This window comes from Gordonia zhenghanii (genome assembly GCF_021738965.1).
Taxonomy (GTDB): domain Bacteria; phylum Actinomycetota; class Actinomycetes; order Mycobacteriales; family Mycobacteriaceae; genus Gordonia; species Gordonia zhenghanii.
On the sequence record NZ_JAKKOQ010000006.1, the window covers coordinates 281,765 to 389,880 of the forward strand.

The 108,116-nt window shown below is 67.0% G+C and carries 104 protein-coding genes, 3 tRNA genes, 1 rRNA gene and 1 pseudogene (1 of these 109 cut by a window edge); 69 read left to right on the forward strand and 40 right to left on the reverse strand.

Translation table 11 applies throughout. The features are described from left to right. The 7 genes and pseudogenes from L5G32_RS08135 to L5G32_RS08165 all read left to right on the forward strand — a co-directional run. A protein-coding gene (locus tag L5G32_RS08135) for an SDR family NAD(P)-dependent oxidoreductase (protein WP_237010526.1) crosses the window boundary here: on the forward strand, positions 1–612 show its 3' portion. 273 nt of this gene lie to the left of the window's left edge; only the last 612 of its 885 coding nucleotides appear in the window; the start codon falls outside the window, past its left edge; its stop codon occupies positions 610–612. Positions 613–622: 10 nt separating this feature from the next. Then, complete coding sequence (locus tag L5G32_RS08140; protein ID WP_237010527.1) at positions 623–1,189, forward strand: Rv1363c family protein; 567 nt, start codon at positions 623–625, stop codon at positions 1,187–1,189. Continuing rightward, complete coding sequence (locus tag L5G32_RS08145; protein WP_237010528.1) at positions 1,186–1,680, forward strand: hypothetical protein; 495 nt, start codon at positions 1,186–1,188, stop codon at positions 1,678–1,680. Before L5G32_RS08140 ends, L5G32_RS08145 begins: the two co-directional genes overlap by 4 nt. Beyond that, the gene (locus L5G32_RS08150) at positions 1,677–2,261 is read left to right on the forward strand and encodes an Rv1363c family protein (protein ID WP_237010529.1); all 585 of its coding nucleotides are present in this window, start codon (positions 1,677–1,679) and stop codon (positions 2,259–2,261) included. The genes L5G32_RS08145 and L5G32_RS08150 overlap by 4 nt, the downstream gene beginning before the upstream one ends. Then, entirely contained in the window at positions 2,258–2,743 is a 486-nt protein-coding gene (locus L5G32_RS08155) for a hypothetical protein (protein WP_237010530.1), read from the forward strand. Before L5G32_RS08150 ends, L5G32_RS08155 begins: the two co-directional genes overlap by 4 nt. 38 nt (positions 2,744–2,781) lie before the next feature. After that, positions 2,782–4,026 (forward strand): NAD(P)/FAD-dependent oxidoreductase, encoded by a 1,245-nt coding sequence (locus L5G32_RS08160; protein ID WP_372491653.1) that lies wholly within the window; start codon positions 2,782–2,784, stop codon positions 4,024–4,026. Positions 4,027–4,056: 30 nt separating this feature from the next. Beyond that, positions 4,057–4,753 (forward strand): annotated as a pseudogene (locus L5G32_RS08165) (DNA alkylation repair protein). 4 nt (positions 4,754–4,757) lie between these two features. On the opposite strand, the gene L5G32_RS08170 reads toward L5G32_RS08165, so the two are convergent. The 3 genes from L5G32_RS08170 to mftR all read right to left on the reverse strand — a co-directional run bounded on the left by L5G32_RS08170 (position 4,758) and on the right by mftR (position 6,938). After that, positions 4,758–5,156, reverse strand: coding sequence for a DoxX family protein (locus L5G32_RS08170; protein WP_237010532.1), 399 nt, complete (start codon positions 5,154–5,156; stop codon positions 4,758–4,760). A 40-nt stretch (positions 5,157–5,196) separates the two neighbouring features. After that, a complete protein-coding gene (locus L5G32_RS08175) occupies positions 5,197–6,255 on the reverse strand; it encodes a ferredoxin--NADP reductase (RefSeq protein ID WP_237010533.1) in 1,059 nt (352 codons plus the stop codon). A gap of 77 nt (positions 6,256–6,332) precedes the next feature. Beyond that, entirely contained in the window at positions 6,333–6,938 is a 606-nt protein-coding gene (gene mftR / locus L5G32_RS08180; RefSeq protein WP_237010534.1) for a mycofactocin system transcriptional regulator MftR, read from the reverse strand. Positions 6,939–7,080: 142 nt separating this feature from the next. Between mftR and mftA the strand changes: the two genes are divergently transcribed. The 4 genes from mftA (at position 7,081) to mftD (ending at position 10,323) form a co-directional block, all read left to right on the forward strand. Continuing rightward, positions 7,081–7,173 (forward strand): mycofactocin precursor MftA, encoded by a 93-nt coding sequence (mftA, locus tag L5G32_RS08185; RefSeq protein WP_132992091.1) that lies wholly within the window; start codon positions 7,081–7,083, stop codon positions 7,171–7,173. Then, on the forward strand, positions 7,173–7,547 hold the full coding sequence (gene mftB / locus L5G32_RS08190) for a mycofactocin biosynthesis chaperone MftB (protein WP_237010535.1): 375 nt from the start codon (positions 7,173–7,175) through the stop codon (positions 7,545–7,547). Before mftA ends, mftB begins: the two co-directional genes overlap by 1 nt. After that, positions 7,544–8,821, forward strand: a complete 1,278-nt coding sequence (gene mftC, locus L5G32_RS08195; RefSeq protein WP_372491654.1) for a mycofactocin radical SAM maturase — start codon at positions 7,544–7,546, stop codon at positions 8,819–8,821. Before mftB ends, mftC begins: the two co-directional genes overlap by 4 nt. A gap of 284 nt (positions 8,822–9,105) precedes the next feature. Further along, positions 9,106–10,323, forward strand: a complete 1,218-nt coding sequence (mftD, locus tag L5G32_RS08200; protein WP_237010536.1) for a pre-mycofactocin synthase MftD — start codon at positions 9,106–9,108, stop codon at positions 10,321–10,323. Positions 10,324–10,397: 74 nt separating this feature from the next. Here the strand turns inward: mftD and L5G32_RS08205 are convergent, their stop codons facing one another. Further along, the gene (locus L5G32_RS08205) at positions 10,398–13,946 is read right to left on the reverse strand and encodes an indolepyruvate ferredoxin oxidoreductase family protein (RefSeq protein WP_237010537.1); all 3,549 of its coding nucleotides are present in this window, start codon (positions 13,944–13,946) and stop codon (positions 10,398–10,400) included. 228 nt (positions 13,947–14,174) lie between these two features. Between L5G32_RS08205 and L5G32_RS08210 the strand changes: the two genes are divergently transcribed. The 11 genes from L5G32_RS08210 to purH all read left to right on the forward strand — a co-directional run bounded on the left by L5G32_RS08210 (position 14,175) and on the right by purH (position 29,253). Then, positions 14,175–15,761, forward strand: coding sequence for a carboxyl transferase domain-containing protein (locus L5G32_RS08210; protein WP_237010538.1), 1,587 nt, complete (start codon positions 14,175–14,177; stop codon positions 15,759–15,761). 82 nt (positions 15,762–15,843) lie between these two features. Then, the gene (locus tag L5G32_RS08215) at positions 15,844–17,856 is read left to right on the forward strand and encodes an acetyl/propionyl/methylcrotonyl-CoA carboxylase subunit alpha (protein WP_237010539.1); all 2,013 of its coding nucleotides are present in this window, start codon (positions 15,844–15,846) and stop codon (positions 17,854–17,856) included. 64 nt (positions 17,857–17,920) lie between these two features. Beyond that, on the forward strand, positions 17,921–19,069 hold the full coding sequence (locus tag L5G32_RS08220) for an acyl-CoA dehydrogenase family protein (RefSeq protein ID WP_237010540.1): 1,149 nt from the start codon (positions 17,921–17,923) through the stop codon (positions 19,067–19,069). Next, on the forward strand, positions 19,066–19,575 hold the full coding sequence (locus tag L5G32_RS08225; RefSeq protein ID WP_237010541.1) for a MaoC family dehydratase: 510 nt from the start codon (positions 19,066–19,068) through the stop codon (positions 19,573–19,575). The genes L5G32_RS08220 and L5G32_RS08225 overlap by 4 nt, the downstream gene beginning before the upstream one ends. Continuing rightward, positions 19,572–20,435, forward strand: coding sequence for an HpcH/HpaI aldolase/citrate lyase family protein (locus L5G32_RS08230; RefSeq protein ID WP_237010542.1), 864 nt, complete (start codon positions 19,572–19,574; stop codon positions 20,433–20,435). Before L5G32_RS08225 ends, L5G32_RS08230 begins: the two co-directional genes overlap by 4 nt. A 29-nt stretch (positions 20,436–20,464) precedes the next feature. Further along, positions 20,465–22,135: an AMP-binding protein gene (locus tag L5G32_RS08235; protein ID WP_237010543.1), complete on the forward strand. Its 1,671-nt coding sequence runs from the start codon at positions 20,465–20,467 to the stop codon at positions 22,133–22,135. Between the two features lie 337 nt (positions 22,136–22,472). After that, entirely contained in the window at positions 22,473–24,422 is a 1,950-nt protein-coding gene (locus L5G32_RS08240) for an acetoacetate--CoA ligase (RefSeq protein ID WP_237010544.1), read from the forward strand. Positions 24,423–24,559: 137 nt separating this feature from the next. Continuing rightward, positions 24,560–25,549 (forward strand): DUF5336 domain-containing protein, encoded by a 990-nt coding sequence (locus tag L5G32_RS08245; RefSeq protein WP_237010545.1) that lies wholly within the window; start codon positions 24,560–24,562, stop codon positions 25,547–25,549. 13 nt (positions 25,550–25,562) lie between these two features. Continuing rightward, positions 25,563–26,966, forward strand: a complete 1,404-nt coding sequence (locus L5G32_RS08250; protein ID WP_237010546.1) for a cell division protein PerM — start codon at positions 25,563–25,565, stop codon at positions 26,964–26,966. Between the two features lie 89 nt (positions 26,967–27,055). Then, entirely contained in the window at positions 27,056–27,691 is a 636-nt protein-coding gene (gene purN / locus L5G32_RS08255) for a phosphoribosylglycinamide formyltransferase (protein ID WP_237010547.1), read from the forward strand. Then, positions 27,688–29,253 carry a bifunctional phosphoribosylaminoimidazolecarboxamide formyltransferase/IMP cyclohydrolase gene (gene purH, locus L5G32_RS08260; RefSeq protein WP_237010548.1) on the forward strand — a complete coding sequence of 522 codons (1,566 nt, stop codon included), beginning with the start codon at positions 27,688–27,690 and terminating at the stop codon, positions 29,251–29,253. Before purN ends, purH begins: the two co-directional genes overlap by 4 nt. Before the next feature lie 117 nt (positions 29,254–29,370). On the opposite strand, the gene L5G32_RS08265 is transcribed toward purH, so the two are convergent. Genes L5G32_RS08265 through L5G32_RS08275 form a run of 3 tightly spaced genes read right to left on the reverse strand, consistent with a single transcriptional unit; the run spans position 29,371 to position 31,393 of the window. Further along, positions 29,371–30,090 carry a hypothetical protein gene (locus L5G32_RS08265; RefSeq protein WP_237010549.1) on the reverse strand — a complete coding sequence of 240 codons (720 nt, stop codon included), beginning with the start codon at positions 30,088–30,090 and terminating at the stop codon, positions 29,371–29,373. Beyond that, positions 30,087–30,995: an ATP-binding cassette domain-containing protein gene (locus tag L5G32_RS08270; RefSeq protein WP_237010550.1), complete on the reverse strand. Its 909-nt coding sequence runs from the start codon at positions 30,993–30,995 to the stop codon at positions 30,087–30,089. The genes L5G32_RS08265 and L5G32_RS08270 overlap by 4 nt, the downstream gene beginning before the upstream one ends. Further along, on the reverse strand, positions 30,992–31,393 hold the full coding sequence (locus L5G32_RS08275) for a GntR family transcriptional regulator (RefSeq protein WP_237010551.1): 402 nt from the start codon (positions 31,391–31,393) through the stop codon (positions 30,992–30,994). Before L5G32_RS08275 ends, L5G32_RS08270 begins: the two co-directional genes overlap by 4 nt. A 131-nt stretch (positions 31,394–31,524) precedes the next feature. Between L5G32_RS08275 and L5G32_RS08280 the strand changes: the two genes are divergently transcribed. The 8 genes from L5G32_RS08280 to mug all read left to right on the forward strand — a co-directional run bounded on the left by L5G32_RS08280 (position 31,525) and on the right by mug (position 38,442). Further along, a complete protein-coding gene (locus L5G32_RS08280) occupies positions 31,525–31,869 on the forward strand; it encodes a YchJ family protein (protein WP_237010632.1) in 345 nt (114 codons plus the stop codon). Positions 31,870–31,953: 84 nt separating this feature from the next. Next, on the forward strand, positions 31,954–32,325 hold the full coding sequence (locus L5G32_RS08285; protein ID WP_237010552.1) for an ArsR/SmtB family transcription factor: 372 nt from the start codon (positions 31,954–31,956) through the stop codon (positions 32,323–32,325). Continuing rightward, complete coding sequence (locus L5G32_RS08290) at positions 32,322–32,846, forward strand: SRPBCC domain-containing protein (RefSeq protein WP_372491655.1); 525 nt, start codon at positions 32,322–32,324, stop codon at positions 32,844–32,846. Before L5G32_RS08285 ends, L5G32_RS08290 begins: the two co-directional genes overlap by 4 nt. Beyond that, entirely contained in the window at positions 32,843–33,406 is a 564-nt protein-coding gene (locus L5G32_RS08295) for a maleylpyruvate isomerase family mycothiol-dependent enzyme (RefSeq protein WP_237010553.1), read from the forward strand. The genes L5G32_RS08290 and L5G32_RS08295 overlap by 4 nt, the downstream gene beginning before the upstream one ends. 55 nt (positions 33,407–33,461) lie before the next feature. Further along, positions 33,462–34,400, forward strand: coding sequence for a TauD/TfdA dioxygenase family protein (locus L5G32_RS08300; protein WP_237010554.1), 939 nt, complete (start codon positions 33,462–33,464; stop codon positions 34,398–34,400). Positions 34,401–34,458: 58 nt separating this feature from the next. Then, entirely contained in the window at positions 34,459–35,904 is a 1,446-nt protein-coding gene (locus tag L5G32_RS08305) for a sigma 54-interacting transcriptional regulator (RefSeq protein ID WP_372491656.1), read from the forward strand. After that, positions 35,894–37,864: a VWA domain-containing protein gene (locus L5G32_RS08310; protein ID WP_237010556.1), complete on the forward strand. Its 1,971-nt coding sequence runs from the start codon at positions 35,894–35,896 to the stop codon at positions 37,862–37,864. Before L5G32_RS08305 ends, L5G32_RS08310 begins: the two co-directional genes overlap by 11 nt. Then, positions 37,861–38,442, forward strand: a complete 582-nt coding sequence (gene mug, locus L5G32_RS08315; RefSeq protein WP_237010557.1) for a G/U mismatch-specific DNA glycosylase — start codon at positions 37,861–37,863, stop codon at positions 38,440–38,442. Before L5G32_RS08310 ends, mug begins: the two co-directional genes overlap by 4 nt. A gap of 189 nt (positions 38,443–38,631) precedes the next feature. Here the strand turns inward: mug and L5G32_RS08320 are convergent, their stop codons facing one another. Next, a complete protein-coding gene (locus L5G32_RS08320) occupies positions 38,632–39,564 on the reverse strand; it encodes an AEC family transporter (protein WP_237010558.1) in 933 nt (310 codons plus the stop codon). 196 nt (positions 39,565–39,760) lie between these two features. Between L5G32_RS08320 and rpmF the strand changes: the two genes are divergently transcribed. Further along, positions 39,761–39,934 (forward strand): 50S ribosomal protein L32, encoded by a 174-nt coding sequence (rpmF, locus tag L5G32_RS08325; RefSeq protein ID WP_237010559.1) that lies wholly within the window; start codon positions 39,761–39,763, stop codon positions 39,932–39,934. Between the two features lie 169 nt (positions 39,935–40,103). Here rpmF and L5G32_RS08330 read toward each other — a convergent pair whose 3' ends face one another. Continuing rightward, positions 40,104–40,877: an SDR family oxidoreductase gene (locus tag L5G32_RS08330; protein WP_237010560.1), complete on the reverse strand. Its 774-nt coding sequence runs from the start codon at positions 40,875–40,877 to the stop codon at positions 40,104–40,106. Positions 40,878–40,980: 103 nt separating this feature from the next. On the opposite strand from L5G32_RS08330, the gene L5G32_RS08335 reads away from it, so the two are divergent. The 7 genes from L5G32_RS08335 (at position 40,981) to L5G32_RS08365 (ending at position 48,130) form a co-directional block, all read left to right on the forward strand. Continuing rightward, entirely contained in the window at positions 40,981–41,949 is a 969-nt protein-coding gene (locus L5G32_RS08335) for an AurF N-oxygenase family protein (RefSeq protein WP_265738790.1), read from the forward strand. 6 nt (positions 41,950–41,955) lie between these two features. Continuing rightward, a complete protein-coding gene (locus L5G32_RS08340; protein ID WP_237010562.1) occupies positions 41,956–43,536 on the forward strand; it encodes an FAD-dependent oxidoreductase in 1,581 nt (526 codons plus the stop codon). A gap of 48 nt (positions 43,537–43,584) precedes the next feature. Next, the gene (locus L5G32_RS08345; RefSeq protein ID WP_237010563.1) at positions 43,585–44,268 is read left to right on the forward strand and encodes a response regulator transcription factor; all 684 of its coding nucleotides are present in this window, start codon (positions 43,585–43,587) and stop codon (positions 44,266–44,268) included. A gap of 46 nt (positions 44,269–44,314) precedes the next feature. Continuing rightward, on the forward strand, positions 44,315–45,733 hold the full coding sequence (locus L5G32_RS08350) for a HAMP domain-containing sensor histidine kinase (protein WP_372491663.1): 1,419 nt from the start codon (positions 44,315–44,317) through the stop codon (positions 45,731–45,733). A 123-nt stretch (positions 45,734–45,856) separates the two neighbouring features. Further along, a complete protein-coding gene (locus L5G32_RS08355; protein WP_237010565.1) occupies positions 45,857–47,293 on the forward strand; it encodes a S1C family serine protease in 1,437 nt (478 codons plus the stop codon). Between the two features lie 89 nt (positions 47,294–47,382). Then, positions 47,383–47,946 carry a MogA/MoaB family molybdenum cofactor biosynthesis protein gene (locus tag L5G32_RS08360; RefSeq protein ID WP_237010566.1) on the forward strand — a complete coding sequence of 188 codons (564 nt, stop codon included), beginning with the start codon at positions 47,383–47,385 and terminating at the stop codon, positions 47,944–47,946. Beyond that, on the forward strand, positions 47,936–48,130 hold the full coding sequence (locus L5G32_RS08365) for a hypothetical protein (RefSeq protein WP_237010567.1): 195 nt from the start codon (positions 47,936–47,938) through the stop codon (positions 48,128–48,130). Before L5G32_RS08360 ends, L5G32_RS08365 begins: the two co-directional genes overlap by 11 nt. Positions 48,131–48,137: 7 nt before the next feature. Here L5G32_RS08365 and L5G32_RS08370 read toward each other — a convergent pair whose 3' ends face one another. The 3 genes from L5G32_RS08370 to L5G32_RS08380 form a co-directional block, all read right to left on the reverse strand. Then, positions 48,138–48,806, reverse strand: a complete 669-nt coding sequence (locus L5G32_RS08370; RefSeq protein WP_237010568.1) for a biliverdin-producing heme oxygenase — start codon at positions 48,804–48,806, stop codon at positions 48,138–48,140. Between the two features lie 120 nt (positions 48,807–48,926). Beyond that, a complete protein-coding gene (gene mscL / locus L5G32_RS08375; RefSeq protein WP_237010569.1) occupies positions 48,927–49,721 on the reverse strand; it encodes a large conductance mechanosensitive channel protein MscL in 795 nt (264 codons plus the stop codon). 94 nt (positions 49,722–49,815) lie between these two features. Beyond that, positions 49,816–50,328, reverse strand: coding sequence for an SAF domain-containing protein (locus tag L5G32_RS08380; protein WP_237010570.1), 513 nt, complete (start codon positions 50,326–50,328; stop codon positions 49,816–49,818). A gap of 277 nt (positions 50,329–50,605) precedes the next feature. Between L5G32_RS08380 and nhaA the strand changes: the two genes are divergently transcribed. Both nhaA and L5G32_RS08390 read left to right on the forward strand, forming a co-directional pair. Then, positions 50,606–51,826: a Na+/H+ antiporter NhaA gene (nhaA, locus tag L5G32_RS08385; protein ID WP_237010634.1), complete on the forward strand. Its 1,221-nt coding sequence runs from the start codon at positions 50,606–50,608 to the stop codon at positions 51,824–51,826. An 87-nt stretch (positions 51,827–51,913) separates the two neighbouring features. Then, positions 51,914–52,216 carry an FmdB family zinc ribbon protein gene (locus L5G32_RS08390; RefSeq protein WP_237010571.1) on the forward strand — a complete coding sequence of 101 codons (303 nt, stop codon included), beginning with the start codon at positions 51,914–51,916 and terminating at the stop codon, positions 52,214–52,216. 12 nt (positions 52,217–52,228) lie between these two features. Here the strand turns inward: L5G32_RS08390 and L5G32_RS08395 are convergent, their stop codons facing one another. Beyond that, positions 52,229–52,831 (reverse strand): 5-formyltetrahydrofolate cyclo-ligase, encoded by a 603-nt coding sequence (locus L5G32_RS08395; RefSeq protein WP_237010572.1) that lies wholly within the window; start codon positions 52,829–52,831, stop codon positions 52,229–52,231. Between the two features lie 71 nt (positions 52,832–52,902). On the opposite strand from L5G32_RS08395, the gene L5G32_RS08400 reads away from it, so the two are divergent. From L5G32_RS08400 to L5G32_RS08430, 7 genes are all read left to right on the forward strand, one after another. Then, positions 52,903–53,829 (forward strand): UTP--glucose-1-phosphate uridylyltransferase, encoded by a 927-nt coding sequence (locus L5G32_RS08400; protein ID WP_237010573.1) that lies wholly within the window; start codon positions 52,903–52,905, stop codon positions 53,827–53,829. 80 nt (positions 53,830–53,909) lie between these two features. Further along, positions 53,910–55,214 carry a molybdotransferase-like divisome protein Glp gene (glp, locus tag L5G32_RS08405; protein WP_237010574.1) on the forward strand — a complete coding sequence of 435 codons (1,305 nt, stop codon included), beginning with the start codon at positions 53,910–53,912 and terminating at the stop codon, positions 55,212–55,214. A gap of 4 nt (positions 55,215–55,218) precedes the next feature. Then, positions 55,219–55,875, forward strand: a complete 657-nt coding sequence (locus L5G32_RS08410; RefSeq protein ID WP_237010575.1) for a GNAT family N-acetyltransferase — start codon at positions 55,219–55,221, stop codon at positions 55,873–55,875. A 120-nt stretch (positions 55,876–55,995) separates the two neighbouring features. Continuing rightward, positions 55,996–57,261: a divisome protein SepX/GlpR gene (gene sepX, locus L5G32_RS08415; protein WP_237010576.1), complete on the forward strand. Its 1,266-nt coding sequence runs from the start codon at positions 55,996–55,998 to the stop codon at positions 57,259–57,261. Between the two features lie 17 nt (positions 57,262–57,278). Continuing rightward, positions 57,279–57,461: a hypothetical protein gene (locus L5G32_RS08420; RefSeq protein WP_237010577.1), complete on the forward strand. Its 183-nt coding sequence runs from the start codon at positions 57,279–57,281 to the stop codon at positions 57,459–57,461. A 17-nt stretch (positions 57,462–57,478) separates the two neighbouring features. Then, the gene (locus L5G32_RS08425) at positions 57,479–58,192 is read left to right on the forward strand and encodes a hypothetical protein (RefSeq protein ID WP_237010578.1); all 714 of its coding nucleotides are present in this window, start codon (positions 57,479–57,481) and stop codon (positions 58,190–58,192) included. 156 nt (positions 58,193–58,348) lie between these two features. Then, on the forward strand, positions 58,349–58,552 hold the full coding sequence (locus L5G32_RS08430) for a cold-shock protein (protein ID WP_237010579.1): 204 nt from the start codon (positions 58,349–58,351) through the stop codon (positions 58,550–58,552). Between the two features lie 69 nt (positions 58,553–58,621). On the opposite strand, the gene L5G32_RS08435 is transcribed toward L5G32_RS08430, so the two are convergent. From L5G32_RS08435 to L5G32_RS08465, 8 genes are all read right to left on the reverse strand, one after another. Beyond that, the gene (locus L5G32_RS08435) at positions 58,622–59,143 is read right to left on the reverse strand and encodes a hypothetical protein (RefSeq protein ID WP_237010580.1); all 522 of its coding nucleotides are present in this window, start codon (positions 59,141–59,143) and stop codon (positions 58,622–58,624) included. A 132-nt stretch (positions 59,144–59,275) separates the two neighbouring features. Further along, positions 59,276–59,348 (reverse strand) — tRNA-Ala (locus L5G32_RS08440). 103 nt (positions 59,349–59,451) lie between these two features. Beyond that, positions 59,452–59,583, reverse strand: a complete 132-nt coding sequence (locus tag L5G32_RS19210) for a hypothetical protein (protein ID WP_265738792.1) — start codon at positions 59,581–59,583, stop codon at positions 59,452–59,454. Positions 59,584–59,852: 269 nt separating this feature from the next. Next, a complete protein-coding gene (locus tag L5G32_RS08445; RefSeq protein WP_237010581.1) occupies positions 59,853–60,866 on the reverse strand; it encodes a GmrSD restriction endonuclease domain-containing protein in 1,014 nt (337 codons plus the stop codon). Between the two features lie 70 nt (positions 60,867–60,936). Beyond that, positions 60,937–62,607 (reverse strand): alpha/beta hydrolase, encoded by a 1,671-nt coding sequence (locus L5G32_RS08450; RefSeq protein WP_237010582.1) that lies wholly within the window; start codon positions 62,605–62,607, stop codon positions 60,937–60,939. Further along, complete coding sequence (locus tag L5G32_RS08455) at positions 62,604–62,897, reverse strand: hypothetical protein (RefSeq protein WP_237010583.1); 294 nt, start codon at positions 62,895–62,897, stop codon at positions 62,604–62,606. The genes L5G32_RS08450 and L5G32_RS08455 overlap by 4 nt, the downstream gene beginning before the upstream one ends. Before the next feature lie 122 nt (positions 62,898–63,019). Next, a complete protein-coding gene (locus L5G32_RS08460; protein ID WP_237010584.1) occupies positions 63,020–64,492 on the reverse strand; it encodes an FAD-dependent oxidoreductase in 1,473 nt (490 codons plus the stop codon). Positions 64,493–64,497: 5 nt separating this feature from the next. Next, entirely contained in the window at positions 64,498–65,511 is a 1,014-nt protein-coding gene (locus L5G32_RS08465; RefSeq protein WP_237010585.1) for an AurF N-oxygenase family protein, read from the reverse strand. Between the two features lie 183 nt (positions 65,512–65,694). Between L5G32_RS08465 and L5G32_RS08470 the strand changes: the two genes are divergently transcribed. Next, on the forward strand, positions 65,695–67,410 hold the full coding sequence (locus L5G32_RS08470) for a cation:proton antiporter (RefSeq protein ID WP_237010586.1): 1,716 nt from the start codon (positions 65,695–65,697) through the stop codon (positions 67,408–67,410). A 354-nt stretch (positions 67,411–67,764) separates the two neighbouring features. Continuing rightward, positions 67,765–68,418 carry a type IV toxin-antitoxin system AbiEi family antitoxin gene (locus tag L5G32_RS08475; protein WP_237010587.1) on the forward strand — a complete coding sequence of 218 codons (654 nt, stop codon included), beginning with the start codon at positions 67,765–67,767 and terminating at the stop codon, positions 68,416–68,418. A 160-nt stretch (positions 68,419–68,578) separates the two neighbouring features. Here L5G32_RS08475 and L5G32_RS08480 read toward each other — a convergent pair whose 3' ends face one another. After that, positions 68,579–68,875 (reverse strand): hypothetical protein, encoded by a 297-nt coding sequence (locus L5G32_RS08480; RefSeq protein WP_237010588.1) that lies wholly within the window; start codon positions 68,873–68,875, stop codon positions 68,579–68,581. A gap of 181 nt (positions 68,876–69,056) precedes the next feature. Here L5G32_RS08480 and L5G32_RS08485 point away from each other — a divergent pair, with 181 nt between their 5' ends. Beyond that, the gene (locus L5G32_RS08485) at positions 69,057–69,923 is read left to right on the forward strand and encodes a universal stress protein (RefSeq protein ID WP_237010589.1); all 867 of its coding nucleotides are present in this window, start codon (positions 69,057–69,059) and stop codon (positions 69,921–69,923) included. Positions 69,924–69,980: 57 nt separating this feature from the next. Then, positions 69,981–71,213 (forward strand): MFS transporter, encoded by a 1,233-nt coding sequence (locus L5G32_RS08490; protein ID WP_237010590.1) that lies wholly within the window; start codon positions 69,981–69,983, stop codon positions 71,211–71,213. On the opposite strand, the gene L5G32_RS08495 is transcribed toward L5G32_RS08490, so the two are convergent. Next, positions 71,161–72,738, reverse strand: coding sequence for a dolichyl-phosphate-mannose--protein mannosyltransferase (locus tag L5G32_RS08495; RefSeq protein ID WP_372491657.1), 1,578 nt, complete (start codon positions 72,736–72,738; stop codon positions 71,161–71,163). The genes L5G32_RS08490 and L5G32_RS08495 overlap by 53 nt on opposite strands. A gap of 148 nt (positions 72,739–72,886) precedes the next feature. Between L5G32_RS08495 and L5G32_RS08500 the strand changes: the two genes are divergently transcribed. From L5G32_RS08500 to L5G32_RS08510, 3 genes are all read left to right on the forward strand, one after another. After that, positions 72,887–73,498 carry a TetR/AcrR family transcriptional regulator gene (locus L5G32_RS08500; RefSeq protein WP_237010591.1) on the forward strand — a complete coding sequence of 204 codons (612 nt, stop codon included), beginning with the start codon at positions 72,887–72,889 and terminating at the stop codon, positions 73,496–73,498. 22 nt (positions 73,499–73,520) lie between these two features. Then, complete coding sequence (gene rsmI, locus L5G32_RS08505; RefSeq protein WP_308192023.1) at positions 73,521–74,399, forward strand: 16S rRNA (cytidine(1402)-2'-O)-methyltransferase; 879 nt, start codon at positions 73,521–73,523, stop codon at positions 74,397–74,399. A gap of 124 nt (positions 74,400–74,523) precedes the next feature. Further along, entirely contained in the window at positions 74,524–75,564 is a 1,041-nt protein-coding gene (locus L5G32_RS08510; RefSeq protein ID WP_237010592.1) for a tellurite resistance/C4-dicarboxylate transporter family protein, read from the forward strand. Here L5G32_RS08510 and L5G32_RS08515 read toward each other — a convergent pair. The 4 genes from L5G32_RS08515 to L5G32_RS08530 form a co-directional block, all read right to left on the reverse strand. Next, the gene (locus L5G32_RS08515; protein ID WP_372491664.1) at positions 75,544–76,719 is read right to left on the reverse strand and encodes an aminodeoxychorismate synthase component I; all 1,176 of its coding nucleotides are present in this window, start codon (positions 76,717–76,719) and stop codon (positions 75,544–75,546) included. The genes L5G32_RS08510 and L5G32_RS08515 overlap by 21 nt on opposite strands. Positions 76,720–76,730: 11 nt before the next feature. After that, positions 76,731–78,296: a methionine--tRNA ligase gene (metG, locus tag L5G32_RS08520; RefSeq protein WP_237010593.1), complete on the reverse strand. Its 1,566-nt coding sequence runs from the start codon at positions 78,294–78,296 to the stop codon at positions 76,731–76,733. Between the two features lie 31 nt (positions 78,297–78,327). Then, on the reverse strand, positions 78,328–80,706 hold the full coding sequence (locus L5G32_RS08525; RefSeq protein WP_237010638.1) for a glycoside hydrolase family 65 protein: 2,379 nt from the start codon (positions 80,704–80,706) through the stop codon (positions 78,328–78,330). A gap of 82 nt (positions 80,707–80,788) precedes the next feature. Then, the gene (locus L5G32_RS08530) at positions 80,789–81,493 is read right to left on the reverse strand and encodes a beta-phosphoglucomutase family hydrolase (protein WP_237010594.1); all 705 of its coding nucleotides are present in this window, start codon (positions 81,491–81,493) and stop codon (positions 80,789–80,791) included. Between the two features lie 34 nt (positions 81,494–81,527). On the opposite strand from L5G32_RS08530, the gene L5G32_RS08535 reads away from it, so the two are divergent. Genes L5G32_RS08535 through L5G32_RS08565 form a run of 7 tightly spaced genes read left to right on the forward strand, consistent with a single transcriptional unit; the run spans position 81,528 to position 89,126 of the window. Continuing rightward, positions 81,528–82,382 carry a PhzF family phenazine biosynthesis protein gene (locus L5G32_RS08535; RefSeq protein ID WP_237010595.1) on the forward strand — a complete coding sequence of 285 codons (855 nt, stop codon included), beginning with the start codon at positions 81,528–81,530 and terminating at the stop codon, positions 82,380–82,382. After that, positions 82,379–83,230 (forward strand): TatD family hydrolase, encoded by an 852-nt coding sequence (locus tag L5G32_RS08540; RefSeq protein WP_237010596.1) that lies wholly within the window; start codon positions 82,379–82,381, stop codon positions 83,228–83,230. The genes L5G32_RS08535 and L5G32_RS08540 overlap by 4 nt, the downstream gene beginning before the upstream one ends. A 55-nt stretch (positions 83,231–83,285) precedes the next feature. Next, the gene (locus L5G32_RS08545; RefSeq protein ID WP_237010597.1) at positions 83,286–84,398 is read left to right on the forward strand and encodes a resuscitation-promoting factor; all 1,113 of its coding nucleotides are present in this window, start codon (positions 83,286–83,288) and stop codon (positions 84,396–84,398) included. Between the two features lie 37 nt (positions 84,399–84,435). Then, a complete protein-coding gene (gene rsmA / locus L5G32_RS08550; RefSeq protein ID WP_237010598.1) occupies positions 84,436–85,317 on the forward strand; it encodes a 16S rRNA (adenine(1518)-N(6)/adenine(1519)-N(6))-dimethyltransferase RsmA in 882 nt (293 codons plus the stop codon). Beyond that, positions 85,317–86,243, forward strand: a complete 927-nt coding sequence (locus L5G32_RS08555) for a 4-(cytidine 5'-diphospho)-2-C-methyl-D-erythritol kinase (RefSeq protein ID WP_237010639.1) — start codon at positions 85,317–85,319, stop codon at positions 86,241–86,243. Before rsmA ends, L5G32_RS08555 begins: the two co-directional genes overlap by 1 nt. A 30-nt stretch (positions 86,244–86,273) precedes the next feature. Beyond that, positions 86,274–88,115, forward strand: coding sequence for an ABC-F family ATP-binding cassette domain-containing protein (locus tag L5G32_RS08560; protein WP_237010599.1), 1,842 nt, complete (start codon positions 86,274–86,276; stop codon positions 88,113–88,115). 15 nt (positions 88,116–88,130) lie between these two features. Then, positions 88,131–89,126, forward strand: a complete 996-nt coding sequence (locus tag L5G32_RS08565) for an enoyl-CoA hydratase/isomerase family protein (RefSeq protein WP_237010600.1) — start codon at positions 88,131–88,133, stop codon at positions 89,124–89,126. 5 nt (positions 89,127–89,131) lie between these two features. Here the strand turns inward: L5G32_RS08565 and L5G32_RS08570 are convergent, their stop codons facing one another. The 3 genes from L5G32_RS08570 to L5G32_RS08580 form a co-directional block, all read right to left on the reverse strand. After that, a complete protein-coding gene (locus tag L5G32_RS08570; protein WP_237010601.1) occupies positions 89,132–89,797 on the reverse strand; it encodes a hypothetical protein in 666 nt (221 codons plus the stop codon). 1 nt (position 89,798) lies between these two features. Beyond that, positions 89,799–91,406: a peptide chain release factor 3 gene (locus L5G32_RS08575; protein ID WP_237010602.1), complete on the reverse strand. Its 1,608-nt coding sequence runs from the start codon at positions 91,404–91,406 to the stop codon at positions 89,799–89,801. Between the two features lie 133 nt (positions 91,407–91,539). Further along, positions 91,540–92,559, reverse strand: coding sequence for a beta-ketoacyl-ACP synthase III (locus tag L5G32_RS08580; protein ID WP_237010603.1), 1,020 nt, complete (start codon positions 92,557–92,559; stop codon positions 91,540–91,542). A 313-nt stretch (positions 92,560–92,872) separates the two neighbouring features. Here L5G32_RS08580 and L5G32_RS08585 point away from each other — a divergent pair, with 313 nt between their 5' ends. Together L5G32_RS08585 and L5G32_RS08590 are read left to right on the forward strand one after the other, a co-directional pair. After that, positions 92,873–93,889 (forward strand): ATP-binding cassette domain-containing protein, encoded by a 1,017-nt coding sequence (locus tag L5G32_RS08585; protein ID WP_237010604.1) that lies wholly within the window; start codon positions 92,873–92,875, stop codon positions 93,887–93,889. Continuing rightward, complete coding sequence (locus L5G32_RS08590) at positions 93,889–94,650, forward strand: ABC transporter permease (RefSeq protein ID WP_237010605.1); 762 nt, start codon at positions 93,889–93,891, stop codon at positions 94,648–94,650. The genes L5G32_RS08585 and L5G32_RS08590 overlap by 1 nt, the downstream gene beginning before the upstream one ends. 126 nt (positions 94,651–94,776) lie before the next feature. Here the strand turns inward: L5G32_RS08590 and L5G32_RS08595 are convergent, their stop codons facing one another. The 5 genes from L5G32_RS08595 to L5G32_RS08615 form a co-directional block, all read right to left on the reverse strand. Then, on the reverse strand, positions 94,777–95,889 hold the full coding sequence (locus L5G32_RS08595) for a beta-ketoacyl-ACP synthase 3 (protein ID WP_237010606.1): 1,113 nt from the start codon (positions 95,887–95,889) through the stop codon (positions 94,777–94,779). A gap of 81 nt (positions 95,890–95,970) precedes the next feature. Next, positions 95,971–97,230 (reverse strand): MFS transporter, encoded by a 1,260-nt coding sequence (locus L5G32_RS08600; protein WP_237010607.1) that lies wholly within the window; start codon positions 97,228–97,230, stop codon positions 95,971–95,973. Beyond that, a complete protein-coding gene (locus L5G32_RS08605; protein WP_237010608.1) occupies positions 97,227–98,564 on the reverse strand; it encodes a GH1 family beta-glucosidase in 1,338 nt (445 codons plus the stop codon). Before L5G32_RS08605 ends, L5G32_RS08600 begins: the two co-directional genes overlap by 4 nt. Positions 98,565–98,671: 107 nt before the next feature. After that, positions 98,672–99,238 (reverse strand): aminoacyl-tRNA hydrolase, encoded by a 567-nt coding sequence (pth, locus tag L5G32_RS08610; protein ID WP_237010609.1) that lies wholly within the window; start codon positions 99,236–99,238, stop codon positions 98,672–98,674. Beyond that, complete coding sequence (locus L5G32_RS08615; protein WP_237010610.1) at positions 99,239–99,856, reverse strand: 50S ribosomal protein L25/general stress protein Ctc; 618 nt, start codon at positions 99,854–99,856, stop codon at positions 99,239–99,241. It lies immediately after the preceding gene. A 161-nt stretch (positions 99,857–100,017) separates the two neighbouring features. Here L5G32_RS08615 and L5G32_RS08620 point away from each other — a divergent pair, with 161 nt between their 5' ends. Next, positions 100,018–100,455: a limonene-1,2-epoxide hydrolase family protein gene (locus tag L5G32_RS08620; RefSeq protein WP_237010611.1), complete on the forward strand. Its 438-nt coding sequence runs from the start codon at positions 100,018–100,020 to the stop codon at positions 100,453–100,455. 158 nt (positions 100,456–100,613) lie between these two features. Here L5G32_RS08620 and arsC read toward each other — a convergent pair whose 3' ends face one another. Next, positions 100,614–100,955: an arsenate reductase (glutaredoxin) gene (gene arsC, locus L5G32_RS08625; RefSeq protein WP_237010612.1), complete on the reverse strand. Its 342-nt coding sequence runs from the start codon at positions 100,953–100,955 to the stop codon at positions 100,614–100,616. A 43-nt stretch (positions 100,956–100,998) separates the two neighbouring features. Here arsC and L5G32_RS08630 point away from each other — a divergent pair, with 43 nt between their 5' ends. Continuing rightward, a complete protein-coding gene (locus L5G32_RS08630; RefSeq protein WP_237010613.1) occupies positions 100,999–101,613 on the forward strand; it encodes a hypothetical protein in 615 nt (204 codons plus the stop codon). Between the two features lie 3 nt (positions 101,614–101,616). Here the strand turns inward: L5G32_RS08630 and L5G32_RS08635 are convergent, their stop codons facing one another. Both L5G32_RS08635 and glmU read right to left on the reverse strand, forming a co-directional pair. Next, positions 101,617–102,594 carry a ribose-phosphate diphosphokinase gene (locus L5G32_RS08635; RefSeq protein WP_237010614.1) on the reverse strand — a complete coding sequence of 326 codons (978 nt, stop codon included), beginning with the start codon at positions 102,592–102,594 and terminating at the stop codon, positions 101,617–101,619. Positions 102,595–102,597: 3 nt separating this feature from the next. Next, positions 102,598–104,070: a bifunctional UDP-N-acetylglucosamine diphosphorylase/glucosamine-1-phosphate N-acetyltransferase GlmU gene (gene glmU, locus L5G32_RS08640; RefSeq protein WP_237010615.1), complete on the reverse strand. Its 1,473-nt coding sequence runs from the start codon at positions 104,068–104,070 to the stop codon at positions 102,598–102,600. Between the two features lie 213 nt (positions 104,071–104,283). On the opposite strand from glmU, the gene L5G32_RS08645 reads away from it, so the two are divergent. Beyond that, positions 104,284–104,355: transfer RNA gene (locus L5G32_RS08645), tRNA-Gln, on the forward strand. Between the two features lie 7 nt (positions 104,356–104,362). Here L5G32_RS08645 and L5G32_RS08650 read toward each other — a convergent pair. After that, positions 104,363–105,136 (reverse strand): nuclear transport factor 2 family protein, encoded by a 774-nt coding sequence (locus L5G32_RS08650; RefSeq protein ID WP_237010616.1) that lies wholly within the window; start codon positions 105,134–105,136, stop codon positions 104,363–104,365. Positions 105,137–105,290: 154 nt separating this feature from the next. On the opposite strand from L5G32_RS08650, the gene L5G32_RS08655 reads away from it, so the two are divergent. Further along, positions 105,291–105,362: transfer RNA gene (locus tag L5G32_RS08655), tRNA-Gln, on the forward strand. A 133-nt stretch (positions 105,363–105,495) separates the two neighbouring features. Here L5G32_RS08655 and L5G32_RS08660 read toward each other — a convergent pair. Further along, positions 105,496–106,713 (reverse strand): oxygenase MpaB family protein, encoded by a 1,218-nt coding sequence (locus L5G32_RS08660; protein WP_237010617.1) that lies wholly within the window; start codon positions 106,711–106,713, stop codon positions 105,496–105,498. 112 nt (positions 106,714–106,825) lie between these two features. On the opposite strand from L5G32_RS08660, the gene L5G32_RS08665 reads away from it, so the two are divergent. Together L5G32_RS08665 and L5G32_RS08670 are read left to right on the forward strand one after the other, a co-directional pair. Then, entirely contained in the window at positions 106,826–107,491 is a 666-nt protein-coding gene (locus L5G32_RS08665) for a TetR/AcrR family transcriptional regulator (protein WP_237010618.1), read from the forward strand. Between the two features lie 501 nt (positions 107,492–107,992). Beyond that, positions 107,993–108,116: ribosomal RNA gene (locus L5G32_RS08670) — 16S ribosomal RNA — on the forward strand; the annotation flags it as partial.

A 108,116-nucleotide genomic window follows, 5' to 3' on the forward strand; every position in this document is an offset into this window, starting at 1 on the left:
GAAGAGCGAGTCGGGCCGGTGGACGTACTCGTCAACAACGCGGGAATCATGCCGGTCGGGTCGTTCCTCGACTACGACGAGGCGCTCATCCGCCGCACCGTCGAGATCGACTTCGTCGGCGTCATCCTCGGTACCCGTGCTGCCGCCCGCCGAATGGCGGCGCGCGGCGGTGGCCAGATCGTCAACATCGCCTCCGTCGCGGGCCGCCTCGCCGCTCCCGGACTCTCGGTGTACAACGGCGCCAAATCCGGCGTCATCGAATTCTCCGAGACCGTGGACTTCGAACTCGCGTCGCAGGGCGTCCGCGTCTCGGCGGTGCTCCCGTCCTTCACCAACACCGCACTGGTCACCGGGTTGAAGACCAACTCGATGGTGCGCAGCGTCGACACCGACGTCGTCGGACGCGAGGTGCTGACGACCATCGCGACGCAGCGTGTGCGGGCCATGGCTCCGATGTCACTGCGGTGGGTGGACGTCACTCCTGCGATGCCGATCGGCGTCAAGCGGTGGCTGGCCGGGGTCACCGGCACCAAGACCATGTTCTTGGACACCGACCAGTCGGCGCGTGCCGCGTACAGCAGGCGGATCGGTCAGGCGGGCGACACCGATTAGTGTTGCGCGCATGACTATCGACCGTCCGATCACGAGGCTGAGGGCCGCGCGCAGGCTGTCGACTCAGCGACGACGGGAACTCGACGAGGCGCGGGGCGGTCCCGGCGGATCGAAGCGCAGACCGGGCGTCGTGATCGTGCTGGCCGTGGTCGCCGTCGCGCTTGCGGGCGTCGCCGTCTGGCAGTACGCGTCGGCGCCGCGCCACTACTCGGATGCCGAGTACGTCGCTGCGACCACCGACCGCGTGCGGCTCCTCCTGGAGGCCGACAGTGACGACCCGGACCGGGCAGATCGAATCCTGTCGGGGGCGACCGGCGAGTTCCACGACGCGTTCGCACAGTCGGCAGACGCGTACACGCAGTTCGTGACCTCGGCGAAGACGCAAGGCGACGGTTCGGTAGACGGAGTCGGGCTCGCGCGCCGCAACGGCGACTCGGCGTTGATGCTCGTCGCCGCGAGCCTGCGCGTGGCTACCTCGACCGGCCAGGACGCCGCCGCGGGCGACTTCCGAATGCGAGTGCTGATGACGCCCGAAGACGACCGACTCAAGATCGCAGCCGTCGAGGTGCTCCGATGACACCTCGCCTGGAACAACCGAGCACTCGGGTGACGCTGCTCGCTGCGCTCGCCGCAGTCGCGCTCCTCGTTGCCGGATTCGTGACGTGCGTCGTCGGACTCGACCACCGGTCGGACGTGCGCGCCGCCGAATCCGATCGCGGCGCGGTGTCCGCTCAGGCGGGAGAGGCAGTGGCGCACGTGTTCTCGGTGTCCGAGGGCACGTGGCAGCAGGACCGTCGGACGGCCAGGACATATCTCGCCGAACCGATGTCGACGTCGCTCGCCGCCGCTCTGGCCGCCGGCCCACCGGACGGAGTCGTGTCGGTCGCGTGGGAGCCGCTGGACACCGCGACCGTCGACCTCGACGACGATTCGGCGACCGCACTCGTCGTCGCGCGCGTGACCGTGACACCGCGGGGCAGTGCCGTCCAGACCGCGGACCGCACTGTCCAGGCCAGCATGACCAGGATCGACGACCGTTGGCTCCTGACCGGGATGGACGAGCTGTGACGGCCGAGTCGATGCGGGTGAGGCAGGCTCGCGCACAGTACGACGACGCCGTCCGCGACGAACGTCTCGCCCGGATCGCCGCGGCGCCCGCGCTGAGGCTGCGGGCGCGCCGTCGCTACGCTGCATCCCGCCTCGCTGTGGCCGCGATGCTCGTCGTCGCCGTGGTCGCATTCGGTGTCGGGCTCTGGGGTCTGTCGTCGGACGACGTCGACACCGCGGACGCCGTGCGCGACGCGAGGTCCGCCGTCGAGACGATGGTGACTCCGGATCCCGCCGACGCGCAGGGATACGTCGACGCAATCGTCGACGACAGCACAGGCGAGCAGCGCGAACGGCTGGCTGCGGGCCGAGACGCACTCGTCTCCTATGTGAGCGGACTCGAGGTGCGCCCCGACGGCCGAGTGGTCTCAGCGGGGGTCGAGACGGCCTCCGACGACGCCGTCCGGGTGCTCGTCGTCGCACAAACCGCGGATCCGACTCTGATCGGCGGCACCGACGGGGAAAGTAGAGTCACCGTCCGCGTGCGGATGACCCCGGGCGACGACGGCTGGCTGGTCGCGGACACGGAGGCGATCTCATGACGCGGCGCGCGGTCTGGGGTGCGATCGGCGTGTGTGCGGTGGTCATCGCCGTCGTCTTCGGAGTCCTCGCCGTGAACGCGCATCGAGAGCCGGCGGGCCCGGACGTTGCGCCGGCACAAGCCGCTGCTTCCGCGGTCGGGAAGCTGATGACGTTCGCGCCGGGCGACCGGGCCGACCACCGTGCCGCAGTCCAGGCGGCGTTGACCGGGGCGTTGGGCGCCGACTATGCGCTCCGCGGACCCGACGTCGTCTTCCCGTCGGCTGTCGCGTCCAAGGTGACGATGACGGTCGACGTCACCGATGCCGCCACCGTCGAGCACGCCGACAGGTCGGCCCGGGTGCTGGTCTTCGCTCGACAGACGGTTGTAGTCGGAGATCACACTGATTCTCCTGCACAGGTGGGTGTCGCGCGCTGGGCGTGGATGACTAGAGTCGAAAGTCATTGGCTATTGGCGCGGCTCACACCCGTGTCGCCGCAGTGACACACATCGCCGCCCGGCGGTGAGTGGCGCTGGGGCGCATGGGACGAGCCCGATCATTCGAGACTTCGAAGGGCACATCTGTGAACGACCCCATCGTGATTGTGGGCGCAGGGCTTGGCGGTATCCGCCTGGCCGAGAATCTGCGCAACGGCGGATACTCGGGCGGCGTCGTGCTGCTCGGGCAAGAGCCTCATCCGCCGTACGATCGTCCGCCGCTCTCGAAGAGCGTGGTGACCGGGGACGGCGGTCGCGTCGACCTCAAGCCAGCAGAGTTCTATGCGGAGCAGGACATCGATCTGCGGACCGGAACCCGCGTGGTCGCGGTGGACCCGGACGGGCACACCGTGACCGTCGAACACGACGGCGAGCGCAGCGATGTCGCCTACGGGACCCTCGTCCTGGCGACCGGACTCGTGGCCCGGAAGTTTCCCGGCGTCGCCGACGACGTCACCGGTGTGCACGTGGTCCGCACGATCGAGGACGCACTCGCATTGCGCGCGGCGGCGGGTTCGGCGACGCATGCGGCAGTGATCGGTGCGGGTTTCATCGGCTGCGAGGTCGCGGCGAGCCTGCACCACCTCGACGTCCCCGTGACGTTGATCGAGCCGACGCCGACTCCGCTCGCGACGGCGATCGGTGAGCGCATCGGACAGATGGTGACTCGCCTGCACACCGAGTCGGGGATCGACCTGCGGACCGGCAGCGGGGTCGACGAGATCGTCGTCGCCGACGACGGTTCGGTATCCGGGGTGGTGCTCTCGGGCGGGGAACGCGTGGACGCGAACCTCGTCGTCGTCGGCATCGGCGGCTATCCGGATCTGGACTATCTGGAGGGATCGGGGATCGAACTCGCTCCTCGAGAAGCGGGCGGCGGCATCGCCTGCAACGGGGTGGGGCGCACGAGTGCGGCCGACGTGTACGCGCTCGGCGACGCCGCGAACTGGACCGATGCACACGGCGACCACCACCGCGTCGAGCACTGGAATCACGTGGTCGACCACGCTGCGCTCGTGGCAGCCGAACTGCTCGGCCACACGATCACGCACCAGAGCGTCCCGTACTTCTGGAGCGACCAGTTCGGTCTCAAGATCCAGATGCTCGGCGCATCTCACCCGGACGACGAAGTCCATGTTGTCGACGACGACGGCCGCAAGTTCCTCGCCTACTACAGCCGTGACGGGATCCTGACCGGCGTAATCGGCGCAGGGCGCGTCGGAAAGGTGATGAAGACGAGGCAGTTCCTGCAGACGCCGACTCCGGTGTCGGCGGTCCTGGAGAGCTGAGTGGTCGATGCGGCGACGTCTGCCGCCGACATCGTCGCCGCTCTCGTCGACCTCGGCGACCCGGACCGTGCCGCGCGGTCGCGTAGCTTCTTCAAGACGGGGCCGGGGGAGTACGGCGAAGGCGACGAGTTCGTCGGGATCCGGGTGCCGGAACTACGTAAGCTCGCGGGCCGACTGCGCGGGCTGCCCGCCGCGACGATCACCGAACTCCTCGACAGCCCGCTGCACGAGGCACGTCAACTCGCACTGCTCACGATGACTACGAACTTCGTCGCTCGGGACTCCGATCAAGCGTTCTGGGTGGCGCAGTACCGCGGCGCCGTCCGCGCGGGAAGAGTGAACAACTGGGACCTCGTGGACTGCTCCGCAGATCCGATCCTCGGCGCATACCTGCTTGCGGCCGGCGACTTCTCAGAACTTCTTGACTGGGCGTCGGCGGAAGACCTGTGGCAGCGCCGCGTCGGGATCGTCGGTACGGCTGCGTTCATCAAAGCGGGGGCGACCAGATGCGATTCTCGGCGTCGCTCCACTGGTGGTCGGCGACCGCCGAGACCTGATCCAGAAGGCGCTCGGCTGGATGTTGCGGGAGGCCGGGAAACGGGTCGACCGAGCCGTCCTGACCGACTACCTGGACGGGCACGCCGCGCAGATGGGACGGACGGCTCTCTCGTACGCCGTCGAACACTTATCGCCGGAGGAACGAGCACGGTACCGCGCGATGCGGTGACCGGTCAGTCGGTCGTCGTCTCGGTGGTCTCGGGCTTCGAGGCGCCGCGTCGGACGAGCAGCGCCAGCGCGATCATCGGGATCTGCAGGGGGAGTCGTGCCCAGGCGATCGACTTCATCAGCGGGCTCTCGTCGACCCACAGGCGGATCATGTTCACGTTCGCGGGGAACACGGCGACGAACAGTGCCGCGGCGAGTCCGGCGGCGGTGCGGCGCGTCCGAGGAGCGAGCACGGCGGCGCCGATACCGACTTCGGCTGCGCCCGAGGCGTACGTCCAGAATCGCTTCGAGCCGGGGATCTCGTCCGGAACGATCGAGTCGAACGGCTGCGGCGTGAGGAAGTGCAGCACCCCGGGAACCAAGAGCATGGCGGACAGGGCACGCACAAGACGGTCGTGAAGCATGGGTCGAGTCTAGCCGCAGGCCCTCTCAGCAGGCGTCGCCTCAGAACTCGATGCGCAGCTTGTCCGACGTCGGACGGGCCTGGCAGCCGAGGATGTAGCCGTCCTCGATGTCTTCGGGATCGAGCGCGCCGGTGACCTCCATGTCGACGGTCCCCTCGGTGAGAGTGCATGCGCACGAGCCGCATTCGCCTTCCTGGCACGAGTACGGGGCGTCCAGGCCTGCGGCGAGCATGATGTCGATGAGGGTGCGTGATCGAGGCCACGACATCTCGTGCGTCTCGCCGTCGAGTTCCACTTCCACATGTGCGGCCGCCGCGGCTTCGTCCTCACTGACCTCGCCGAGGTCGACGTCCTCGAAGGGGTCGCCCGAGAGCGAGTTGTAGATCTCGGTGTGCACGTTGTGGTGGTCGAACTTGGCCTTCGCGAGCCCGGCGTGGACCGCGTCCATGAACGGACCGGGGCCACAGATGTACGCGGTGTACGTCTGTGACATCGGACGGAACAGGGTTGCGAGTTTCTTCTCCGACGGCAGACCCTGGACCGACTCGAGCCAGTGGACGACAGTGAGGCGTCCAGAGTGACGGTCCTGGAGTTCACGCAGTTCGGCGCCGAAGATGACGTCGTTCTCGCTGCGATTCGCGTAGAAGAACGTCACCGGACCGGTGCCGTCGGCGAGCGCGGTCTTGAGGATCGACATGACCGGCGTGACTCCCGAGCCTGCGGCGATGAGCAGTAACGGCGCATGGATGTTCGAGGGCGTGAACACGCCGGACGGCGGCAGTGCCTCGATCTGAACGCCGGCCGCGAGGTTGTCGCAGATCCAGTTGGAGCCGTACCCCTCCGGGGTGCGTTTGACCGTGACCTTCGGCAGATCGTCGTGCTTGGCCGCCGACGACAGCGAATAGCAGCGGGCGACCGACCCGGTCTGCTCGCTCGGGATCCGCAGCGTCAAGAACTGGCCGGGCAGGTAGTCCGAGAACCTGTCGGTGTGGATGTCCGGCACGTCGAAGACGATGCTGCGCGCGTCGGCGGTCTCATCGATCACCTCGGCGACGGTGAGGATCGCGCTGCGTGTGCTGTGCGGAGTCAGGTCGGTCATTCGTGCGCTCTCTGTGGGAAGAACTAGAACGTGTTCTAATCAAGAATATCAGTGGTTGTTCGGACGGTCGAGAACGGTTAGGGGTCCAGCGCGCCTACTCCGTCGACGAGCGTTCTCGATCCGGTCTCCATGAGTACGCCGAGATCGGAGTCGGGGGACGCGAGCCACGTGTCGTAGGCGGCGAGAGCTGCCCCCAGGGTCATCCAGGCCACGGTCTGGGGAGTGTGGTCGCCGGGCGCCACGCCGAGTCGAGCCGCACAATGGTCGGCGATCACCTGTCGCCAGTCGGCGTACATCAGCATCGAATGCGCTTGGAGCGCAGGGACGGTCAGCAGCAGCGACATTCGGCGTCGATGTTGTTCGGTCATCTCATCGGGGACTTCGTTGAAGTCGACCAGGGCGCGCCGCAGGCTCTCGCCGAGCGGGACGTCGTCGGGAGTCTCGGCGAGGAGGGCGCGGAGGCCGTCGAGGTGATCGTCGAACTCGCCCCACGCCAACGAGTTCTTCGACGGGTAGTAGCGGAACAGGGTTCGCCGTGCGATGCCCGCAGCGGTGGCGATGTCGTCGACGCTCGTCTCGTCGAAGCCTCGCTCGTAGAACAGTGCGATCGCGATGTCGCTCAACTGGCCGCGGGTGGTTGCGGCCGGGCGGCCGCCGAGCGGTCCGGAACGCTTCGTCGTCATCTACCGCCCTTCAGTTCGATCGCGTCGTCGCTGGTCGCGATGGTACGTGCCAACGATTATCGGCATTCTCTTGCGATTATGCACTCGGTGCCATTACGGTGTGTTGCGAACCACAAATATCTACATCAGGAGGTTGGTTCACATGGCCGAGCAGGCAGCCCAGACTCACGACGAACTCGTCGCAGAGTCGCTGGTGGAGGAAGTGTCCATCGACGGGATGTGCGGCGTCTACTGATGACGACTGCAACGACCATCGCTTCCGGCGACCGTGCTGCGGTCGCCGGAAGCGAGCCGCACCCGCCAGCCCCTCCCGTCTTCGATCTCGCCGCAGCTTGGACGCTCAATCCCAAGGTGGCGTTGCGTCCGGAACCGTTCGGCGCACTTCTGTACCACTTCGGAACGCGCAAGCTGTCGTTCCTCAAGAACCTGACCGTCGTCGGGATCGTTCGCGATCTCGCCGAGTATCAGAGCGCCGACGATGCGCTCGCCGCTGCGGGTGTCACCGACGACGCTCGCCCGTTGTACCTGCAGGCGCTGACCGCGCTGTGCGAGTCGGGAATGATCATCCCGCAGGCCGATCGTCCCGTAGATCAAGGAGTGAATCCGTGACCACCGTGGAATCCCCGGTCATGCCGTCGATGACCCCGCCGCTCGGCCTCGAGCCGCAGCAGCCGCCGAAGGTCGGACGCCTCGTCGATCAGTTCGAGAAGGGTCTCGACGCCCCGATCTGTCTGACGTGGGAACTGACCTACGCGTGCAACCTGTCGTGCGTGCACTGCCTGTCGAGTTCGGGCAAGCGTGACCCGCGCGAGCTGAGCACCGAGCAGTGCAAGGCGATCATCGACGAGCTGCAGCGCATGCAGGTGTTCTATGTGAACATCGGCGGCGGCGAGCCGACGGTGCGTCCGGACTTCTGGGAGCTCGTCGACTACGCGACCAGCCACCAGGTGGGTGTCAAGTTCTCCACGAACGGTCTGCGGATCACCCCGGAGGTCGCCGACCGTCTCGCGGCGTCCGACTACGTCGACGTCCAGATCTCGCTCGACGGTGCGACCGCCGAGGTGAACGACAACGTCCGCGGCCCGGGCTCGTTCGACATGGCGGTGCGCGCTCTCGAGAACCTCGCGAACGCCGGCTTCAAGGACGCCAAGATCAGTGTCGTCATGACCCGTGAGAACGTCTCGCAGCTCGACGACTTCAAGGCGCTGGCCGACCGTTACGGTGCGACGCTGCGCATCACGCGTCTGCGTCCGTCCGGTCGCGGCGCCGACGTGTGGGATGACTTGCATCCGCTGCCCGAACAGCAGCGCGAACTGTACGACTGGCTCGTCGCGCACGGTGACAACGTGCTGACCGGCGACTCGTTCTTCCACCTGGCGGCGTTCTCCGAGTCGGGCGGGAGCGGTCTGCCCGGCCTCAACCTGTGCGGCGCGGGTCGCGTCGTGTGCCTGATCGACCCGATCGGCGACGTGTACGCGTGCCCGTTCGCGATCCACGAGAACTTCCTCGCGGGCAATGTCACGTCCGAGGGCGGGTTCCAGGAGATCTGGCAGCACAGCGATCTGTTCACCGAACTCCGTGAGCCGCAGAACGCAGGAGCCTGCACCAAGTGCCAGCACTTCGACGCCTGCCGCGGTGGCTGCATGGCGGCGAAGTTCTTCACCGGTCTGCCGCTCGCCGGCCCCGACCCCGAGTGCGTGCAGGGCTTCGGCGAGGAACTCCTCGCAGGCGATCGCACCAAACCGACTGCGAACAAGGATCATTCGCGCGGAGTCCCGCTCACGCTGATGACTCGCCCGCCGACCCGTGACTGCGACGAGAACCCGCTCGCCGGCTTCGCCCCGACCACCGCGAGCGGCTGCTCCTCCACCAACTGCTGCTGAGACAGCTCTGCCGGTCGAGCCCTTCCACCGCTGGTCGAGCGGAGTCTGCTGAGACAGCTTCGCTGGTCGAGCGGAGTCTGCTGAGACAGCTTCGCTGGTCGAGCGGAGTCGAGACCCCCAGTACCGCTGATCGAGCGAAGTCGAGATCTCGACTCCGCTCGATCAGCGGGGTGCGGCTCGGATCTCGACTCCGCTCGATCGGCGAGTGGGGGTCTCGATCAGTAGCGGGGCAGGGCCGAATCACCGGGTCACCCCTTCATCACAAACTAGGAAAGAACACATCTATGTCCAAGTTCTCCGAACTCGCCGAGCAGAATCCGTGGCGTCGTAATCCATGGTTCGAGACCGTCGGTGAGGCGCAGAGGCGCGCTCGCAAGCGGTTGCCGAAGACCGTGTACTCGTCGCTGGTGGCGGGTACGCAGGCCGGAATCACCGTGAACGACAACATGAATGCGTTCACCGAGCTCGGCTTCGCGCCGCATGTCATCGGCACTACGCCCGAGCGGAATCTGACGACGACGGTGATGGGGCAGGAACTGCCGTTCCCGGTCATGATCTCGCCGACCGGCGTGCAGGCCGTCGACCCGGACGGCGAAGTCGCTGTCGCTCGTGCCGCAGCCAACCGCGGTACGGCTATGGGCTTGTCGAGCTTCGCGTCCAAGCCGGTCGAAGAGGTCACGGCCGTCAACGACAAGACGTTCTTCCAGATCTACTGGCTCGGCAGCCGCGAGGACATCCTGGCTCGTGCGATGCGCGCGAAGGAAGCCGGCTGCAAGGGCTTGATCGTCACCACCGACTGGGTGTTCAACGTCGGACGTGACTGGGGCAGCCCGGAGATCCCGGAGAAGGTCGACCTCCGCGCCGTCGCGAAGCTGGCGCCGGAGATGATCACCAAACCGAAGTACGCGCTGAGCTGGTTCCGCGACGGCAAACTCGAGATCCCCGACCTGAGCGCCCCGAACATCGCGCACCCGGGCCAGCCCGGTCCGACGTTCTTCGATGTGTACGGCCAGTGGATGAACACCCCGCCGCCCACGTGGGAGGACCTGCAGTGGCTGCGCGAGCAGTGGGACGGCGAGTTCATGGTCAAGGGCATCACGCGCATGGACGATGCGAAGCGCGCCCGTGACATCGGCGCCACCGCGATCTCGGTGTCGAACCACGGCGGCAACAACCTGGACGGAACGCCCGCCACGATCCGTGTCCTCGGACCGATCGCCGACGAACTCGGCGGCGACCTCGACGTCCTTCTCGACGGCGGCATCCGACGCGGCAGTGACGTGGTCAAGGCGCTCGCGCTCGGCGCGAAGGCGGTCATGATCGGTCGCGCCTACCTGTGGGGTCTGGCCGCCAACGGGCAGGCCGGCGTGGAGAACGTCCTCGACCTGATGCGGATGGGTCTCGACTCGGCGCTCATGGGCATCGGCAAGAACGACGTCGCCGCCCTCTCACGCGACGATCTGATCATCCCCGAGGGCTTCGAACGCGTCTTCGGCGACTAACCCGTTCGGCTCGCACACTTCGGCACTTTCTTTCGGCGTACAGCCGAAAGAAAGTGCCGAAGTCGTAGGACCGACTACAGCGCGTCCAACTGTCGTCGCATCTCGGTGCGATACCGCGCGACGTTCGCGGTCTTGATGCTCTCGTAGCCGCGGACCATGTCGGGCAGGTCGGCGATGGCAGTCGCTGCGGCGACCCGCTCGGGCGACGGATAGGTGCCGAGTGCGGCGAGGACCTCGTCGATCGCGGCGCGGTATTCGCCGATCAGTGCCCGTTCCATCCGACGGACCTCGGCGTGTCCGAACGGGTCGAGTCGGGTTCCCCTGAGTCGCTTCATCTTCGCCAACCCGCGCAACGCCGGATCGGCCCAGGCTCCCAACGAGATCTTGTTCTTCATCCCCATCTCGCGGAGCATCGGCGGATGCAGACGGACGGCGACCTTCGCGTCGTCGCCGAACTCGTCGGCGATCGTCGCGGCGAACGCAGTGTCGTCGGTGAGGCGGGCGACCTCGTACTCGTCTTTGTACGCCATCAATTTGTACAGATTGCGGGCCACCGCCGCCGTCAGATCGTCGCCGTGCCCCGCGTCGTGGACACGGCGAACCGTGCGCAGCCAGGTCCGCGCGTACGGCTCGCTCTGATAGGCGATCAACTCGTCATACCGGCGCGTGATCACCGCCGACAGTTCGTCACCAGAGCCGACGATGCTCGATGCGGCTCGCTCGGCCGTCGCGCTCGGCGAGTAGGTCGGCGCAGGCGTCCGGACGGACGCGACCGCTGCGGCGACGTCGTCGGGGGAGACGACGGCCTGGCGTCCCCGCCGGAACGCCTGAAGATTGGCGTCGACGGCGACTCCGTTCAGTTCGATGGCCCGCTCGATCGACTCCGCAGACAGGAGCAGCGAACCGGTCTGGAAGGCGGCGCCGACCATCAGCATGTTCGCGTACTGCTCGTCGTCGAACAGGTCGTCGGAGAGTTCGCCCGCGTTCAGATACACAGACCGGGCGACGTGGTCGTCGATGGCCGACCGCACCGCGAGGGCCTCGGGGAAACGCGTCGAGGTGTCGATCACCATTGACCCGGTCGGAACCTTCGTGGTGGAGACGACGGCGACGGTCCTCTCGGTCGACGCGACCTTCAGGTTGACCGGGTCCGCGCCGACGAGCTGGTCGCAGGCGAGGTAGACGTCGCAGTCGCCGGACGCGACCTTCGCGGCCTGCTCGACGGGCGTCGACGACACCTTGATGTCGCTGACGACGGCGCCGCCCTTCTGAGCGAGGCCGGTCATGTCCACTGTCCGTGCGCTGAGCCCGCCGAGGGTCGCGGCGGTCGCGAGGACCTGGGACACCGTCACCACGCCGGTGCCGCCGATACCGGTGACGCGGACCGCGAAGTCGCTGGTGGCAGACGCTCGGGCAGGTAGGGCGACATCGGCTGCGTCGATGGATGCGACGCGCTCGCGCGACCGCTGCGTTCCCGGGGTGACGGTGACGAACGCGGGGCAGTCGCCGTCCAGGCACGAGAAGTCGAGGTTGCACGAGCTCTGATCGATCTGCGTCTTCCGACCGAACTCGGTGTCGACGGGGTGCACGGACAGGCAGTTCGACTTCGCGCCGCAGTCGCCGCAGCCCTCACAGATCCGTTCGTTGATCATCACCCGCTGCTTCGGCGTTGTGAACTGACTGTTCGGTTGGCTCGAGTCCGCGTTCCCGCGACGGCGTTTGCGGCGTTTCTCGGCCGCACAGTGCTGGTCGTGGACCAACACGGTGACCCCGGTGATCTCGGCGAGTTCGCGCTGCACGTCGAGCATGTCGTCGCGGTGCCGGACCTCGACTCCCTTCGGCAGTCCGAGAGCCGAGGTGCGGGACGGCTCGTCCGAGGTGACGACGATCTTCGCGACCCGCTCGGCCTGCAACGATGCGAGGATCTGCGGAAGGCTCATCTGGCCGACCGGATCCTGGCCGCCGGTCATCGCCACGGTGCCGTTGAACAGCAACTTGTAGGTGATGTTCTCGCCGGATGCGACGGCCGCGCGCACCGCGAGCGAGCCCGAGTGCATGTATGTGCCGTCGCCGATGTTCTGGACGAAGTGCTTCTCGTCGATGAACGGAGCCATGCCGAGCCACTGCGCGCCTTCACCGCCCATCTGTGTGACGCCTGCGATGTCGCCGACCTGCTCGGGCTCCATCAGCAGGACCATTGCGTGACAACCGATCCCGGCTCCGACGATCGTGTCCGGCGTGACCTTCGTCGAGCTGTTGTGCGGACAGCCCGAACAGAAGTACGGGGTTCGCACGGCCAGCGGCAGCAGGATGCGTTCGCGCGTCGCGTTCTTCCGGTCCATCCAGCGCCGCGCCGGTTCGACGCGGTGTCGGGACGCCAGACGGGTCGCCAGGCCGTGGGAGACGGCGTCGACGTCGAGTTCGCCGAATCGGGAGAACAGGGTGGAACCGTCTTCGTTGGCCTTGCCGACGATGGCGGGAGCGTCCGTTCTGCGAAACAGGATGTCGCGCATCATGGTCTCGATGAAGTCGCGTTTCTCCTCGACGACGATCACCTCGTCGAGCCCGGCGATGAAGCGGTCGAGGATCCCGCGCTCCATCGGGTACACCATCCCGAGTTTGAGGACGCGGATCCCGAGCCTGCCGAGGTCGTCGTCGCCGATGCCGATGCGACGCAGTGATTCTCGGACGTCGAGGTAGGTCTTTCCGGCGGCGACGATGCCGATCCGGTCGTCGCCGGTGGACTGCACTATCCGGTTCAGTCCGTTGAGCCGTGCGTACTCGGTGGCGCGGGGCAGTCGGGTGGTGAGCTGATTCTGTTCGAGCTCCATGAGGCTTGCGCCGAGGAGTCGGCCGGACGGGACGTGCGGACTGGTTCCCAGGCCGCCGTAGTCGACGGCGAACCGGTCGAGGTCGACGACGGCGGTCGACGCTCCGTCGGCGACGTGCGCGGAGATCTTCAACGACGTCCACAGTCCGGACACGCGACTCATCAGCGCGGCGTGCACACCGAAGTCGAGGATGTCGGCGCTGTCGGCGGGGTAGAGGATCGGCATGTACAGGTCGGCCAGCGCCATCTCAGATGCGCACGGGACGGTGGAGCTCTTGGCGCCCGGATCGTCGCCGACGAGCGCGACGGCGCCGCCTGCCGGGTGGGTGCCGATCATGTTCGCGTGTCGCAGGGCGTCGGTCGCGCGGTCGAGACCGGGGGCCTTGCCGTACCAGTAGCCGACGACGCCGTCCCGGACCGCGCCCGACGCGTCGGCCGACAGCGTTCCGACCTTGGCGGCGAGTTGCGATCCCATGACCGACGTCGCGCCGATCTCCTCGTTGAGTCCGGGCCGGTGCGTGACGTCCCACGGGGCGAGGAGTGCTGCGCGCCGGGCGATCTCGAGGTCGTATCCCGCGAGCGGTGAGCCTTCGTAACCGGAGATGAACGATCCGGTCCGCAGCCCGTTGCGGCGGTCGACGGCGGCGCGGTCGCGGACCACGCGGACCAACGCCTGAATGCCGGTCAGATAGATGCTTCCCGACTCGCGCGTGTAGCGGTCGTCGAGGGAGAAGTGGGCGGGAGAGCTTCCCGGATCGGAGTGCGTGCGCGCACTCTCGTCTGCGACGGTCATGGGTTCACCTGGCCTTGCGGTGTCGGCTGCGGTCGGTCCCGGGGTGGTGGGTGTCTCGCGCAGCGGTCGTGTTCTGGTGGGCCGCGAGGGTGTGCGACCTGCCTTCACGATAACGGAATCTGTGATGGACGTCACGGACAGTGCGATGATCGTGTGGAGGTCTGGCGGACGTGGCGTTCGTCGCGTATCTTCAGGTTCAGTTAATTGTGAGTAACCGAAAGGGATGGCATGGTCTCGACTCCGCTCGACCAGCGTGGGGACTCGCTCGATCACCGGGGGCACGTCGCGCGACTGCGGGAACGGTTGTCCGTGGCGGCGCGGGGCGGCGGTCAGAAGGCACGGGACCGGCACGTCGGGCGCGGCAAGCTGTTGGTCCGCGACCGGATCGACGCGCTGATCGACCCGGGGACCGCGTTCCTGGAGATCGCACCGCTCGCGGCGTACGGCATGTACGACGACAAAGCCCCGAGTGCGGGCGTCGTCGCAGGCATCGGCCGGATCCACGGACGCGAATGCATGGTGGTCGCCAATGACGCGACCGTCTCCGGCGGCACGTACTACCCGGTCACGGTCAAGAAGCATCTGCGCGCGCAGGAGATCGCCGCCGAGAACCGGCTGCCCTGCGTCTACCTCGTCGACTCGGGCGGCGCGATGCTCCTCAACCAGGACGAGGTGTTCCCCGACCGCGAGCACTTCGGCCGTATCTTCTACAACCAGGCGACGATGAGTGCGGCGGGCATCCCGCAGATCTCCGCGGTGCTCGGCTCGTCGACCGCAGGCGGCGCGTACGTTCCCGCGATGAGCGACGAGAACGTGATCGTCCGGAACCAGGGCACCATCTTCCTCGCGGGTCCGCCGCTGGTGAAGGCGGCGACGGGGGAGGACGTGAGCGCCGAGGATCTGGGCGGCGGCGCCATGCACAGTTCGGTGTCCGGCGTCACCGACCACCTGGTCGACAACGACGAGCAGGCGCTGGCCAAGGTCCGCGAGATCGTGAAGACCTTCGGTCCTCGTGTCCCGGCGCAGTGGGAGACGTCGCCGACCGTCGCGCCACGACGCGAGCAGGCCGACCTGTACGACGTGGTCCCCACCGACTCGAAGACCCCCTACGACGTGCGTGAGGTCATCGAGATCCTCGCCGACGGCGGGGAGTACTCGGAGTTCAAGGCGAACTACGGAACGACGCTCGTGACGGCGTTCGCGACGCTGCACGGACATCCCGTCGGGTTCGTCGCCAACAACGGCGTGCTGTTCAGCGAGTCGGCCCTCAAGGGCGCCCACTTCATCGAACTGTGCGACCAGCGCCGGATCCCGCTGATCTTCCTGCAGAACATCACCGGCTTCATGGTCGGTCGGGAATACGAGGAAGGCGGCATCGCCAAGAACGGCGCCAAGATGGTCAACGCCGTCGCCTGCGCGTCGGTCCCGAAGCTGACGGTGATGATCGGCGGGTCGTTCGGCGCGGGCAACTACTCGATGTGCGGTCGCGCGTACTCGCCGAGATTCCTGTGGTCGTGGCCCAATTCGCGCATCTCGGTGATGGGCGGACCGCAGGCGGCCGACACTCTCGCGACGGTCCGTCGCGTAGGTGTCGAACGGTCGGGAGGCGAATGGTCGGCCGACGACGAAGAGCGTTTCAAGGAGCCGATCCGCGCTCAGTTCGAGCGCCAGTCCGACGCCTATTATTCCACCGCTCGCCTCTGGGACGACGGCATCATCGACCCCGCCGACACCCGCACCGTCCTCGGCCTCGCGCTCGAGGCGTGCCGTCACTCGCCGCTGCCGCAGCCCGGCTACGGCGTCTTCCGGATGTGACGACGGTGACCGACGCTCTCCGTTCGCCCGCCGCGTGCGGGAAGGAACACTCGCTCGTTCGGCGAGTGGAAAGGACACTTCAGTGAAGACCATCCGCAAGGTCCTCGTCGCGAACCGCGGTGAGATCGCGGTCCGCGTCATCGACACCCTCGACGCGATGGGCATCGAGTCCGTGGCCGTCTACTCCGACGCCGACACGAACGCGCCGCACGTGCTCGCCGCGGGCGAAGCCGTCCGCCTCGGGCCTGCACCGGCGTCGCAGAGCTACCTCGACATCGACAAGGTGATCGCGGCAGCGAAGGCGACCGGCGCGGACGCCGTCCACCCCGGCTACGGCTTCCTGTCCGAGAACCAGTCGTTCGCCGCGGCGCTCGCCGCCGCAGACATCGTGTTCATCGGCCCGCCGCAGGAGTCGATCGCGACGATGGGCGACAAGATCGCGGCGCGCGCCGCCGTCACCGCCCGCGACGTGCCCGTCGTCCCCGGTCTGTCGCGCCCGGGACTGACCGACGACGAACTCGTCGCGGCCGCTCCCGACATCGGTTTCCCCGTGCTGATCAAGCCGAGTGCGGGCGGCGGCGGCAAGGGCATGCATCGGGTCGACGATCCGGCCGACCTGCCCGACGCGCTCGTCTCCGCACGCCGTGAGGCCGGAGCCGCGTTCGGCGACGACTCGCTGTTCCTCGAACACTTCGTCCTCACCCCTCGCCACATAGAGGTGCAGGTCCTCGCCGACACCCACGGCAACGTGGTCCATCTCGGCGAACGCGAGTGCTCGCTGCAGCGGCGCCACCAGAAGGTCATCGAAGAGGCGCCCTCGGCGCTCCTGGACGAGGCGACCCGCGCCCGCATCGGCCGCGCAGCCTGCGACGCGGCCCGCAGCGTCGGTTACACCGGCGCGGGCACGGTCGAGTTCATCGTCTCCGCCGTCACTCCCGAAGACTTCTTCTTCATGGAGATGAACACGCGGCTGCAGGTAGAGCATCCGGTCACCGAACTCGTCACCGGACTCGACCTGGTGGAGCAGCAGCTACGGATCGCCCGCGGCGAGCAGCTGTCGTTCACCCAGGACGACGTGACACTCACCGGCCACGCCGTCGAGGCCCGCGTCTACGCCGAAGACCCGGCGGCGGGCTTCCTGCCGACCGGCGGCGAGATCACCGACCTCGTCTGGCCGAAGCACGCGCGCATCGACTCCGGTGTACGGGTCGGCAGCGTCGTCGGCAGCGACTACGATCCGATGCTCGCCAAAGTCATCGTGCACGGGTCCGACCGCACCGAAGCCGTCGACCGACTCGACGAAGCGCTCGCCCAGGTTCGCCTGACGGGAGTCGTCACCAACATCGACTTCTGCCGATTCGTGCTGTCGCAGCCCGCCGTGCAGTCCGCCGAGCTCGACACCGAACTACTCGACCGACTCGTCGTCGACTACACCGCACCCCTCCCGCCGCCGGAAGCCCTGACCGCGGCGGCGCTCGGTGCTCTCGACCTCGGGAGCCCGCACGATCTGTGGTCGAGTGCGCTCGGCTTCCGCATCGGTGCGCCGTCGCCGTACGTGTCGCGGCTCGCAGTCGACGGAGCCGACTACACGGTGGTCGCCACACTGCAGTCCTCGCCGGACGCGTCGTCGCTCGCCGCCGACGTCACCGTGGAGTCCGACGGCGACCCGTGGAGCGCCCACGTCGTCGTCGCCCCGCGCCCGGACGGGTCGATCGCGTTGGCCTGCGACGGAGTCCAGCAGCGGTGGACCGTTCGCGCCGCCGACGGCCGACGGTGGGTCGCCGGAGACGCGGGGACGTGGCAGGTGACGCCCCTCAAGTCCTTGGCAGACGCAGATGCGGACGACGCGGTGGGCGATGTCCTCAGCCCGATGCCCGGCACGGTCGTCGCGGTTCCCGGCGTCGACGGTTCCACCGTTGCGGCCGGCGCGCCGCTCGTCGTCGTCGAAGCCATGAAGATGGAGCACACGCTGCGGGCGCCGGTCGACGGCGTGGCCACGATCTCGGTCGGGGTCGGCGACAAGGTCGCAGCGGCGCAACTGCTCGCTCACGTCCTGCCGGCCGACAGCCTGCCTGGACTCGAAGACCAGAAATGACGTACCCGGTTCGTCAGTCGGGCATAAGCTTCCGCACGACGAGCGCTCACAAGAAGGAACAGACATGGAATTGACTCAGGAGTATCTGGACCTCGTCGACAGCGTCCGCGACTTTGCGCAGTCGGCCGTCGCGCCGGTCTCGGCGCAGCACGACCGCGACAAGACCTTCCCGTACGAGGTAGTCGCGCAGATGGGTGAGATGGGCCTGTTCGGTCTGCCGTTCCCCGAAGAGTTCGGCGGAATGGGCGGCGACTACTTCGCCCTCGCGCTCGCGTTGGAAGAACTCGGCAAGGTCGACCAGTCGGTCGCCATCACCCTCGAAGCGGGCGTCAGCCTCGGCGCGATGCCGATCTATCGATTCGGCACCCGCGAACAGCAGGAGCGGTGGCTTCCCGACCTGCTCTCGGCCAAGCGGCTGGCCGGTTTCGGTCTCACCGAGCCGGGTGCAGGCTCGGACGCAGGCGCGACGGCGACCACCGCGCGCGCCGACGGCGACGAGTTCGTCATCAACGGAGCCAAGCAGTTCATCACCAACTCGGGTACCGACATCACCTCGCTGGTCACGGTCACCGCCGTGACTGGGGAGAAGCCGGGTGGCGGCAAAGAGATCTCGACGATCGTCGTCCCGTCCGACACGCCGGGCTTCGTCGCCGAACCCCCGTACGACAAGGTCGGATGGCATGCGTCGGACACCCACCCGCTGAGTTTCACCGACGCTCGGGTCCCGCAGGCGAACCTCCTCGGTGACCGGGGACGCGGCTACGCGAACTTCCTGTCGATCCTCGACGAGGGCCGCATCGCCATCGCCGGTCTGGCGACCGGTGTCGCGCAGGGCTGCGTCGACGAGTGCATCAAGTACGCGCGCGAACGCAAGTCGTTCGGCAAGGCGATCGCCGAATACCAGTCGGTGTCGTTCGCGATCGCGCGGATGGAGTCGCGTGCGCACGTCTCCCGGATGGCCTACTACGACGCCGCAGCCAAGATGCTCGCCGGAAAGCCGTTCAAGAAGGAAGCGTCGATCGCCAAGATGGTCTCCAGCGAGGCTGCGATGGACAACGCGCGAATGGCGACCCAGATCCACGGCGGCTACGGATTCATGAACGAGTACCTCGTGTCCCGCCACTACCGGGACTCCAAGATCCTCGAGGTCGGCGAGGGCACCACCGAAGTGCAGCTCATGTTGATCGCACGCTCGTTGGGGCTGCCCGCATGAGCGGTGAATCCGGGGAGCACAAGCGCATCCCGCAGCGCGGACTCTGGTTCGAGGAGTTCGAGATCGGGGCCGTCTACGAGCACAGCCCGGGGCGGACCGTGACCGAAGCCGACAACGTCCTGTTCACGACGCTGACGATGAACACGCAGGCGCTCCACTTGGACGCGGCCTGGGCGGCTAGACAGCCAGGGTTCGACGGTCAACGGCTCATTAACTCGATGTTCACGTTGTCGACCATCGTCGGGCTCTCGGTGGCGCAGCTGACCCAGGGGACGCTCGTAGCGAACCTCGGCTTCAGCGACATCGCGTTCCCGTCGCCGCTGTTCGCGGGCGACACCCTGTACGCGGAGACCGAGTGCACGGGTAAGCGGGCCTCGTCTTCGCGGCCGGGGGAGGGCATCGTGAACATCACGCACATCGGCCGGAACCAGGACGGTGTGATCGTTGCCAAGGCGTCGCGCGCGACGCTCGTCCGTCTCGCTCCCGAGGAGAGTCAACGCCCATGACAGTCGAACCCCGAGACCGAACCGAACCCTGGATCCCCGCAGGCCCGGCGCTCCTGTTCTGCCCGGCCGACCGTCCTGAGCGCTACGCGAAAGCGCTCGACCGCGCCGACATGGTGATCCTCGACCTCGAAGACGCTGTCGCGCCGAGTAACAAGGCGGCGGCACGGGACGCACTCGTCGACAATCCGCAGGATCCGGACCGAGTCATCGTGCGGATCAACGCGGCGGGCACCGCCGATCACGACCTCGATCTCGCGGCGCTGGCGAAGACCTCCTATCGGTTGGTGATGCAGGCCAAGACCGAGGATCCGGCTCAGATCACCGCACACGGACTGGCCACGATCGCGCTCATCGAGACGCCGATGGGTGCGCTGCGCGCCGAAGCGATCGTCGCCGCGGCGAACTGCGTCGGACTGATGTGGGGCGCCGAGGACCTCGTGGCGGGACTCGGCGGATCGTCGAGCCGATTCGGCGACGACGAGGCCGAGCCCGGGGAGTACCGCGACCTCCCGAAGTACGTTCGTTCGCACGTCCGTCTCGCCGCGGGCGCGTATCGGAAGGCCACGGTCGACGCGATCCACGCCGACATCGGTGACGTCGACGGGCTGGTCGCCGAGGTCCGTGACGCTGTCGCACTCGGTTACACCGCGACCGCTTGCATCCATCCGTCGCAGGCCGCCCACATCCGCGACGGGTATGCGCCGTCGCCGGAGCGAGTCGACTGGGCTCGCCGCGTCCTCGACGGCGCAGCCGAGCACGACGGCGGCGTGTTCGCTCTCGACGGCGACATGATCGACGGCCCCATCATCGCCCAGGCTCGCGCGACCCTCGCTCGCGCCGGGCAACGCCCAACCGACTGACGAGACCCCGCCGAGCGACCGGAGGAACGATGCCAGAGACTCACACGACCGACCCGTACACCGCAGCAGACTCCTACAGCAAGGGCGACGCCGCGCCCGCGCTGCTCACCGACACGATCGGTGGAGTGCTCGCGCGGACCGCCGAGCGAGTCCCCGACTCGCTCGCACTGGTGGACGCCGCCGTCGACCGTCAATGGACGTACGCCGAGTTCCGTCGGGACGTCCGCGCACTGGCTGCCGGTCTGCTTCGACTCGGCGTGGCACCGGGCGATCGCGTCGCACTGTGGGCGCCGAACCGATTCGAGTGGGTGCTCACCCAGTTCGCGGCCGCCGAGATCGGCGCGATCCTCGTGGTGATCAACCCGGCCTACCGGCGTCACGAGTTGGCATACGTGCTGGCGCAGTCGGGGACGTCCGTGGTGCTCGCGGCCGAGCGGTTCCGCGACGCGGACTACGCACAGATGCTCACCGAGGTCCGCGCCGAAGCCCCGGAACTGCGCACCGTCGTGTTGTTTGAGTCGGCTGAGTTCGCGGGTCTTCTCGCCGAGCCGACGGCTGACGAGTCGGCGGCGATCGACGAGATCGCGGCCGGTCTGTCGGCGTCGGATCCGATCAACATCCAGTACACGTCGGGTACCACCGGGTCGCCGAAGGGCGTCACGCTCTCGCACTCCAACATCGGCAACAACGGGTACTTCGTCGGCGAACTCGTCGACTACACGGAGGCGGACCGGATCTGCCTTCCCGTGCCCTTCTACCACTGCTTCGGCATGGTGATGGGCAACCTCGCGGCCACGTCGCACGGCGCTGCGATGGTGATCCCCGGGCAGGCGTTCGATCCGCAGACGGCGTTGGCCGCCGTGGAGAAGTACCGCTGCACGAGTCTGTACGGGGTGCCGACGATGTTCATCGCCGAACTCGCGCTCCTGGACACCGGAGCCGAGTTCGACCTGTCGTCGCTGCGGACCGGGATCATGGCCGGGTCGCCGTGTCCGGAGACGGTGATGCGGCGCGTCATCGACGAGATGAACATGTCGCAGGTGTCGATCTGTTACGGCATGACCGAGACGAGTCCGGTGTCGACGCAGACGCGCACCGACGATCCGTTGGATCTGCGGGTGGGCACCGTCGGCCGGGTGGGACCGCATCTGGAGATCAAGATCGTCGACCCGGTCACCGGCGACGTCCTACCGCGCGGGGAGACCGGCGAGTTCTGCACGCGCGGCTACTCGGTGATGCAGGGGTACTGGAACGAGCCGGCGAAGACGGCGGAGGCCCTCGACGCCGACGGATGGATGCACACCGGCGACCTCGGCGTGATGGGCGACGGCTCGAACGACGACGACGGCTACGTCCGCATCACCGGCCGAATCAAAGACATGGTGATCCGCGGCGGCGAGAACATCTACCCGCGGGAGATCGAGGAGTTCCTCTACACCCATCCCGACGTCGTCGACGCACAGGTGATCGGTGTCCCCGACGAGAAGTACGGGGAAGAACTGATGGCGTGGGTCCGGGTTCGTGAGGGCGCGGAGTCGTTGGACGCGGACGGCATCCGAGAGTTCGCGGCAGGCCAGATCTCGCGGCACAAGATCCCGAAGTACGTCACCGTCGTCGACGAGTTCCCGATGACGGTGACCGGCAAAGTACGCAAGGTCGAGATGCGCGCGAAGTCGATTGAGATGCTGGGTCTGGAGTAGCCCTCTCGCCGGTCGAGCGGAGTCGAGACCTCTCGCCGGTCGAGCCCCATTCCCGTTGGTCGAGCGGAGTCGAGACCTCCCGCAGGTCGAGCCCCATTCCCGCTGGTCGAGCGGAGTCGAGACCTCCCGCAGGTCGAGCCCCATTCCCGTTGGTCGAGCGGAGTCGAGACCTTGCTGCCGATCGAGCGAACCCCCGTGTAACCGGTTGAGCGAGCGAAGCGAGTCGAAACCCCACTCGCCACAACCGAATCGGCGCGACGCGACGTGCGGAGTCCGCCGTTCACCGACCGACCGCACTATGGTCGAAACGCAGTGACAACGAGTGAAGGAGAGCCGGATGAGCCGGTCACGGATGGATGTGTTCGCGAGCGAACTGAGCGCGCGAGTCGGCCGCGACCTGACTGACTACGCCGATCTGTGGGAGTACTCGGTGACCGACCTGCCAGGGTTCTGGCGAGGCGTGTGGGACTTCTTCGAGGTCGGCTCCGTCACCGGGCGGCCGCTCGACGAGAGCGACCAGGTACTGCCCGATGCGTCGATGCCGGGCGCGAAATGGTTCCCGGACGTACACCTGAACTATGTGGACGCGGTGCTCGCACATGCCGACCGCGACACTGTCGCGATCGTCGGCCTGACCGAGGACGGCGTGCGGACCGAGATCACGTGGGACAGCCTTCCGCGATTGGTCGGGGCGGTCGCCCGGACCCTCGTGGACGCCGGAGTGGGGGAGGGCGACGTCGTCGCCGCGTACCTGCCGGACGTTCCCGAAGCGGTGATCGCGTTCCTGGCGACCGCATCGCTCGGCGCGGTCTGGTCCGGCTGCGGTCAGGACTACGCGCCCGAAGGGGCGGCGGGCCGCCTCGCGCAGTTGCGCCCGAAGGTCCTGTTCTCGTCGGCCGGCTACCGGTTCAACGGCAAGGACGTCGACAAGCGCGCGGACTCGGCCGAACTCGCCCGTCTGCTCGGCGTCGGCACGCACATCGTCGTCGGGGAGACCTCCGACGCGCCCGACGGCACGATGACGTGGACAGAGGCGGTCGCGCCTCCGGTCGGCGCTCCGGACCACCCGGCGCCGGTCCGGGTTCCGTTCGACCACCCGCTGTGGGTCCTGTTCTCCTCCGGCACCACGGGGAAACCGAAGGGCATCGTCCACGGACACGGCGGCGTTCTCCTCGAACATCTCAAGGAGACGGGTCTGCACGCCGACCTCGGCCCCGACTCGGTCTTCTTCTGGCACACGGCGCTCAGTTGGATGATGTGGAATTTCCAGATCGCCGGTCTGCTCGTCGGCTCCCGGATCGTCTGTTACAGCGGATCTCCGTTGTATCCGGATGCGGACCGGCTGTGGCAGATCGTCGCCGACGAGAACGTGACCTATTTCGGAACGAGTCCCGGCCAGCTCCAGGCGTCCCGGAAGGCTGGGATCGTGCCGGGTCGCGACCATGATCTGTCGGCGTTGTCGACGCTCGGCAGTACCGGTTCGACGCTCGCCGCGGACCTGTTCACGTGGGTCGACGACAACGTCGCGGCAGGTCTGCCGGTGTCGTCGATCAGCGGCGGTACCGATATCGTGTCGGCGTTCGCAGGCGGCTCGGCGGGTGTCCCGGTCGTGGCGGGGGAGCTCTCGGTACGGCACCTCGGCGTCGCACTGGAGAGTTGGTCCCCGCAGGCCGAGCCGTTGATCGGTGAGGTCGGCGAGATGGTGATCACGAAGCCGATGCCGTCGATGCCCGTGAGTTTCTGGGACGACCCCGACGGTGAGCGGTACCGGAAGGCGTACTTCGCGCACGAGTGGGATCGCGCCGGCGCACCGACGGTCTGGCGGCACGGCGACTGGGTGACCCTCACCGACCGCGGCTCGCTGGTGATCCACGGTCGTAGCGACGCGACCTTGAACCGCAACGGGATTCGGATGGGTTCGGCCGACATCTACGAGGTCGTCGAAGCAGTCGACGAGGTCGCCGAAGGCTTCGTCCTCGGTGTCGACGGGCCCGACGGCAAGTACTGGATGCCGCTGTTCGTCACGCTCGTGGACGGAGCCGAGCTCACCGACGAGCTCACCGCGCGAATCGCGTCTCAAGTGAAGACACGGCTGTCGGCGCGGCATGTCCCCGACGAGGTGATCGTCGCACCGGGGATCCCGCACACGCGGACGGGCAAGAAACTGGAGGTCCCGGTCACCGCGATCCTCGCAGGCCGAAGCGACGTCAACATCGATCCGAAGTCGGTCGACGACTACGGCCTCGTCGACTGGTACGCCGGACAGGGACGCGCCCACGAGTGGTGAGTTCTCATCGGCCGGTCCGCTGTGTTCCACTGTCGCTGTCAGATGGGTGCACGACCCTCTCAGCTCGTGTGTATTAGCGTGGACGACGTTCGTCGCAACGACGGACGAGGCGAGTTCCATGCGTGAGGAGTTAGACGATGAGCTATCCCCAGTCCGGCGGATACGGCTACGGCCAGAACCCTCAGGGGGCACAACAATATGGTCAGCCCGCTGACTACGGCCAGCAGTACGGGGGCCAGCAGTACGGCGGCCAGCAGTATGGGGCCCAGTACGGCCAGCAGGGCTACGACGCCCAGGCGCAGTACGGTCAGCAGTACCAGCAGCAGGCCCAGTACGGATACGGTGCGCCGCAGCAGCCGGCCAACCCGGGACTGCCCGCGAACACCCCGACGATCATCGCCGCCGTCATCGGCGCGCTCGGCATCATCACCCTGTTCTGCGGATTCCTCGACGGGTACTCGGCGCAGATGGATGGGGGCGAGGGCGTCCAGTTGTTCCAGTCGCACTTCGTTCTGCCGTACGCGCTCGTGGCGCTTGCAGGTCTGCTTGCTCTGACGACGTTCCTGGTCGGCTCCACAAAGCATTTCGTCGCGGTCGTCACAAGCGTCGCGGTCGCCGCAGCCATCATCACGATCTTCCAGTTCTCGATGATCGACCCCCTGTTTAAGGAGGGTGGTGAGCGCGGTGCCGGTGCCATCGTCCTTCTGATCACCTCGATCCTGTCCGCGATCGCCGCTATCGCGTGGCTGCTCGTCGAGGGTGGTCAGATCAAGCTCGCTGCTGCAGGTGCGACGCAGGCCGCGACAGTCGACGCGTCGCAGTACGCCGCACAGCAGCAGGCTGCTGCCGCGCCCGGCGCCGATTACGGATACGGCTACGGCCAGCAGTACCAGCAGCAGGCCCAGGCAGCCCAGGCCCAGGGAGCTCAGGCCCAAGCAGCTCAGCCCCAAGCAGGTCAGGCCCAAGCGGGTCAGGCCCAAGCAGGTCAGGCACAGCCGGGACAGTACGCCCAGACCCAGTACGGTCAGTCGGCTCATGCACAGCAGCCGGGCGACTCGAGCGCCACCACTGCGTTCGTGAAGCCTGCGACCGACCCGGGTGCCAACCCGCAGTCCGAGCAGCACTAGGTCCCGCTGCGGCGTGAGTGGAACGTCGAACTCTCTGGCCACCCGCCTCCGGCAGGTGCGCCTGGCTCGTCGTGCCGACACCGCGCCGCGGAAGGCCGCCACCTGGGACCTGGTCAAGGTGGCGTTCCTCGTCCCTGGACTGTCGATCATCGCGATCGTCGTCGTCCTGGGCATCGTCCGTATCCTCGCAGGCGACGGACTGTCCGGCATCATGTCGGCGACGGCGGCCGGTTGGCTCGCCGTCAACCAGGTTCCGGTCACGATCAGCGGGGTCACGCTCGGCGTCCTGCCGTTGCTGCCGACCCTGCTGGTGTGTGCCGGAACCGTGAAGGTGGTCGCCGACGGCGCGTCCACCGCACGTGAACTGCCCGACCTCGTCGGAATCGTCGGTGCTGCGCTCGGCGGTTCAGTGCTGGTGACTGCACTTTCGCTGGCCGTGGTGGCCGACGGGGCCGCGGTCAGCGCGGTCGGTCAACCCGACCCGTTGTCGGCGTTCGGGTACACGATCCTGATTCAGGGCGCCGCGGTCGTCGTCGGTATCGCGATTCCCAGCCTGCGGCCGATCCTCGACGAGTTCGCGGTGCCCGCGACCGAGCGGGTCGGTGCCCGCGGCGGCGTCATCGCGTTCGGGGTGCTGGTCTCGGGCGGTGCGTTGCTCGTCTTCGGCAGCATCGTCATGCATTGGGGCTCGGTCTCGACGATGATCGCCGACGGCAACTCGTTCGACGGCTATCTGGGGCTGACGGGTCTGAGCATCCTCTACCTCCCGAACATGGTCGTGGGGGCCGCTGCTGTCACCACCGGAACCACCGCCCAGCTCGGTGACACCGTTTTCGACGCGTTCGACGTCTCCCGAGGAGCGGTCCCGCCGCTGCCGGTCGTATCGGCGCTCCCCGAGACCGGTCTCGGAGGTCTCGGCGCACTGCTGTTCATCGTTCCGCTCGCTGCGGGCGTCTTGCTCGGCTGGTACTGCCGGAGCACCGATCCGATCCGTCACCTGCGCGCCGTCGCCATCGGTGCGGCCGTCGCGGCGGCGCTGGTGGTCGTTGCGAGCTGGGTGTCCGGCGGTCGCCTCGGCGAACTCGGCCGCACCGGCGTCAACACCGCTACCGCGGGCGTCTTCACCTTCGCGTGGCTCATGCTGGCCGGCGCGCTCGTCGTCGGCGTGATGTGGGCCGCAAGCGGTGGGATCACCCGTGCCAGGAACGGCGACGACGATCTCGACTCCTGGCTCGACGACCCGCCCCGCTCGTCGAGTGACGTCGAGGCCGAATCCGACGACGACACCGACTCGCCCCGCAGGTCGAGCCCTGCGGCTCCGCTCAGGAGAACCGGAGTCGAGACCGAATCCGACACCGACACTGACGAACTCGAACTCGACCCGGCTTCGGACCCCGAGCCAGATCGTCACGACTGACGGGCTCGGCCGGTGGCGTCCGCCACAACGGTTCTGCCTCGGGTGATACCGCTCCGAGCCGCCTGATCGCATGCCCTAAACTGGTCGGCGTGACAGACGCCCTCCACGACTCAGCGGATCTCGACCGCTCGCCCGTCGTGGTACTCGCGTCGGGGACCGGCACGCTGCTCGCGGCGATCATCGACCATGCTGCCGCAGCGGACGCCTCGTTCACCGTGGTCGGTGTCGTCGTCGACCGGGCGTGTCCGGCGATGCAGATCGCGGCCGACGCCGATATCCCGGTCGTCGAGTGCATCCTCAAGGAACACCCCGACCGGGCCGCCTGGGACTGCGTCCTGACCGATGCCGTGACCGCACTCGCGCCCGACTGGGTGGTGACCGCGGGATTCATGAAGATCCTCGGTCCTGCGTTCTTGCAGCGGTTCGGGGGTCGCGTCGTCAACTCGCATCCTGCACTGCTTCCGTCGTTCCCCGGCGCACACGGGGTCGCCGACGCGCTCGAACACGGCGTCAAGATCACCGGTACCACCGTCCATCTCGTCGACGACGGGGTGGACACCGGACCGATTCTGGCCCAGCGGATCGTCGAGGTGACCTCTGACGACACCGAAGCCAGCCTGCACGAACGCATCAAGACCGTCGAGCGCGCACTCCTGCCAGAAGTGGTGGACGCGCTCGCCGCCCGTGGCGTTGTCACCGATGGACGAAAGGCACACCTCAAGTGAATGCAACCGCAGATCGTCGCGCCGTGCGGCGCGCCCTGGTCAGCGTCTACGACAAGACCGGACTGCCCGAGCTCGCCACCGCGCTGCACGCAGCGGGCGTCGAGATCGTCTCCACCGGGTCCACCGCCAAGACGATCGCAGGCGCAGGCGTGCCGGTGATCGAGGTCAGCGAACTGACCGGCTTCCCGGAATGCCTTGAGGGACGCGTCAAGACGCTGCATCCTCGCGTGCACGCAGGCGTCCTCGCCGACACTCGTAAAGAAGATCACTTGGCGCAGCTCGACGAGCTGGGCATCGCCCCGTTCGAGCTCGTCGTGGTGAACCTGTACCCGTTCACCGAGACCGTCGCCTCTGGTGCGACGCCGGACGAGTGCGTCGAGCAGATCGACATCGGCGGTCCGTCGATGGTGCGTGCCGCTGCCAAGAACCATCCGTCGGTCGGTGTCGTCGTCGATCCGTCCGACTACACGCAGGTCACCGAAGCGGTTGCCGCGGGCGGATTCTCGTTGGCCGAGCGCAAGGCGTTGGCAGCCAAGGCTTTCCGTCACACGGCCGACTACGATGTGGCCGTCGCCTCGTGGATGAGCAGTGTGGTCTCGCCCGACGAGTCCAGCGACTTCCCGGTGTGGACGGGCGCCACTTGGGAGCGCGCCGACGTCCTCCGCTACGGCGAGAACCCACATCAGGCGGCCGCGCTGTACACGTCGACGTCGGGGCCGGTCGGGCTTGCGCAGGCTGAGCAGCTTCACGGCAAGGCGATGTCGTTCAACAACTTCACCGACGGCGACGCCGCGTGGCGTGCCGCCCATGACCACGCCGACCCCACCGTCGCGATCGTCAAGCACGCCAACCCGTGCGGCATCGCCGTGGGCTCGAACATCGCCGAAGCGCATCGACGCGCTCACGCGTGCGATCCGGTCAGCGCATACGGCGGGGTGATCGCCGCGAACCGCGAGGTCAGCGTCGAGATGGCGGAGCAGGTCGCCGAGATCTTCACCGAGGTCATCATCGCTCCGTCGTACGCCGACGGGGCCGTCGAAGTGCTGCAGCGTAAGAAGAACGTCCGCATCCTGGTCGCCGAAGCGCCGAGCACCGCGGTCGCCGAGATGCGCCCGGTGTCCGGCGGGGTCCTGCTCCAGCAGCGCGACCTGATCGACGCCGAGGGCGACGATCCGGCCAACTGGACGCTCGCGACCGGCGAAGCGGCCGACGAGAAGACTCTCGCGGACCTCGTCTTCGCGTGGCGTGCCTGCCGCGCGGTCAAGTCGAACGCGATCCTCCTCGCCGCCGACGGTGCGTCGGTCGGCGTCGGCATGGGGCAGGTCAACCGCGTCGACTCGGCGCACCTCGCGGTGAACCGTGCAGGCGACCGCGCCAAAGGATCGGTCGGCGCGTCGGACGCGTTCTTCCCGTTCCCCGACGGTCTGCAGGTGCTGATCGACGGCGGTGTCCGCGCCGTCGTCCAGCCGGGTGGATCGATCCGCGACAACGAGGTGGTCGAGGCCGCCAAGGCTGCGGGCGTCACCATGTACCTGACAGGCTCACGCCACTTCGCCCACTGAGCGACTCGCTCACTGATCGATCGCCCACTGAGCGACTCGCTCACTTGGACGACGTTCGCTCCCCTCGGGAGGGGAGCGAACGTCGTCTAGATGAGCGGATGCGTGCGAAGTGAGCGACTACGGCGTCGCCCGCCTCAGTGCCAGATACGACGTTCCGGCGAACAGCAGGTCGAGCACGAACACGATTCCGACGAGGCTGATCGGCCGAAGGTCGACGATCCACTGGCCGACGGCAGGCCAGCCACCCGCCAGGCTGATGATGAAGCAGGCCAGGACGATGGCGAGCACGATCGTGACTCCTGCGACGATCAGCCACAGAGTCCCGAACCGCTTGTAGACGGTGGCGGCCAGGAAGCCGACTGCGAACGCGAACATCGCGATCGTGAAGTACATGAGCAGTGCGACGACCGGCCCTTGATCCCAGATCCACGGCAGGTAGAAGAAGTAGCCGTCGATGCCCCACCCGTCGGTGGCCCGTTCGATGAGGCCGCCGACCAGGAATGTGACGGCGAGAGTCGTCGCGGTGAGAGTGGCGGTCGCGTACGTGCCGAGGAAGTACTCGCGACGGGTGATACTCATGGCCTGCGAGAACGGGAACGTGAACGACAGCGCCTGGACGCCGACCACGAGGAAGTACCAGAGCGGCGCCTGTGAGCCTCCGCCGTAGATGGGTTCGTCCATGTCGTCGACGGAGAAGGCCACGATGGCGTAGATCATCATGCTGATCGCGAACGAGCTGCCCAGGATCAGCAACGGCAGCCAGACGAAGGTCTGCTTGTTGAGCAACTGCATGCGGATCACGCTGCGTGTGCGTCCCGCGGGGGCGGTGGTGGTCATCGGAGTGCTCCCGTCTGGTCGGCGTGTTGGGTGAAGCGGACGATCAGCTCCTGCAATGACACCGTCGACGTCGTCAGGCGAAGCTGTTCGAGCAGGCGTGCGTCGGCGTCGTCGATGGTCCCGAGGACGGTCGACGAGGCGACCGGCCCGAGACTCTCGCGGTGGAGTTCCTCGCGGCCTGCGACGAACTCGTCGACGGCCTTCGCGTTCCCGACGACCGTGACGGCGCGGCCGCGGAGATCGTCGGCGTCTTCGTCGAGGACGAGTGCACCGTCGTCGACGACGAGGACGCGTTCGATGAGGTCGGCGATCTCGTCGATGAGGTGGCTCGAGAGCACGATGGTGCGGGGATGCTCGGCGTAGTCGGCGAGCAACCGGTCGTAGAAGATCTGCCTGCTGACGGCGTCGAGCCCGAGGTACGGCTCGTCGAAGAAGGTGATCTCGGCGCGCGACGCGAGGCCGATGATCACGCCGACTGCCGAGAGCTGTCCGCGCGAGAGCTTCTTGATACGGGTCTTGAGTGGGAGTCTGAACTCCGCGATCAACTGCTGAGCGAACTCGGCGTCCCAGTTGGGGAAGAACAGTTCGGCGGCTGCGAACGCGTGGACCGGGCGCGCGTCGTCGGGGTACCGCTGACCCTCGCGGACGAAGCACATGCGGCTCAAGGCGCGCGGGTTCTCGTACGGTTCCTCCCCGAACACCCAGGCCTGGCCGGAACTGGCGAAGTTCTGCGCGGTCAGGATCGACATGAGCGTCGTCTTGCCTGCCCCGTTGCGGCCGAACAGTCCGCAGATGGTGTTCGCGGGGATGTCGAAGTCGACGGAGTCGAGGGCGACGGTGTCGCCGTAGTGCTTGCTGAGGCCGCGGGCGCTGACTGCTGCGACGGCGGTGGACGTGTCGGTCATCGCGGGTGTCCTTCCTGTGGGTGCTGGTGGGCTGGAGAGTGCTGGTGGGCTCGATCTCGGATCAGTGCGACGAGATCGTCGGGTGCGAGTCCGAGGCGGTCGGCTTCGCCGAGGAGGGGCTCGATGAATCGGTCGGCGAACGACTCTTGGCGTTCGTGACGGAGGAGGTCGCGCGCGCCGGTCGACACGAACATGCCGACGCCGCGGCGCTTGTAGAGGATTCCCTTGTCGACCAGCATGTTGACGCCTTTCGCTGCAGTGGCCGGATTGATTCGGTAGAAGGCGGCCAGTTCGTTGGTCGACGGTGCGCGGGTCTCTTCGGCGAGGCTGCCGTCGATGATCGAGTCCGACACGCTGTCGGCGATCTGTTGGAAGAGGGCTCTGCTGTCGTCGATCATGAGCACCCTCCGTTCTTTGGTTAGTTAGTTGACTAACTAACCGTGTCACCGGGTCGTGTGGTGTGTCAAGGGCCTGTGGCAGCCTTGCTCTCGTGGATCAACGACGGTGTCCGTGCGGGAGTGGCGAGACGATGGCGGCGTGCTGTGGTCGGTACTTGGCGGGTGTGGCGACGCCGCCGACTGCGGAAACGTTGATGCGCAGCAGATTCACGGCGTTCGCGGTCGGCGACGAGGCGTACCTGCTCGCCAGTTGGCATCCCGACACGAGGCCGGTGTCGTGTCCCGTCGACCCGGAGATTCGGTGGCTGCACCTCGCGATCATCGACGTCGTCGACGGTTCGCCGTTCCATACGGGCGGGATCGTCGAGTTCGTCGCCGTGTATCGCGACGCGGACGGCAGGGGGGAGCTTCACGAGCGCAGTGCGTTCGAACGGATGGGCGGACGCTGGTACTACCTGCCCGGTACACACCTCTGATCATATTCAACTAAACGGTTGACAAGCCGTAGGATCGGGTGTGTACTCATATTCAACCGGAGCATTGAATAAGGAGTTCAGGTGATGTCCGAAGATCAGTTGTCCCGAGTGTTCTCGGCCCTGGCCGACCCCACTCGACGCGACATCGTCGCCCGGTTGACGGCAGAAGACGCCACGGTGAACGAGTTGGCCGAGCCGTACGAGGTGAGTCTGCAGGCGGTGTCCAAGCATCTGCGTGTGCTCGAGGAGGCCGGCCTGGTGACTCGGACCCGCGACGCGCAGCGTCGTCCGGTCCATCTGGAGGCGGAGGTGTTCGATCTGATGACGAAATGGATCGAGCGCTACCGCCAGCGCGCCGAAGAGCGGTACCAGCGATTGGACGGAGTGCTCGCCGAGATGAACGAGACCTCCGACGATCAGCGCCGCATCGCAGACGCGGAGGAGAACGCATCATGAACAACCACAAGGCCGGAGGCCGCATCATGAATATTCACAGCCACGCGACAGCATCGATCGAGGCGGATCCGTCGCTGCCGATCATCCGCATCACCCGTGATTTCACGGCGACGGTCGCACAACTGCGCAAGGCGCACGTCGACCAGGACCTGTTCGCCCGATGGGTGGGTCCGGACGGCATGGACACCCGCATCACTGCCTGGGACGCCCGCGACGGCGGCGAATGGCGGTACGTCGCCGGACGAGACGGCGAGGAGTACGGCTTCCGCGGCTGCTTCCACACGGTGGGCGACGATGTGATCGTCCAGACGTTCACGTTCGAGGGCATGCCCGACGCAGTCGCGCTGGAGACGTTGCGTTTCGAGGACCTCGGCGGCGGACGTACCCGACTGCACGCGCAGTCGTTGTGCGACAGCATCGAAGCCCGCGACGCCTGGCTGGCGTCGGGCATGGAGGTCGGCGTCGACGAGGGCTACGCGAAACTCGACGGGCTGCTCGCCGACGGATCGGTCGCGCCGTGAGCGCGCTCGGCGAGCTGTCGCCTGCCGAACGTCACCGCGTCGTCGCTGCCGGCTTCACCGCAGAGGTGGGCGCGACGACGGACTGGTCGGCGCCGAGCCCGGTGCCCGAATGGGCGGCGCGCGACGTCGTCGGTCATCTCGTCGACTGGTTCCCGACGTTCCTGGCGGCGGGCGGCGTGGACCTGCCCGCTGTGACGACTGACGATCCGGTGCAGGCGTGGGCGCAGCACTCGGCGTCGGTCCAGGCGCTGCTCGACGGCGAGGACGCCGATCGCGACTTCACGCATCCGTACGTCGGCACGTCGCCGCTGCGCGTCGCGGTGGACCGGTTCTACACCGCAGACGTCTTCATGCACACGTGGGACCTCGCTCAGGCGGGTGGGCGCCGTCCCGACCTGGACCCCGGGTTCGCGACGGAGCTCCGGGACGGGCTGTCGGCGATGGAGGAGGTGCTGCGTTCCTCCGGCCAGTACGGGCCGGCGTGCGCGGTGCCCGACGACGCCGATCCGGTCGTCGCACTGGCCGCGTTCATCGGACGCGACCCGTCGTTCGTCGATTAGACCTGCGGCGGTCGTAACCCTTCTCGCCGGACAGGCCGCGCGGCATGCTCGAAACGTGAGCACAGTCAGTCAGATCATCGAACGCACAGCAGGTATCACCTCCGGCGTCGAACTCGACGTCGCCCGGCTCGGACCGACCCACGGCGCCGAGATCTCCGGGGTCGACATCGCGTCGGCGACGGCCTCGCAGATCGCCGCGGTGCGGGTCGCGCTCGCCGAGTACAAGGTGCTCGTCCTGCGCGGGCAGGACCTCACGGACGCCGAGCACGTCGAGTTCGCGACCCGGCTCGGCGACGTGACCGCGGGGCACCCCGTGTGGGACAGCGGCTCCGACGTGCCGGCCGAGATGTACTCGCTCGACAGCACCGACAACGGGTTCGCCGACGTCTGGCACACCGATGTGACTTTCATGCCGCGCCCGCCCGCCGCGTCGATCCTGCGACCCGTGGTCCTGCCCGACTTCGGCGGCGACACCAACTGGGCCGACAGCGAGGCCGCCTACGCATCGCTGTCTTCGCCGCTGCAGCGGCTCGCCGACGAACTCGTCGCCGTGCACGACGGTGATCGAGAATTCGGCTACTACCTGCGTCAGCGTCGATCAGGCAGAGGCAATCTGTGGGACGGCGAAGAGGTCACCAGCCTGCCGCCCGTCCGGCAACCGGTCGTGCGCATCCACCCGGAGACCGGCCGCAAGGCGTTGTTCGTCAATCCCGGATTCACCTCGCACATCGAGGGCGTGTCCGATGGGGAGAGTCGCGGACTGCTCGACGCGTTCTACGCGCACCTGACCAAGCCCGAGCATATCGTGCGGCACCGGTGGAGCCTGGGTGACGTCGTCTTGTGGGACAACCGGAGCACCGCCCACTACGCGAACCGCGATTACACGCAGCGTCGCGTCATGCACCGGGTCACGTTGCGTGGTGATCGCCCCGTCGGTCCGCAGGGCCTGATCGGTCCGGACCATCCGGCGGAGCCCCTCGGCGTCGAGCGTTGACCGGTGCATTCGGTCTTGTCCCGTAGCGGATCTGGAATCTGAGGGTAGCGTGGATCACGTGCCTGACGAATCAACCCGACCCTCCCAGATCAGTACTCTCGGCGAGCTTCGCGCCACCGATCACGTGCAGCGCAGTGTGCGCGACGAGATCCGGCACAATCTGCTGAGCGACCTCCGCTCCGGCGGTGATCCATGGCCCGGCGTCGTCGGTTTCGACGACACCGTGATCCCGCAGCTCGAGCGCGCACTCATCGCCGGACACGACGTCGTCATGCTCGGCGAGCGAGGCCAGGGCAAGACGCGCCTGCTGCGCACGCTCGTCGGACTTCTCGACGAGTGGACGCCGGTGATCGCCGGATCCGACCTCGACGAGCATCCGTACGAGCCGATCCTGCCCGAGTCCATCCGTCGCGCGGACGACCTCGGCGACGACCTTCCGATCGAGTGGCGGCACCGCAGCGAGCGGTACAGCGAGAAGCTCGCTACGCCGGACACCTCGGTCGCCGACCTCGTCGGCGACATCGATCCGATGAAGGTCGCCGAAGGACGCAGCCTGGGCGACCCGGAGACCATCCATTTCGGTCTGATCCCGCGTGCTCACCGGGGCATCGTCGCCATCAACGAGCTGCCGGACCTCGCCGAACGCATCCAGGTGTCGATGCTCAACGTGATGGAGGAGCGCGACGTCCAGATCCGCGGCTACAGCCTGCGGTTGCCCCTCGACGTGCTCGTCACCGCGAGCGCCAACCCGGAGGACTACACCAACCGCGGCCGCATCATCACCCCGCTCAAGGACCGGTTCGGCGCCGAGATCCGCACGCATTACCCCCTTGACCTCGACGATGAGATCGACGTCGTCGAGCAGGAGGCCGACCTCGTCGCGAGCGTCCCCACGTATCTCGTCGAAGCGCTCGCCCGGTTCACCAGGTATGCGCGTGAGCATCCGTCGATCGACCAGCGGTCCGGCGTCTCCGCTCGCTTCTCGATCGCCGCGGCCGAGACCGTCGCCGCCGCCGCGCTGCACCGGGCCGCGGTGACCGGCGAGGAACTGCCGGTCGCTCGCCCCGTCGACCTCCAGTCGGTCATCGAAGTACTGCGCGGCAAGGTCGAGTTCGAGTCGGGTGAAGAGGGCCGCGAACTCGAAATCCTCGACTACCTGCTCCGCAAGTCCGTCGCCGACGTCGTACGCGCGCATCTCGGCGGCGTCGACATGCGTCCGCTCGTCGACGCCCTCGACGCCGGGCATCCCGTCCTGACCGGTGATCGCGTTCCGGCGACCGATGTCGTCGATGCGATCGGCGACGGGGCTGAGGTGCTCAAAGTGCTCGACGAGATCGCGAGCCGACTCGACGCGCTCGAGCCCGCCGAACGAGCCAGCGCACTCGAGTTGGCGCTGGAAGGCCTGTACTTGGCGCGTCGTATCGGTAAGGACGAGGACGACTACGGGCGGACGGCCTATTCGGTGGTCTCGTCCGACGACGAACTCGAACGTGATGGCGCGTAACCGTTTCCACCGTTCCAGGTACAGCCGGTACACGGGTGGACCTGATCCGCTCGCTCCGCCTGTCGACCTGAGGGAGGCGTTGCGTGCGATCGGCGACGACGTCATGGAAGGCGTCTCGCCCGAGCGTGCGATGCGAGAGTTCCTGCGTCGCGGCGGATCGTCTGCGCGCGGACTCGACCGGCTCGCCGAGGAGGCGAACCGGCGACGTCGTGAACTCTTGCGCAGCCGGAACCTCGACGGCACGTTCGACGAGATCCGCGAACTCCTCGATTCGGCCGTCCTCAACGAACGAAAGCAACTTGCGCGGGACCTCGACGACGACGCGCGCTTCGCCGAGATGCAGATCGGCAGTCTGCCCGCGTCGACGGCGCAGGCGGTGCGCGAGCTCGCCGACTACGACTGGCGCAGCCCGCAGGCCCGCGCCGACTACGAGAAGATCTCCGACCTCCTCGGCCGCGAAGCTCTCGACCAGCGGTTCGACGGCATGAAGGAGGCGCTCGAAGGCGCGACCGACGAAGACCGGCAGCGGATCTCCGACATGCTCGGCGACCTCAACGAGTTGCTTGCCAAGCACAACGCAGGGCAGGACTCGCGGTCGGATTTCGACGAGTTCATGGACAAGCACGGCGAGTTCTTCCCCGAAGGCCCGGAGAACATCGACGAGCTCATCGACGCGTTGGCCCGCCGGTCCGCGGCGGCCCAACAGTTCTTCAACTCGCTCAGCCCGGAGCAGCAGGCCGAGTTGGCGGAGCTGTCGCAGCAGGCGTTCGGGTCGCCGGAGCTGATGAACGCGCTCGGACAGATGGACGACGCGTTGCGGCAGGCGCGCCCCGACCTGAACTGGGGCGGATCGCAGGAGTTCTCCGGCGATGCGCCGATGGGGATGGGGGAGGGCGCCGCCGCGCTCCGCGACATCGCCGAACTCGAAGAACTCGGTGAGCAGCTGTCGCAAGGCTATGCGGGCGCCCAGATGGAGGACATCGACCTCGATGCCCTCGCTCGCCAACTCGGGGACGAGGCGGCCGCCGACGCGCGGACGCTGTCCGACCTCGAGAAGGCGCTGCGCGATCAGGGCTTCTTTCGGCGCGACTCGGACGGCAGCCTTAAGCTCAGTCCGAAGGCGATGCGTCGCCTCGGCCAGTCGATCCTGCGGGACGTCGCCGCACAGCTGTCATCGCGAGGAGGGGACCGTCGCACCGACCTCGCGGGCAGGCTCGGCGAGCCGACCGGCGCGACCCGCGAGTGGGCGTTCGGCGACACCGAACAGTGGGACGTCACGCGCACCGTGACCAACGCGGTGCTGCGGACGGCGACCGATCGGCAGGACGCGTCCCGCGGGGTGCGGATCGACGTGCGCGACGTCGAGGTCACCGAGACCGAGGCCCGGACGCACGCCGCGGTGGTCCTCCTCGTCGACACCTCGTTCTCCATGGTGATGGAGGGGCGGTGGACGCCGATGAAGCGGACGGCGCTCGCGTTGAACCAGTTGATCTCGACCCGGTTCCGGTCCGACGAACTGCACCTGATCGAGTTCGGCAGGCATGCACGGTCGACGACCGTCGACGAACTGACCGGCCTCGAACCGCGGATGGAGCAGGGCACCAACCTGCACCACGCGCTCATGCTCGCGCACCGACACCTCCGCCGGTTCCCGAATGCGCAACCCGTGCTGCTGATCGTGACCGACGGCGAGCCGACAGCTCATCTCGAATCCGACGGCGAGGCGTTCTTCTGGTATCCGCCGCACCCGCAGACCATCGGGCTCACCGTGCGCGAACTCGATCACCTCGCCCGGATGGGCACTCAGATCACGTTCTTCCGGCTCGGCGACGACGCGGGTCTGGCGAACTTCATCGACCGCATCGCCCGTCGGATCGGCGGACGGGTCGTCGCTCCGGACATCGACGGGCTCGGCGCGGCGGTCGTCGGCGACTACCTGCGGGCACGACGCGCGCGGTGAGCTTCACGCGTGCCGAGCTCCTAGCGTTCGCCGACCGGACGGTTCCGGATCTGATCGGACCCGACTGCCGACTGCTGATCTGCGGGATCAACCCCGGTCTGTGGACGGCCGCGACGGGAGCACCGTTCGCGCGCCCGGGCAACCGCTTCTATCCGGCGCTCTACGCCGCGGGCATCACGGACCACCTGATCGACGCGTCCGACGGACTGTCCGCAGCGGACACTGCCACGCTCGTCGATGCCGGGATCGGGGTCACCAACGTGGTGGCCCGTGCGACGGCGAAGGCGTCCGAGCTGTCCCGCGACGAGTTCGTCGACGGCGGGGAGAAGCTGGTCAGGACGGTCGAGCGAGTGCGTCCGCGCGTTCTCGCGATCCTCGGTGTCACGGCGTATCGCACGGCGTTCGGGGCGTCGAAGGCCACCGTCGGCGAGCAGCCGGAAGGTTTGGGCGGCGCGAATCTGTGGGTTCTGTCGAACCCGAGCGGCCTCAACGCCCACGAGACCGTCTCCTCGTTGGCCACCGCCTACCGGGAGGCGGCGGTGGCGGCAGGTGTGCAGGTCGGTGAGCCGACTGCGTGACCGCCCCCTCGCTGGTCGAGCGGAGTCGAGACCCAACCCGTGACCGCTCCCCTCGCTGGTCGAGCGGAGTCGAGACCCGGTCTCGGTGCGCAGCCTCAACTCTCTCGCCGCACACCCATTGCGTCTTAGCAGCCTGTGCCCATGGTGCTAAGACGCATTGATGCTGCGGCCAGGTAGCTGAGGCTGCTATTACGTCAGCAGCCAGGCGGTTACGGCGATCACCGGGATCGACAGCAGCGTCGTCACGAGTGCGGAGTCGCGGGCGAGGATCTCGCCGTGCCGATAGCGGGTCGCGTACACGAGGACGTTCTGTGCGGTCGGAAGCGCGGCGATCACCACTTGGCCGAACAATTTGTGGCCGGTCAGGCCGAACATCCAGCGGGCCGTCGCATATGCGATGAGCGGCATCGCGAACATCTTGAGGATCGAGGCCAAGACGATGTCGCGGCGGGGGCTCTCGCCTTTCTTGAACACGGTCACGCCGGTCAGTGTGAGCCCGAATGCGAGCAGGGCGAGCGGCGCCGACGCCCGACCGAGCATGTCGGCCGACTCGAGGATCGATTGGGGAGGTGTCCATCCCGACACCGACACGATCAGTCCGACCGCGCCGCCGATCAGGATCGGGTTGCGCAACGGCACAGCGACCGTCCGCCACACCGATGTCCGCGTCGACCCGTCGAGTGCGGTCAGATCGAGGGTCGCCAACGCGACAGGTGAGTAGAACACGATCTGGAAGAGCAGCAGAGGAGCGATGAACGACTCGTCGTCGAGGACGAAGATCGCGATCGGCAGGCCGAGGTTGACGGTGTTCACGTACGACGACGACAGCGCGCCGACCACCAGTTCGGGGATCTCGCGTCGCAGCCACAGACGTGCGACGACGAGATACACGAGCCCGACGGACAGCGCACTGATCGACGCGATGGCGAGCGTCGAGGAGAAGACCGCCGACAGGTCACTCGTCGCCAGCGAATGGACCAGGAGTGCGGGTGTGCACACGAAGAAGACAAGCCGGGAGAGCGTGGTGGAGGCGTGGTCGCCCAAAGCGCCGGTGCGCCCGAGCAGGTACCCGAGACCGACGATTATGAAGATCACGGTGAACCCGGAGACGACGCCTGACACCCCGCAATACTAGGTTCCGTCACTGCATGTCGAAGGTCTCACCTCTCGCGTTTTGCCATGCGAGGCTTCGGCCGGTTAATCTGTTCAGGTTGTGTGCCGCGGTCGGATTGCCGTGGATACAGGCGATCAGCGGGCGAGGCGGGTCGGGACAGACCCGGACCCATACCCGCGCCGAACGTGAGGAAGGGCGAGAACCATGGCAGTACCGAAGCGCCGGATGTCGCGGGCGAACACCCGCAGTCGTCGGTCGCAGTGGAAGGCAGACAATGCTCCGCTGCAGGAAGAGAAGTTCAACGGCGTCACGCAGCGCGTGCCGCGTCGTCTCGTCAAGGCCGTCAAGCTCGGCCTCGTCGATCTCGACCGTCGCTGAGACTACTCGCGACGAACCGATGTGAACGGCTGCGGCCGACGAGTTACGACTCGTCGGCCGCAGCCGTTTCGCGTTACGAAGACGGCAGTTCGCCGCTAACCCTCTCGTTGGTGTCACCCAGTGACACCAACGAGAGGGTTAGCGGTCTTAAGGTCGTTCGACCCAGCGCTTACTGCGCGAGGAACTTGTTGACGCCGCGGTTGAGGACGTTCGGGATGAACTTGGCGGCGTTGCCGAGGACCGTGGTCTGGACGCCGACGGAGTAGCTCGTGCGTCGCATCAGCTTGTCGACGGCCGTCGGGTGGACCGATTCCCACACCTTCGCGGCGACGTCGTCGGCGGTGAGCCGGACGCCGAGGGTCTGGGTGCTCTTGGCGTCGGTGTCGGCGGCGAGTGCCGTCTTGGCCCAGAGCGGCCAGATGGAGACGGCGCGGATGTCGTCGTCCTGCCATTCGAGTTCGAGAGCCTCGGTGAGGCCCGCGACGTAGAACTTGGTCGCGCTGTACGTCGCGATGCCGGGCTGGCCGTAGATCGCGGACGCGGACGCGATGTTCACCAGGTGCGATCCGGGTGTGGCCTTGAGGTAGGGGTGCGCGGCGCGGGCGCCGAGGGTGACGCCGAGCGCGTCGATGTCGATCTGCGCCTTGATCGCCTCGGGGGAGATGTCGGCGACCTTCCCGGACAGGAGGATGCCTGCATTGTTGTCGAGGACGTCGAGTTGTCCGCCGGTGTGCGATGTGAAGTCGGCGAGAGCGATGTCCCACTGCTCTGGGTCGCGGACGTCGAGCACGCCGGTGATGAGCTCGGGGTCGGCGGCCTTCGCGGCGGCGAGGGCTTCGACACTCACGTCGTAGATGCCGACCGTCCAGCCGTGTGCACGGAACAGTTTCGCCGTGGCCAGGCCGATTCCTGCGGCTCCACCGCTGATGAAGATCGACGACATGATGCTCCCTCGTTCGAGTGATTCAGGTGATTGACCTGCGATGTCTACCCGCAGATTCTAGTTACTCCTCAGTAATATTACTAGACCCCTTGACTCGCTTCACATGGGTGTTATCGTGACAATAGAAATTGTCACATCAGTCAATGGAGGCTTTTCTGTGACTGCTATCGAGACACCGGCGACGAGTACCCCCGACCGCGGAGCCGACGAGGTGTCCGAACGCCTGCTCGCATCCGCCGCGCGACTGTCCCGCAACGCGATGACCGAGATCGACTGGTCGCAGCCGATGGACCCCGATCAGTACGGCTGCAGCCCGGAATGGTCGACGCTGTACGGCACCGACTTCTGGGACGAACTGACCGACGCGCAACGGGTCGCGCTCACTCGCCACGAGTTCGCCTCGATCATGACCGTCGGCATCTGGTTCGAGATGATCTTGCAAGAGTTGGTCTTCCGCGATCAGTACCTGGGTGCGTACCACCGGCCGGAGTTCCAGTTCGCGCTCACCGAGGTCGCGGACGAATGCAGGCACTCGATCATGTTCGCGAAGGCGTCGGAGAAGATGGTCGGCACCTCGTACCGGCCGGGCCCCGCGATCGGACGGCTGGGCCGAGTGTTCGCGTACACGGCGCGCGGGGCGGTCGCGTACGCAGGCATCCTCGTGGCCGAAGAGGTCCTCGACGTGTTCCAGCGCGGCTGCATGCGTGACGACCGGGTCCTCCCGTTCATTCGCACGATCAACGAGATCCACGTCCTCGAAGAATCCAGGCACATGAAGTATGCGCGCGAACAGGTGCGCGCGTCGGTGGCAGACATGTCGCCGAGGAAGCGCGCATTCTGTGCGCTGTACACCTCACTCGGCGCCAGGGAGATCGTGGCGAACCTGGTCCAGCCGCAGGCGTACGCCGACGCCGGACTCGACGCCGAGCGCGCGCTGGCCGAACGTCGCACCAACAAGCACTTCCACGCGATGGTCCGGAGCAACTGCACCCACCTGATGGAGTTCCTCGACGAGGTCGGCCTACTGACGCCCGCCGCGCGTCAGAACTATCGTCGCGTCCACATGATCTGAATTCGCATGGTCCACGTCATCACGCAGTCCTGTTGCAGCGACGCCTCGTGCGTCGCGGTCTGCCCGGTCAACTGCATCCACCCGACCCCGGACGAACCCGGTTACGGCACGTCCGACATCCTGCACGTCGACCCGGTCGCCTGTATCGACTGCGGCGCCTGCGCGGATGCCTGCCCGGTGGACGCGATCTATCCAGCGGACCGACTCGGCGAGCGTGATCGAGTGTTCATCGAGGTGAACGCGTCCTATTACCGCGATAACCCCGACATCTCATCGGGTTGGTCGAACGTCGTGTATCCGGAGATCCCGCGACTGGATGCGGGTCTGCGGGTGGCCGTCGTCGGCACCGGGCCGTCCGGCGGCTACGCACTGCAGACCCTGATCGGACGCACCGACGCGACGGTCACGATGATCGACCGTCTTCCGACGCCAGGCGGACTCGTGCGCGCGGGCGTCGCCCCCGACCACCCGGGTACCAGACGTGTGCTCAAGACGTTCGACCTTCTGTACCGGCATCCGCGCACGACGATGATCGGCGGCCTGGGCGTCGGTGACGGCCCGGCGGAGGTGGCTCCAGCCGAACTGGCAGACCATTTCGACGCCGTCTTCTACGCGGTGGGCGCGCCCGCGTCCAAACCACTGGGCGTGCCGGGCGAGGACCTGCCCGGATCGACGTCGGCCACCGATCTCGTCGGTTGGTACAACGCTGCGCCGGAAGCGTTCGGCGACATCCGCGTCGACGGATGCTCGCGGGCGGTGATCGTCGGGACGGGCAACGTCGCACTCGACGTCGCCCGGATCCTCGTGTCGTCGCCCGAGGAGCTGGCAGCCACCGACATCGCAGATCGGGCGCTGCATCTGCTGCGAAGTCAGAATGTCCACGAAGTGGTGCTCCTCGGACGGCGCGGACCCGAGCACGCGGCCTACACACCCGCTGAGTATCGCGCGCTGGAAGCGATGACAGACGTCGACGTGATCGCATGTGACGACCCCGCGCTGGTGCGGGACCTCGCGCTCGATCGACCGGCGGACCCGGAGCGACGCCGCATCGTCTTCCTGTTCACCACCGCGGTCAGCGAGATCGTCCCCGACGAGTCCGATCAGGTGGGCGGTGTGGACGTCGTCACGAGTGGACACAGTCACCGGATCGCCGCAGGCCTCGTGGTTCGGTCGGTCGGGTACCGCGGTGTCGAGATCGCCGGACTTCCGTTCGACGCCGAGGTCGGGACGATCCCGACCGCCGACGGCCGGATCCTCGGGGCCGACGGCACCCCCGTCCCCGGGCAGTACGCGCTCGGCTGGGCGGCGCGAGGAGCGCGCGGCGGCATCGGAGCCAACAGACAGCACGCGATCGGCGCAGTCGAGGCGTTCATCGCCGACGCTGCCGCGGGCAGACTCGTGCGGACGGCACGGACAGCAGCCGATTTCGCGGCGTTGGCCGCCAGCCGGACGACGCCGATCGACTATGCGGGCGTCGCTGCGATCGACCGTGCGGAACGGGCCCGTGGCCAGGCGGTAGGCCGGCCGCGAATCAAGTTCACCGAGATCTCGGAGATGGTGGCCGAGGCGGTTCGCGCTCGACGATGACGGCGCGTTCTCAGCCGCATCTGAACTTCAGTCAGTAAAACTGTAGGCATGCGCATTCTTGTGGTCGACGACGACCGGGCCGTTCGCGAGTCCCTTCGTCGGTCCCTGACATTCAACGGATACACGGTCGACACGGCGGGTGACGGTCTCGAAGCCCTCGAGAAGGTGATCGCCGACCGGCCCGACCTGCTCGTGCTCGATGTGATGATGCCGAGGCTGGACGGGCTCGAGGTGTGCCGCAGGCTGCGCTCGGCGGGCGACGACCTCCCGATCCTCGTCCTGACGGCCCGCGACTCGGTGTCCGAGCGCGTCAGCGGACTCGATGCTGGTGCGGACGACTACCTGCCGAAGCCGTTCGCCCTCGAGGAACTGTTGGCGCGTCTGCGGTCGCTGCTGCGACGCACCGCACGTGAGGAAGAAGAGGGGTCTGAGGCCGTCTCGTTCTCCGACCTCACCCTCGACCCGGTGACCCGTGAAGTCACCCGCGGCGAGCGCCAGATCAGCCTGACGCGGACCGAGTTCGCGCTGATGGAGATGCTCATGGCGAATCCGAAGCGTGTCCTGACCCGTAGCCGGATCCTCGAAGAGGTGTGGGGGTACGACTTCCCGACGTCGGGCAACGCGCTCGAGGTGTACATCGGTTACCTGCGCCGCAAGACCGAGGCGGACGACGAACCCCGTCTGATCCACACCGTGCGTGGCGTCGGCTACGTGCTGCGCGAGAACGCCTGAGGCGTACATGCAAGTTCTGCGCCGTGAGCCCGGCGGCAGGCGTCCGATGCGCGCACCGATCGCGCTGACCCGGTCAGTGTCGCTCCGCACTCGCGTCGCGCTTCTGGCCGCCGCCGTCGTGCTGCTGTCCGCGATGTTGATGGCCGGAGCGTCGTTCTTCGTCGTCCAGCGGTCGCTGTACGACGACGTCGACTCGCAACTGGTGGCGCGTGCCGACGGCATGACCGCGCTGTCGAAACTCGGTCGCCTGTCCAGCGGTCCAGAAGCGCTCCTCGCGGGAACCGTGTTCTCGACGTCGATCTCCATCGGACTCGTCGAACCGGACGGCCACGTGTACATGGTCGGCGACGTCCCGTACGGCGACACCGAGCGAGACATCATGGAGTCGGTGAACCCGCAGGGCAAACTGAACCAGAGTCTGCGGACGACGAACAACCATCGGATCCTCGCCCGCAAGCTGTCCGACGGCAGCACTCTGCTGATGGCGCAGTCGATGGAGGGCACCGACGCGATCCTCAAGCGTCTGGCTTCGGTGCTGTTCATCGCGGGCGGTGTCGGCGTCGCGTTCGCGCTCCTCGCGGGTACCGCCGTCGCGCGCGGCGGACTGCGGCCGGTCGGTCGCCTCACCGGCGCGGTGGAGCGTGTCGCGCGCACCCAAGACCTCACCCCGATCCCGGTGACGGGCCAGGACGAGCTCGCGCGTCTCACCGCGAGCTTCAACACGATGCTGCGAGCCCTCGCCGAATCGCGCGATCAACAGGCTCGGCTCGTCGCCGACGCAGGCCACGAACTGAAGACGCCGCTGACCTCGCTGCGGACCAACCTCGAACTGCTTATCGCATCGTCTGAGCCCGGAGCGCCGCAGATCCCGGCAGCCGACATGGTGGAGTTGAGGTCGGACGTGGTCGCCCAGATTGAAGAGCTCTCGACGCTCGTCGGCGACCTCGTCGACCTGGCGCGTGAGGACGCCCTCGACACCGTCCACGAGGAGGTCTCGCTCGAGTCTGTGCTCCAGGACGCGCTCGAACGGGTCCGACGACGCCGTGCGGACATCGACTTCGACGTGCAGACCAGTCCGTGGTTCGTGTTCGGCGAAGAGCACGGCATCTCGCGGGCCGTGTTGAACGTCCTCGACAACGCTGCCAAGTGGAGTCCGCCGGGACGCGTCGTCCGCGTGCGGCTCGCCCAGACGGGCCCGGCGACGGCGGAGTTGACGGTGGCGGACGCGGGCCCGGGCATCCCGGTGGAGGACCGCGCTCTGGTCTTCGAACGTTTCTACCGAGCAGACGCCACCCGGTCGATGCCCGGCTCGGGGCTGGGCTTGGCGATCGTCCGGCAGGTGCTGACCCGCCTCGGCGGGTCGGTGTGGGCCGAAGGATCCGACGAGGGCGGCGCTCTGATCCGGATGCAGATCCCCGGGGCGCCGACCCACTCCGAAGCCGACCCGGTGGTCGTCCGGCGCTGAGTCCGGTGCACCCGCCGTCCAGCACGCCCCGCTCTGCAGAATTCCCCGCCCTGCAGCATTCAGGGAGCGTATTCCCAGCACGCTTTGACCAACTTCACAGGTACGTGCAATACGCTCGTTTTCATGAATGACGGCGCATACCGCGACACCCCGCAGGGCAACGACGATTTCGGAGGGCAGCGCCCTGCCTCGCCGAATCCGTACGGCAACCCGTACGCACCGCACGGCTGGCCAGCCGATGCACAGGTTCCGCAGCAGTTCGACCAATACGGTCAGCCGGTGCCCGGCCCCGGCACCGGCGGCTTCGCTGCCATCCCGCCGACCAATCAGGCCAATCAACCCAATCAGCCCAATCAACCCAGTCAGGCCAATCAACCCAGTCAGGCACCGACCAGCCCGTACGGCGCACCGTTCGGCCAGCCTCCCGTCGACGGGCAGAGCGGCCAGTTCGGTCCGACCGGTCCGCTGGGGCCCGCTCCCTCGGACGAAGGCAAACGTGGCGGCAACGGCAAGAAACTCCTCCTGGGCGCTGTCGTCGTCGCGGTGCTCGCCGGCGGTGTCGGCGGCGGCGTCGGAGTCCTCGTCGCCGACCGCGACAACGGGTCGTCGACCAGTGCATCGGTCGCGGCCGGCCCCACCGAGACCGCGCAGCCTGCAGCGGCTCCCGGATCGGTGCAGGACGTCGCCAACCGGGTCCTGCCGTCCGTCGTGTCGATCACTGTCGCCTCGGGCCGCCAGGTCGGCTCCGGGTCGGGCGTCATCCTCGCGAGCGACGGCGTGATCCTCACCAACAACCACGTCGTTCAGGACGCCGAACGGGTCCTGGTCAGTTTCAACGACGGCAGTCGTGCAGCCGCGAAGGTCCTCGGCACCGACCCGGTGTCCGACATCGCCGTCATCAAGGCGGACAAGACGGGGCTGAAACCGATCACCATCGGGGCGTCGAACAACCTGAGTGTCGGCCAGAACGTGATCGCGATCGGCTCCCCGCTCGGACTGGAGGGCACGGTCACCACCGGAATCATCTCCGCCCTCAACCGACCGGTGTCGACGTCGGGTGCCGACGGTTCGACGGAGTCGGTGATCGACGCCATTCAAACCGACGCCGCGATCAACCCGGGCAACTCCGGTGGCGCCCTGATCAATTCGAGCGGTGCGCTGATCGGTATCAACACCGCGATCGCGACGACCGGAGCCGAAGGCGAGTCGGGCAGCATCGGACTCGGATTCTCGATTCCCATCGACCAGGCGATGCGCGTGGCGAAGGAGCTTCGGGAGACCGGCAAGGCGACTCAGGCCAACCTGGGCGTCTCGGTGCGACCGAACTCCGATCTGGAGAAGCCGGGAGCCCTCGTCGCGAGCGTCGTCCGCAACGGACCGGCCGCCAAGGCCGGAATCCCGGACGGTGCGCTCATCACCGGAGTCAACGATCGCAAGATCGCGGCAGCCGATGCGTTGGTCGCCGCTATCCGCTCGCACGCCCCCGGCGATACGGTGAAGGTGACCTACACGGTGAGCAACCAGAGCAAGACCGCCGACGTCACACTCGGCACGATGTGATGCGGTCCGCGATGAGTCGAATCGTGTGACGACAGCCTGGCGGTGCCAGCCTACGATGACTACAGACAACGACTGCAGAGAGGCCGACGATGACTAACGCCCCCGTGGACCCGGACGAACGGGCCGCCGACGCCGCAGCTCGCCTGAACTCGCCGGACGTTCCGACGACCCCCGTGGACGAGATCGTCCGATCGCTGGTGGTGGTCGTCGACGATCGTGCGGCCCTCGGCGAGGCTCCGAGCTCGCTCGGTCCGCTCGTCGGTGAACTCCTCGAAGAGGCCGGATTCCACGTCGACGCCACGGTGTCGGTGCCCGGCGACGAGATCGAGATCCGCAACGCGTTGAACACCGCTGTGATCGGCGGAGTGGACCTCGTGGTGTCGGTCGGCGGCGTCGGTGTCGCCGCGCGTGATGTGGCTCCGGAGGCCACCGAACCGCTGCTGGACCGTCGTCTACAGGGCATCGAGGAGGCCATCCGCAGTTCCGGCCTGTCGGCAGGAGCCACCGACGGAGGCATTTCCCGCGGTGTCGCCGGGATCTCCGGTCAGACGGTCGTCGTGAACATCGCCGATTCGCGGGCCGCCGTTCGCGACGGCATGGCGACGCTGATCCCGTTGGCACACCACGTGATCGGTCACCTCAGTGACATCTGACCCCGGGACATCTGACCCCGGGACATCTGATTCCGCCCGGACATCGGACTGGGCGCGCAAGCGCAGGCTCGACGCGGTGTTCGGTGACGATCTGCCCGAGCAGATCGTCGAACCGGGGGAGAACACCGGCAGTGGGCGCGGACGCGACTGGTACGACCAGAACCGTCCGCCCCACTACGAGTAGGAGCCGTTCAGCGACCCGGATGCAGTTCGCTGAGTTCGGCGAACAGTGCCTGATTGCAGGTGAACGCGAACCGGACCTCGTCGACGAGACGGTCTCGGTCTGCCTCGCTCATCGCTTCACCGATGGCGTCGAGTCGGTCGCGGTATCGATCCTTGTACGGCTTCACCTTGCCGACCTCGTCGAACGCGTAGAAGGCGATCCCGCCGCCGTCGAGGTCGAAGGTCCGATCGAGGATGCGGCCGATCGCCTGTCCGCCGGACAGATCACCGAGGTACCGGGTGTAGTGGTGCGCGACGAATGCTCCGCTCCATGACGCGGTCCCGGTGATCCGGTCGGCGTAGGCGGTCGCAGCGGGCGAGGAGAACGTGGGGAGGCCGGCGGGCGCCCAATGAGCGAGGTCGGCGTCGATGGCGGCCAACCGGTCCAGTGCAGGGTCGATGACCGGCGCCGCGATCGGATCGTCGGTGAGTGTGGCCGCGGTCGATTCGAGCGCGGCGTACACGACTCGCAGCCGCTGCAGATATGCGATGTAGCCGTCTGCGTCCATCCGGCCGCCGAGCAGTGCCGCCATGAACGACGACCCCTCGGCCTGGTCGTGCTCGACTGCCGACCCCTTCTTCATCGCGGCGGACAACGTGTCCTGCGGCGCGGTGTGAGCCAGTGAGGCGGTCGTCATCGGTGAGACTCCTGAAGTGCGGCGAACGTAGTGAGGTAAACCTTACACGGCCCAGGATAGGGAGAAGGCCCCGTTCCGGCACGTGAACGGGGCCTTCCATCCTCAGCGTGAGGAGACGAGTCAGCGCGAGTGTCGCGGTCCCTCGGCTCCGAATCCCGGATCCTGCGGGTACTGGCCGCCGGCGGGCGGGTACTGGCCCGGTGCGGGCGGCGGGTACTGACCGGGCGCGTACTGGCCTGGGGGCAGGTTGCCGGGGGGCGGGTACTCGCCCGGTGCCGGGTTCGGCGTCGGGAAGCCGCCGCTCGGCGGGCCCGCCGGGTACTGCTGACCTTGTGCAGGAGCCTGCTGCTGGGCCTGCGGGGGGACGCCCATCTGCTGCGTTGCGCCACCCGACGGGTAGTTCTCTGCCGGAGCCTGCGGGCCGGTGTGCGGCGGGTCGAAGCGGGACTCGGCGGACCGCACTGCCTCAGCGTCGGCGAGTGCCTTCTTCTCTGCGTCGGCGGCCTTGCGCTCCTTGGCGCCGGGATCGAGCAGATCGCGGATCTCGACGAGCAGCGAGATTTCGCTGTCGTCTTCTGCTTCCTCTTCGAGCGTCCGAAGCTCGGTCAGCTTGTTGTACGGGACGATGATCAGGAAGTAGACTACCGCGGCGACGATCACGAAGTTGATCAGTGCAGTGATGACGGCGCCGAAGTCCAGGAAGGTGGCCGGGTCCGCCTGACCTGAATCGGTCTTGGTGATCGAGAAACCGAACCCTGCGAAATCGGTGTTGACGGGGATAGCCGCGATCAGCGGGGCGACGATCTTATCGGTGAATGCGGTGACGACTGCGGTGAACGCTGCGCCGATGATGACCGCAGTGGCCAATTCGACGACGTTCCCCCGCATGAGGAAGTCCTTGAATCCTTTGAGCACGCGGCTCTCCTTCGTTTCGGTGCCGTGACGAGCCTGAGTCTAATGGACCGGTGAAAGGATTTCTCGGCAACAATCGGCGAGTTTCCTAAACTTTTCAATGCAAGACGAATGTGATCGGATCACGTAATCCGGCTGCCGCGACCCGATGTGCGTCGCTCTCTTCCATAGCGACGAGGACAGTTCCGGATTCCGTCGGCGGTGCTCGATCGGCGTCCGGAGTCACCGCGACAACGGCATTGCGGGCCAATACCTGCGCGTCCTGTGTCAGGAGATCGACGAGGTCGCCCGTGCGGACGAAAGCGGCGAGAGCGTCGTCGGCAGGGCGTACCGGGACCAGCCGGGCATCGGACTGTCCGGTGAGGACTGCAGGCAGTCGGGAATCGAGAAGTCGGTGGCGGCCAATGATTTCTCCGTCCTGAACGAGGCCGGTGACATGGCGTCCGACGATGTCGTTCACGGTGATCTGATCAGGTGGCGCGAGGTTGTCTGGCACCGCGGTGGCGCGGACGTCGCCGGCGACGAGGACGTCGCCCGGACGTAGATCGCGGACGGCGACGAGAGCCGTCGCCGACGGCGGACCGTGTTGTTGAGCCACGGTCGATATCACTGCGGAAACGATCAATGCGATAGCGAGTATCCGGCGTATCAACACAGATCGAAACCAGCCAGGAGTGTAGATTCGTCGAATCCGATCGAGAATCGTCGGATTCAAGTCCCGCGTTGCGTCACGTTTCATGACCGGAATTTACGGCGGCGAATGGCGTCATTATTACCCTGTATCGGAGAATGTGTATAACGATGGCCCGAGGCGGGGGTTCTCCACAGATATGCCGTCTGGAACACTGGTCGGTGTGGACGAATCGGACTCGCAGACACAGTCGCTGATGCATCGCGTGCGTGCGTGGATTCACGCGGACACCACCGGGGGCGTGCTGCTGATGATCGCCGCGGTCTTAGCGCTCGGCTGGGCGAATTCGCCGTGGCGAGACGCCTACCACGACCTGTTGTCCGTCGTCGTGGGGCCTGCGTCCCTCGGTCTGGACCTGTCCCTGGCGCACTGGGCCGCCGATGGACTCCTCGCTGTCTTCTTCTTCGTCGTCGGCGTCGAGCTCAAGCAGGAGTTCGTGGCGGGCGACCTCCGCAATCCACGGAGCGCGGGCGTGCCGATTGCGGCCGCCGTCGGCGGAATGGCGGTGCCCGCCCTCGTCTACGTGGCGATCGTCGGCAGTCTCGAGCCGGAGGCGCTGCGGGGGTGGGCGACGCCGACCGCTACCGACATCGCGTTCGCGCTCGGCGTCCTCGCAGTGTTCGGACGAGGACTCCCAGTCGCGCTCCGCGTCTTCCTCATGACGTTGGCCGTCGTCGACGATCTCCTCGGCATCATCGTCATCGCGACGGTCTACACCGACAGCATCGACGGCGTGATGCTCGGAGCGGGCCTTGCCTGTGTCGTCGTGTTCGGCGTCGCCGTCCGGGCGCGTCGCCGGCTGTGGTGGATTCTCCTGCCGCTCGCGGTCCTCGCATGGGGCTTCGTCCACGCGTCCGGCGTCCACGCGACGGTGGCGGGCGTGCTGCTCGGATTCACAGTTCCGGCGATCGCACGGGCGGGGGAGAACGAACCGCGGACCGAACGGTTCGCCGAGCGGATCACGCCGTATTCGACTGTGCTGTGTCTTCCACTGTTCGCGTTCGCGTCCGCTGGAGTCACCGTCGTCGGCACGGGGCACATCGTGCAGCCGGTCAGCGTCGGCGTCTTCTTCGCTCTGGTGGTGGGAAAAGTCGTCGGCGTGATGGTCACGGTGTGGATCGTGACGCGGTTGACCCCTTTGCGTCTGCCCGACGCGATCGGGATCCGGGATCTGCTCCCTATCGGTCTCCTGACCGGGATCGGCTTCACAGTTGCGTTGTTGATCGCCGAACTCTCGTTTGCGCCCGGCGCCGGGCTGTCGCCCGATCACGAGCCCGCGGCGAAGATCGGCATCTTGGCCGGCTCCCTTGCCGCGGCGGTGCTCGGCGCGCTGATGCTCCGCAGGAACGCACGCCGAGTCCGATCGTCGGATGAGAACAGAGACGGCGTCCCTGACCAGGACACTAGGGTGATCTGACGCTCGGAAGGACCGCCTGTTGGCACTCGGAATGACTGAGTGCCAATCGACGTTTACAATGGAGCATCTGACTACCGGAGGTTTGCAGTGCCCACCTACAGCTATGCGTGCACCGTGTGCGACAACAAGTTCGACATCGTGCAGTCGTTCACGGACGATTCCCTGACCGTGTGCCCCGAGTGCGGCGGCAAGCTCCGCAAGCTCTTCAACTCGGTCGGCGTGGTGTTCAAGGGCAGCGGCTTCTACCGCACGGACTCACGATCGAACGGTTCTGTGCCGGCCAAGTCGTCGTCGGAGTCGTCCTCCTCGAGTTCTGACTCCTCCTCGTCGGGTTCCTCGAGCAGCAGCTCGTCGTCGGACTCGAGTTCGTCGAGCGCGGCCAGCGCCTGAGCGGGGTCGCGCTCAGCGGCCGACAGCCGTGAACCCGTCGCCCGGTGTGAGCACCCAATCGACGGGTACGTCGTCGTCGCCTTGCGGGACGCCCGAGTCCACGAACTCGGCGTCGTGCACCACGGCGGCGACGGGGACGTCGATCGGCGCGAGAGTCCGGTCGTAATAGCCTGCGCCGCGGCCGAGACGCGCGCCGCTGCGATCTGCGGCCAGAGCAGGCACCAGCACCAGCTTCGCCTGATGGACGACGTCCGGGTCCAGTCGTTGTCCGATCGGTTCCAAGAGCCCCCACCTGCGCGGCTCCAGCTGGATCTCACCGCGGTACTCACTCCACTGCAGGCGCGCCGGATCGCCTTCCGGGACGATCGGCAGCAGCACCGTCAGTCCGCGGTCGACGAGGACGTCGAGCATCGCGATACTGCCGGGCTCGGAACCGGCGGCGGCGTACGCCGCGACCACGTCGCCGTCGCCGACGTCCACCGGAAGCCGGTACAGCCATTCGGCGAGTTCGGCATTGACCTGTGCCAGCACGAACGGTGACATCGATGCCCGTGCGGCGAGGACGTCTCGACGGAGATCGTGCTTCGACCGGGAGGACGGCGTCTCGGAGGCCATGGAGGTTCCTTTCAGGCGGTGCGAAGCGAGTGCTGACGATCCTGCCAGAATCCGACCGTAGACTGACGGACATGTCTGAGCACTCGACCAGATCCGAGGCAGGAGCCTTCCCTTGCATCCCGCGTACCGCGGTGGTGCCGGCGGCAGGTCTGGGAACCCGTTTCCTGCCCGCGACCAAGACGGTCCCCAAAGAGCTTCTACCGGTCGTCGACACTCCCGGGATCGAGCTGGTGGCCGAAGAGGCGAAGTCGGCGGGCGCCGAGCGGCTGCTCATCGTCACCTCGCCCGGTAAGGACGGTGTCGTCGCGCACTTCGTCGAAGACCTCGTCCTCGAGCACACTCTCGCGTCGCGCGGAAAAGAGGCGATGCTGGCGAAGGTCCGCAACGCGCCGTCGCTCCTCCAAGTCGCCTCGGTCGTTCAGGACAAGCCGCTCGGCCTGGGACATGCGATCGGGTGCGTCGAAGGCGAGCTCGCCGACGACGAGGACGCGGTCGCGGTCCTCCTTCCCGACGATCTCGTCCTGCCCGGTGGAACGCTCGACGCCATGGCCGCCGCTCGCGCGCGATTCGGGGGAAGCGTCCTCTGCGCGATCGAGGTCCCCGATGACACGATCAGCGCGTACGGCGTGTTCGACGTTGTCGACGTCGACCCGGCTCAGCCCGACGTGAAACGGGTACGCGGCATGGTCGAGAAGCCGCCCGCGCATCTCGCGCCGTCGAATCTCGCTGCGGCAGGCCGCTACATCCTGGACCGCAAGATCTTCGACGCGCTGCGTGAGATCGAACCGGGGGCAGGTGGGGAACTGCAGATCACTGACGCGATCGCACTGCTCATCGAGAAGGGGGAGCCGGTGCACGTCGTCGTGCACTCCGGCACACGACACGATCTCGGAAATCCGGGCGGGTACCTGAAAGCGGCCGTCGACTTCGCGCTCGACCGAGACGACTACGGTCCGGAACTGCGGCGCTGGCTGGTCGAGCGACTAGGCGTCTCCTGACCGATTCCCGCGCGCCTGCCCGACGTGAGCGGGACGGACCATTATCCTTCAGGAACTTGAGCCCACGAGTAGGAGAGACGATGCGATCGGTCGAGGATCATCTGAGCCTCGTGACTGCGTCAGTGGTGGCCCCCCGACCGATCCAGGTCGCGATCTCCGAGGCGCAGGGCCTGCTGTGCGCGGAAGAAGTCGTCACGACTGACCCTTTGCCCGGATTCGACCAGGCGGCGGTCGACGGATACGCCGTGCGCGCCGTCGACGTCACGCTCGCCGGAGGGCAGGCTCCGGACGACACGTCGGCGCTCGCCGACCAGCCAGTGGACGTCTCCGTCCTCGCTGACACCGACCGACTCGTCGTGCATCTGCCCGTCGTCGGCGAGGTGACCCCGGGGTCACGGACGCCGACGCGTCTGCAGCCCGGACAGGCCGTCCGCGTCGAGACGGGGGCTCCGCTCCCCACGCTCGCCGACGCAGTGGTCCCGCACCGGTGGACAGACGGCGGCGGAGACCGCGTGATGATCGGGCACGACGTGGAGAGCGGCGACTACGTTCGCCGTACCGGCGACGACGTCCAGCCGGGCGACGTCGCGGTCCGCACGGGCACCGTGATCGGCTCCGCGCAGGTCGGATTGCTCGCGGCCGTCGGACGTGCACGAGTGCTCGTCCATCCGCGTCCGCGCGTCGCAGTGATCGCGGTCGGCAGTGAGCTCGTCGACATCGACCGAGATCCGGGCCCCGGCCAGGTCTTCGACGTCAACACCTACGCGCTGGCCGCTGCCGCGCGCGACGCCGGAGCTGAGGTCCATCGGGTCGGAATCGCCGAACGCGACGCCGATCGACTCCGAGAAGTAGTCGAAGCACAACTGATCCGGTCGGAGATCGTGGTGATCTGCGGAGCCGTCGGCGGCGTCGCATCCCGCATGATCACCGAGGCGGTCGCCGACCTCGGCGAACTCGAGGTGGGACGGGTCGGTATGCACCCGGGTTCGGTGCAGGGCTTCGGTCGGCTCGGCCGCGACGAGATTCCGACGTTCCTGCTGCCTGCGAACCCGGTCAGTGCGCTCGTCACGTTCGAAGTGATGGTGCGTCCGCTCATCCGGATCGCGCTCGGCAAACGTCAGCCGATGCGCCGCACGGTGACGGCACGCTCGATCGGTCCGATCGCGTCCGTCGAAGGCAGGCGCGGCTACCTGCGCGGCCAGTTGATGCGCGATGAGCGGTCCGGCGACTACCTCGTGCAGGTGATCGGCGAGTCCGAGTCCGGAGCATCGCATCTCCTGGCCGAACTCGCCGAAGCGAACTGCCTGATCGTGGTGCCCGAGGACGTCGAGGACGTGCAGACCGGCGACCGCGTCGAAGTCGCATTCCTCGCCGAGCGCGGCTGAGTCTGTGTTCGGATGGCTCGTCGACTCGTCGACGTCTCCGGGATGGCCTGCGACGCTGGGGCCCGTCCGCGTGCCTGCCGGGGCAGTGACGTTGCGGCCGGTGCGAATGCGTGACGGAGCCACGTGGAGTCGGCTGCGGATCCGCAATCAGAACGAACTGCTGCCGTGGGAGCCGACGGGGGTCGGGCAATGGGACCGTCGACATCATCGGTCGATGTGGCGGCCGTTGCACTCGGTCCTCAGACGCGAGGCCAAGCACGGTGTGATGTTGCCGTTCGTGATCGAACTCGACGGGGAGTACGTCGGGCAGTTGACGATCGGCAACATTCAGCGCGGCGCGGTGTGCAGCGCGTGGATCGGTTACTGGGTGGACAAAGACCACACCGGTCAGGGCGTCGCCGCAGCATCGGCGGCACTCGCTGTCGACCACTGCTTCGGCCCGGTGGGACTGCACCGATTGGAGGCGACGGTCCAGCCGGCGAACGGAGCGTCGCAGGCGGTGCTTCGTCGTGTCGGGTTCCGGGACGAGGGTCTACTCAAACGCTATATGGACGTCAACTCGCGGTGGCGGGATCACCTGCTGTTCGGTCTCACGGTGGAAGAGGTCGACGGCAGCGTGGTCGACGCATTGGTGCGTGCGGGACGCGCGACGGCGCCCTGACTTCGCGGCGACCTGTGAGTTCGATGTCTGTGCGGCGCGCCTGACCGAACCAAAGCCTGTGCCTCCCTAGGGTGTTGGTTGGAGACTCGTCACTCGACTCGGAGAAGGGAGGCACCCGACATGCCTAATTCAGTGCTCTGGGTGTTCCTCATCGTGGTCTGGCTGTTCGTTCTGGTGCCGATGGTGCTGCGCGGGCGACCGGCCGCGCGCACATCGTCCAAGGCTGCCGCGCAGACCCGCGTCGTCCATCGCGGCGGCAGTCGCAGTGCGGCGTCCCGTCGTGCCGCTAGCGTCGCGCGGGCCGAGCGGGCGGCCGCAGCGGCGAAACGAGCGGCCGAGCGCCGGGCGACCGAAGCTGCCGAGGCTGAGTCCTCAGACGAGTCGGTCGACGAAGACGAGACAGTCGATGCTGACGAAGTCACCGCGGATGCGCCTACGGTCCAGGTGACGAAGATCGAGGCCGCGAAGGTCGAGGCCGAGCCGATCGACGACGAGGCTGTCGAGATCGAGGCGGAGATCGTCGAGGACGATGAGCCGAGTGAGTCGTCCACAGTCCTGCGTGCCGACGTCGAGAGCGCGGTCGAGGTCACCGACGTCTTGGACATCGTGGACGTCGAAGTCGTCGATCTCGACGAGGCGCAGGCGTCCCGAGTGGATCCGCTCGGGACGGATGACTCGGATGCAGACGGTGACCTCCAGGACGACGCAGACGGTGACCTCCAGGACGACGCAGACGAGGACCTCTACGACGAATACGAGGATGACGACCTCGAGGACGAGTACGAGGCCGACAGCGAGTTCGAGATCCTCGACGAGGCCGAAGACGACGAAGACGACGATGACGACACTGTCACCGATGAGACAGACGTTGACGAGGCCGATGAGGAGCCGTCGGCGCCGCAGCCGAAGCCGCGTGAGCTGCGCGGCCGCGGCGGGTTGGCGCCCGGGCACGTCCAGGAGCGTGAGGAAGCGGCGTACCGCGAGCGTCGCCGGGTCTTGGCAGGTCTGACGTTGCTGACGCTCGTCGCCGTCGTGTCCGCTTTCTTCGTCCAGCCGCTCGGGTACGTCCTGGCGGCCGCGATGGTGGTCGTCTTCGCCGCGTACCTGGTGTTCCTGCGGCGGGCGGTGCGCGCCGAGCACGCGCGGCACGCGCAGCGGATGGCGCGCCAGCGCCGACGTCAGGCTGAGCAGGCACGGATCGAACGTGAGCAGGCCGAGCCGCTGTACGTGGCTCCGCCTGCGCGTCTGCGTCGACCGGGCGGCGCGATCGTCTTGGAGATCGACGACGAGGACCCGGCGTTTGACCATCTGCCGACGTACGACTTCGGCGCGGCGCGCGGATACGACACGGAGTTCGACGATACCGAGCACCGCACAGCCGTCTGATCTGGAACTGTGTAGCCATGAGCGAATCAGACGAGTGGTACTACAAGATCTCGACCGGCGAAGTGACGCGCGGCAAGGGTGCGAGCGTCTTCGACCGGATGGGTCCTTACCCGGACGAGGCGACGGCGCGGAACGCGCTGGAGATCGCGGCAGCACGTAACGCTACGGCGGACGAGCGAGACCGCGCAGAGGACGACTGACCCCGTATTCTGACGGCATGGCTCTCGCTGACACTCAATTGATCGACGTCTTGAATGGAACGGTCGACGCGGTCGACGGCGTCCTGCACCTTCTCGCCGACCCGTTGAGCCTCAAACAACGCGACGACGAGGACTGCGGCGCGGCCAGCGCCGCGGCGTGGGCGCTCGATTCGGCACGCTGGCCGGGAACTGAATCGTGGGGCGAACTGAGCGTCGACGATCGCGTCGACTGGTGGGTCAGCCGGATCGGCTCGGTCGCGACCGCAGGGGTGGCGTTCCCCGGAGTGTTCGGCGTCTGGTCGCGGGCGTTGCCGTTGAGCAATTGGCTCGCCTACGCCGACCACGCGCTCATCCTGCGGGCCGTCACCCGCGAGTACGGGGTCACCTCCAAGGCGGTCGGCGTCACCATGCTCGCTGAGATCCTCTTCGGCCGTGACGTGTCCGAACTCGTCGCCGGTGTCGACGACGAGGCGCCGTCGGACGGCGCCGCCGACGCGGACGAGGGCGGCGTCGTCGAGCGGACGTGGCGGATCGGCACCACCCTGTACGAGTTGTCGAAGTCGTTGGACTCGCGACCGGAGATGCCGCGCGTCATTAGCTGGGGAACGTGGATCCCGTTCCTCGGCGGCCCGCTCACGTACATCGGCGAACGCATCGCGCTGCACCGCGCGGTCGGCCAAGCCAAGAAGTGGGTCGAGGCCCGCCCCGGCACGGTGACCGGGAATAGGTGACCGAAAAGCCGTCTCACCAGGTTCGACGCACCGCGTTTGATGGTGCAGGACAAAATATTCGGCCATCGACTCGCATTGCTGCGAGATTCATGGGATAGTAGTGATGCGGAGGACAGATTTTGTCCCCGCGATCTCTGAAGAAAGCAGTAACACAGCATGGCACAAGGAACCGTCAAGTGGTTCAACGGCGAAAAGGGCTTCGGCTTTATCGCTCCCGACTCCGGTAGTGCGGACGTTTTCGTCCACTACTCCTCGATCTCGGGTAGCGGATTCCGCAACCTGGAGGAGAACCAGCGCGTCGAGTTCGAAACCGAGCAGGGCCCCAAGGGCCCGCAGGCGATGAACGTCACCGCGGTCTGACACAGACTTAGGATCCGCCCCGCACTCGAAAGAGTGCGGGGCGGTTCTTTTTTGTCTCTCATTCGTCGTTCAGGGGCCGGCGACCCATGTGTCGCCGTCGCACATGATCGCTTTGCCGGACGGGTTCTGGGCCACACGGTCGACCGACGAGCCACACGGATCTCCGATCGAGTGCACAGTGCCGTCGTTCTCGGCATGGCCGACCCAGACGTATCCGCCGTCGGCGCCCAGGTAGTTGCAGACGAGGTCCTGACCGTCCGCGGACGTCGCGAACGTGCGCGCCTCAGACGCCAGGCACGGGCCGCCTGAAATCGGATTCGAGGCGGTGGGTTCGGGCACGACTTCCTCAGTCGTCACGGCCGGGGCACTAGGGACGGTCGGGTCGCTGGGGACGATCGCCGCCGACTGTGTCGTGGTCTGCGGCGGCGGGGTGTCGGTGGCCGTCACCAGGCTCGTCGTCGGGTCAGTCGTCTCATCGTTGAAGCTGTGTCGATCGTTGAAGATGAGCGCCACCACGACCGCGACAGCGACGAGAAGGATCACGGCGATCACCGCGAGTATCCAGGTCACTCTCGCGGCTGACGACTTCATGGCGAATGCTCTTCTCTCCGAATGCCTGGGTGGATCGTAGAACATCGACAGCACGGATGTCGCCGAAGGCTAGGCGGAGAATGAGAAAAGTCCAGGTCAGCGGAGATATCCGCTGACCTGGACTGTGTTCTGTGGAGCTAGGGAGAATCGAACTCCCGACCTACTCGATGCGAACGAGTCGCGCTACCAACTGCGCCATAGCCCCGGGTGTCACCGAGGTGAACCGTTGTCCACTATAACAGCGACGTAGAGTGGCTGTGGTGCCCGGGTCGCGTCCCATGCGACCCGGGCGCCCACCGCGACTCGGACTATCCGCCGAAGCTGAAGGCGATCGACAGCAGGTCGCCGCCGAAGACGGTGAAGTCGTTGAAGAACTGGGTGAGTGCGGGGAACATGATTGACCTCTCGTTGGGATGAATCGCATCGCTTGATGCGCTCAAATCGTTACACAAGGGTCGGCTAACTTCAGTCGTCGTCCGCGTACTTCACAAAGCTCACGACGAGGTGTGGGCGGTCACTTCCGGCCAGGGCCTGCTATTGGTCGGCCACGGTGACCTCACGCTATGCGCGACGGCGAATCAGTTGCGAGATTGCTGTGAAATAGCCGGAAATCCGCTGTTCACCTGATGCCATCCGGCGGTAACCTTTGCGAGCCACCGCGAGTCTCGATCGGGAGTCGAGGGTTAGTGCGAGGCGAGGGTGCATGCCGCTACTCGCAGGCCACACCGTCGTCGTCGCCGTCGAGTTTCGAGCTGTATCCAGGTTGGCCGCGATGCAATGGCGCGGCGCCGGCGGCACGCGCGGCCGAACAGCTCTTGTAGACGGCTGCGCCCCCGGGCGCCGGAGTCTCGGGGCGCGCGGGAGTGGTCCGCGCGGCCGGTGGAACAGTTGTACCGGCGGTGGTCTCCGCAGTCTGCGGTCTGCTCTGCGTAGTGCTACTGCTGTCGCACGAGCCGAGGACGCGTGTCATCGCGTCCTTCTCGGCCCGAGTCACCCAGAGTCGGTAGCGGGCCTTCACGTCGATCTGGCGCGAGACGTACGTGCAGCGGTACGACTTGTTCGGCGGCAGCCAGGTCGCGGCGTCGCCGTCGCGTTTCTGGTTATTGGTCGGCCCGTCGACGGCTTGCAGGTTGAGCGGGTCGTTCGCGAGCGACTCGCGTTCCTCGGTGGTCAGTTGCTGCGCGCCCTTCTGCCAGGCGTCCGACAGTGCGACCACATGGTCGATCTGCACCGCGGTCGACGTCTGCTGGCCGCGCGTGAATGCGATGGACTTCCCGGTGTACGGATCGTCGAGCACACCGGTCAGGATCACGCAGTCGTGCGTGTGTGGTTTGACGGAGAGGGCTGTGAGATCGCGGCGAAGGATGTCGTTGCGGGTGTCGCAGCCGTTGTGGCCGCCGTCGACGTCGACGTCGTCGCTCCACGCCTGGCCGAACAGAGCGCGGTCGTATCCGGTCTTCGGTGCGCGGCCCTTCACTGGAATCGTGTCGAGGACAGCGAGCGCGTCTGCGGACTCCGGGGATTCGGGCGACGTGCTCGTCGTCGGCGAGGAGGTCGGAGCGGAGGTCCGCTCGACGGCACTGTGCTCGTCTGAGGTGACGGACGACCATGCGACATCGGTCTGGTCGGAGTCGGGGGTGGCGCAGCCGGCCAGCAGAACGCCGCCGACGGTCATCGCGGCCAGTGCGGCGGCGACGACACTACGATCGGAGAAGTGGGACATGACACCCATTGTGCCGATTGCCCCCGACAGCGTTGCGCCGGAGAGGATTCGAACGCGTCGCCGACCGATGTCAGTCGAAGAGCGACAGCAGCCGTCTGGTCGGTCCAGTGATCGTGTCTAGGACCAGATCGCCGCTGATGCGAGCGACGGCTGATGCGTCGCGTTCGATCTCCTTCGTCGCGTCGTCGATCTGATGCATGTCGGGACTGCGGTCCACGTAGTGTGCCGGCTCGTCGCCGAGGATGACGTCCGCGATCGCCGTGAACGCATCCGATCCCGGATCGTCGAGGTACGCCGAGTGCGAGTCGGGCCCCGCCAACAGCTGCCGGTGGCCGTGTTCGTCGGGCGACAGGTATCCGCTGTCGATCCGGACGACGCCGTCGGCGTCGTCCGGATCGCCGCCGTGAGTACCATCGCCGCGGTCCGGCGCGGGATTGAAAAAAAGGCCGGGCGGGGTGAGGGAGTAGCGGGCGACGTCGGGGTCCGGGTTGTTCCAGGGGACGCCCGGCAGGGTGCCCGTACCTGCGGCGGATGCGTAGACGACGCGGTCGGCCCGCATGCCGAGCTGCTCGGCGGTGCCGACGATGGTGCCACCGTAGGAGTGTCCGATGACGGTCGTCTGCACGCCCGGTCCTGCGGTCGCGAGCTCGTCGTCGAGGGCGGCCGCGAATGAGGTGAGGCGCGGTGCGTTCTGGCTGGCGAGCCGGGAGTCGACCGCCATCGACTTGTACGAGTTCTGGAGTGGGTTGGACAGGATCGTCTGTGGAAACGTGCCGTCGGCCCACACGATGATCGGAGCTCCGGTCTTCTCGTGCAGGGCGGCGGCGCGCGTGTGCAGGTCGTCGACGTCGTCGGCTCCGGTGCCGGTGCCCGGAACGAAGATCGCCACTCCGGGAGAGTCCGGGGTGATCTCGCCGACCAGCTCGGCGAACTGTCCGGTCTCGGGATCGTAGGCGAGGAACGTCCGCTCGTCGTCGAGCATCGACCGGAGGAGTCGGGCTTCGTCGCTGTCGGCTCCGGACTCGGATTCAACGGACTCGAGGCGGTCGAGCATCGTGACGCGGTTGGCGGTGATCCGGTCGTCGAATGGCAGGCCGTCGAGGTTGCCGACGACGTCGGGGGCGGTCTGAATGAGCTTGTCCTGTTCGCTTCTCGACAGGGACTCCCAGTAGGAGCGCCGCCGGGTGGGCGCGATCGTCGCGAGAGCGTCGACGGCCTTCTCCGGGGAGCCGATCGAGCCGTTCGGCAGCCCGACCTGGTCGCCGGATCCGTCGAGGCGAACGGCGGCCTCGTAGATCGGTCCGGCGAACGCACGGTCCAGGTCGTCGGCCGTCTGCAGTAGCTGTCGGACGGCTCCGGTGAGGTACAGGGCGTCCGCGCGTCGCTCGGGTTCGGGATGGGTGACGGCTCCGTCGTCCAGCACGGTGAAGCCTTCGCTGCGTGCGGCGGCGACCCGGCTCCGCAGGGTCGATTGGGCGTTCTCGAGGATCGCGGTGCTTCCGCGGATGAAGTCGGTAGCGGTCGACGCGGCCCGGGCCGAGCGGCGCATCGACGCGGCGACCACCCGCACCCGCTGCGTCGCGGCGTCATGTGTCGCGCCGCGCCACGCCTGATCCGAGTCGGCGCTCGTCACCGCCGCACGACTCGCATCGGTGAGCCGCTCGGTGAGGGTGCCGAGACGTGCGGCGACCGTCGGGAGACCGGCGAGATCCCAGGCGAGGACGTCGTCGACGCCGGTCATCGGACGTTGTCCCGAGTCACGTCGCCGATAGCGGCTGCGGATGCACTGTCGGATTCCTGGGAGAGTCCATTGAATCTGTCGAGCGCGTCCGCGAGTGCGACGAGCCGCAGTCCGTCGGCACTCGACACGGCAGCCGCCTTCGTGCTCGCGATCGCTGCGGCGGCCACGGTACGCGACGTCGCGGTCGTCGGGGGATCGGGCAGTCGAGTCCGGACGATCTCGTCGCCCAGTTCCCGCCAGTCGGCCACGATCTGTGCGATCTGTGTCGGTGTGATCCCGAAGTCGGCCATGGTGCCCCCGTCCGCTGCAGCGGGCCGTCGCCTCGACCGGCCTCTACTCCTTAGACGCCGACCGACCCCGCGCGGTTCTGCGGAATTCCACAGGCTCGCGCGGGGTCGTCAGAGTGTGCTCGTCAGCCGACGGTGGAGAGCGCCCCGGCTTCGACGTCGGCGAGCAGGTTGGCGACGGTCTCACCGGAGTCGGTCTTGTTGGTGCCGATGAATCCGGACGGTCCGCGTTTGATCCAACCGGTCACGTACATGCCCGGTACCGGTGTGTCGCCGTCCATGACGCGGCCCGCGACGTTCGCGATGGTCCCGGTCGCCTCGTCGAACGGCAGTCCGGCGACCGGGACGCCGCGGTAGCCGATGGCAGGTAGGACCAGGCCGGCGTCGATGGTCTCCTCGACGTCGGTGCCGGTGCGGACGAACCGCACACCGGCCGCCTGTTGGTCGCCGACAACCTCGACCGGAGTCCGACCGAACGTCAACCGGATGAACGGTTCGGCAGGCACCGGACGCTGTGAGATCTCCTGCAGGAGAGCGACCTTAGCTGCGACAGTCGAGTCGTCGACGTCGTCCGCCGAGATCCCGCCGAGGTCCTCGGGACGGACCTGGACTCGCGCGTGTCCGTCGGCGAGGCCGATCAACTCAGGCAGGGTGAACGCCGCGTGCGCCGGACCGCGACGGCCGGCCACCACCACCTCGCGCACGGCCGACGCGCGCAGCGCGGCGAGCGCGTCGCGGGAGATGTCGGTCTTCGCGAGTTCGTCGACGTCCGCAGTGAGGATACGAGCGACGTCGAGGGCGACGTTCCCGTTGCCGATCACCACCACTCGCTCGCAGGAGAGATCCGGGCCTGCATCGGCGAAGTCGGGGTGACCGTTGTACCAGCCGACCAACGACGTGGCGCTCTGCACTCCCGGCAGCCCGGCGCCGGGTATCGGCAGCGGCTTGTCGGTCGGGGCTCCGCCCGCCCACAGAACGGCGTGGTGGCGGGAACGGAGGTCGTCGAGCGAGATGTCGCGGCCGACCTCGGTGTTCAGCAGGATGGTGATGTTCTCGTGGCGTGCGACGTCGTCGAACAGGTTCATCACCGAACGCGTCGACGTGTGGTCGGGGGCGACGCCGAAACGCGACAGGCCGAACGGGGCGTCGAGGCGCTCGTATACGGTGACGCGCACCCGCGGTTGCTTGAGTAGTTCGTCGGCGGCGTACATGGCGGACGGGCCCGACCCGACGATTGCGATGTCGAGGACGTCTGGACCGCCGCGGACCGCTCGCGGCTTGGCGATCGGCGCGAGCGGCAGTCGCTTGTCGTGCGCCACGGGGAATCGGGCGACGTCGTCCTGCGCGTGACCGTAGTGGGCAGCGTTGACGTCGGCGAACCGTTCCGCGGCTTCGGGGAGCCGGTGCCCGGGGACGATGGCGCCGACCGGGCACGCGGACACGCACGCGCCGCAGTCGACGCACGTCTCCGGGTCGATGTAGAGCATTTCGGAGATGCCGAAGCCCGGCTCGTCCGGGGTGGGATGAATGCAGTTCACCGGGCATGCGTAGACGCACGAGGCGTCGCCGCAACACGCCTGTGTGATGACGTGGGGCACCGGTGTCAGCTCGCGGTGTACGCGGGTTCGCTGCGGAACCGCGAGTTGCGTCCGTCGATGCCGAGAGCGCGCCAGACCCGACGCGACGCCGGGTTCATCAGACCGCACTGGTCGGCGAGCATCCGGACGTCGCCGAACACGCCGGACAGGAAGACCTTCGACTGGTCGGATCCCCAGAAGATGTCGTCCATTACCTCGCGCGGAACATTGAACTCCTTGCGGAACTCGGCAGGCGGGACGACGATCGCGTTGCACAGGACGCGCATGACGATCGGCATCACGATCGACAGGACGAACTTGGTGAGTCGACTCTTCTTCGGGATCGTCGTGCGCAGGTGATTGTGGGCGAACGAGATATGCCTGGCCTCTTCGGCGACATGCAGTTCCATGACCGCCGACATCGCCGGGTGGAGACCGTCCTTGCCGCGCAGAAAGTCCTTCTGGATGTGGTCGATCGGTTCTTCGCCCGCGAGCACGCCGAAGTAGAAGACTGTCGGCAGGAGGGTGGAGAACAGCGGGATGATCGGCGAGGTCACGCGGAGCGGACGGCGCATGCCCGGCGTCTTCATCCCGATGCGGTTCACGAGCTCCTGGAACATCAGAGTGTGATTGCACTCTTCCTTGGCCTCGTGCGTGGTGTAACGGAACCGCTTGTCTCCGTTGGGAAGACGGTCCGAGTACTGGAGGAGTCCGCGGATGAGGATCGACTCGAACTGCAGGCCGACCTTCGCGACGTTCGCCTGACGCCACATGCCGAGGCGGATCTGCTCGGACTCGGGCAGCGACTGGTACCAGGGGTGACGACCGATCGGGTCGACGGTGTACGACAGGATCCAGCGGGGATCGTCGGGAACGACGGCCATCTCCGGCGAGTCCCAAGCGATGTCGATATACGGATCGAAATTCCGATGGACGGAGGCTGCCGACAGGTCGTCGAGGACCTGCTCGTAGTCGAGCTTGTCGTCCTGCTTCGCGGGCGGCCGGTAGGTGGTGGTCGGGTGCGGTTGCGTCGAAGTCATCTCACATCTCCTCTGCTGGTCTCGGCCAGTCCAGACAGCCGAGTGAAGCTCGTTAAGACAACCGTGACATCAATCATTGATCTTGTCAATGGGCGATGACACAATGGTCCATGGCCGACGAGTCACGCCCCGAACCTCGACCACAGATAGGCACGAGACGGGGCGATACTGGACAATGGCACGGTGGAAGTGGTCCTCATCGTCGTCCTGTGTGTGCTCGCGATCGCGGGTGCGAATCTGCTCGCGCCTCGTCTTCGCATCGCAGCCCCGCTGCTGCTCGTGATGTTCGGCGTCGCCGTCAGCTATTTCCCCGAGGTGCCGCGGATCTCGCTCAACCCCGAGATCATCCTGATGGGCGTCCTCCCGCCGCTGCTGTACGCTGCGGCGGTCGCGATGCCGTCGATGGAGTTCAAACGCGATTTCCGGGCGATCAGCGGACTGTCCGTCGTGCTCGTCATCGTGAGTGCGCTCGGCTTGGGCGTGGTCTTCATGCTGATCCTCCCGGAGGCCGACTATGCGACGGGGGTGGCGATCGGCGCGATTCTCAGCCCGACCGACGCTGTCGCGACGACGACGGTCAAGCGCGTCGGCGCTCCCAATCGTCTGATCACGGTGCTCAGCGGCGAGAGTCTCTTCAACGACGCGAGCGCCCTGGTGCTGCTGCGTGCGGCGATCGCGGCGATGGCGTCGAGCGTGTCGTTGTGGGGCGTCGCGATCTCGTTCGTGTGGACGGTGGTCGCGGCCGTCGCCGTCGGCTGCGTCGTCGGCTGGGTGTTCGTCCGGGTCCGCGCGAAGATCGCCAACCCCGCTGTGGCGACCGCCGTCTCGTTCATGACCCCGTACGTCGCGTTCGTTCCGACCGAGCTCGTCGAAGGCTCCGGTCTGGTCGCGGCGGTCGCGGCCGGGCTCGTCGCCGGTCGCGGCGCCGTCCGGCACCTGACGGCCGCGCACCGCCTGTCCGACGTACAGAACTGGCGGATGGTCGAGTTTCTGTTGGAGGGCAGCGTCTTCCTCCTGATGGGTTTGGAACTCAAGAATCTCGTGTTCGACGTCCACGAGAGCGGTGAAACGATCTGGCATGCGGCGTGGCCTGCCGCCGTCGGTTTCGTCCTGCTGTTGCTGATCCGGCTGGTCTTCGTGATTCCGCTCGTGCACTGGACGGAACGTCGCGCGCAGCGGGTGATCGCGCGCGAGGACCAACTGGCGCGCTTGCAGAGCGATCTAGCGGGTTCCGAGCATCTGAATCGTCGTCGCGCACGGATGGTGCGGAACCGGATCGACCGTCGTCTCGCTGACATCGCCTACTACCGGACCGAGTCGATCGGTACGCGAGAGGGATTCGTCGTCGTGTGGGCGGGAATGCGCGGCGTGGTGACACTCGCGGCGGCGCAGACGCTGCCGTCGGACACCCCGTACCGTTCGATGCTCGTGCTGCTGGCCTTCTTCGTGGCCGTGGGGTCGCTGCTGATCCAGGGCGGCACCCTCGGGGCGTTCGTAAGGTGGATGCGGCTGCCCGACCACACCACGCAGGAGGCCGGCCAGCGTCGCGCGATCGGGCGCGAGTTGGCCGCGGTGACCGGACGTGTGATGCGAGAGCCCGATGCGTGTGGGGCCGATCCGACGCTCGCACGCAGCATCGAGACCGTTCGGCGACTCGAGGCCGCCGACGGGGATGAGGAACTCGCGGACGGCGACGAGACCCGACTCGACAGACGCATGGACGCCGCGAAACAGATGCGGCGTGTGCGCAGACTCATCGTCGTCGAACAGCGACGCCGCCTCCTGGAGCTCCGCGAGTCCGGGGCTTACAGTTCCAGCGCCCTGACCGCTGCACTCGACCGCCTCGACGCCGAGGAACTGAGCCTCGACGCGCAGGTCTCGCCACCCGCATCGAGCTGACCACTTCCCGCGACGGCCGGTAGCTCTCGCTATTGGAATGTCCAATAGCGGGAAGTCGTGGACGTCGCGCGAGTGGTCGGGCGTCGTGCGCGTGCGGCGTGTGGTGGAACCGGGCACACATCCGCTGCGTCTACAGAGTATGTGGCCCATAGACGAATTCGGCGCCGTCCGACGGTCGGATGCGCTGGCGATCGGACGCACCGACGACGAGATCAAGTGCGCGTTGCGAACGGGCGTGCTCCGCGAAGTCGACCGTGGTCTGTACGTGCCCGCGAGCTCCCTTCTCGCTATGACGTGGCGGAGGCGTTGTACCGCCTCAAGTGTGTGGAGGCGGCGAGCTCAGGCTCCGGGCAGGTGCTCAGTCACGAGTCTGCAGCGGCAGTTCTCGATCTACCGGTTCTCACGCCGTGCCGCGGCGTCGTCCATTTCGCGATCGACGCGCCCGGAGGTGGACGCAAAGCCAAGACCAGGCACTATCACTGCGGTCTCGATGCCGACGACGTCGTCGTGGTCGACGGTGTCGCGGTGACGACCCCGGCGCGGACCGTCGTCGACATCGGTGCGGCAGGCACCTTCGCCCAGGCGCTCACTGCCGCCGACTCCGCGCTCCGAGCCGGGCTGACCCGTGACGAACTGACCGAGGCAGTGGACCGTCGTCGACGCTGTGGGGCGGCCAAGCTGAGGGCGGCCCTGCGGTTGGCCGACGGCTGCTCGGCCAACCCCGGAGAGTCGTGGAGTCGGGCTCAGATGATCGAGGCCGGACTGGTCGCCGCGGATCTGCAGGTCCGATACGACTTGGCCAGCGGCGCGTACGCCGTCGTCGACTTCGACTGGGCGGGCCGGCTCGTCGGCGAATTCGACGGTCTGCGGAAATACTGTCGCGACCTGCTCCGGGCGAGAGTCCGGAGGACGCCGTCGTCCGCGAGAAGATCCGCGAGGACGAACTCCGCGACCTCGGTCTCCGCGTCGTCCGTTGGACGTGGAACGACCTGCGCGACGACGCGATGATCCCGAGAATCAGGCGCGCACTCCTTCGATCCGGGCTCAGATGATCGAGGTCGGAACCCTTCCCGCGACTTCGAGGAGTTCCCGCTAGTGGATTGTCTAATAGCGCGAGGTCGTGGACGTCGCGGGAACGGCTGGCCGTCGCGGGGCGACGACTGAGGAGCTAGGTGACTAGAGCGGGGACCGCGCCGAACACCCAGGTGACGGCGACGGCGAGGAGGAACCACGAGGCGCCCTGCCACACCTGCCAGCCGACGTTCGCTCGCCAGGCGATGATGGTGCGGACCATCGCGGAGATCGCTCCGAGACCGACGGCGACCGGACCGGCGATGATGAAGGCGTCGTGCACCCCGCCCGAGGTGTTGAGGGCGACGATCAGCAGCACGAAACCGACGGCGAACGTGATGAGCACGTGCAGTGCAGCGTCGCGGGCGGGGCCGGTACGGAGCGGGGAGGTCATTGGAGCTTCCTGATGATGGGAGATTCTGTCGGAGGAGTCGGACAGTGACACCAGCCTACCGGGGGACTTTCGCTCCGCCGGTGCCCATGCATTTCGGGAGCGATTGCGACAGAATGGAAATGAGGCCGAGGGGCGCCGAGCCACGGTAGCCCGGCCCTTGCTGAGAAGGAGTGCATTCGCGATGAGCTTGATCCTGGTCGGTGTGGACGGTTCGGACGCGTCGGCGGACGCAGTCAAATGGGCGGCAGGCGCCGCAGCCGCCGAAGGCCTGCCGTTGAAGATCGTGGCCGCCTACACGTCGACGACCAGTGACTATGCCCCTGGTCTCGTGATCCCGCAGGACGTCATCGACGCGATCCGCGCCGAAGCGACGGCAGCCGTGCAGAAGGCAGCCGAAGTCGCTCGCGCCGAGTCGCCCGACATCGAGGTGTCCGGATCGATTGTCGAAGGCGACGCCGCCCGCGTCATGCTCGAGGTCGGCGAGCACGCGCACATGATCGTGCTCGGCACCCGTGGCCTCGGCAGCGTCAAGGGACTGTTCCTCGGATCGGTTAGCACCAGCGTCGCCGCCCACGCCAAGGGCCGCGTCGTGATCGTGCCCGCCGGGTCCGCAACGGGCGAGGGCCCGATCGTCGTCGGCGTCGACGACTCCGCCATCAGCGACCCCGCCGTCGCCGAGGCGTACCGCCAGGCCGGTATCCGTAACCGGACGCTGACCGCCGTCCACACGTGGACGCCGCTCGACGCCGACGCCCTCCACGGCTTCGGGCTCGACCAGGGCGAGATCGACGAGATGTCCAGGCAGGCGGTCGAAGCCGTCTCCGAGCGGATGTCCGGCTACTCGCAGGACTACCCCGACGTCGAAGTGAACCGCGTCGTGATCCCCGAGGAGCCGGCCAAGGCGATCCTCGACGCGGCGAACGACGGCGCATCGCTGATCGTGATGGGCAGCCGCGGTCGCGGCGGCTTCGCCGGTCTGCTCCTCGGTTCGCGCAGCCAGAAGGTGCTCCACCATGCGCATGTTCCGGTGATGATCGTCCGCAAGTAGGCCACGAGGCGACGGGCGCTGACCTTCGGGTCGGCGGCCGTCGCTACGCTCTGAGGTGTGAAGCAGCTCCCGCGCGGGCTATGGGTCCTGCTGGCGGCGAACGTCGTCATCGCCCTCGGCTACGGGCTCATCGCACCCGCCCTCCCGGTCTTCGCCACCGACTTCGGCGTCGGCGTCACCGCAGCGAGCGTCGTCGTGTCGGCGTTCGCGATGATGCGACTCGCCTTCGCCCCCGCCACGGGACGCCTGGTCACCAGACTGGGAGAGCGCCGAATCTACCTGACCGGCCTCCTGATCGTCGCGCTCAGCACGTTGGCGTGCGCATTCGCGCAGGACTACTGGCAACTTCTGGTGTTCCGCGCGGCAGGCGGCATCGGCTCGACGATGTTCTCGGTGTCGGCGATGGCCCTGCTCATCAGGCTGGCGCCCCCACAGATCCGGGGCCGCGCGTCCGGCTACTACTCGGCGGGCTTCCTCGTCGGAAACCTCGCCGGACCGCTCGTCGGGACGGCCCTCGTCGATTTCGGCCTCCGCGTGCCGTTCGTCGTCTACGCGATCGCACTGCTCATCGCCGCAGCCGTCGTCGCGTTCGCGATGCCGCAGGCTCCGCCGCCCGTGACCGGTCCGACGGAGCACGCGCCGAAGCCCGCTGCAGGTTTCGTCGAAGCGCTCCGATGGGCCGAGTACCGGGCGATCCTCGCCTCCAACTTCGCGCAGGGGTGGGCTTCGATCGGCGTCCGCGTCGCGATCGTCCCACTGTTCGTCGAACAAGGCCTCGGCGAGTCCACCGGGTGGGCGGGCATCGTCCTCGCCTGTTATGCGGCAGGCAACATCGTCGCGATCGTGGTGTCCGGCCGACTGTCGGACCGCTTCGGGCGACGACCGGTGATGATCCCCGGTCTCGTCATCGCTGCGGCCTCGACGATCGCGCTCGGCTGGTCGCCGGACGTCTACGTGGTGCTCGCCCTGACTGCGGTATCGGGCATCGGATCCGGCCTGTTCGCGCCGACGCACCAAGCCGCACTCGGCGACCTGCTGGCCGAGCGGGAACGCGGCGGATCAGCGTTGGCGGCGTACGGGATGGCATCGGACCTCGGAGCGGTCAGCGGCCCGCTCGTCGCGGGGCTGATCGCCGATCACTGGGGTTACGGTCCGGCCTTCGCAGTGACCGGAGGCGTGGTCGTCGTGGCCCTGGTGCTGTGGTTGGCGGCCTCCGACACGACACGGACCAGGCCCGTCACGACCAACTCGGCAGCCACAACTGACGACCCCACTCGACGTTCGAGATAGGGGCGCCGGTCAGGATCGGCCACAGCCAGACGAAGTTCGCGATCACCAGCGCCGCGAAGATCGCCACCGCCAGGACGGCGACCGTCTGCCGTTCGGACCGTCTGCTGCGGTTGGCCCACGCGAGCAGATCACCGCAGCACAGCGCCAACCCCATCATCAGGAACGGCGCCATCGCGGTGGCGTAGAAGAAGTACATCTGGCGGTCGAGTTCGGCGAACCACGGGACGATGGCCGCCGCGTAGCCGACGAGCACCGCTGCATACCGCCAGTCACGGCGTGCCATGATCCGCCAGAGCGCCCACGCGATCATCGGGAAGGCCAGCCACCACAGGGCTGGCGTGCCGATCAGCATCTGAGCACGCACGCAGTCGCCGCCGCCGCACTGGTCGGGGCCGTAGTCGATGGCGTACAGCATCGGCCGCAGGCTCATCGGCCACGTCCACGGCTTCGACTCCCACGGATGGTGATTGCCCGCCGAATTGGTCAGGCCCGCATGGAATTCGAGGATTCCCGACTCGTAATACCAGAGCGACCGCAACGCTGCAGGCACCCAACCGAAGGTTCCGCCGGTCCCGACTTCGGTCCCGACCACATAGCGGTACACCGCGGTCTCGGACGCGAACCACGTGGCGAACGCCGCCAGGTAGATGCCGACCGGCATCACCGCCAGCGACATGCCCGACGGGACGAGGTCGCGTCTCAGCACGCCGACCCAGGGGCGTCGAACGTGGTACGCGCGGCGAGCCGCGACGTCGAACCCGAGGGACAGCAGGGTGAAGAAGATGACGAAGTAGAGGCCCGACCACTTGGTGCCGCACGCCAGGCCGAGCATCACGCCCGCCGCGAACCGGTACCAGCGGAATCCGAGTCGCGGACCGAAGGGGGAGTCGTCGATCCGCCCCTGCGACCACACCCGGTGCATGCGGGCTCGCATCTGGTCGCGGTCGGCGATGACCGCGGCGAACGCGAGCACCACGAACAGCGCCTGGAAGATGTCGAGCATCCCCATCCTGGACTGCACGAACAGCACGCCGTCGCAGATCGCGAACACGCCCGCGAGGGCGCCGACCAGGGTCGACCGGGCCAGTCGTCGGACCGTCAGATAGATCGCGAGGACGATGATCACCCCGGACACCGCCGACATGACACGCCAGCCCATCGGGCCGTACCCGAACATCCATTCGCCTGCCGCGAGCATCCACTTGCCGACCGGCGGATGCACCACCAGGCCGTACCCGGGATTGTCCTCGATCCACTCGCCGCCGGTCAGAACCTGCCAGCCCTGCGGGACGTAGTGCTTCTCGTCGAAGACCGGCGTCCCGCCGTCGGTCGGATGGGTCAGATCCCAGAACCGGGTGAGCACCGCGATCAGGGTGAGGACGGCGCCGACCACGGTTCCGCGCACACGGTCGGAGGCGCCGAACACCGGTGCCGGAGCCGGCGGGCCGGGACGGGTGCCGAGGTCCTCGGTCTGCGGCCGGAGCCCGGAGGGCTCGGCGTCGGCAGCATAGGCGGCAGTCGTCACCTCACACATGCTAGTCATTGCCCGCCGAACCCCATTCGCGACAGCCGACACGCCACGTACAGTGATAGGGCTTGTGTGTCGATCGGTCGGGGGATCCGGGCCGATTCGGTGCATCGTGGAGTCGACGACGAGATTAGAGGTCGCAGCAATGGCACGGCTCACCCTGGAGGAACGGCGTGAGGCGGCGATCGCAGCAACGCTGCGGGTCATCGCCGTCGACGGCGTCGAGGCCGCAACCACCCGGCGCATCGCCAGTGAAGCGAAGATGGGGCAGTCGAGCATCTTTTACGCGTTCTCCTCACGCGACGAACTGTTGGCGGCCGTCGTCGCACACGGGGTCGCGCAGGAACTCGACTACATGAACGGCTGGTTGGAGACGCTCGCCGACTACCCGGAGGGTGAGGCTCCGATGGAGGACCTCATCCGTGCCGGCCTGCTCGCGTTCGCGGAGAACGCGATCACCGAGCCCGCGCGCCAGCAGGTGCTGATCGGTCTCGCCCTGTACGCACGGCGCACTCCCGGCCTCGAACACCTCGCCGAGCGACTCTACGACGGCTATTACGACGTCGGTGCTCGTGTGCTCGACGAGGCAGCCCGGATCAGCGGCTGCGTGTGGAGCCGCCCGACCACCGACCTCGCGCCGACAGTCATCGCGCTGTCGGACGGAATCACCCTGTGCTGGCTCGGCACCGGATCGCGCGAACGGGTGAACGCCGTCGTCGAGAGTGCCGTGACGTTGATCCTCGGCTACCTGGAGTGACGCTGCCCGTAGCCTGGACGTCGTGAACGGCGACAGTGTGGACGACACCGGGGAGACCCGCGACGCGACGGGTGTGTTGATTCTGGCGGGCACGCCGATGGGGCGGCCCGACGATGCGTCCACTCGGTTGCGGGAAGCGCTCGCGACGGCCGACATCGTCGCCGCCGAAGACACGCGGCGCACCAAGGCACTCGCTGCGTCGCTCGGCGTGGAGATCACCGGCCGGATCGTCAGCTATTACGACCAGGTCGAGGCGGCGCGGGCACCGAAACTCGTGGCCGAGATCGCCGCCGGGGCACGGGTGCTGCTGGTGACCGACGCGGGCATGCCGTCGGTGAGCGACCCCGGATACCGTATTGTCGTCGCCTGCGCCGACGAGGGTCTGCCGATCACTTGCCTTCCGGGACCGTCCGCGGTGACCACGGCGCTCGCGTTGTCGGCGATGCCGTCCGAACGGTTCGCGTTCGACGGTTTCGCACCGCGCAAGCCCGGCGCCCGCCACGACTGGCTGTCGAGTCTGCGCGCCGAGCAGCGCACCGTCGTGTTCTTCGAGTCGCCCCACCGGTTGGCGCAGACCCTCGCTGACGCCGCGCAGGTGCTCGGAGCCGACCGTCGGGCCGCGGTGTGCCGCGAACTGACCAAGACGTACGAGGAGGTCCGCCGCGGCGGCCTCGGCGAACTCGCCCAGTGGGCTTCGGACGGGGTGCGCGGGGAGATCACCGTCGTCGTCGCGGGCGCCGCGGCTGTCGACGAGACGGTGACGATCGACGACCTCGTCGCAGAGACTCAGACGTTGGCAGACAGCGGAATCCGTCTGAAGGACGCGTGCGCCGAGGCGTCCGCCGGGACGGCGTTCTCCAAACGCGACGTGTATCAGGCGGTGCTCGCCGCGCGCGAGTGAGAGCCCCCACGCTGGTCGAGCGGAGTCCCCACGCTGGTCGAGCGGAGCGTTTCACGCTGGTCGAGCGGAGTCGAGACCCTCGAACAGAGCAGTGTTCGGGCGCACTCTCCGAGCGGTTCAGTGTATGTATACATACGTGCTGCAGAGAATGGTCCGGGGTCTCAACCCGGCGAGTTTCGCGATGGTCATGGCCACCGGCATCGTCTCGGTGGCGATGGACGTCCAGGGGTGGGGTGTGCCGTCGGCGATCCTCCTGTGGATCGGCGTGCTCGCCTACGTTGTTCTGGTCTTCGCGTTCCTCGTCCGGTTCGTGCGGTATCCCGGAGCGGTCGCCGTCGACCTGCGTCTCCCGACCCGGACGTTCGGGTTCTTCACGTTCGTCGCGGCCACCGGCGTCCTCGGCGACCGCCTGCTCATCGACGGACACGTCGGAGCGGCCGAGGTCGCGCTAGGCATCACCACGGTGAGTTGGCTGATCCTCGGTTATGTCCTCCCCGCGACAGCGTTCGGCGCGCGCGGCGACGAGGCTCCGTTGCGTCGTGCGGACGGCAGTTGGTTCGTCTGGGTGGTCGCGACGCAGGCGGTCGCCGTCCTCGCGTCCAGTCTGCAGCCGAAACTCCCCGGGCTGGACTCCGAGTTGGCGTTGCTCGCCGTGTCGTGCTGGGCGATCGGCGTCTTCCTGTACGTCGCCGTCGCCGTCTTCGTGGCCGCACGTCTCCTGCTCGCCCGGCCGGCGGCCGCCGACGTCTCGGGCGCGTACTGGGTGGCGATGGGTGCGACGGCGATCTCGGTGGTCGCCGGATCGCACGTGGAGACGATGACGGCGGTCCCGCTCACCGAGATCGTCGGTTCGACGGTCGCTGCGGGGACGTTCCTGCTGTGGGCGTTCGGCACGTGGCTGGTGCCCGCACTGCTCGTCGCAGGCTACTGGCGTCACGTCGTCCACCGGGTGCCGCTGCGTTACGAGGTGAGTCTGTGGACCATCATCTTCCCGCTCGGCATGTACGGGGTGGCCAGCCGGACCCTCGGCACCGCGCACGACTTGTCGATCGTCAACGGCATCGGCCACGCCGAGATCTGGCTCGCCTGCATCGCGTGGGCCGCCACGTTCTGCGCGATGGTGTGGACGCAGGGGCGGTTGCTGCTACAGCGTTCCGAGTCCTGACGGGCTCGCGGCGTCGACGGTCGCCGCCGCTTTGTCCAGGCACTCCTGCCATTCGACGTCGGGATCCGAGTCGGCGGTGATGCCGCCGCCGACGCCGAGCGTCAGCGATCCGTCTGGTGTGACGGAGACGGTGCGGATCGCCACCGACAGGTCGAGGAGGCCGTCGGGTCCGGCGACGCCGACGGCGCCGCAGTAGACGCCGCGGCCGTGTTCCTCCCAGCGGGCCAACAGGTCTGCCGCTCGGATCTTCGGGGTACCGGTCACCGAGGCCGGCGGCATCGTCGCGGCCAGAAGCGCGTCGTTGCCGACGTCGGACCGCAGGGTGGCCTGCACCGTCGACACCAGATGCCAGACGCCCGGTGCGCGAACCACGGAGAGCAGGTCGGGGACCTGCACGGAGCCGATCGTCGCGACGCGGCCGAGGTCGTTGCGGACGAGGTCGACGATCATCACGTTCTCGGCGATGTCCTTCGCGGACGCCGCCAGCACCGACGGGTCGACGCGTGCGGGCGCGGTGCCTTTGATGGGAGACGACGAGACGACGTCGCCGCGTCGGTCGAGGAACTGTTCGGGCGAGAAACTCGCGATCGATCCCCAGTCGCCCGACAGCCACGCGGCTTTGGCCGGGGCGCCTGCGGCGGCGACGTCGCAGAACAAGCCGAGCGGATCACCGTCGAGAACACCGGTGAATCGGGTGCAGACGCACGCCTGATAGATCTCGCCGTCGGCAATCGCGTCGAGGCACCGGGCGACGGCGCTCACGTGCGGCTCTTTCCGCGGCGGTGTCCACGACGCTCGCCACGAGAGTGCGGGTGCGGTCGGGTCGGCGAGGCACTCGGCGACCCATGTCGGGCACGTCGACCCGTCGACCGACTCCCACGTCCACGAGCCCTCACGTAATAGAAGGAGACCGTCGCAGAGTCCGCCGACGACGTCGGGCGCCTGTCCGGGCGGGGCGTACGAGATGGCGCCGAGCCAGAACCGGTCCGGACGGTCGGGCGGGCCGACGCCCGCGCGGACGTCGAGCGACGGCGCGATCACCGCGTCCGCGTCCGACCAGCGACCGATGAGTGCGGCGGGCGGCGGACGGTCGTCGAGCACGGTGCGGGCCGCCAGCGCGGCCAGAACGTCGTATGCGGCGGATCGCTCGACCAGCGCGGAGATGGCTACACCTCGTGGCGGGGGAACACCGGGTACGGCTTCGGGAGCTCCGAGCCCGGTGCCAGACGATCGGTGACGGAGGCGAACGTCCGCGAGTCGGCGTCGATCGCGAGTAGATCCAACAAGGTCGCGGTGGACGCAGGCATCGCAGGCTGCGCCAGCAACGTCACGATCCGGACCACTTCGGCGCACACGTACAGGACTGTTCCGGTCCGCTCGAGGTCGGTCTTGGCGAGCTTCCACGGCTCCTGCGCCGAGATGTAGCGGTTCGCGTCGGCCAGCACCGACCACAGCGCTTCCAGGCCCAGATGAATGGCCTGCGAGTCGAAATGAGCCCGTACCCGCTCGAGCAGACCGTCGGCGGCGTCGAGCAGCGCGCGGTCGTCGGCACCGAACTCGCCCGGCTCCGGGACCTGCGACTGGAAGTATTTGCCGATCATCGACAGAGTGCGCTGCGCGAGGTTGCCGTACTCGTTGGCGAGGTCGGCGTTCTTGCGGGAGACGATGGCCTCCGCCGAATACGAGCCGTCCTGGCCGTACGAGACCTCGCGGAGGAAGAAGTAGCGGACCGGATCGAGGCCGAACTCGTCGATGAGGACATGCGGATCGACGACGTTGCCGATCGACTTGCTCATCTTCTCGCCCTTGTTGTTCAAGAAGCCGTGCGCGAACACGCGGCGGGGCACCGGAATGTCCGCGCTCATCAGGAACGCAGGCCAGTACACGCAGTGGAACCGGATGATGTCCTTGCCGATGATGTGCAGATCGGCAGGCCAGTAACGCTCCAACGTCTCCGGGTCGTCGGGGAAGCCGACACCGGTCAGGTAGTTCGTGAGCGCGTCGACCCACACGTACATGACGTGATCGGGGCTGCCCGGGACTTGAACGCCCCAGTCGAAGGTCGTGCGCGAGATCGACAGGTCGTTGAGTCCGCCCTCGACGAACCGGACCACCTCGTTGCGGCGAGTGTCCGGTCCGATGAACTCCGGGTGCTCGCGGTACAGCTCGAGCAACGGCTCGGTGTACTTCGAGAGCCGGAAGAAGTAGGTCTGCTCTTCGGTCCACGTCAGCTTGTGGCCGTTCTCGGTGGCGATCCGCTCGCCGTCGTCGTCGACGCTCGTCTCGTCTTCGGTGAAGAACGCCTCGTCGCGCACGTCGTACCAGCCGGCGTACGAGTCGAGGTAGATGTCGCCCGCGGCCTCCATCCGCTTCCAGATCTCCTCCGACGCCCGGTGATGGTCGGTGTCGGTGGTACGGATGAACCGGTTCAGATCCGTGCCGAGCGCGGTGTGCAGCGCTTCGAAGCGGTCGGAGTTGCGACGCGCGAGATCGGCCGTGGACACGCCTTCGGCCTGCGCCGTCTGCTGCATCTTCTGCCCGTGCTCATCGGTGCCCGACTGGAAACGCACGTCGAAACCGTCGAGGGCCTTGAACCGGGCGAGCACGTCCGCCGAGATGAACTCGTACGCATGCCCGATGTGCGGGGCGCCGTTCGGGTACGCGATGGCGGTCGTGATGTAGAACGGACGAGCGTGCCCGGGAGATGCGCCTGCGGCGGGAGCGTTGACCATAGTGTTCCCCAGGATAGTCAGAGCCCGATAGTCACAGTGAGCGGCGGTACGGCTCGCACCCTGCGGGCGCAGCGGGCGGATGCTTCGGCGTCGGTTGCTCGATCGTCTTACGGACCGGGGCGTCGCCGAGGACGAAGCGTTCGCCGTGGTGCGCCAATTCGATCGTCGGTCCGGACATCAGCCGGTACGTCGCCGACTCGGAGTCGACGGCCACGATGATCCGTGACTCGCGGACCGTCATACGGAAGCTCATGTAATTGAGCTGACGGGGGAGTTGCGGCGCGAACGTGATGGTGCCGCCGAAGTCCCGCATACCGCCGAATCCAGCGACGCAGTCGGTCCACGCGCCCGCGAGCGCCGCGATGTGCAGACCGGACGAGACGTTCGAGTGCAGATCGTGCAGATCGGTGAACACCGATTCGCTCATCAGATCGTAGGCGAGGTCGAGGTAGCCGACTTCGGCCGCGGTAACTGCTTCGCAGCACGCCGACAGCGACGAGTCGCGCACAGTGATCGGGTAGTAGTAGTCGAAGTTCGCGAGCTTCTGCGCAGGCGTGAAGTGGTCCCCGAACAGATACATGGCGAACACGAGGTCGGCCTGCTTCACGACCTGTTTGCGATACAGATCGTAATACGGGTAGTTGAGCAGCAGTGGGTACCTGCCGCGGGAACGCTCGAAGTCCCACGGCGCGAGGAGGGTGAATGCCTCCGACTGCTGGTGGACGCCGAGGGAGTCGTCGTACGGGATCGCCATGTCGTCGGCGCACGAGGTCCACAGGGCCGTCTCGACTGTGGTGACGCCCAGGCGGCGGGCCACGCTCGGGTGCCGTCCGACGGCGGTCACCGCGTCCCGCAACGCCTGTTGGGCGGCGAGGTTGGTGAACAGGTTGTTGTTGACGACGGCCGTGTACTCGTCGGGGCCGGTGATCCCGTCGATGCGGAAGCGGCCGTTGGTGTCGTGGTGACCGAGGCCGGCGAAGAAGCGTGCGATCTCGGTCAGGAGTTCGACGCCGCACTCGATCTCGAAGGCTTCGTCGCCGGTGGCCCGGATGTACCGGGCCGTGGCGTTCGCGATGTCGGCCGACACGTGGACGCCTGCGGTGCCTGCGGGCCAGTATCCGGAGCACTCGTCGCCGTTGATCGACCGCCATGGGAACATCGCTCCGGTCTCGCCGAGTTCGGCTGCGCGCGCTTTGGCCTTGTCCATGGTGCCGTGACGCCATCGGAGCTCTTCGCCTGCCGCGGCGGGCACCGTGTAGGTGAGCATCGGCAGAACGAACGTCTCGGTGTCCCAGAACGTGTGGCCGTCGTAGCCCGGACCGGTCAGGCCCTTGGCTGGGATCGCGCGGGACTGTCCGCGCGCTCCCGCCTGCAACACGTGGAACAGCGAGAAGCGGATCGCCTGCTGCATCTCGGAATCGCCCTCGACCTCGATGTCGGCGTCGCCCCAGAAGTCGTGGAGGTACTCCTCCTGCTCGGCTTTCAGCGCGTCCCACCCGGTCTCGCGAGCCATCGCGATCGCGGCGTCCACCTGGGCGCGGAGTGCAGGCACGCTGCGGCGCGCCGACCAGCCGTAGCCCATGAACTTGGTGAGGACGATCTTCGAGCCCTGGGGAACGGCCGCTGCGACAGTGAGCCGGGCGAGGTCGCCGTCGGCGCGGATCGAGGTGTCGCCGGTGGCGGGCAGTTCGATCTCGTGGTCCATCGCCGCGGCGACCGTCAATGCCGAACGCTTCGTGTGGTGCACGAGCACCGCTGAATAGTCTTCGCAGTCGGCCAGGTCGGCGACCAGTGGCTTGTCCAGGGCTGCGCTCAGCCGCGGATCGTCGGCGGCGGACTTGCCGCCGGGGCCGCCGATCGGCTCATTGGCCAGGAGGTCGGATTGCAGCACCAGCTTCATGTCCTCGCCGATCGGCTCCACTTCGTAGCGGATCGCGGCGACGGTGCGCTTGGTGAACGAGACGAGCCGTTCGGACCGGATGCGGACGGTGCGGCCGGTCGGCGACGTCCACAGGGTCTCGCGCTTGAGGGTGCCGGTCTTGAAGTCGAGGACCCGCTCGTGTTCGACGGTGCTGCCGTAACGCAGGTCCATCGGCTCGTCCTCGACGAGGAGGCGGATGATCTTGGCGTCGGTCACGTTGACGACGGTCTGCCCGGACTCCGGGAATCCATAGCCGCTCTCGGCGTAGGGCAGGTCACGCGTCTCGTAGAAGCCGTTGAGATACGTGCCGGGGACGTCGACCGGCTCGCCTTCCTCGAACGTGCCGCGCAGGCCGATGTGACCGTTCGAGAGTGCGAACAGCGCTTCGGTGCGTCCGATGGTGTCGATGTCGAAACCGCGCCACCGCAGCTCCCACGGGTGCACGTCGAAACCGTGGTCGGGGCGGGTGCCGTGGGTCGGCACATGCATCGTGTCCGAGTGGCTCGAGGTGTCGCCGTGCGTGGTGTGCACGAGATCGGCGGTGATCGGGTCCGTCACTGGCGGGACTCCTTCAGCTCTGCAGGAGGTCGTCGAGGTCTGTCACGACGATAGAGGCGCCGGCGGCTCGCATCGAGTCGGCCTGGTCGCCGCCGACGCGATCGATGCCGACGATGTAGCCGAACGCGCCCGCCGCTCCGGCGGCCACCCCGGAGATCGCGTCCTCGAAGACGGCGGCCTGCGCAGGGGCGACGCCCATGAGTTCGGCCCCGCGCTCGTACGAGTCGGGGGCGGGCTTGCCCGCGAGGTGTTCGTCGACGATTGTGTTCCCGTCCACGCGATGTTCGACGAACCGGGACAGGTCCGCCGCGTCGAGGACCCGCGCGCCGTTCTTCGACGACGTGACCACGGCGATCCGCAGGCCGGCCTCGAGTGCAGCGTTCAGGTACCGCACCGAGCCGGGGTACGCGGTTACTCCGTCGCTGTCGAGGACGTCGAGGAACTCGGTGTTCTTGGCTTCGGCGATCGCTTCGACGGTGGCGTCGTCGACCTCGATGCCCCGCGAGTCGAGGAAACTACGGACCCCGTCCAGGCGTGGCCGCCCGTCGACGTAGGCGAGGTAGTCGTGGTCGGTGAACGGTCCGGACTCGGCCCCGCGTTCGGTGAGGAACGCGTCGAACGCGTTCTTCCACGCGGACTTGTGGAGGACGGCGGTCGTCGTGAGGACCCCGTCCAGGTCGAAGAGTGCAACGGTGATGTCGTCAGGTAGTCCCAGCACTGCTCAAACGCTACCCGTACGTCACACTGGGTGCATGCTCCGAACACGCGATTTCCGCCAGGTCGACGTCTTCACTGCACTTCCGGCACTGGGTAATCCGGTGGCCGTCGTCTTCGATGCGGACGACCTCACCGAGGACCGAATGGCGGCGTTCGCTCGGTGGACGAACCTGTCGGAGACCACATTCGTCCAGTCGCCGACCGATGAGCGCGCCGACTATCGGTTGCGGATCTTCACTCCGACCGGAGAGCTGCCGTTCGCCGGGCATCCGACGCTCGGGTCCGCCCACGCGTGGCTGCGTCGAGTCGGCGTGTCCACCTCCGGCTCGGTCATCCAGGAATGCGGGATCGGTCTTGTGGAGATCGCGCCGACCCCGGAGGGGCTGGCGTTCGCGGCGCCTCCGCTCCTCCGGTCCGGTCCGCCGGACGAGCAGACATTGCGCCAGGCGGCGAGGGGGCTCGGCATCGCGGAGACCGAGATCGTCGCGGCGAACTGGGTGGTGAACGGTCCGCAGTGGCTCGGCGTCATGCTCTCCAGCGGAGCCGAGGTACTGGCGCTGCGCCCGGACTTCGGTGCGCTGGGCGATCTGGAAGTAGGCGTGATCGCACCGTGGGCCGATGAGGAGGCGCAGGCACGCGGCGCCGACTACGAGGTCCGCGCGTTTGCACCCGGCCTCGGGGTCGGCGAGGATCCGGTCACCGGCAGTCTCAACGCCGGGCTCGCGGTGTGGCTGTGCGGAAGCCGACGGGCTCCGGCGTCGTACGTGGCCGCACAGGGCACTGCACTCGGGCGTGCCGGGCGTGTGCAGATCCGCACCGACACCACGACCGGCGCCGTCTGGGTGGGCGGTTCGAGCGTCACAGTCGTATCGGGCACAGTGGACCTGTGAGTTCAAGCAAGAAGGACAAGCGACGCCAGCCGCCGCCCGATCCGACGCCGTTGCCCGGTCTCATCGACGCGCACACGCACCTCGCCGCCTGCGGTGGCCGCACGGCAGACGACGTCAGCGCGATCCTCGACCACGCCGAGGCGGTCGGCGTCTCGCACGTGGTGACCGTCGCTGACGACATGGTCGACGCGCGCTGGGCTCTCGAGGCCGCGCACTGGGACTCCCGAGCGTTCGCTGCGGTCGGACTGCATCCGACGCACGCCGCCGATCTCGACGATGCGGCCCGCGCCGAACTCGAGACGATGGTCGCCGACGAACGGGTCGTCGCGATCGGGGAGACGGGGCTGGACTACTACTGGACGACGCGGTCGGACGACTGCGCGGACCCGTCTGTGCAGAAGGACGCGTTCGCCTGGCACATCGACCTCGCCAAGCGCACTGGCAAGACGCTGATGATCCACAACCGGGAAGCCGATCGCGATCTGCTCGACGTGCTCGCCGCCGAGGGCAGCCCGGACACGGTCGTGATGCACTGCTTCTCCGGAGATCGTGCGATCGCCGCCGAATGTGTAGATCGAAACTATTACTTGAGCTTTTCCGGAACTGTGACCTTCGCCAACTCGGACGAATTACGTGCCGCGGCCGACATCACCCCGACGAGGCTGATGCTCGTGGAGACCGATGCCCCCTTCCTGACCCCGCATCCCTACCGTGGCCAGCGGAATCAGTCGTACTGCCTCCCGTACACAGCGCGCGGGCTTGCGGCTGTGAAGAGGCTCGCGGATGAGGAGATCGCGGAGATTCTGGGCGCGAACGCGGCACGGGCGTACTCGCTGCCGTTGCGATAACCACCACCTGTTCGTTACCGTATCGTGATCCCGGAACTAGTCAGGATGTTGAACCTTGTCTGTCTTCACACGAATTAACACGTCGACCTCTGTGCGTGCCCGCGTCGCGGTGGCCGCTGTCGCCTCCACGGTGGCTGCAGGCGCCGTCACCGGTGCCGTCATGCATCGAGAGGTGACTCTCGCCGTCGACGGTGAGCAAACCAATGTCAGCACCATGGCGTTCTCCGTCGAAGACGTCCTTCGTGACAACGGCATCGACCCGTCGAGCGGCGACCTCGTCAGTGCTCCGCTGTCGAGTTCGTTGAGCGACGGCCAGACGATCGCCGTCGACCGGCTCAAAGAGGTGACTCTGCTCGTCGACGGGAAGCCGGAGACGGTCACCACCAACGCGTCGAACGTGCGCCAGGTGCTGGCCGAGCAGGGCCTCGCGGCCGGAGCCGTCGACGACGCGCTCGACGCTCCGCTTCCCGTGGAGGGCGCCGATCTCGATGTGACGCTGCCCAAGCGCGTCGTGCTGCGCGACGGCTCCGACGTCTCGCGGCCGACGATCGCCGCGAAGACCGTCGGCGAACTGCTCGACGCCGCAGGCGATCCGCTCTCGCCCACCGACAAGGTGGTCCCGGCCGCCGACACGACGGTCCACAAGGACATGGTCATCAAGGTGACGCGCATCAAGACCGAAGAGGTCACCGTCGACGAGGTCGTGAAGTCTCCCGAGATCGAGAAGAAGGATCCCGAGATGACGACGGGCAAGCGCGAGGTCGTCAAGAAGGGCAAGCCAGGCAAGGCGAAGGTGACGTACAAGATCACCACGCGCAACGGCAAGGTGGTCAAGAAGACCAAGCTGTCCGAAGACGTCCTCGAGAAGCCGACCCCGAGCACGGTCACCGTCGGCACCAAGCCCGGTGCACCGCACGTGCCGCACGGCGTGTGGGATCGTCTGGCGCAGTGCGAGTCGACCGGAAACTGGGCGATCAACTCCGGTAACGGCTTCTACGGCGGCATTCAGTTCGACCAGAACACGTGGGACCGCTGGGGCGGCCAGGAGTACGCACCGCGTGCCGACCTCGCCACCCGAGAAGAGCAGATCGCGATCGCCAAGAAGACGCAGGCCGCGCAGGGTTGGGGCGCCTGGCCGTCGTGCACCTCGCAACTGGGGATGCGCTGACCGACTGACCGTCGGGCCCCGTCTATCCTCAAGGTCTATGCCTCCTCGACTCCTCGGCCCCTCTGAGATCCGTGCGCTGGCCGCGGAACTGGACGTCCGACCCACGAAGACACTCGGACAGAACTTCGTCCATGACGCGAACACCGTCCGGCGGATCGTCGCGTCGTCCCGAGTCGACTCCGACGACGTCGTGCTCGAAGTCGGTCCGGGGCTCGGGTCTCTGACGTTGGCGTTGCTGGGTACCGCGGGCCGTGTGGTCGCGGTCGAGATCGACCCGAAGCTGGCGGCGCGTCTTCCGCAGACAGTCGCGGAGTACGCGCCGGACGACGCGGACCGCCTCGACGTCGTCACCGCGGACGCCCTCGCCGTCGAACCCGAGGACCTCCCTGTCGCGCCGACGGCGCTGGTCGCGAACCTCCCGTACAACGTGGCGGTCCCCGTTCTGTTGAATCTGATGGCTCGGTTCCCGACCCTGCACACGGCGCTCGTCATGGTGCAGGCCGAGGTTGCCGATCGTCTCGCCGCGACGCCTGGCGGACGTATCTACGGAGTGCCGAGCGTCAAAGCCCGGTATTACGGCGACGTCACCCGCGCCGGTTCGATCGGCAAGCATGTCTTCTGGCCGGAGCCGAAGATCGAGTCGGGACTCGTGCGCATCGAGCGGACCGACCGATTCGGGACGGATCCGGAGCATCGCCGACGGACGTTCGCGGCCGTCGATGCGGCATTCGCCCAGCGTCGGAAGACGATGCGCTCGGCGTTGGCGTCGTGGGCCGGAAGCCCGGCTCGCGCCGAGGAACTCCTTCGTGCCGCCGACATCGATCCCCAGATCCGTGGCGAACGGCTCGCCGTCGACGACTTCGTCCGACTCGCCGACCTCGCGGAGTCGGCCGACCCGGCAGATATCCTCGAACCATGATGATCGGCGGAGCCACCGCACGCGTCCCCGCCAAGATCAACCTGCATCTGGGCGTCGGACCGCTGCGAGACGACGGTTTCCATGAACTGTCCACGGTGTTCTGCGCGCTCGGCCTGTTCGACGACGTCACGATCCGACCTGCCGACGAACTGACCGTCACCGTCACCGGCGAGAATCGCCGCACGGTCCCGTCGGACACGTCGAATCTCGCGGCCAAGGCTGTCATCGCGTTGGCCGAGAAGATCGGCCGTGAACCGAACGTCGCGGTCACCATCGACAAACACATTCCCGTGGCAGGCGGGATGGCGGGCGGTTCGGCGGACGCCGCCGGTGCGCTGGTCGCGGCGGCCCGACTCTGGCGCGTCGACCTGCCGCGTACGGACCTTCTCGAGATCGCGGCCACGCTCGGTTCGGACGTCCCGTTCTCGCTGACCGGTGGAGCGGCCCTCGGCACCGGGCGCGGCGAGAAACTGCTGCCCGTCCTGCATCGCGGCGAATTCCATTGGGTGCTCGCGGTGTCGGGGACGGGGCTGTCGACGCCCGACGTCTACCGCGAGCTCGACCGGCTGCGCGCCGCAGGCGACCGTACAGCCGACGCCTTGACCACCCGCCCAGACGAGCTGATGGTGGCTGTCGCGTCCGGCGACGTGCATGCGGTGGCCCCGTTGCTTCACAATGATCTTCAGCCCGCCGCATTGTCGTTGCAGCCGTTGTTGCGCCGGACGCTGAGGGCGGGACGTGAAGCCGGCGCACTGGCGGGCATCGTCTCCGGGTCGGGACCGACCTGCGCCTTCTTGTGTGCCGACCCCGACGCTGCGGTCCGGGTCGCCGCGGAGCTGTCCGGTTCGGGCGTGGCCAAAGCGGTGCGCACCGCGTCCGGACCCGTGGCGGGGGCCAGACTGGTACCTGTCGACGGTTCCCGTTGACTGCACACGACGACGCACGAGGAACGGAATATGGCTTCGGTCAACAACGGCACTAACACCGCACTGATCACCGCCGAGCGGGTCAGCAAGAGCTTCGGCATCAAACCGCTGCTCGACGAGGTGAGCGTCGGCGTCCACGAGGGCGAACGGATCGGCGTCGTCGGACTCAACGGCGGCGGCAAGACGACGCTGCTCGAGATCATCGCCGGAATCACCGAACCCGACGAGGGACGCGTGTCCCGGGTCGGTGGGGCGGTGGTCGCGACGGTCACTCAGCGCGGCGAGATGCCTGCGGACCGGACGGTCGCCGACATCGTCGTCGGTGTCGGGGTCGCCGAGCACGAGTGGGCGTCGGATCCGCGGATCCGCGGGATCATCGAAGGAATCGGCGTCGACGGACTCCTCGACCGCGAGGTGGGACAACTGTCCGGCGGACAGCGTCGTCGTACTGCGCTGGCGGCAGCGCTCGTCACCGATGCCGACCTCCTGATCCTCGACGAGCCGACCAACCACCTCGACATCGAAGGCGTGCACTGGCTGGCCGAACACCTGACCAGTCGTCGCAGCGCGTTGATCGTCGTGACGCACGACCGCTGGTTCCTCGACACCATCGCGACCCGCACCTGGGAGGTCCATTCGGGCCGCGTCGACGAGTACGACGGCGGCTACAACGACTGGGTCTTCGCCCGCGCCGAGCGCGCACGGCAGGCCGACGCGGCCGAGGAACGTCGCCGCAACCTGGCGCGTAAGGAACTCGCGTGGCTGCGACGCGGTGCGCCGGCCAGGACGTCCAAGCCGAAGTACCGGATCGAGGCCGCCGAGAAGCTGATCTCCGACGTTCCGCCGCCACGTGACACGGTCGCGCTGTCGTCGTTCGCCAAACGCCGTCTCGGACGCGTGGCCATCGAACTGGAGAACGCGCGGCTCACCACCCCGTCGTCGGACGGCGAACCGGGTCGAGTCCTGTTGGACGACACGACGTGGCGTCTCGCGCCCGGCGAGCGGATCGGTCTCGTCGGCGTCAACGGCTCCGGGAAGACGACCCTGCTGCGCGCTCTCGCAGGCGACGTCTCCGTGGAGCCGGGCAAACGCATCGAAGGCAAGACGGTCTCGATCGGCTGGCTGCGGCAGGAACTCGACGACCTCGACGAGTCGCTGCGGTTGATCGACGTCGTCGAGGGCGTCGCCGGACACATCATGTTGGGCGACAAAGAGATCTCGGCGAGCCAGCTCGCCGAACGACTCGGCTTCTCGCCCGCACGGCAGCGCACACCGGTCGGCGATCTGTCCGGCGGCGAACGTCGTCGCCTGCAGTTCACCGCAGTCCTGATGAGCGAGCCCAACGTGCTGCTGCTCGACGAGCCGACCAACGACCTGGACATCGACACCTTGCAACAGGTCGAGGACCTTCTCGACTCCTGGGCGGGCACCCTCGTCGTCATCAGCCACGACCGCTACCTGATCGAGCGGATCTGCGACTCCACGTGGGCGCTGTTCGGCGACGGCGAGCTGACGAACCTGCCGCGCGGCATCGAGCAGTACCTCGAACGGCGAATCGCCGACGACAAGAAGCCCGCCAAGGCCTCGGCGAAGGCGTCGCCGTCGGGCACGAAGACGAACGGCGACACCTCGTCCGGCGACAGTACGGTGACGCCGGCGCAGCATCAGGCGGCGCGCAAGGAGTTCAACGCCGTCGAGCGCAAGATGGAGAAGCTGTCCTCGCAGGTCGCGAAGTTGCACGAGAAGATGGCCGAGCACGACCAGAGCGATTACGCGGGGCTCGGCGATCTCACCGAGAAGGTGCGGGCGGCAGAGGCCGAGACCGAGCAGCTCGAAGAGCGTTGGCTGGAGCTTTCGGAGATAGTCGGCTGACGTAGCGTGGTCACCATGTCTTACATCCGTACCTCGGTGAGCAACGGCGTCGGCGAGATCGTTCTGGACCGACCGAAAGCCCTCAACGCCCTCGACCAGTCGATGATCGACGACCTGTACGAGACCCTCACCGCGTGGGGCGACGACGATGCTGTCGAGACCGTCCTCGTCACCTCGTCGAGCGACCGTGCGTTCTGTGCGGGCGGCGACATCCGCGCGATTCGCGACAGTGCTCTCGCGGGCGACACCGCCGCGGTCACCAAGTATTTCGCGAGCGAGTACCGCGTCAACCAGTTGATCGCCGAATACCCGAAGCCGTACGTCGCGCTGGTCGACGGAGCCGCGATGGGCGGCGGCCTCGGCATCAGCGTCCACGGCGAGATCCGGGTGGTCACCGAGAAGGCGCTGATCGCGATGCCGGAGACTGCCATCGGCTTCTTCCCGGACGTCGGAGCCACGTATTTCCTCCCGCGTCTGCCTGCAGGCGTCGGCATGTGGCTCGGACTGACCGGCGCTCGTGTGCGCGGCTCGGACGCCGTCGCACTCGGCCTCGCGACGCATTACGTGCCGTCCGAGGAGTTGGCCACGGTCGCCGACTCCATCCGGTCCGGCGCAGGGCTCGCCGAAGCGCTTGCCGATCACCGTGATCCGGTGGAGCCGTCGCTGCCGCTCCGCAAGATCGCCGACTACTTCGGTGACGTGAGCGTCGACGCAGTGGTCGGTGGCCTGCGCGGCGCTGTCGGCGACGACTGGGCAGAAGAGATGTTGGCGTTGCTGGGGTCGGCGTCGCCGACGAGTCTGTTCGTCACCGCGCGACTGCTGGAGGAGGGCGGCTCGTCGTCGCTGGCGGAATGCCTCGAGCGTGAGCTGTCGACGGCGGAGAAGATCACCGCGCACCCGGACTTCGCTGAAGGGGTCCGCGCAGTGCTCGTGGACAAGGACCGGAATCCGTCGTTCACGCCGCCGACGATCGCCGAGGTGTCGCCGGAAGCCGTCGCCGAGATCATCTGACCGGACTACCGCTGCACGTCGAAGCGCCCCGTCAGTCTCGCCGTGAGCGGCGTAGACGTCGGCGCGGGATCCTCGTCGTAGGGGACGTCGTCGGACGGGGCGAACGGATCCGCATTCTGGGCGACGGCCTGGGTGCAGGTGAAGCGTCCGGCGGTATGGCGTCCACTGACCTTCGTGAGCGTCAGTGAGCAGGCGGGCGCCGTGTAATAGGTCCCGGCGGCGGACACGCCGACCATCGCGCTGATCGGGTCCGTCAGCTCGCCGACGGTCCGGTTCGCCGGCGTGCGCTCGCCGGTGAGCGCGGACGCGAGGAACTCGAACTGGCCGCCCTCGCCGTTGCCGCCCGAGAACGTGAACAGCAGGGAGTCCGGTGGGCTCTCCACGGACTCGTTGCCCCATTTGGCGAATTCAACGCACTGGCTGCGTCGGCCGTCGGACGGTTCGATCTTGACCTGCATGACGCCGCGGGAGTACTTCAGTCCGTACGCACTGCGGTTCACTGTGCCGGTCGGCGTCGCCTCGTCGCAGTCGGCGAGCGACAGACGTGGTGCACCGGACGGCTGGGACGGGTCAGTCGACTCGTCGACAGGGGAGGTCCCACACGCGGCGAGGGCGAGCGAGAGGGCGAGAGACCCGGCAGCCCAGGACCCTGCAGCCCGGTGCACGCGCATGTCAGTCGGCTGCGGCGACGAGGGGCTCCAGGAGGAGGTCCTTGTGTTCCTTCTCGATGTACTGCAGGCGCCACTTGTCGCTGAACAGGGCGAGGATGGCTCCGTCGGTGCGGGTGAAGACTTCGACGCCGCGCTGCCTGTTCAGTTCGGGTGCGCTCGCCTCGTCGGTGCGCCGCGCCAGCGCATAGCCGAGCGGTTCGATCACGGTGTCGACGTTGAACTCGGCCTTCATGCGGGCGGTCACCACCTCGAATTGCATCGGACCGACGGCCGCGAGAACAGGCGAGGCGTCGCCGCGCAGGTCGTTGCGCAGCACCTGCACGACGCCTTCGGCGTCGAGCTGGTCGATGGCCTTGCGGAACTGCTTGTACTTGTCGGCGGTCGTCACCCGCAGCGACGAGAAGTGCTCGGGCGCGAACGAGGGGATCGGCGGGTACTGAACCTTGGGATCGAGGTAGAGGGTGTCGCCGGGGGCGAGGGCCATCGCGTTGACGAGGCCGACGACGTCGCCCGGGTAGGCGGTGTCGACGGTGGCACGGTCGCGACCGAAGACGGCTTGCGCGTACTTGGTGGCGAACGGCTTCCCGGTCTGCGCGTGACTGACGACCATGCCGCGCTCGAACTGTCCGGAGACGATCCGCATGTAGGCCAGGCGGTCGCGGTGCGAACTGTCCATGCCTGCCTGAACCTTGAAGACGACGGCGCTGAACGGGTCGGCGACCTCACGGGTCGAGTCGTCGATCGCGACGCGACCGCGCGGCGGGGGAGCGAACTCGACGAGCGCCTCCAACAGTTGGCGCACACCGAAGTTGAGCATCGCCGACGTGAAGATCATCGGCGACGTCTGACCGGCCAGGAACATCTCCTGGTCGTGGTCCTGCCCGAGTTCGCCGAGGAGTTCGCTCTCCTCGGACGCCGCGACCCACGCTGCGCCTTCGGTGTCCCGCGCGGTGTCCGCGTCGAGGATCGACTCGGGCGCGACCTTCGCGCCGCCCGCGGTCCGGGTGAACTTGATGTACTCGCCGGTGCGGCGGTCCAGCAGTCCGCGATAGTCGCCTGCGATGCCGACCGGGACGTACAGGGGTGTCGGGATGAGGCCGATGCGCTCGCTGATCTCGTCGATCAGCTCCAACGGGGTCTGTCCGGGACGGTCCCACTTGTTGACGACGGTGATCACCGGGATGCCGCGGTGGCGGCACACCTGGAACAGTTTCAACGTCTGCGGCTCGAGGCCCTTCGCTGCGTCGATGAGCATGACGGCGGCGTCGACGGCGGTCAGCACGCGGTAGGTGTCCTCGGAGAAGTCCGAGTGGCCCGGCGTGTCGACGAGGTTGATGACGTGCGGGAGGTCGGGGTCGTCGCCGGTGGCCGCGTATTTGAACTGCAGCGCAGTGGAACTGACGGAGATGCCGCGGGCCTTCTCCATCTCCATCCAGTCCGAGACGGTCGAGCGTCGCCCGCCCTTGCCGTGGACGGCACCCGCCTCGCTGATCATGCGGGCGTGCAACGCCAACGCTTCGGTCATCGTCGACTTGCCCGCGTCGGGATGGGAGATGATGGCGAACGTGCGACGGCGCTTCACTTCACGCCCGATGACCTCGGAACTCACCCGTCTACGCTATCGGGCCGGAGGTTGTTGCAGCAAAAATCGACTCGCGACCCTCCTGCCCCCAAACTCGCGTTGCACGTTTGAACGTTCGATCGTGCAACGCGAGATCGGGGGTAGAAGACGCTGTCAGGGGTCACTCGAACGGGATCGGCGGCATCGTGACGACCTGAGCGGCGTAGCTAAGACCCGCGCCGTAGCCGAGGAGCAGAGCGGTGTCGCCCGGCTTGGCAGCTCCGGTGGAGAGCATCGTCTCCATGGCGAGGGGGATCGAAGCGGCCGACGTGTTGCCGGTGGTCTCGATGTCGTTGGCGACGGCCGTCGTCTCCGGGAACTTGAGGCTCTTGGCCAGCAGGTCGTTGATGCGCGTGTTGGCCTGGTGCGGGACGAACACGTCGATGTCGGACGCGTCGACTTTCGCGACGTCGAGAGCGCGCTGCGCGGCCTTGCCCATCTCGAACGCGGCCCACCGGAACACAGCTGTGCCCTGCAGCCGGATGTACGGGCGCTTGGAGTGGTCGTCGCTGTCGATGTAGCTGAGCCAGTCGATGTCCTGACGGATCGCGTCGAACTGAGTGCCGTCGCTGCCCCAGACCACCGGGCCGAGGCCCTGCTTCTCGGTCGGTCCGATCACGACGGCTCCTGCGCCGTCGCCGAAGATGAAGCAGTTGCCGCGATCGGTCATGTCGAGTGTCACCGACAGTTGCTCGGCGCCGATGACGAGGACGTTGGTCGCGCTGCCGCCGCGCACCATGTCGCCGGCCAGCGACATCGCGTAACCGAAGCCGGCGCAGCCGACGGTCACGTCGAACGCAGGGACCCCGTTGGCGCCCAGTTCGGTCGCGATCTTCACTGCGCCCGCGGGTGTCTGCAACAAGTGCGTGTTGGTTGCGAGGATGACGGCGTCGATGTCCGTCCCGGACAGGAGAGCGTTCGCGATCGCGGTGCGTCCGGCGTTGACGCCCATCTCGACGACGGTCTCGTCGTGCCGTGCGAAACGTCGAGTCTTGATGCCGGTACGCGTGTAGATCCACTCGTCAGACGAGTCGATGTTCTCGCATATCTCGTCGTTGGTGACGACGCGCTCTGGTCGGTACGCGCCGATCCCGAGCATGCCGATGTTCTTGATACCGGTCGCTTCGTGCAGTTCCACCATGGACGATCTCCTCCGAGCTCTTCGTCTGTATCCCTCACCGTCTCACGTTCCGATGGCTACCGGGAAGTACTAGTTTCGTCGGCCCCCCCGCCCGCTGGTCGAGCCCCACTGCTGGTCGAGCCCCACTGCTGGTCGAGCCCACTGCTGGTCGAGCGGAGTCGAGACCACGACGCTGGTCGAGACCGGCCGAGACTGTCGGAGGCTCCTGCTAAATCTGTTGACACACCTCGATCGGCACGGGAACCATGAATTCCGTCCGTTTCGGACTCAATACTTTCCGGACCGTGCGACTTCCGGAGGAAGCGACTCGCGAATGATCCATGCCAGAGGGCTCGTTCAGACGTTTACGACGGGTAGGGGTAAGCAACTCAAACAGGTTCGCGCAGTCGACGGGGTCGATCTCGACATCGCAGAAGGGGAGGTCGTCGGCTTCCTCGGCCCCAACGGCGCGGGTAAGACCACCACGCTGCGAATGCTCACGACACTTCTACGTCCGACGGAGGGCACGGCGACGGTCAACGGCTTCGACGTCCTGACCGAGTCGGTACAGGTGCGCCGGAGTATCGGTTACGTGTCTCAGGCCGGGTCGACGTTCTCGCAGGCGCTTGCGGGCGACGAGGTCAGCGATCACGGCCAGCTGTACGGCATGTCACGGCGGGACGCGGTGGTTCGCGGCAAGGAGTTGTTCGACCAACTGCAACTCGACGGCTTGTGGGACCGCATGCCGAAGAACATGTCGGGCGGACAGAAACGTCGTCTCGACATCGTGATGGGCCTGATCCACGATCCGACGTTGGTGTTCCTCGACGAGCCGACCACCGGACTCGACCCGCAGGCCCGCGCCAATCTGTGGGAGCACATAGCGAGGCTCCGCACCGACCGCGGCGCCACCGTGTTCCTCACGACCCATTATCTCGACGAGGCCGACGCATTGTCGGACCGCATCCTCATCATCGACAACGGCCGGATCGTCGCCGCCGACACTCCGGAGAACCTGAAGTCGCAGGTGTCGGGCGACCTCGTCCGTCTCGAACTCGGCGATCGAGCGCACGTCGCCGCGGTCGCGCAGTCGCTCGAGTCAGTCGGCACCGACGTCGAGATCGATGGGACCGCGCTCAGTGCGCGCGTCCGCGGATCGGCACGGATAGTTCCCGGTCTTCTCCGCGACCTCGACGGGCGGGGCGCGATCCTGGAGGGAATCGAGATCGTCAAACCGACGCTCGACGACGTCTTCCTCACCTTGACCGGTCGTTCGCTGCGCGATGACACCCCTGCTGATGACACCCCCGATGGCGATCCGACGGCGCGAACCGAGAAGGAGGCGCTGTGATGGCATTCGCCACCGAGTCGTACGTCGTGTTCCGTCGTCAGCTGCGAATGAATCTCCGGAATCCCGCGTGGGTGCTCATCGGCATCATGCAGCCGGTCATGTATCTGCTGCTGTTCGGTCCGCTGCTGAAACCACTGGTGACACAGTTTCCCGGGGCCGGCGACAACGCGTACACGTTCTTCGTTCCCGGGCTGCTCGTACAGCTCGGCATCTTCGGCGCGATGTTCGCCGGATTCAGTCTCATCGGCGAATGGCGTGAAGGTGTCATCGAAGCCGAGCGCGTCACCCCGGCGAGCCGGACCGCGCTGCTGTTCGGCCGAATACTGCGCGACCTGCTGCAACTGTTGGTGCAGGCGCTCATCTTGATCGGTCTCGGCTACGTCATGGGCATGCGGGGCGCGATCGTCGGCGTGCTCGTCGGCCTCGTCATCACTCTTCTCGTCGGCGGGGCATGCGCCGCGGCGTCGAACGCTCTGGCGCTCACCACCAAGAGCGAAGACGTGATGGCTCCGGTCATCAACATGGTGATGATGCCGATCCTGCTGCTGTCCGGGATCCTGCTGCCGATGACGATCGGTCCCGAATGGCTGCAGCGGGTCAGTGACTTCATCCCGTTCCGCTGGATCACCGACGGCGTCCGCAGTTCGTTCCTGGGGGACGTGATGTCGTCTCAGGTCGGGTGGGGGCTGCTTGCAGCGCTCGTCCTCAGCGCTCTCGGCACCTGGTGGGGCACTTCCGTGTTCCGGAAAGAGAACGCTTGAGTGGATCTCGACTCCGCTCGATCAGCAGGAAGGCTCGATCAGCGGCAGCCCCGCTGGTCGAGACAGCTCCGCTGGTCGAGCGGAGTCTGCGAGACAGCTTCGCTGGTCGAGCGGAGTCGAGGCCCCTTACGGCAGCAGCAGGTGCTTGGCGAGCGGACCGGGCTTCGCGTCCTCTAGGCCGTCGAAGCTCGAGACCTTCGGGGCCGGCGGCAAGGTGACGACGCCGCCGGCGTAGCTCAGTCCGGCGCCGAAGCCGAGAATCAACGAGGTCGCGCCGCCCTGAGCCTTGCCGGTGGCGAGGAGTTCCTCCATGGCGAGCGGGATCGACGCTGCCGACGTGTTGGCGGTGTTCTCGATGTCGTAGGCCATCGGCAGTTCGTCCGGGAAGCCGAGGTTCTTCTTCATCAGATCGTTGATGCGGGCGTTCGCCTGGTGCGGTACGAACACCTCGATGTCGTCGAGGGTCGCGCCCGAGATCGACAACATGTTGCCGAGAGCCTTCGGCAGTGTGATCGCGGCCCACCGGAAGACGCTCGGGCCTGCCATGTTGATCACCATGCGACCGACGGGGTCGGTCTCGGGATCCTTGCCCTGGTATTCGACGGCACGCGCCATGTACGAGACGGTGTCGAAGTTCTGGATGATCGCGTCGGCATGCTCGCCGTCGCTGCCCGACACCATCGGCGAGATGCCGTTGGTCTCGCTCGGTCCGACGATCACGGCGCCTGCGCCGTCACCGAAGATGAAGCCCGTCGACCGGTCGGTCACGTCGAGGCCGACGGACATCGTCTCGACACCGATCACCACGACGTAGGTGGCACTGCCTGCGCGGATCGCGTCGGCGGCCACCCCGAGTGCGTAGCCGAACCCGCCGCACCCGGCGGACACGTCGAACGCCGACACCCCGTTGAGGCCGATGTCGTTGGCGACGATCGGGGCGCCGTGCGGCACGTTGTACGGCCAACTGCTGGTGGCCATGATGACCATGTCGATCTTCTCGCGGTCGACGTCGGAGTTGTTGATCGCGCGTTCGGCGGCTGCCGACGACATGCTGCGGATCGATTCGTCACCGCTGATCCAACGTCGGGCCCGGATGCCACTTCGCTCGTGGATCCACTGGTCCGACGAGTCCAGAACGGTGCAGAGCTCATCGTTCGTCACCAGCCGCGCAGGCCGGTACGCACCGATGCCGAGCATCGCCACATTCTGATGTCCAGACGGAGTCGCCAGTGTCGCCAAGATGTCTGTCCTTCGCTGTCTGCCCGACACTGCTTCGCGACGGGGTTCGGGGGGAATTCTACGTCTGCCGTTGTCGTCCGTTCAGGGCAGGGAGGCGGGTCGTGTCTCCCGTGCACGCAGCGTGACGAGTCCGCCGAGGATCGAGAGGGCGCATGCTGCCGCGAACACGAGCCAGAACCCGCCGACCAACGCGACCAGACCGGCGCCCAGGACGGGGCCGAGGAGTTGGCCGAGGGCTGCGGCGACGTTGACGATGCCGAGGTCTCGGCCATGGTCCTGTTCGTACGGCAGAAGGTCGGTGGCGAAGGCGAGGCCCGCCGTCGAGAACGCACCGTAACCGACACCCATGATCGCGGCGGCGATCAACGTCGCGGTGAACGTCGGGCTGGCGACGACGACGATGCCCGCTACGGACTGGACGATCGCCGCGGCCACAGTCAGCGCGCGACGATGCCCGAGGCGGTCGGCGATCAGACCGGACGCGATCGATGCGCCGACCACGAACACCGTGTAGACGACGACGAGGATCAGCAGGTTGTCCTCGGCGTCGGTCTCGGCTTGTCCGAGGCCGTACAGCAGAAAGAACAGGAACAGGGAGGTGCCGAGTGCGTTGCCGACATTGGTGACGAGGCGGCCGGTCAGCATCCACGCGAAGTCCTTGTCGCGCAGCGATGCCCACCGATCGTGGCGTTCGTCGACGGCGAGCAGGGCGCGCGGGACCACGGGGTCGGGCAGTCCGAACGCGGCCCAGGTCCCGAGGACCGCCATGACGGCGGCGAGCAGGAGGTAACCGGGGAGGACGTCGAGTCCGAGGAGTACGACGGCTCCCACTCCGAGCACGATGCCCAGTGCTTGAGACGAGCCGACGGCTGCGGCCGCGCCGCCGCGCCGGTCGACGGGAAGCTGGTCGGCGATGAGCGCGCTGAACGCGGCCGACGCGACGCCGATACCGGTGCACACGCCGATCCACGCAGCTCCGACGAGCCATGGTTGGTGCGCGAGCCCGGTGAGCACCAGTGACAGGGCGATCAACCAGGTTCCGCCGAGCGCCCACACACGTCGTCGGGCACCGAGACCGGCGGGCATCCGCGTGCCGTCGGTCCTGTCCGATGCGGCGCCTGCCAGCGGACCGGCGACGACGCCTGCGAGCCCGCCGACCCCGAGGATCAGGCCGGAGAGGACGACGCCGCGGATCCATTCGTCGCCGCCGTCGGAGACCTGATCGTTCAGTTGCAACGGCAGCAGCAGTTGCAGGGGAGTCAGTTGGACCATCCAGATGGCGAGCCACGCCAGGGTGAACAGCGTCATCCAGCGGCGACTGCCCGCCGCGGCCTGCTTCACCTGCGATTCTCCGCGATCAGTCGGCGATACCAGTCGTACGACGCTTTCGGTGTGCGATCTCCCGTGTCGAAATCGACATGTGCGAGGCCGAACCGCTGCGTGTAGCCGTCGGCCCACTCGAAGTTGTCCATCAGCGACCAGACGGTGTATTCGTCCACGCGGACGCACGCTGCCATGGCGTCGCCGACGGCGCGGATGTGGCCGTCGAGATAGGCGATGCGCTCGGCGTCGTCGATCGTGCCGTCGGAGGTGTCCGGCTCGGGGAACGACGCCCCGTTCTCGCTGATGATCACGGGCGGCAGGTTCGGGTAGCGCTGAGAGAAGTCGACGAGGAGTTCGCGGAGAGTGCTTGGGACGATCGGCCACTCGGGTCCGAAACCGGTCACCGGCACGCCGGGCGTCGGCACGATCTCGAACGGAATCGGATTGTCAGGACCGGGAGCGGTCACCGTCGTCGGATTGTAGAAGTTGATCGCGTAGAAGTCCGGCGGGATCGAGATCACGTCCAGGTCGCCGTCGACGATCGGCAGCTCGACGTCGATTCCCGGCAGGTCCGGGTATGCGCCGGTGAGGATCGGATCGGCGAACAGGCGATTGTGGACCGCGTCGTACGCGGCTACGGCGGACGCGTCCTCGGGGGAGTCGTGGAGCGGCCGGACATGCGTGTGATTGTTGGCGACGCCGACAGCCCGGGCTCCGTGCTCGCGTAAGACGCGGGCCGCGTGACCGTGTGCCAGCAACTGGTGGTGGGCCGTCGGGAGGGCGTCGAACAGTAGGAACTCGCCGGGAGCGAGCGCGCCGATCGCGTAGCCTTCCAGCGTCGTCATCGCTGGTTCGTTGACGGTGTACCAGTTCTCGACGCGGTCGCCGAGTCGTTCGGCGACGATCTCCGCGTAGTCGGTGAATCGGCCGACGATGTCGCGGACCGTCCACCCGCCCGCCTCGTGCAGGCCGATCGGCAGATCCCAGTGGTAGAGCGTCGGGAACGGGGTCACGCCCGCGGCGAGGAGGTCGTCCACCAACCGTGAGTAGTAGTCGAGTCCTGCGGCGTTTCCCGGGCCGCTGCCGTCGGGCTGAACGCGTGTCCAGGAGATGGAGAATCGGTAGCGGTCCAATCCGAGGTTCGCGGCGAGAGTCACGTCGTCCGCCCAGCGGTGATAGCTGTCGGGACCGGGGTCGGCGGTCGAGCCGTCGACCACCTTTCCCGGGGTGTCGACCCAGGCGTCCCACACCGATCGGCCTCGTCCGTCCGCAGATCGCGCGCCTTCCACCTGGAACGCCGCGGTCGCCGCGGACCATCGGATGGGGCGGGGGAGGACGGGCACGTCCGGCATACGGCTCCTTCGCGAACGGCGATGTTGATCGATCGATCAGTTAATGGTCGAGATCATCATCGCCGATCGGCCGAGCTATCGTGCGAAGACGGCGAAAATGCCGGCAGTCACCAGGCGTGGACGACGTTCTGCGCGGCCTCGAGTCCTTGCTTCACCAGGAGTTCGGCGGCGTCGACACCGTTCGCGATGAGCAGATCGACGTCGGCTCGTGTCGCGGACGGGAACGGTTTGAGGACGAAGTCCGCAGGGTCCTGCCGACCGGGTGGACGCCCGATGCCGAGCCGCACGCGCAGATAGTCGCGGGTGCCGACGGCGGATGTGATGGACCGCAGACCGTTGTGTCCGCCTTCGCCGCCGCCCTGTTTGAGCCGGACCTGACCGAAGTCGATGTCGAGTTCGTCGTGCAGGACGATCAGGTCGGCGGGGGACACCGAGTAGTACGCGGCGAGCGGACCGATCTGACGGCCCGTCACGTTCATGTAGGCGCGAGCCTTGGCGACCATCACCGGTTCTCCACCGATCCGGACGGTCGCGGTCTCGGTGCCCGAACGCTTGTGCACCGAGTATTTCTCGCCGTACGAGAAGACCAGGCTGTCGGCGACCATGGCCCCGATGTTGTGCCTGGTCTTCTCGTAGGTTGGACCCGGGTTGCCGAGTCCGACGATGAGCTTCACTTACTCGTCGGCAGCCTCGGTGGCGTCGCCCTCGGCGTCGCCCTCGATCTCGTCCTCGGTGGCCGCAGCGGACTTCGCCTCGTTGACCGCGACGATCGCGTACTCGGGGTTGGTGACGAGGGTGACGCCCGACGGGATGTTCAGGTCGCCTGCGGTGACGAGAGTGCCCGCCTCGGCGTTCTCGACGTCGACGATGATGCTCTCCGGAATGTGCATGGCCTCTGCCTCGACCTCGACCGAGCTGGCCTCCTGCACGGTGAGCGTTCCGCCCATCGGGGTGCCCTCGACGAGGACGGGGATGTCGACGACGACCTTCTCGCCGCGGCGGATGACGAGGAAGTCGATGTGCTCGACGTAGTCGCGCAGCGGGTGGACGTCCACCTGGCGGGCCAGCACGAGCTGGCTGGTGCCCTCGATGTCGAGATCGATGACGGCGTTGAGGCCGTAGTTACGCAGAATGGTGTTCAGCTCCAGCTTGGGGAGCAGGAGGTGCTGAGGGTCGGTGCCGTGGCCGTAGACCACAGCGGGGACCAGGCCCTCGTTGCGGGCGCGGCGCGCGGCGCCCTTGCCCCGGCCAGTGCGGATGGTGACGCTCAGCGTCGGAGTCTTGTTCGACATGGCATGTCCTCCAGTAGATTTCGGTTCGGTGGCGCCGCAGCGAGCGGCATCGACACGCAGAACCTGATCGCCCGAGCGGGCGTGGAGGAGTCCGCAGTCGCGCCGATCACGGTGAACAATCACCCTCGCCGAGACAACGGGAAAGAGTCTACCATGTGGTCATGACGTCACAGAATCCGGTTGACCTGGTCCGACACTTCTTGACCGGCCTCGCTGCGGGTGATGTGGAGTCGGCGCTCGCCGACGTCGACGACGGCATCGTCTACACGAACGTCTCGCTGCCGACGGTGCGCGGAATGGCGAAGTTCGCTTCGATCATGCGCGCGTTGGCCCGGCCAGGATTCGGATTCGACGTCCAGATCCTCGCGATCAGCGCGGACGCCGACGGTGTCGTGCTCACCGAACGCCTCGACGAACTGAAGGCCGGCCCGCTCCGCATCCGATTCTGGGTGTGCGGCCGTTTCGAGGTCCGCGAAGGCCGAATCACGGTGTGGCGCGACTACTTCGACTTCCTCGACGTCACCAGAGGCTTCTTCCGCTCCCTCCTCGGCGTCGTCCTCCCGTCCGCCAACCGGAAGTTCGACGGCGTCGGCAAGTAGGCCCGCGCCGGCTGGTCGAGCGGAGCGCTGTCCTGAGCGAGCGCAGCGAGTCGAAGGGTCGAGACCCCTCCGCTGGTCGAGCGGAGTCGAGACCACCCTCCGCTGGTCGAGCGGAGCGTCGTCCTGAGCGAGCGCAGCGAGTCGAAGGGTCGAGGCCCTTACAAGATCTCGTCGACGCCTTCGGCCGGACGGGCGAGACGGGTGCCCTTGTCGGTGACGACGAACGGCCGATGGACGAGGACGGGATGTTCGACCATCGCGTCGAGGATCGCGTCGTCGGACGCGTCGGCGAGTCCGAGCTCGCTGTAGAGTGTTTCGCGTTCGCGGACCGCCTGGCTTGCGGTGACTCCGGCATCGGCGAACAGCTTCGTCAGTTGTTCGCGGGTCCAGCCATCGGTCAGATATTCGACGACGGTGACGTCGGCGCCTGCGCTCTCGAGCCGCTCCAGCGTCTTGCGCGACGTCGCACAGCGGGGATTGTGATAAATCGTTGCGTCCACAGTTCCACTATACCGCCTGCGACGAGCGGGTTACGGTGCAGACATGAGGGCAGCGGTGCGCTTGATCATGGCGGGGTTCTTGGTCTTCGTCGCGGTTGGTGCCACGAGCGTCTCGCCGGGAACGGCGTGCGCGTGCAGTTGCCTTCCGTTGACCGCCGACGAGGTCGCGCGTGATGCGGGCGTCGTCGTTCAGGGTCGCGCCGTCGGGGAGGTGGAGCGGGGCGGTGACCGGATATACGAGTTCGAGGTCGACGCGTCGTACAAGGCTCGTGTCCACGAACGCATCGAGATCGCGACGTCTCTGGTCAGCGCGTCGTGCGGCGTCGAGTTGGAGATCGGCAGGCAGCGCACGCTGGCGTTGTCGTTTGGCACGCCGATCGGCGGCGACCCGGAGCCGTCGACACCGGGGTGGACAGCATCGTTGTGCAGCAACATCTCCGACCTCGGGGCCGCCGCGATGCCGGCCGCGGCCGGTCCGCGGCTGACGCCCCTCGCTGGGGCGGGCCGACCGAACGGCGCGTCGGACGTTGCCGACCCGGAGACGACGAACGACGCCGCGAGCTCGTCTCGAACCTGGTGGTTCGTGTCGATCGGGGTGCTCGCAGGCGTCGTCGTCGTGATCGGGGTTGTGGTCGCGGCACGTCGGACGCGCCGCTGACCGTTACGCGCTTCCGTTGAACAGGCTGGTGACCGAGCCGTTCTCGAAGACCTCGCGGATCGTGCGAGCGAGCAGCGGGGCGATCGACAGCACGGTGAGGTTGTCGAACCGCTGGTCCTCCGGGATCGGGAGGGTGTCGGTGGAGATCACTTCGCGCGCACCGCAGCTCGCGAGGCGCTCGGCGGCGGGGTGCGAGAACACTCCGTGCGTGGTGGCGATGATGACATCGCCTGCGCCTGCCTCCTTGAGGACGTTGACGGCGCCCGAAATGGTGCCACCGGTGTCGATCATGTCGTCGATGAGTACGCAGGTCTTGCCGGAGACGTCGCCGACCACGCGGTTCGACTTGATCTGGTTCGGCACGTCGGGGTCGCGCGTCTTGTGAACGAACGCCATCGGTGCGCCGTCGAGTTCGTCGGCCCACTTCTCGCCGACCTTGACGCGGCCGGCGTCCGGCGACACGACGCAGATGTTGGAGGTGCCGTACTTGTTGCGCACATACTCGGCGAGCTGGCCCTGTGCGTGCATGTGGTCGACGGGGCCGTCGAAGAAGCCCTGGATCTGATCGGTGTGCAGGTCGACCGTGATGATGCGGTCGGCGCCTGCGGTCTTGAGTAGATCGGCGACGAGGCGGGCCGAGATCGGCTCACGGCCGCGGTGCTTCTTGTCCTGGCGGGCGTACGGGTAGAACGGCAGGATCGCGGTGATGCGCTTGGCCGACCCGCGCTTGAGCGCGTCGATCATGATGAGCGTTTCCATGATCCACTGGTTCATCGGGTAGGGGCAGCTCTGCAGGACGAATGCGTCGCTGCCGCGAACGGAGTCCTCGAAGCGAACGAAGATCTCGCCGTTGGCGAAGTCGCGAGCGGTCTGCGGGGTCAAAGGCACACCGAGAGAGTCGGAGACGGCCTGCGCCAGTTCGGGGTGCGCGCGACCCGCGAACAGCATGAGGTTCTTCTGGTTGTCAGTAGTCCAACTCATCGGCTAGCTCTTATTCTCCTGGTCTCGACCGTTCTTGGCTCGGACCGCCGCGTCTGCGGCAGCCGTTCCGGGGCGCTTGGTGGGCACCCAGTCTTCAATGATGCGCTGTGAGCCAGCGCTCACCGATAGTGCACCCGATGGAACGTCCCCCCGGAGCACGGTACCCGCACCTGTGTACACACCGTCACCGATCGTGAGCGGTGCCACGAACATGTTGTCCGAACCGGTCCGGCAGTGTGAACCGATCACGGTTTTGTGCTTGTCGACGCCGTCGTAATTGACGAAGACGCTCGACGCGCCGATGTTCGTGTACTCGCCGATCTCGGCGTCGCCGACGTACGTCAGGTGCGGAACCTTGGTGCCGGTGCCGATCTGCGCGTTCTTCGTCTCCACGAAGGCGCCGATCTTGCCGGACTCGCCGAGGTCGGTGCCCGGCCGCAGGTAGGCGAACGGTCCGACGGTGGCGCCCGCCCTGATGTGCGCGTCGGATCCGTGGGTGCGGATGACGGACGCGCCTTCGCCGACGACGACGTCGGTGAGAGTCGTGTCCGGGCCGACGACGGCGTCGTCGGCGATCACGCAGCGGCCACGCAGTTGGGTGCCCGATTCGATGTGTACGTCCTGACCGAGAACGACGTCGACGTCGATCCACGTGGTCGCGGGATCGACGACGGTGACACCTGCGAGCATGTGGCGTCGAACCGTGCGGCGGTTGAGCTCGGCACCGAGTTCGGCGAGTTGGACGCGGTCGTTGCAGCCGGCGACTGCGGCGGGATCCTCGACGACGTGCGCCCGCACTTCGCGGCCCGCGTTGCGGGCGATCTCGACGAGGTCGGTCAGGTAGTACTCGCCTTGCGCGTTGTCGGTGGACAGCTTCGAGAGGCCGGTGCGCAGAACGTCGGCGTCGAACGCGTAGATCCCGGCGTTCACCTCGTTAATCGCGCGCTGCTGGTCGGTGGCGTCCTTGTGCTCGACGATGGCTGTCACCCCGCCGCTGCCCTCGCGGACGATCCGGCCGTAGCCGGTCGGGTTCGGTACGACGAAACTCGTGAGCGTCACCGCGGCGCCGTCGTGGGCGGTGTGGGTCGCGACGAGTTCGGACAGCGTCTCGGCGTCGAGGAGCGGGGCGTCTGCGACGGTGACGAGCACCGTTCCCTGGAAGTCGGGGAGTGCCGTCATGCCGGCCCGGGCCGCGTCGCCCGTTCCGCGGGGCGCCTCCTGCTCGGCGATGAGGATCTCGCGTCCGAGCGCGTCGGCGACCGTCGCGATCTCGGCGCTGACGCGTTCGCGCTCATGACTGACGACACCGATGAGCACGTCGGGCGAGATGCCGTCTGCACCGTGCATGGCGTGTCCGACGAGCGATCGGCCGCCGATGCGATGCAGGATCTTAGGCGTCTTCGACTTCATGCGGGTGCCCGCACCGGCTGCCAGCACGATGACCGCGACTCCGGTCTGGCCGGGCTGTCTGCTCATGGATGGATCCTTCACTTGAGACTGTTGACGCTGCCGGGGAGATCCTACGCACCGAGGTCCTCCCGCCGCCTCTTGCTGCTCGAGCGTCGCCCTAACCGCCTGCTGGTCGAGCGAAGTCGAGACGCCCACCGCTGGTCGAGCGGACTCGAGACCCCTCCTGCTGGTCGAGCGGAGTCGAGACCCACCCGCTGCGGCACCATCATGACGCAGCAATCCGCCGTGGTGTAATCGGCAACACTCCTGATTTTGGTTCAGGTATTCCAGGTTCGAGTCCTGGCGGCGGAGCAACGCTCTACTCTTCGAGGTACACCGTCGCGTCGGTCAGCGTTCCGTCCGAGAACTCACACATCGCAACCGCGTGGCGGTCGCCGTCGGACAGGCTCACGGTCACGTAGTCACCCGCCGAGATGAACTTAGACGCCGCCGCGCCTTCGAGCTTTCCGCGGAGAGTTGCTGCGCCCTGGACGCGCTGCGCGCCCCACGTCACGTTCACATCGGCGAATGCAGCAAGCCTGGAGTCGTCACTGCCGTTGACTGCATCGAGAAACTGCGCTGCCGTCTTCTTGCCCGCTGCCCCGACCCGCTTGAAGCCGCGCGCGAAGCCCAACGATCCCGACATGCCCTGGTTCTTCAGGAGTCGTGCCGACAGCCGCAACGACGACGGCAGCGCCCAGAAGCCCTTCCTGCCGAACTGCGCGACCATCGTCGGCAGTTCCCAATGTGCGTACAAGCCGCGGACATGATCGTCGTCGGTCAGTTCATACCGGAGATGCATTGGGACAATGAGGATCACACGATCGGTCATGCGGATCTCGAGTTCCAGATCGCGTACTACGGTGCTGCCGCACACGATGTCGTGCTTCGGATGGAAGACGACGTCGTTGGGTGCGATGAATGTGTCGTAGAACCGGCCGAGTTGCTCGGGACCCTGGTGGATGTCCGAACCCACCGGGTCGTTGACGATCCCGTCAGAGGCGAACAGCGCCAACCACTTCCGCTTGTCGTGGGCGGCGACGGCGGCAGGCGATTGTTCGACGATCGACAGTTTCTCTTCGCGGCTGGACATCGTGGGATCCTACCGCCGGGCGAGTGGCTCTTCCGCCGTTCGTCGAGCCCCATTCTTCTCGTTCGTCGAGCGTCCCCACTCCGCTGGTCGAGCGAAGTCGAGACCGCCTGACGCGACCACCGCCGCCCGCTGTGGCACAATCATGACGCAGTAATCCGCCGTGGTGTAATCGGCAACACTCCTGATTTTGGTTCAGGTATTCCAGGTTCGAGTCCTGGCGGCGGAGCAACGTGAACGTGCTGGTAGCGGTGCGCTTCTGGGGTTCTGGGGTCGGGCGCTCATTCGTAATTGACTAACCCTCTCGTTGGTGTCACCTGCTGACACCAACGAGAGGGTTAAGGTCGACCACGCCGCGCGAGCTACTTGTAATGCGGGTTGTTCGTGTACGGCAACTCGATGCTGATGGGCATCCGCAGCTCGGAGATATAGAGAAGGACGAACTGGCGCAGGATCTCGTCGAAGGTCCAGTACGCCTCTTTCGGCATCCCCGCTTGCAGGATGCCTTCACGCACGAGGATGAACGGTCCCCAGGCGGTCTCCAACAATGGATCCCATACCGGCTCACGCGGGATGCGAAGCTCGTTCGCGATCCGATCGCCGAGCATGAATCGTGTGAGGGCGCCCAGGACTCCGCGCGACAACAGCGTGAGATCGAGGTTGAACCCGAGATCGAGAAGCATGTCCGCGAGCTTGCGGCCCTCGGTCGTGCCCTTGAGGACGGGGTCGAGCGCGATCTTCGCCTGAGCCTCGGAGTCGGCCCACGTCGCCGGGATGAGCCCGTCCTGGATGCCGAGCATGTGCCCCGCGACCTGCCACGAATGTAGAAAGCCCGCAGATTCGGCCGGATCGATCGGCACCTGCCAACGTTTGAGCATCCGCATCACCGTGGTCGGCAGGCTATGCCAGGTCACCATCTGGTCGGCCTGGGTGATCGGCGTCTCCTGGTACGGCATGCGAGACGACCACTGGTGTTGCTGAGGCAGGAGGTGCCGAACAGCGGAATGGATGAGACGCGTCTTGACGCAGGTGACAGCCATCTCGCCACCGTCTTGATAGGCGTTGAGCGACCCGATGTCGTACCCGAGCTTCGCCGTCTTCGAGATCCGGTCCTTCAACGCGGCACCGCCGCGCGAATAATAGACGACCATCGCCTCATGTGGGATGACAGCACTCATCATGCCGCTCGCAAAGCCGTACAGGGCTCCGAGATATGTTCCCCGCTTCTGGTTGAAAGTGACTGCGTCCGCGAGCTTTCCGCGATCAGCCCAGTCGGGTAGTTCGCGTGCCTGGTCGATGAACATGCGTAGATCCGCAGGCAGCGACTTCGGGAGGGTCTGACCGTTCTTCGTCCATCCACGCAGCGCGGTGTTGACCTTGGTGACGTCGCGATGCCGATAGATGTCGGCGATGAGCTCGTCCGGCTCGTCGTCCCATGTGTGCTTAGCGTCGATCGTCGGTCCAGTGCCGGGGGAGGCGCCCGCGAGCGCAGACGTCCAACCGAATGCCGGGGCTGCGAGCAGCGCAGCTCCCGTTCCGGCTCCCACTTGTAATACGCGACGACGTGTCAGGTCTTCCATGTCTTTCCCGTCCCGAGCAAAGTAATGAAACAAGTATTTACTCTCTGTAACATTACTAGCATTCGGTGACCGTGGTCACAAGCAGATTGGTCGGAGAGGTAGCATCGAACCGGTGACGATAGAGGAGATGACTGTGCCGCCGACGTTGTTCGAACGTGCGGCCAAGCGGGCAATAAGTGCTCCGGAGCAGCGATCCGCCGATGCCACCAGAGACAAATTGCTCATCGCGGCGTACGAGCAGTTCTGTGTCGACGGAGTGGCCGGCGCCTCCATGGAGGACGTCGCCAAGCGGGCCGGAACGTCCCGCATCACGATCTACCGGAAGTTCGACAGTAAAGACGCACTCGTCGACGAAGTCATAGCCCGCGAACTGGCGAGCTACTTCGCCTTCTTCCAACAGGCGATGGCCGAAGCCGAGTCGTTCGCCGACCGAGTGGTGACCGGCTTCGTGACATCGATCCAACAGATCTGGTCCAACCCGCTCATCAAGCGGTTGATCGCCGACGACCCTGCCCTCGTTCCGGGCCTGGTCGGCGGTGGGGGCGGCCGCAACATGTACGCGGTCAGTGAGTTCGTAGCGACCGCACTCCGTAAGGAGCAGCACGCAGGCAACCTGCACCCGTCGGTGGATCCCGACCTCGCCGCCGAGCTGATCGCCCGCATCACGGGGTCATTCGTGACGATGCCGGGCGGGCAAGTCGAGCTCGACGACACCGCCCAACTCGAGGATCTCGCACGCTCCTACTTGCTCCCCATGCTGAAGGTCGTCGACGGCTGATTTCCGACACGTCCCTGACCTGCCGATTTGACGCTCCGTTTGGATGTGCGTAACTTATGTCGAGTCAGAGCGGTTCAGCCGCGAAGACAACCCCAAACACTTCCGCCAGATGATCGCAAGATCGGCTGGCGGAAATCGTGTGGGTCCAGTACAGCAAGATCGAGGCCGTTTGCCTAGCAAATCGCGATCCTGCTAGCCTGGAAAGGTCGGCCTGAAAATGGTTGGCAAACAATGTATGTGCTTGCTGGAGTTCGGCCCTGTTGTGGGTTGGTGCTGGTGGGTGTGTGTTCTTTGAGAACTCGATAGTGTGTGATGGATTTTCTTGTGCCATATTATTTTTGTTTTGTGGCTGAGATTGTCTGTTTGTGACAAGGATGAACCCTGTACTGGGTTTGTTGTTTATTTTGGATGGATTTATCAGTCAGTTTTTTGGATTGGTCAGGTTGTGCTTTCTGGCTTTGTGTCGAAATCGCCTGCTTTTGGTGGGTGTTTTGATGTTTTTTGTTGGAGAGTTTGATCCTGGCTCAGGACGAACGCTGGCGGCGTGCTTAACACATGCAAGTCGAACGGAAAGGCCCAGCTTGCTGGGTACTCGAGTGGCGAACGGGTGAGTAACACGTGGGTG

Coding starts and splice junctions, on each gene's coding strand:
- L5G32_RS08140 (WP_237010527.1), top strand. CDS start 623: ATGACTATCGACCGTCCGATCACGAGGCTGAGGGCCGCGCGCAGGCTG.
- L5G32_RS08145 (WP_237010528.1), top strand. CDS start 1,186: ATGACACCTCGCCTGGAACAACCGAGCACTCGGGTGACGCTGCTCGCT.
- L5G32_RS08155 (WP_237010530.1), top strand. CDS start 2,258: ATGACGCGGCGCGCGGTCTGGGGTGCGATCGGCGTGTGTGCGGTGGTC.
- L5G32_RS08160 (WP_372491653.1), top strand. CDS start 2,782: ATGGGACGAGCCCGATCATTCGAGACTTCGAAGGGCACATCTGTGAAC.
- L5G32_RS08170 (WP_237010532.1), bottom strand. CDS start 5,156: ATGCTTCACGACCGTCTTGTGCGTGCCCTGTCCGCCATGCTCTTGGTT.
- L5G32_RS08175 (WP_237010533.1), bottom strand. CDS start 6,255: ATGACCGACCTGACTCCGCACAGCACACGCAGCGCGATCCTCACCGTC.
- mftR (WP_237010534.1), bottom strand. CDS start 6,938: ATGACGACGAAGCGTTCCGGACCGCTCGGCGGCCGCCCGGCCGCAACC.
- mftA (WP_132992091.1), top strand. CDS start 7,081: ATGGCCGAGCAGGCAGCCCAGACTCACGACGAACTCGTCGCAGAGTCG.
- mftB (WP_237010535.1), top strand. CDS start 7,173: ATGACGACTGCAACGACCATCGCTTCCGGCGACCGTGCTGCGGTCGCC.
- mftD (WP_237010536.1), top strand. CDS start 9,106: ATGTCCAAGTTCTCCGAACTCGCCGAGCAGAATCCGTGGCGTCGTAAT.
- L5G32_RS08205 (WP_237010537.1), bottom strand. CDS start 13,946: ATGACCGTCGCAGACGAGAGTGCGCGCACGCACTCCGATCCGGGAAGC.
- L5G32_RS08210 (WP_237010538.1), top strand. CDS start 14,175: ATGGTCTCGACTCCGCTCGACCAGCGTGGGGACTCGCTCGATCACCGG.
- L5G32_RS08220 (WP_237010540.1), top strand. CDS start 17,921: ATGGAATTGACTCAGGAGTATCTGGACCTCGTCGACAGCGTCCGCGAC.
- L5G32_RS08225 (WP_237010541.1), top strand. CDS start 19,066: ATGAGCGGTGAATCCGGGGAGCACAAGCGCATCCCGCAGCGCGGACTC.
- L5G32_RS08230 (WP_237010542.1), top strand. CDS start 19,572: ATGACAGTCGAACCCCGAGACCGAACCGAACCCTGGATCCCCGCAGGC.
- L5G32_RS08235 (WP_237010543.1), top strand. CDS start 20,465: ATGCCAGAGACTCACACGACCGACCCGTACACCGCAGCAGACTCCTAC.
- L5G32_RS08240 (WP_237010544.1), top strand. CDS start 22,473: ATGAGCCGGTCACGGATGGATGTGTTCGCGAGCGAACTGAGCGCGCGA.
- L5G32_RS08245 (WP_237010545.1), top strand. CDS start 24,560: ATGAGCTATCCCCAGTCCGGCGGATACGGCTACGGCCAGAACCCTCAG.
- L5G32_RS08265 (WP_237010549.1), bottom strand. CDS start 30,090: ATGACCACCACCGCCCCCGCGGGACGCACACGCAGCGTGATCCGCATG.
- L5G32_RS08270 (WP_237010550.1), bottom strand. CDS start 30,995: ATGACCGACACGTCCACCGCCGTCGCAGCAGTCAGCGCCCGCGGCCTC.
- L5G32_RS08275 (WP_237010551.1), bottom strand. CDS start 31,393: ATGATCGACGACAGCAGAGCCCTCTTCCAACAGATCGCCGACAGCGTG.
- L5G32_RS08280 (WP_237010632.1), top strand. CDS start 31,525: ATGGCGGCGTGCTGTGGTCGGTACTTGGCGGGTGTGGCGACGCCGCCG.
- L5G32_RS08285 (WP_237010552.1), top strand. CDS start 31,954: ATGTCCGAAGATCAGTTGTCCCGAGTGTTCTCGGCCCTGGCCGACCCC.
- L5G32_RS08290 (WP_372491655.1), top strand. CDS start 32,322: ATGAACAACCACAAGGCCGGAGGCCGCATCATGAATATTCACAGCCAC.
- L5G32_RS08310 (WP_237010556.1), top strand. CDS start 35,894: ATGGCGCGTAACCGTTTCCACCGTTCCAGGTACAGCCGGTACACGGGT.
- rpmF (WP_237010559.1), top strand. CDS start 39,761: ATGGCAGTACCGAAGCGCCGGATGTCGCGGGCGAACACCCGCAGTCGT.
- L5G32_RS08330 (WP_237010560.1), bottom strand. CDS start 40,877: ATGTCGTCGATCTTCATCAGCGGTGGAGCCGCAGGAATCGGCCTGGCC.
- L5G32_RS08335 (WP_265738790.1), top strand. CDS start 40,981: ATGGGTGTTATCGTGACAATAGAAATTGTCACATCAGTCAATGGAGGC.
- L5G32_RS08340 (WP_237010562.1), top strand. CDS start 41,956: ATGGTCCACGTCATCACGCAGTCCTGTTGCAGCGACGCCTCGTGCGTC.
- L5G32_RS08345 (WP_237010563.1), top strand. CDS start 43,585: ATGCGCATTCTTGTGGTCGACGACGACCGGGCCGTTCGCGAGTCCCTT.
- L5G32_RS08350 (WP_372491663.1), top strand. CDS start 44,315: ATGCGCGCACCGATCGCGCTGACCCGGTCAGTGTCGCTCCGCACTCGC.
- L5G32_RS08355 (WP_237010565.1), top strand. CDS start 45,857: ATGAATGACGGCGCATACCGCGACACCCCGCAGGGCAACGACGATTTC.
- L5G32_RS08360 (WP_237010566.1), top strand. CDS start 47,383: ATGACTAACGCCCCCGTGGACCCGGACGAACGGGCCGCCGACGCCGCA.
- L5G32_RS08370 (WP_237010568.1), bottom strand. CDS start 48,806: ATGACGACCGCCTCACTGGCTCACACCGCGCCGCAGGACACGTTGTCC.
- nhaA (WP_237010634.1), top strand. CDS start 50,606: ATGCATCGCGTGCGTGCGTGGATTCACGCGGACACCACCGGGGGCGTG.
- L5G32_RS08395 (WP_237010572.1), bottom strand. CDS start 52,831: ATGGCCTCCGAGACGCCGTCCTCCCGGTCGAAGCACGATCTCCGTCGA.
- L5G32_RS08400 (WP_237010573.1), top strand. CDS start 52,903: ATGTCTGAGCACTCGACCAGATCCGAGGCAGGAGCCTTCCCTTGCATC.
- glp (WP_237010574.1), top strand. CDS start 53,910: ATGCGATCGGTCGAGGATCATCTGAGCCTCGTGACTGCGTCAGTGGTG.
- sepX (WP_237010576.1), top strand. CDS start 55,996: ATGCCTAATTCAGTGCTCTGGGTGTTCCTCATCGTGGTCTGGCTGTTC.
- L5G32_RS08420 (WP_237010577.1), top strand. CDS start 57,279: ATGAGCGAATCAGACGAGTGGTACTACAAGATCTCGACCGGCGAAGTG.
- L5G32_RS08425 (WP_237010578.1), top strand. CDS start 57,479: ATGGCTCTCGCTGACACTCAATTGATCGACGTCTTGAATGGAACGGTC.
- L5G32_RS08430 (WP_237010579.1), top strand. CDS start 58,349: ATGGCACAAGGAACCGTCAAGTGGTTCAACGGCGAAAAGGGCTTCGGC.
- L5G32_RS08435 (WP_237010580.1), bottom strand. CDS start 59,143: ATGAAGTCGTCAGCCGCGAGAGTGACCTGGATACTCGCGGTGATCGCC.
- L5G32_RS08445 (WP_237010581.1), bottom strand. CDS start 60,866: ATGTCCCACTTCTCCGATCGTAGTGTCGTCGCCGCCGCACTGGCCGCG.
- L5G32_RS08450 (WP_237010582.1), bottom strand. CDS start 62,607: ATGACCGGCGTCGACGACGTCCTCGCCTGGGATCTCGCCGGTCTCCCG.
- L5G32_RS08455 (WP_237010583.1), bottom strand. CDS start 62,897: ATGGCCGACTTCGGGATCACACCGACACAGATCGCACAGATCGTGGCC.
- L5G32_RS08465 (WP_237010585.1), bottom strand. CDS start 65,511: ATGACTTCGACGCAACCGCACCCGACCACCACCTACCGGCCGCCCGCG.
- L5G32_RS08480 (WP_237010588.1), bottom strand. CDS start 68,875: ATGACCTCCCCGCTCCGTACCGGCCCCGCCCGCGACGCTGCACTGCAC.
- L5G32_RS08485 (WP_237010589.1), top strand. CDS start 69,057: ATGAGCTTGATCCTGGTCGGTGTGGACGGTTCGGACGCGTCGGCGGAC.
- L5G32_RS08500 (WP_237010591.1), top strand. CDS start 72,887: ATGGCACGGCTCACCCTGGAGGAACGGCGTGAGGCGGCGATCGCAGCA.
- L5G32_RS08510 (WP_237010592.1), top strand. CDS start 74,524: ATGTATACATACGTGCTGCAGAGAATGGTCCGGGGTCTCAACCCGGCG.
- metG (WP_237010593.1), bottom strand. CDS start 78,296: ATGGTCAACGCTCCCGCCGCAGGCGCATCTCCCGGGCACGCTCGTCCG.
- L5G32_RS08525 (WP_237010638.1), bottom strand. CDS start 80,706: ATGCATGTGCCGACCCACGGCACCCGCCCCGACCACGGTTTCGACGTG.
- L5G32_RS08535 (WP_237010595.1), top strand. CDS start 81,528: ATGCTCCGAACACGCGATTTCCGCCAGGTCGACGTCTTCACTGCACTT.
- rsmA (WP_237010598.1), top strand. CDS start 84,436: ATGCCTCCTCGACTCCTCGGCCCCTCTGAGATCCGTGCGCTGGCCGCG.
- L5G32_RS08555 (WP_237010639.1), top strand. CDS start 85,317: ATGATCGGCGGAGCCACCGCACGCGTCCCCGCCAAGATCAACCTGCAT.
- L5G32_RS08560 (WP_237010599.1), top strand. CDS start 86,274: ATGGCTTCGGTCAACAACGGCACTAACACCGCACTGATCACCGCCGAG.
- L5G32_RS08565 (WP_237010600.1), top strand. CDS start 88,131: ATGTCTTACATCCGTACCTCGGTGAGCAACGGCGTCGGCGAGATCGTT.
- L5G32_RS08570 (WP_237010601.1), bottom strand. CDS start 89,797: ATGCGCGTGCACCGGGCTGCAGGGTCCTGGGCTGCCGGGTCTCTCGCC.
- L5G32_RS08580 (WP_237010603.1), bottom strand. CDS start 92,559: ATGGTGGAACTGCACGAAGCGACCGGTATCAAGAACATCGGCATGCTC.
- L5G32_RS08585 (WP_237010604.1), top strand. CDS start 92,873: ATGATCCATGCCAGAGGGCTCGTTCAGACGTTTACGACGGGTAGGGGT.
- L5G32_RS08590 (WP_237010605.1), top strand. CDS start 93,889: ATGGCATTCGCCACCGAGTCGTACGTCGTGTTCCGTCGTCAGCTGCGA.
- L5G32_RS08605 (WP_237010608.1), bottom strand. CDS start 98,564: ATGCCGGACGTGCCCGTCCTCCCCCGCCCCATCCGATGGTCCGCGGCG.
- L5G32_RS08615 (WP_237010610.1), bottom strand. CDS start 99,856: ATGTCGAACAAGACTCCGACGCTGAGCGTCACCATCCGCACTGGCCGG.
- L5G32_RS08620 (WP_237010611.1), top strand. CDS start 100,018: ATGACGTCACAGAATCCGGTTGACCTGGTCCGACACTTCTTGACCGGC.
- L5G32_RS08630 (WP_237010613.1), top strand. CDS start 100,999: ATGAGGGCAGCGGTGCGCTTGATCATGGCGGGGTTCTTGGTCTTCGTC.
- L5G32_RS08635 (WP_237010614.1), bottom strand. CDS start 102,594: ATGAGTTGGACTACTGACAACCAGAAGAACCTCATGCTGTTCGCGGGT.
- glmU (WP_237010615.1), bottom strand. CDS start 104,070: ATGAGCAGACAGCCCGGCCAGACCGGAGTCGCGGTCATCGTGCTGGCA.
- L5G32_RS08650 (WP_237010616.1), bottom strand. CDS start 105,136: ATGTCCAGCCGCGAAGAGAAACTGTCGATCGTCGAACAATCGCCTGCC.
- L5G32_RS08660 (WP_237010617.1), bottom strand. CDS start 106,713: ATGGAAGACCTGACACGTCGTCGCGTATTACAAGTGGGAGCCGGAACG.